At 39.7% G+C, this 112,676-nt stretch carries 96 protein-coding genes, 1 pseudogene and 1 riboswitch; of the genes and pseudogenes, 40 read left to right on the plus strand and 57 right to left on the minus strand.

Features of this window, described 5'->3' with window-relative positions:
• Positions 1 to 126: 126 nt before the first annotated feature.
• From EGN73_RS20900 to EGN73_RS20985, 18 genes are all read right to left on the minus strand, one after another.
• A complete protein-coding gene (locus EGN73_RS20900; protein ID WP_219293953.1) occupies positions 127 to 2,424 on the minus strand; it encodes an ABC transporter permease in 2,298 nt (765 codons plus the stop codon).
• A gap of 301 nt (positions 2,425 to 2,725) precedes the next feature.
• Positions 2,726 to 3,052, minus strand: a complete 327-nt coding sequence (locus EGN73_RS20905) for a hypothetical protein (RefSeq protein WP_219293955.1) — start codon at positions 3,050 to 3,052, stop codon at positions 2,726 to 2,728.
• 137 nt (positions 3,053 to 3,189) lie between these two features.
• The gene (locus tag EGN73_RS20910; RefSeq protein WP_219293957.1) at positions 3,190 to 3,816 is read right to left on the minus strand and encodes a hypothetical protein; all 627 of its coding nucleotides are present in this window, start codon (positions 3,814 to 3,816) and stop codon (positions 3,190 to 3,192) included.
• A gap of 4 nt (positions 3,817 to 3,820) precedes the next feature.
• On the minus strand, positions 3,821 to 4,324 hold the full coding sequence (locus tag EGN73_RS20915) for an RNA polymerase sigma factor (RefSeq protein WP_246611692.1): 504 nt from the start codon (positions 4,322 to 4,324) through the stop codon (positions 3,821 to 3,823).
• Positions 4,325 to 4,542: 218 nt separating this feature from the next.
• Complete coding sequence (locus EGN73_RS20920) at positions 4,543 to 4,995, minus strand: DUF1569 domain-containing protein (RefSeq protein WP_219293960.1); 453 nt, start codon at positions 4,993 to 4,995, stop codon at positions 4,543 to 4,545.
• Positions 4,996 to 5,184: 189 nt separating this feature from the next.
• Positions 5,185 to 5,763, minus strand: a complete 579-nt coding sequence (locus tag EGN73_RS20925; RefSeq protein WP_219293962.1) for a dihydrofolate reductase family protein — start codon at positions 5,761 to 5,763, stop codon at positions 5,185 to 5,187.
• Positions 5,764 to 5,766: 3 nt separating this feature from the next.
• On the minus strand, positions 5,767 to 6,333 hold the full coding sequence (locus tag EGN73_RS20930) for a dihydrofolate reductase family protein (protein ID WP_219293964.1): 567 nt from the start codon (positions 6,331 to 6,333) through the stop codon (positions 5,767 to 5,769).
• Between the two features lie 99 nt (positions 6,334 to 6,432).
• Positions 6,433 to 6,846, minus strand: a complete 414-nt coding sequence (locus EGN73_RS20935; RefSeq protein ID WP_009036204.1) for a VOC family protein — start codon at positions 6,844 to 6,846, stop codon at positions 6,433 to 6,435.
• 156 nt (positions 6,847 to 7,002) lie between these two features.
• On the minus strand, positions 7,003 to 7,383 hold the full coding sequence (locus EGN73_RS20940; RefSeq protein ID WP_219293965.1) for a VOC family protein: 381 nt from the start codon (positions 7,381 to 7,383) through the stop codon (positions 7,003 to 7,005).
• A gap of 4 nt (positions 7,384 to 7,387) precedes the next feature.
• Complete coding sequence (locus EGN73_RS20945; protein WP_219293967.1) at positions 7,388 to 7,789, minus strand: VOC family protein; 402 nt, start codon at positions 7,787 to 7,789, stop codon at positions 7,388 to 7,390.
• A gap of 112 nt (positions 7,790 to 7,901) precedes the next feature.
• Positions 7,902 to 8,210, minus strand: coding sequence for an RNA polymerase alpha subunit C-terminal domain-containing protein (locus EGN73_RS20950; RefSeq protein ID WP_219293969.1), 309 nt, complete (start codon positions 8,208 to 8,210; stop codon positions 7,902 to 7,904).
• Positions 8,211 to 8,221: 11 nt separating this feature from the next.
• Entirely contained in the window at positions 8,222 to 8,638 is a 417-nt protein-coding gene (locus EGN73_RS20955; RefSeq protein WP_219293971.1) for an SRPBCC domain-containing protein, read from the minus strand.
• A 1-nt stretch (position 8,639) separates the two neighbouring features.
• Positions 8,640 to 9,044 (minus strand): VOC family protein, encoded by a 405-nt coding sequence (locus tag EGN73_RS20960; protein WP_219293973.1) that lies wholly within the window; start codon positions 9,042 to 9,044, stop codon positions 8,640 to 8,642.
• Positions 9,041 to 9,424, minus strand: coding sequence for an iron chaperone (locus EGN73_RS20965; RefSeq protein WP_246611693.1), 384 nt, complete (start codon positions 9,422 to 9,424; stop codon positions 9,041 to 9,043). Before EGN73_RS20965 ends, EGN73_RS20960 begins: the two co-directional genes overlap by 4 nt.
• Before the next feature lie 61 nt (positions 9,425 to 9,485).
• Entirely contained in the window at positions 9,486 to 9,842 is a 357-nt protein-coding gene (locus tag EGN73_RS20970) for a four helix bundle protein (RefSeq protein ID WP_219293975.1), read from the minus strand.
• 121 nt (positions 9,843 to 9,963) lie between these two features.
• Positions 9,964 to 10,377: a DUF1801 domain-containing protein gene (locus tag EGN73_RS20975; protein WP_246611694.1), complete on the minus strand. Its 414-nt coding sequence runs from the start codon at positions 10,375 to 10,377 to the stop codon at positions 9,964 to 9,966.
• A 21-nt stretch (positions 10,378 to 10,398) separates the two neighbouring features.
• Complete coding sequence (locus EGN73_RS20980) at positions 10,399 to 10,893, minus strand: DinB family protein (protein ID WP_219293977.1); 495 nt, start codon at positions 10,891 to 10,893, stop codon at positions 10,399 to 10,401.
• Between the two features lie 25 nt (positions 10,894 to 10,918).
• Positions 10,919 to 11,380 carry an SRPBCC family protein gene (locus EGN73_RS20985; protein ID WP_219293979.1) on the minus strand — a complete coding sequence of 154 codons (462 nt, stop codon included), beginning with the start codon at positions 11,378 to 11,380 and terminating at the stop codon, positions 10,919 to 10,921.
• A gap of 261 nt (positions 11,381 to 11,641) precedes the next feature.
• On the opposite strand from EGN73_RS20985, the gene EGN73_RS20990 reads away from it, so the two are divergent.
• Positions 11,642 to 12,619: a GlxA family transcriptional regulator gene (locus EGN73_RS20990; protein WP_219293981.1), complete on the plus strand. Its 978-nt coding sequence runs from the start codon at positions 11,642 to 11,644 to the stop codon at positions 12,617 to 12,619.
• 105 nt (positions 12,620 to 12,724) lie between these two features.
• Here the strand turns inward: EGN73_RS20990 and EGN73_RS20995 are convergent, their stop codons facing one another.
• The 3 genes from EGN73_RS20995 to metE form a co-directional block, all read right to left on the minus strand.
• Positions 12,725 to 13,111, minus strand: coding sequence for an acyl-CoA thioesterase (locus EGN73_RS20995; protein ID WP_219293983.1), 387 nt, complete (start codon positions 13,109 to 13,111; stop codon positions 12,725 to 12,727).
• Positions 13,108 to 13,677 (minus strand): PAS domain-containing protein, encoded by a 570-nt coding sequence (locus tag EGN73_RS21000; RefSeq protein ID WP_219293985.1) that lies wholly within the window; start codon positions 13,675 to 13,677, stop codon positions 13,108 to 13,110. The genes EGN73_RS20995 and EGN73_RS21000 overlap by 4 nt, the downstream gene beginning before the upstream one ends.
• Positions 13,678 to 13,743: 66 nt before the next feature.
• A complete protein-coding gene (gene metE, locus EGN73_RS21005) occupies positions 13,744 to 16,050 on the minus strand; it encodes a 5-methyltetrahydropteroyltriglutamate--homocysteine S-methyltransferase (RefSeq protein WP_219293986.1) in 2,307 nt (768 codons plus the stop codon).
• A gap of 168 nt (positions 16,051 to 16,218) precedes the next feature.
• A riboswitch (cobalamin riboswitch) is annotated at positions 16,219 to 16,422 on the minus strand.
• A gap of 432 nt (positions 16,423 to 16,854) precedes the next feature.
• Here metE and EGN73_RS21010 point away from each other — a divergent pair.
• Together EGN73_RS21010 and mog are read left to right on the plus strand one after the other, a co-directional pair.
• Entirely contained in the window at positions 16,855 to 17,184 is a 330-nt protein-coding gene (locus EGN73_RS21010; RefSeq protein WP_219293988.1) for a DUF6686 family protein, read from the plus strand.
• 449 nt (positions 17,185 to 17,633) lie between these two features.
• Positions 17,634 to 18,161, plus strand: a complete 528-nt coding sequence (gene mog, locus EGN73_RS21015) for a molybdopterin adenylyltransferase (protein WP_219293990.1) — start codon at positions 17,634 to 17,636, stop codon at positions 18,159 to 18,161.
• Positions 18,162 to 18,402: 241 nt separating this feature from the next.
• Here the strand turns inward: mog and EGN73_RS21020 are convergent, their stop codons facing one another.
• Both EGN73_RS21020 and EGN73_RS21025 read right to left on the minus strand, forming a co-directional pair.
• The gene (locus tag EGN73_RS21020; protein WP_219293992.1) at positions 18,403 to 20,595 is read right to left on the minus strand and encodes a carbohydrate binding family 9 domain-containing protein; all 2,193 of its coding nucleotides are present in this window, start codon (positions 20,593 to 20,595) and stop codon (positions 18,403 to 18,405) included.
• Positions 20,596 to 20,751: 156 nt separating this feature from the next.
• Positions 20,752 to 21,180, minus strand: a complete 429-nt coding sequence (locus tag EGN73_RS21025) for a hypothetical protein (protein WP_219293994.1) — start codon at positions 21,178 to 21,180, stop codon at positions 20,752 to 20,754.
• An 82-nt stretch (positions 21,181 to 21,262) separates the two neighbouring features.
• Between EGN73_RS21025 and EGN73_RS21030 the strand changes: the two genes are divergently transcribed.
• The 3 genes from EGN73_RS21030 (at position 21,263) to EGN73_RS21035 (ending at position 22,666) form a co-directional block, all read left to right on the plus strand.
• Positions 21,263 to 21,658, plus strand: a complete 396-nt coding sequence (locus tag EGN73_RS21030; RefSeq protein WP_219293996.1) for a phosphoribosyl-AMP cyclohydrolase — start codon at positions 21,263 to 21,265, stop codon at positions 21,656 to 21,658.
• A 180-nt stretch (positions 21,659 to 21,838) separates the two neighbouring features.
• Positions 21,839 to 21,964 (plus strand): hypothetical protein, encoded by a 126-nt coding sequence (locus EGN73_RS22720; RefSeq protein ID WP_281422319.1) that lies wholly within the window; start codon positions 21,839 to 21,841, stop codon positions 21,962 to 21,964.
• A gap of 537 nt (positions 21,965 to 22,501) precedes the next feature.
• On the plus strand, positions 22,502 to 22,666 hold the full coding sequence (locus tag EGN73_RS21035; RefSeq protein WP_246611695.1) for a JAB domain-containing protein: 165 nt from the start codon (positions 22,502 to 22,504) through the stop codon (positions 22,664 to 22,666).
• 177 nt (positions 22,667 to 22,843) lie between these two features.
• Here the strand turns inward: EGN73_RS21035 and EGN73_RS21040 are convergent, their stop codons facing one another.
• On the minus strand, positions 22,844 to 23,335 hold the full coding sequence (locus EGN73_RS21040; protein WP_219293998.1) for a DinB family protein: 492 nt from the start codon (positions 23,333 to 23,335) through the stop codon (positions 22,844 to 22,846).
• An 88-nt stretch (positions 23,336 to 23,423) separates the two neighbouring features.
• On the opposite strand from EGN73_RS21040, the gene EGN73_RS21045 reads away from it, so the two are divergent.
• On the plus strand, positions 23,424 to 24,374 hold the full coding sequence (locus EGN73_RS21045) for a helix-turn-helix transcriptional regulator (RefSeq protein WP_219294000.1): 951 nt from the start codon (positions 23,424 to 23,426) through the stop codon (positions 24,372 to 24,374).
• A 92-nt stretch (positions 24,375 to 24,466) separates the two neighbouring features.
• Here EGN73_RS21045 and EGN73_RS21050 read toward each other — a convergent pair whose 3' ends face one another.
• A complete protein-coding gene (locus EGN73_RS21050; protein ID WP_219294002.1) occupies positions 24,467 to 24,862 on the minus strand; it encodes an SRPBCC family protein in 396 nt (131 codons plus the stop codon).
• A gap of 2 nt (positions 24,863 to 24,864) precedes the next feature.
• Positions 24,865 to 25,161, minus strand: a complete 297-nt coding sequence (locus tag EGN73_RS21055; RefSeq protein WP_219294004.1) for a VOC family protein — start codon at positions 25,159 to 25,161, stop codon at positions 24,865 to 24,867.
• A 417-nt stretch (positions 25,162 to 25,578) separates the two neighbouring features.
• On the opposite strand from EGN73_RS21055, the gene EGN73_RS21060 reads away from it, so the two are divergent.
• On the plus strand, positions 25,579 to 25,773 hold the full coding sequence (locus tag EGN73_RS21060) for a JAB domain-containing protein (RefSeq protein ID WP_246611696.1): 195 nt from the start codon (positions 25,579 to 25,581) through the stop codon (positions 25,771 to 25,773).
• On the opposite strand, the gene EGN73_RS21065 is transcribed toward EGN73_RS21060, so the two are convergent.
• The 3 genes from EGN73_RS21065 to EGN73_RS21075 all read right to left on the minus strand — a co-directional run bounded on the left by EGN73_RS21065 (position 25,767) and on the right by EGN73_RS21075 (position 27,382).
• Positions 25,767 to 26,066, minus strand: a complete 300-nt coding sequence (locus EGN73_RS21065; protein ID WP_219294006.1) for a hypothetical protein — start codon at positions 26,064 to 26,066, stop codon at positions 25,767 to 25,769. The genes EGN73_RS21060 and EGN73_RS21065 overlap by 7 nt on opposite strands.
• A gap of 242 nt (positions 26,067 to 26,308) precedes the next feature.
• Positions 26,309 to 26,866: an ABC transporter permease gene (locus EGN73_RS21070; protein ID WP_219294008.1), complete on the minus strand. Its 558-nt coding sequence runs from the start codon at positions 26,864 to 26,866 to the stop codon at positions 26,309 to 26,311.
• A gap of 162 nt (positions 26,867 to 27,028) precedes the next feature.
• Positions 27,029 to 27,382, minus strand: a complete 354-nt coding sequence (locus tag EGN73_RS21075; protein WP_219294010.1) for an SH3 domain-containing protein — start codon at positions 27,380 to 27,382, stop codon at positions 27,029 to 27,031.
• A 392-nt stretch (positions 27,383 to 27,774) separates the two neighbouring features.
• Here EGN73_RS21075 and EGN73_RS22775 point away from each other — a divergent pair, with 392 nt between their 5' ends.
• Entirely contained in the window at positions 27,775 to 30,954 is a 3,180-nt protein-coding gene (locus tag EGN73_RS22775) for a sensor histidine kinase (protein ID WP_219294012.1), read from the plus strand.
• 8 nt (positions 30,955 to 30,962) lie between these two features.
• On the opposite strand, the gene EGN73_RS21085 is transcribed toward EGN73_RS22775, so the two are convergent.
• The 4 genes from EGN73_RS21085 to EGN73_RS21100 all read right to left on the minus strand — a co-directional run bounded on the left by EGN73_RS21085 (position 30,963) and on the right by EGN73_RS21100 (position 37,372).
• On the minus strand, positions 30,963 to 31,592 hold the full coding sequence (locus EGN73_RS21085) for a response regulator transcription factor (protein WP_219294014.1): 630 nt from the start codon (positions 31,590 to 31,592) through the stop codon (positions 30,963 to 30,965).
• Between the two features lie 139 nt (positions 31,593 to 31,731).
• Positions 31,732 to 33,183 carry a RagB/SusD family nutrient uptake outer membrane protein gene (locus EGN73_RS21090; RefSeq protein WP_219294016.1) on the minus strand — a complete coding sequence of 484 codons (1,452 nt, stop codon included), beginning with the start codon at positions 33,181 to 33,183 and terminating at the stop codon, positions 31,732 to 31,734.
• Between the two features lie 11 nt (positions 33,184 to 33,194).
• Positions 33,195 to 36,365, minus strand: a complete 3,171-nt coding sequence (locus tag EGN73_RS21095; protein ID WP_219294018.1) for a SusC/RagA family TonB-linked outer membrane protein — start codon at positions 36,363 to 36,365, stop codon at positions 33,195 to 33,197.
• 512 nt (positions 36,366 to 36,877) lie between these two features.
• Complete coding sequence (locus tag EGN73_RS21100; protein WP_219294020.1) at positions 36,878 to 37,372, minus strand: hypothetical protein; 495 nt, start codon at positions 37,370 to 37,372, stop codon at positions 36,878 to 36,880.
• Between the two features lie 196 nt (positions 37,373 to 37,568).
• Here EGN73_RS21100 and EGN73_RS21105 point away from each other — a divergent pair, with 196 nt between their 5' ends.
• The 4 genes from EGN73_RS21105 to EGN73_RS21120 all read left to right on the plus strand — a co-directional run bounded on the left by EGN73_RS21105 (position 37,569) and on the right by EGN73_RS21120 (position 43,938).
• A complete protein-coding gene (locus EGN73_RS21105; RefSeq protein WP_219294022.1) occupies positions 37,569 to 38,072 on the plus strand; it encodes a PEGA domain-containing protein in 504 nt (167 codons plus the stop codon).
• Positions 38,073 to 39,162: 1,090 nt separating this feature from the next.
• Entirely contained in the window at positions 39,163 to 41,430 is a 2,268-nt protein-coding gene (locus EGN73_RS21110) for an outer membrane protein assembly factor BamB family protein (RefSeq protein ID WP_219294024.1), read from the plus strand.
• A 76-nt stretch (positions 41,431 to 41,506) separates the two neighbouring features.
• Positions 41,507 to 42,721 carry a cupin domain-containing protein gene (locus EGN73_RS21115; protein WP_219294026.1) on the plus strand — a complete coding sequence of 405 codons (1,215 nt, stop codon included), beginning with the start codon at positions 41,507 to 41,509 and terminating at the stop codon, positions 42,719 to 42,721.
• A 44-nt stretch (positions 42,722 to 42,765) separates the two neighbouring features.
• Positions 42,766 to 43,938, plus strand: a complete 1,173-nt coding sequence (locus EGN73_RS21120; protein WP_219294028.1) for an alpha/beta hydrolase-fold protein — start codon at positions 42,766 to 42,768, stop codon at positions 43,936 to 43,938.
• A gap of 110 nt (positions 43,939 to 44,048) precedes the next feature.
• Here the strand turns inward: EGN73_RS21120 and EGN73_RS21125 are convergent, their stop codons facing one another.
• The 5 genes from EGN73_RS21125 to EGN73_RS21145 all read right to left on the minus strand — a co-directional run bounded on the left by EGN73_RS21125 (position 44,049) and on the right by EGN73_RS21145 (position 50,158).
• Positions 44,049 to 44,942, minus strand: coding sequence for a ThuA domain-containing protein (locus tag EGN73_RS21125; protein ID WP_219294030.1), 894 nt, complete (start codon positions 44,940 to 44,942; stop codon positions 44,049 to 44,051).
• 109 nt (positions 44,943 to 45,051) lie between these two features.
• On the minus strand, positions 45,052 to 46,983 hold the full coding sequence (locus tag EGN73_RS21130; RefSeq protein WP_219294032.1) for an SMP-30/gluconolactonase/LRE family protein: 1,932 nt from the start codon (positions 46,981 to 46,983) through the stop codon (positions 45,052 to 45,054).
• A 108-nt stretch (positions 46,984 to 47,091) separates the two neighbouring features.
• On the minus strand, positions 47,092 to 48,201 hold the full coding sequence (locus EGN73_RS21135; protein WP_219294034.1) for an alpha/beta hydrolase-fold protein: 1,110 nt from the start codon (positions 48,199 to 48,201) through the stop codon (positions 47,092 to 47,094).
• Between the two features lie 37 nt (positions 48,202 to 48,238).
• Entirely contained in the window at positions 48,239 to 49,252 is a 1,014-nt protein-coding gene (locus EGN73_RS21140) for an aldehyde dehydrogenase family protein (RefSeq protein ID WP_425515049.1), read from the minus strand.
• Between the two features lie 72 nt (positions 49,253 to 49,324).
• On the minus strand, positions 49,325 to 50,158 hold the full coding sequence (locus EGN73_RS21145) for a fumarylacetoacetate hydrolase family protein (RefSeq protein ID WP_219294044.1): 834 nt from the start codon (positions 50,156 to 50,158) through the stop codon (positions 49,325 to 49,327).
• Positions 50,159 to 50,400: 242 nt separating this feature from the next.
• Here EGN73_RS21145 and EGN73_RS21150 point away from each other — a divergent pair, with 242 nt between their 5' ends.
• On the plus strand, positions 50,401 to 50,922 hold the full coding sequence (locus EGN73_RS21150; protein ID WP_219294046.1) for an RNA polymerase sigma factor: 522 nt from the start codon (positions 50,401 to 50,403) through the stop codon (positions 50,920 to 50,922).
• 838 nt (positions 50,923 to 51,760) lie between these two features.
• Here EGN73_RS21150 and EGN73_RS21155 read toward each other — a convergent pair.
• Complete coding sequence (locus EGN73_RS21155) at positions 51,761 to 52,057, minus strand: avidin-fold protein (protein WP_219294048.1); 297 nt, start codon at positions 52,055 to 52,057, stop codon at positions 51,761 to 51,763.
• A 215-nt stretch (positions 52,058 to 52,272) separates the two neighbouring features.
• Between EGN73_RS21155 and EGN73_RS21160 the strand changes: the two genes are divergently transcribed.
• From EGN73_RS21160 to EGN73_RS21200, 9 genes are all read left to right on the plus strand, one after another.
• Positions 52,273 to 52,647, plus strand: a complete 375-nt coding sequence (locus EGN73_RS21160) for a hypothetical protein (RefSeq protein WP_219294050.1) — start codon at positions 52,273 to 52,275, stop codon at positions 52,645 to 52,647.
• A gap of 208 nt (positions 52,648 to 52,855) precedes the next feature.
• Entirely contained in the window at positions 52,856 to 53,242 is a 387-nt protein-coding gene (locus tag EGN73_RS21165) for a hypothetical protein (RefSeq protein ID WP_219294052.1), read from the plus strand.
• 89 nt (positions 53,243 to 53,331) lie between these two features.
• Positions 53,332 to 54,174: an MbnP family protein gene (locus tag EGN73_RS21170; protein ID WP_246611697.1), complete on the plus strand. Its 843-nt coding sequence runs from the start codon at positions 53,332 to 53,334 to the stop codon at positions 54,172 to 54,174.
• A 60-nt stretch (positions 54,175 to 54,234) separates the two neighbouring features.
• On the plus strand, positions 54,235 to 55,242 hold the full coding sequence (locus EGN73_RS21175) for a cytochrome-c peroxidase (protein ID WP_246611698.1): 1,008 nt from the start codon (positions 54,235 to 54,237) through the stop codon (positions 55,240 to 55,242).
• The gene (locus EGN73_RS21180; RefSeq protein ID WP_219294056.1) at positions 55,235 to 56,200 is read left to right on the plus strand and encodes a hypothetical protein; all 966 of its coding nucleotides are present in this window, start codon (positions 55,235 to 55,237) and stop codon (positions 56,198 to 56,200) included. Before EGN73_RS21175 ends, EGN73_RS21180 begins: the two co-directional genes overlap by 8 nt.
• A gap of 91 nt (positions 56,201 to 56,291) precedes the next feature.
• A complete protein-coding gene (locus EGN73_RS21185) occupies positions 56,292 to 57,137 on the plus strand; it encodes an MbnP family protein (RefSeq protein WP_219287046.1) in 846 nt (281 codons plus the stop codon).
• Between the two features lie 14 nt (positions 57,138 to 57,151).
• Positions 57,152 to 58,246 (plus strand): cytochrome-c peroxidase, encoded by a 1,095-nt coding sequence (locus tag EGN73_RS21190; RefSeq protein WP_219287045.1) that lies wholly within the window; start codon positions 57,152 to 57,154, stop codon positions 58,244 to 58,246.
• A gap of 113 nt (positions 58,247 to 58,359) precedes the next feature.
• Positions 58,360 to 58,899: a DinB family protein gene (locus EGN73_RS21195; protein ID WP_219287044.1), complete on the plus strand. Its 540-nt coding sequence runs from the start codon at positions 58,360 to 58,362 to the stop codon at positions 58,897 to 58,899.
• Positions 58,900 to 59,063: 164 nt separating this feature from the next.
• A complete protein-coding gene (locus tag EGN73_RS21200; protein ID WP_219287043.1) occupies positions 59,064 to 61,271 on the plus strand; it encodes a TonB-dependent receptor family protein in 2,208 nt (735 codons plus the stop codon).
• 681 nt (positions 61,272 to 61,952) lie between these two features.
• Here EGN73_RS21200 and EGN73_RS22725 read toward each other — a convergent pair.
• The 4 genes from EGN73_RS22725 to EGN73_RS22870 form a co-directional block, all read right to left on the minus strand.
• Entirely contained in the window at positions 61,953 to 62,078 is a 126-nt protein-coding gene (locus tag EGN73_RS22725) for a hypothetical protein (protein ID WP_281422222.1), read from the minus strand.
• Between the two features lie 25 nt (positions 62,079 to 62,103).
• Positions 62,104 to 64,563, minus strand: coding sequence for an ABC transporter permease (locus EGN73_RS21205; RefSeq protein WP_219287042.1), 2,460 nt, complete (start codon positions 64,561 to 64,563; stop codon positions 62,104 to 62,106).
• A 217-nt stretch (positions 64,564 to 64,780) separates the two neighbouring features.
• Positions 64,781 to 64,981, minus strand: a complete 201-nt coding sequence (locus EGN73_RS21210; protein WP_343207085.1) for a methylated-DNA--[protein]-cysteine S-methyltransferase — start codon at positions 64,979 to 64,981, stop codon at positions 64,781 to 64,783.
• Positions 64,906 to 65,148: an Ada metal-binding domain-containing protein gene (locus EGN73_RS22870; protein WP_219287611.1), complete on the minus strand. Its 243-nt coding sequence runs from the start codon at positions 65,146 to 65,148 to the stop codon at positions 64,906 to 64,908. The genes EGN73_RS21210 and EGN73_RS22870 overlap by 76 nt, the downstream gene beginning before the upstream one ends.
• Positions 65,149 to 65,471: 323 nt before the next feature.
• Between EGN73_RS22870 and EGN73_RS21220 the strand changes: the two genes are divergently transcribed.
• From EGN73_RS21220 to EGN73_RS21235, 4 genes are read left to right on the plus strand one after another with little or no spacing between them, the layout of a single operon-like run.
• A complete protein-coding gene (locus EGN73_RS21220; protein WP_219287040.1) occupies positions 65,472 to 68,168 on the plus strand; it encodes a TonB-dependent receptor in 2,697 nt (898 codons plus the stop codon).
• Positions 68,169 to 68,224: 56 nt separating this feature from the next.
• Positions 68,225 to 69,430, plus strand: a complete 1,206-nt coding sequence (locus EGN73_RS21225; protein ID WP_219287039.1) for a DUF4876 domain-containing protein — start codon at positions 68,225 to 68,227, stop codon at positions 69,428 to 69,430.
• Positions 69,431 to 69,441: 11 nt separating this feature from the next.
• Complete coding sequence (locus EGN73_RS21230; RefSeq protein WP_219287038.1) at positions 69,442 to 70,935, plus strand: DUF6850 family outer membrane beta-barrel protein; 1,494 nt, start codon at positions 69,442 to 69,444, stop codon at positions 70,933 to 70,935.
• A gap of 10 nt (positions 70,936 to 70,945) precedes the next feature.
• Positions 70,946 to 71,812, plus strand: coding sequence for a hypothetical protein (locus EGN73_RS21235; RefSeq protein WP_219287037.1), 867 nt, complete (start codon positions 70,946 to 70,948; stop codon positions 71,810 to 71,812).
• A gap of 165 nt (positions 71,813 to 71,977) precedes the next feature.
• On the opposite strand, the gene EGN73_RS21240 is transcribed toward EGN73_RS21235, so the two are convergent.
• The 9 genes from EGN73_RS21240 to EGN73_RS21280 all read right to left on the minus strand — a co-directional run bounded on the left by EGN73_RS21240 (position 71,978) and on the right by EGN73_RS21280 (position 86,743).
• Positions 71,978 to 72,883: a hypothetical protein gene (locus EGN73_RS21240; RefSeq protein WP_219287036.1), complete on the minus strand. Its 906-nt coding sequence runs from the start codon at positions 72,881 to 72,883 to the stop codon at positions 71,978 to 71,980.
• Between the two features lie 27 nt (positions 72,884 to 72,910).
• Positions 72,911 to 74,506, minus strand: coding sequence for a RagB/SusD family nutrient uptake outer membrane protein (locus EGN73_RS21245; protein ID WP_219287035.1), 1,596 nt, complete (start codon positions 74,504 to 74,506; stop codon positions 72,911 to 72,913).
• A gap of 10 nt (positions 74,507 to 74,516) precedes the next feature.
• Entirely contained in the window at positions 74,517 to 77,594 is a 3,078-nt protein-coding gene (locus EGN73_RS21250) for a SusC/RagA family TonB-linked outer membrane protein (RefSeq protein ID WP_219287034.1), read from the minus strand.
• Positions 77,595 to 77,699: 105 nt separating this feature from the next.
• Entirely contained in the window at positions 77,700 to 80,549 is a 2,850-nt protein-coding gene (locus EGN73_RS21255) for a glycoside hydrolase family 31 protein (protein ID WP_219287033.1), read from the minus strand.
• Positions 80,550 to 80,683: 134 nt separating this feature from the next.
• Positions 80,684 to 84,724 carry a two-component regulator propeller domain-containing protein gene (locus EGN73_RS21260; protein ID WP_219287032.1) on the minus strand — a complete coding sequence of 1,347 codons (4,041 nt, stop codon included), beginning with the start codon at positions 84,722 to 84,724 and terminating at the stop codon, positions 80,684 to 80,686.
• 350 nt (positions 84,725 to 85,074) lie between these two features.
• A complete protein-coding gene (locus EGN73_RS22895; protein ID WP_219287031.1) occupies positions 85,075 to 85,251 on the minus strand; it encodes an MGMT family protein in 177 nt (58 codons plus the stop codon).
• Positions 85,200 to 85,574: an Ada metal-binding domain-containing protein gene (locus EGN73_RS21270; RefSeq protein WP_219287030.1), complete on the minus strand. Its 375-nt coding sequence runs from the start codon at positions 85,572 to 85,574 to the stop codon at positions 85,200 to 85,202. The genes EGN73_RS22895 and EGN73_RS21270 overlap by 52 nt, the downstream gene beginning before the upstream one ends.
• Before the next feature lie 235 nt (positions 85,575 to 85,809).
• A complete protein-coding gene (locus EGN73_RS21275; RefSeq protein WP_219287029.1) occupies positions 85,810 to 86,412 on the minus strand; it encodes a DUF6624 domain-containing protein in 603 nt (200 codons plus the stop codon).
• Positions 86,413 to 86,503: 91 nt separating this feature from the next.
• Positions 86,504 to 86,743: a hypothetical protein gene (locus EGN73_RS21280; protein WP_219287028.1), complete on the minus strand. Its 240-nt coding sequence runs from the start codon at positions 86,741 to 86,743 to the stop codon at positions 86,504 to 86,506.
• Between the two features lie 307 nt (positions 86,744 to 87,050).
• On the opposite strand from EGN73_RS21280, the gene EGN73_RS21285 reads away from it, so the two are divergent.
• Complete coding sequence (locus tag EGN73_RS21285; RefSeq protein WP_219287027.1) at positions 87,051 to 87,707, plus strand: JAB domain-containing protein; 657 nt, start codon at positions 87,051 to 87,053, stop codon at positions 87,705 to 87,707.
• Positions 87,708 to 87,800: 93 nt separating this feature from the next.
• Here the strand turns inward: EGN73_RS21285 and EGN73_RS21290 are convergent, their stop codons facing one another.
• Both EGN73_RS21290 and EGN73_RS21295 read right to left on the minus strand, forming a co-directional pair.
• Positions 87,801 to 88,202 carry a response regulator gene (locus EGN73_RS21290; protein WP_219287026.1) on the minus strand — a complete coding sequence of 134 codons (402 nt, stop codon included), beginning with the start codon at positions 88,200 to 88,202 and terminating at the stop codon, positions 87,801 to 87,803.
• On the minus strand, positions 88,189 to 90,864 hold the full coding sequence (locus EGN73_RS21295) for a two-component regulator propeller domain-containing protein (RefSeq protein WP_219287025.1): 2,676 nt from the start codon (positions 90,862 to 90,864) through the stop codon (positions 88,189 to 88,191). Before EGN73_RS21295 ends, EGN73_RS21290 begins: the two co-directional genes overlap by 14 nt.
• 371 nt (positions 90,865 to 91,235) lie before the next feature.
• On the opposite strand from EGN73_RS21295, the gene EGN73_RS21300 reads away from it, so the two are divergent.
• Positions 91,236 to 92,210 (plus strand): Kelch repeat-containing protein, encoded by a 975-nt coding sequence (locus EGN73_RS21300; protein ID WP_219287024.1) that lies wholly within the window; start codon positions 91,236 to 91,238, stop codon positions 92,208 to 92,210.
• Between the two features lie 746 nt (positions 92,211 to 92,956).
• Entirely contained in the window at positions 92,957 to 93,541 is a 585-nt protein-coding gene (locus EGN73_RS21305; RefSeq protein WP_219287023.1) for a GrpB family protein, read from the plus strand.
• A gap of 282 nt (positions 93,542 to 93,823) precedes the next feature.
• On the opposite strand, the gene EGN73_RS21310 is transcribed toward EGN73_RS21305, so the two are convergent.
• Complete coding sequence (locus tag EGN73_RS21310) at positions 93,824 to 95,962, minus strand: alpha-amylase family protein (protein ID WP_219287022.1); 2,139 nt, start codon at positions 95,960 to 95,962, stop codon at positions 93,824 to 93,826.
• 487 nt (positions 95,963 to 96,449) lie between these two features.
• Between EGN73_RS21310 and EGN73_RS21315 the strand changes: the two genes are divergently transcribed.
• The 9 genes from EGN73_RS21315 (at position 96,450) to EGN73_RS21355 (ending at position 111,480) form a co-directional block, all read left to right on the plus strand.
• Positions 96,450 to 97,049: an RNA polymerase sigma factor gene (locus tag EGN73_RS21315; protein ID WP_009036194.1), complete on the plus strand. Its 600-nt coding sequence runs from the start codon at positions 96,450 to 96,452 to the stop codon at positions 97,047 to 97,049.
• A 43-nt stretch (positions 97,050 to 97,092) separates the two neighbouring features.
• Positions 97,093 to 98,013 carry a FecR family protein gene (locus EGN73_RS21320; protein ID WP_219287021.1) on the plus strand — a complete coding sequence of 307 codons (921 nt, stop codon included), beginning with the start codon at positions 97,093 to 97,095 and terminating at the stop codon, positions 98,011 to 98,013.
• Positions 98,014 to 98,106: 93 nt separating this feature from the next.
• Positions 98,107 to 101,418: a SusC/RagA family TonB-linked outer membrane protein gene (locus EGN73_RS21325; protein ID WP_219287020.1), complete on the plus strand. Its 3,312-nt coding sequence runs from the start codon at positions 98,107 to 98,109 to the stop codon at positions 101,416 to 101,418.
• Between the two features lie 96 nt (positions 101,419 to 101,514).
• A complete protein-coding gene (locus EGN73_RS21330) occupies positions 101,515 to 103,080 on the plus strand; it encodes a RagB/SusD family nutrient uptake outer membrane protein (RefSeq protein ID WP_219287019.1) in 1,566 nt (521 codons plus the stop codon).
• 4 nt (positions 103,081 to 103,084) lie between these two features.
• On the plus strand, positions 103,085 to 104,020 hold the full coding sequence (locus EGN73_RS21335) for a purple acid phosphatase family protein (protein WP_219287018.1): 936 nt from the start codon (positions 103,085 to 103,087) through the stop codon (positions 104,018 to 104,020).
• A gap of 808 nt (positions 104,021 to 104,828) precedes the next feature.
• The gene (locus tag EGN73_RS21340; RefSeq protein ID WP_219287017.1) at positions 104,829 to 108,005 is read left to right on the plus strand and encodes a SusC/RagA family TonB-linked outer membrane protein; all 3,177 of its coding nucleotides are present in this window, start codon (positions 104,829 to 104,831) and stop codon (positions 108,003 to 108,005) included.
• Positions 108,006 to 108,015: 10 nt separating this feature from the next.
• Positions 108,016 to 109,674, plus strand: coding sequence for a RagB/SusD family nutrient uptake outer membrane protein (locus tag EGN73_RS21345; protein WP_219287016.1), 1,659 nt, complete (start codon positions 108,016 to 108,018; stop codon positions 109,672 to 109,674).
• Positions 109,675 to 110,009: 335 nt separating this feature from the next.
• The gene (locus EGN73_RS21350) at positions 110,010 to 110,585 is read left to right on the plus strand and encodes a Crp/Fnr family transcriptional regulator (RefSeq protein WP_219287015.1); all 576 of its coding nucleotides are present in this window, start codon (positions 110,010 to 110,012) and stop codon (positions 110,583 to 110,585) included.
• A 55-nt stretch (positions 110,586 to 110,640) separates the two neighbouring features.
• Positions 110,641 to 111,480 carry a DUF2306 domain-containing protein gene (locus EGN73_RS21355; protein ID WP_219287014.1) on the plus strand — a complete coding sequence of 280 codons (840 nt, stop codon included), beginning with the start codon at positions 110,641 to 110,643 and terminating at the stop codon, positions 111,478 to 111,480.
• Positions 111,481 to 111,573: 93 nt separating this feature from the next.
• On the opposite strand, the gene EGN73_RS21360 is transcribed toward EGN73_RS21355, so the two are convergent.
• Positions 111,574 to 111,786: a hypothetical protein gene (locus EGN73_RS21360; RefSeq protein ID WP_219287013.1), complete on the minus strand. Its 213-nt coding sequence runs from the start codon at positions 111,784 to 111,786 to the stop codon at positions 111,574 to 111,576.
• 96 nt (positions 111,787 to 111,882) lie between these two features.
• Between EGN73_RS21360 and EGN73_RS21365 the strand changes: the two are divergent.
• Positions 111,883 to 112,054: pseudogene (locus EGN73_RS21365) on the plus strand (JAB domain-containing protein); the annotation flags it as partial.
• A gap of 132 nt (positions 112,055 to 112,186) precedes the next feature.
• Here the strand turns inward: EGN73_RS21365 and EGN73_RS21370 are convergent.
• Positions 112,187 to 112,390: a hypothetical protein gene (locus tag EGN73_RS21370; RefSeq protein ID WP_219287012.1), complete on the minus strand. Its 204-nt coding sequence runs from the start codon at positions 112,388 to 112,390 to the stop codon at positions 112,187 to 112,189.
• Positions 112,391 to 112,676: the final 286 nt, after the last annotated feature.

Here is a 112,676-nt window from a genome sequence, read left to right on the forward strand (position 1 = left end):
ATATCTTCAGATGTATTTTATTCTGCAACCTTAAAATACAAAAAAGAAAACCCCGAAAAAAGCTTAAAACAGCCGATTTCGGGGTTTTTGTGTTATGTTTTTGTTAATTATTTAATTGAATATCAGTCAGTTAAGAATTGAGCAAGAAGCCCTAATTTCTACATGATAAGCGAAATTCTGTAACCATTTATTTGCGACAAACCAAATTAAAGGTGTAGCTAACACAAATGAAACCAGAATCAATATGAAATACTGTTTGGTAAGTTTTAGAAGGATAGAACCTGTGTCTGCCCCAAATATTTTTCTAATGGATATTTCTTTAGCCCTTTGATGTACGTGATATTCTACCAATCCAAATAATCCCATACATGCTACCAGAATTGTTAAGCCAGCAAACAAGCCCAATAATTTGGAGAGTTTCTGCTCAGACATATACATTTTCTCAAAATTTTGGTCAATAAAGCTGTAGGAAAACAACATATTGGGAACTTGCTCTCTGAAGATGCTTTCGATTGAACTGATTTGGTTTTCACTTTTTTCCGGATCTAGTTTTATTGTAAGGGTATAGAAGACATTTGGTTCAATCTGCATGACCAAAGGAGTAATCTTTTCCTTTAAACTTCCCGTGTGGAAATCCCTTACAACTCCAACAATTTCCCCGTGTTTAGTGGAATCACCGTTCCAGCGATCCCAACTTAATCTTCGGCCTAAAGCCTCTTCTGGACTCCCTAGTCCAAAATTGATAACTGCCGTCTCGTTTACAATAAAAGCTTTGGCAGGGTCGGTACCAAAATCTCTTGAAAAATCTCTACCAGCAACAATTTCCATTCCCATTGTCTTGATATAGTCATGGTCCACCATAAACAGTTTGGTACTTAGTTGTTCTCCGGTTTCAGCGTCAACCACCCTGTCTGTTGCAAAAATATCCCCGGGCAAACCGTAACCCCATGTTGCATTTTTCGCTTCGGTTTTATTGAGCACCTCATTTTTGATAGGCTCTAATTGGTTGGATTGAACTCCTCTTCCATACACTACCATTAGAGTTTCTTTGTTAAAACCTAAATGTTTATTGCTCAATAGGTTATTTTGATCAATTACAACCCAAGCACCGATAATCAAGATGAATGATAGAACAAGTTGAAAAACAACAAGAGATTGCCGGAAAAATGAATGTCCACCTTTGGCCTGGGTTGCACCCGAAATAACGGATACTGGCTTAAATGAAGAGAGCATGAATGCGGGGTAACTTCCTGAAATGATCCCCAGAAACATTCCAAAGCCAATAAACAAAAACATGGATTTAATATTAACAGGCAGTGACAAATTCTTGTCTGTAAGATCTGAAAGGAAAGGAAGTGATAAATATGATAATCCTAGTGCAAATACAAAACCTATAAATACGAAGAGGCAAGACTCTAAAAGAAACTGGGTTTTAAGCTGTGAGGTCTGTGCACCTATCACTTTTCTGACACCTACTTCTTGCATTCTTTTGACAGCTCTTGCAGTAGAAAGGTTAACAAAATTGAAACTGGAAATTAACAAGATCATTATTGCAGCTCCAATAAGAATATAAATAGTGTCCTTATTTCCTAATTTGGCATGGTCATATTCAAAATGGGATGATCCAAGATAAATATCATTTAGACTCTGGAAAAATGGCTTGGAGTTGAAAGGTTCCTGGAATTTATCTGTTTCCTGTTTAATATATTCCTGGAACTTGGATTCAATTTGTTGTACTACAGTTCCTTGAGATACTTTAACATAGGTGTACATCTGATGCCAGGTCCATGAATCAATCCTTTCTTCCATCCAAGGCAAACTGCTGAATGAAATTAAAAAATCAAATTGGGCATGAGAATGATCAGGAAAATCATAGAAAACATGGGTTACTTCGCAGTCAGCATTTTCAATTTTTATTGTCTGACCAATGGCATTTAATTTCCCGAAATATTTGTAAGCAAGACTCTGGGATATGGCGACGGTGTTCGCTTTTTTAAGAATGTCATTGGGATTACCTTCCAGAAGAGAAATTGCTAAAATATCAAACAGCTCGCCCTCACCATAGGCACCACGGGTTTCATTGAACAATTTGTCATCTACCTGGACCTGCTTTTCTGTTATGGTACCCATCACTCTGGCTGTTTTCTCAACCTCAGGAAACTCTTCATTGAGTTTTGTAGCAAGAATCGGCTGAACCATAGTGGTATACCTATCAGCTGATCCGGGAGAAGACATCTGCGCATACAACCTGAAAACCTGATCGCCATCAGGATGATATCGGTCATATTTCAATTCATCCATGACAAAAATCGATATCAGAATAAAAGTAGCCAAACTGATACCCATACCTATAATGTTGATAGACGAAAATGACTTGTATTTTATCAGATTTCTGAAGGCAATAAGCAGATAGTTCTTAATCATGGGCTAAGCAGATTTGATCAGGATAGAGGCATTGCCAAATCATATACCAATTAAATCATGCTGTTTATCGGCTTTAAATGCATTTGTTCATAGAATTTAAGTTTCTTAGCGGACGAAATTGTGCGTATTCGGGCAGAAGGAAAGTAAATAATGAATGTTGGATCGGTACCTCAAACTCAATTTGAACAATTGGAGAATCGAGGGAAAGCTATTCTTTAGAATGAAACTTATAAATTCTTAAAGCAGTAAAACTCAAAGTGCATCGGGAATTATTCAATCAATACGATGTAAATTTAGCCCTCTATTTAGATTCATTGATGATGATCAAAGAAATTACAGGTAAAGACGTTTTGCCCATCAGGCAAAAAGCCATGTGGCCGGATAAGCCTTTGTAAAGGTTGAGTGCTTCCAAGGCAGATTGGTTGATGGCAAAATCTTCCGACAATGGCACATAAACCTCTTTTTCCACAATGACCCGCTCCACCTTGGGCTTGGTCAGCTGTTTGGCCAACCAAATCCCCAGAACCGTAAAAAAGACCGCAATCACGCCCACATAAATATCTATGGCATTGTCCACGATGAGGTATTTCCATTGCAACCATTTCAGGACAAAAACCAGTACTGACATAATTAGAGCATAGCGGATAATATGGGTGAAGCGGGTCGTGATAAGACTAGAGTTTGCAGGCTATCCTGAATCCTAAAATAAAAAAAACAGCTGAATTCCAAGAATTTATTTTGAACAAGTTAAATTCAATCCTATCCTTATTTTTTATCAAAATCGCCCAATATGCCTTTTAATTCTTCCAAAGGGAGTTTGAAATAGGTCCTGTTTTCTGAACGTATCGCGTACCAACAAGAAGCCAATGAAATGACAAATACACTGATGATAGGAAAGGAAACATAGGAAAAACTTCCTGGGACAAAGATGTGAAAGGAAAGTACTGCCCCAATTGCACAATGAATTGGGATCAAAAAGTAGTCATATAGTTTTTTGAACCGAAAGTACCTGCTCAAAATCCCATACCTGATTTCCACTTGGCTTTTGATGGTACTTACACCTATACTACCCCTTTGGACTTGGGCCAACTTCTTGAATTCAATCATTAATTTTGCTGTAAACGGGAAAGTGAGTGCGATGCCAAATAAACTTAAGGTCAATACTAACTGATCTGAGGATACGATGCCATATTTGATAAGTACATGCCCCATTAAGGCATAAATCAGGATGTGGAACAAGAAAGTCCCCCAGAAGTACCTTCCTATAATGTGGTTTTGCTTTTTCATTTGTTTTTTGATTAATGTGGAAAATTCATTTTCCTGGAAAGGCGTGAATTCAGCATGTTTTCCTGAACCTTGCCATTGATTTCTCATAATTTCCAAATGGTCCATAATTTCACCGGTTTAATTTTTGTTTTATTTTTAGCTCCAGCTCTCTCCTGATCCTTACCAACCTTACACTGACATTAGACTTGGAAAGTCCAGTAACCTCACTGATCTCACTGTATTCAAAGCCGTCCAGATAAAGCAAAACAATTGCTTTGTTGAGGGAAGATAATTGACCAATCGCTAGTTCAAGCAGCCTTAATTCTTCCTCTTTATTGTTTTCAGGTTCTGAAGGGAGGTGGTAGTGGTTTTCCTGAAGGGGCTCATTCTTATTCCTTTTGTTGGATTTCAGATAGGTGAGTGCTGTGTTGAGACATACTTTGTACATCCAGGTGGAGAACTTTGATCTTCCGTCAAAGGAGGGGTATGACTTCCATAGTTGATACATCATCTCTTGAATGGCATCTTGTCTGTTTTCAGCATCATCAAAATAAAACTGGCTTACCTTATAGGCAATTCCCAGATTTTGGTTGATCAAATTGATAAATGCTTTGTCAGTAGATGGCTCCATCATGCATAGTTGAGTATTGATTTCTACCTATTAGTAGATGCTGGAAGTAAAAAACTACATAATATCTTGGGTTATTTTACACATACAGTCCAAATTCCAGAAATACAACCTGTTGAAGACTGGTATATTGTCAAAAATCAGGATTTAAAAATGCCTGTTTCTATAAATTTGTTGGCTATTTTTTTGGTAACCCCGGTATTGAAAGCCTATTCTTTGCTGGCTTAACCCCCAAACTGCCTCAGGTGATGGTCTGTATGTTTATAGACCAAAATCCCAATCTGTTCTCGGGTCATTTTCCCAAAAAAATCATGGATAAATGCAGGATTATAAAATTGCTGGTATTCTTCTAACAATGAAACCCACATAGCTTTTTCTGACCTGATGTCGCCTTCATATGTTTTCACCTTGAATTGAGAAGATGTTGGGATGTTTTTGTCCATGGGCTTTTCATCCTTGATCATGCTCCTTAAAGCCATTTTGCCGAATATTTTCCCCAAAAACTCCTGCTTGTAGGTATGCCCATCTTTTCCCAAAATCCATCCATTCCAATAGGTGTTGTGCCTGAGCATTTGATAAAGGTTCATTTTTCCCCATTGGACGGTATTGGTTTCATCCAGTGCCTTTATTCTGGCAATCAATTCCTCTCTATTGTCTCTTTCAAATATGGTTTTCACTGTGGTTAGGTTTCTTATGTACATTCATTTCCATCCATTTTCATGAGCTTCGAAAATGAGATGGTTTATTTCTAGGTAATCTTGATTTCCTGGAAAAAAATATCTATAAATATCTAAATTCCAATAAGTATCGGTTTGGCGAAATATTGAATCCAGGAATTCGATTCTTACATTCATTAAGTCCATCAATCATCTTTCCACCACATAATTCAATTCAGTAACTCCACAGTCAAACTGATGGGTAGACAACTGTTTGAGTTTGATTCTTTCTTTGATATCCTTAAACAATGAAATCCCTTTTCCAAGGACAATGGGATTTACAAACAGCCAAAAGCCATCAATCAGGTTTTGTTCCAAAAGCACGTGGGTTGCCGTTGGGCTACCAAAAAGCAGGATATCATCACTTCCTCCAGTTTGGGATTGTTTGATATCATGTACTTGATCTGAGAGGTTTTCACTGATGATTTTTGTGTTGGGCAGCGACATACCTTTCATGGTTTTTGAAAGGACAATTTTTCCAGCTTTCGCATACCACTTGGAATGGTCGATGTCATGTTGAGTGGCATTGGGTTTTGCCCCAGCAGTTGGCCAATAGCTCTCCATTAATTCATAAGTCACCCTTCCATACATGGCAGTATCGGTTTGGCTTATCCGCTTTCCTACAAAATCAAAAATCTCCCCATCAACCTTTGCCCAGTTGAGTTCTCCCTTGGGTCCAGCTACAAATCCATCAAGGGATATGTGCATAAATGAAATGATTTTCTTCATGGATCAATTGTCTACATTGTTATCCTTCACGTTTTGATAATAGAGTACCACAGCCCCAAAACCCAACATCTCGGTCTTTTCAAGTTTTAGATTAATCTTCTGGCTGATGTTTTTGAACAATGGCAATCCGTTTCCCACAATTACCGGGTGAACACAAAGTTGGTATTCATCTATCAATTGCAGATTGGTCAATTCCACTATCAAACTTGGGCTGCATACATAAATGTCTTTTCCGGTGTTTTGCTTTAGATCCAATACTTCTTCTTTTAGACTTTTGACCGCTAGTTTTGCAGAATCCCACCCCAATTCTTTCAAGGTGGTTGAAAAGACGATTTTAGGAGCTTTGTCTATTGCTGCAGCAAATGCATCAGTGGCCTTGTCCCCTGTGGGTTGCTTGGCAATGGGGATCCAATATTCCATCAGCTGGTAGGTGATCCTACCATAGAGGAGTGCCCCTGCTTGGTTTATCAGATCTGCATACAGTTGATGCATTTCCTCATTTCCATCTATGGAAGTATGGTCACAGAATCCATCAAGGGTCATATTGAATGCAGCAATTACTTTGGGCATATTTTGGGGATTTTCATGGTCAAAACCTTCCAGGTTTCAGGCTATTTCGATTTTATTATGCCACTTTGGTAAAAACCTGGAAGGTTTACAGTCACTTCATCAAGCTTGCTCCAAAGAAAGCATCCAACGCACACCGAATTTATCGATGACCATGGCGAACAAGGAACCCCAAAATTGAGGTTCCAGCTTTTGGACCACATTGCCTCCTTCTGAAAGTTTTTGGTAGAGGTGGTTTATTTCATCTTCTGTATCACAGGAAAGACTGAGCTGTACCGAATTGCCCTGCTTCAGATCTCCTTGGCCGCACATATCAGAGGCCATGAATTTAAAATCACCATTGCTTAGTGTGGAATGCAGGATTTGGTCATAGAGATCTTCCGGAAAATGCTCCTTGGCGGGAGATTCACCGATTGGCATGATTTCAAGGTTACCGCCAAATAATTTATGGTAAAACTGCATGGCTTCCTTGCAGTTGTCCTGGAAGTGTAGGTAGGGTTGTACTGGGTTTTTCATGGTATAATAATGATATTAATTGAAATTAGATATTCATGGATATTGTAAGGAAACTAATTCTGTTTCAAAACTTCAAAGTCAATTGGGAAGCGTTGTAAAAACTCTGGGAATGAACCTAATTGACCCACCAATTAATTCTGTATTGGTCTTTTCGAATTAAGAAGTTTCTTCATTTGATGTCAAAAGGAAAATATTTCCGGCAGGATCGGTGATCCAGTGCATGTTTTCCGGGATTTGCTCCAATTCATCACAGGTTCTTATTCCTTTTCTTTGGAGGTATGCCGCGGCTTTGGGGACATCCCCAACATTTAATTCCAGCCAGGTTTCAGGCCGGGAATAATTATCCACACAATCCAGCCATAGGACCTTGCTGCCGAATTTTACCTTGTGTGTCCTTGAAACGGTAAGGTGCGAAATAGCCTTTTCCTCCACTTCCATACACAAAACATCACGGTAAAAAGCCACAGTAGCCTCATACTTTGCTTTAGGGATCTTGATGGCAATGTTGGGGCCTCCCGAAAACCTGATATTTTCCATGTTGCTAGTTACTGGTTTCCACTTGCGTTCCAATGGACCACATATTTCCTCCATAATCCTTAAAGGTGGCCCGCCTGTCCGGATCGTCTTCCCTTTCTTTGGGCGGTTCTACTGATTCGCAACCTGCTGCTAAAGCCTTTTCCCATGTTTGATCCACATCAGGCACATAGACATGCATCACAATAGGCACTGCAGGAAATCTTTCAGAAGCATTGCCAAGCATAATGACTGAGTCATCAATCTGCAGCTCGGCGTGCATGATACTGCCATCCGGATTTTGGTATTCACGAAGTGCTTTGGCATCGAAAACCTTTTTCATCAATGCCACAAATCTGTCAGCGTCCTCTATGATAAAATAGGGGGAGACAGAATTATAACCAGTCGGTTTGTAGGTTGAAACATCCATTTTATTGATTTTTAGATTAGGGATATTAATGGTTACTGATGGACATTTATAGATACTATTCTTAATCAAATGTTTAAATCATTTTTATACCCAAACAGTATTTACATGGTGATTATTTTTTTGTGCTTCCTTCCTTAAAACTTAACCCTTTTTCCGCAAGGGCTTTCCTCAATATTGGCATACTTGCTTTACCCATGCCGTGAAGCTTCAGGATTTCCTTTTCGGAATACTTAGCTAATTTTTCCAATGTATCAATCCCCAGATACTCTATCAGCGCACTTCTTGCCGGGGATGAAAGCAAAGAAAGGAATCCATCTTTAGGTTTATTTTCCTTTTCACATCTGGGACAGGTAGGACAATCAGTACTCTTGTAGTATCTGTGGCCTTTTTCACAGGTCCGAAGTGTCTTTTGTCTTTCCATCAAAACCGGTGTCAATGTGTTTCCACGTATTTTTTGAAATTGTTCAAAATAGCCTGCCAGCCTTCCTGCTGCATTTCCTTAGAATGGCTTTGGTCTGGATCAAAACTGATTTTCACTAAAGTAAATTCTCCTTCTGGCTTGAATTTGATTTCCGCTCTGCGACCATCACCCATGGTATAAGCTACCCGTTCCGGTTCCCTGATTTCATCAAAAACCGCTTCAAAATCAAACCCAAAACTTCCGTCTTTGGCTTCCATCCGGGCCACATACTTTCCTCCTTCAATAAAGTCGCTTTCTACCTTAGGGCAGCACCAGTCATCACTGGCAAAGTTCCAGTTGACTATATGATTTGCCTGGTTATAATACTGCCAAACTTTTTCGGTTTTAGCATTTACATATGATGAAATGATTATTTTTTCAGCTTTCATATCAGGAAGGAATTTGATTAGGATCACTGTACATGATTTCCCATTGGTGACCATCTGGGTCAGCAATGCAATCGTAATACATCCAGCCATGGTCTTCGGCATCCCTATAGCGGGTGGCACCGTTTTCCAATGCTATTTTTACTATTTCATCGACCTTTTGCCGACTTTCTACCTCTATGGCTAGCAATACCTGGGTGGTGTTTTGGTCAGCGATTGGTCTATTGGTGAAGGTGGAGAAAAACTCTCTCTTGAGCAACATGGCGCAAATACTTCCTTCATTTAGCATCAGGCATAGTGCTTTGTCATCAGAAAAACTTTCGTTAAATGAAAATCCGAGTTGGGTCCAAAAGTTTCTGGACCTGTCCAGATCTTCCACGGGAAGGTTTACATAAATCGATTGTATCATGGTGCTTTGGGTTTTGTTGATTGCTTATTTACTTCTACTCTAAATCTGACCATGTTGGTGATCAGACCATAGGGAATTTCCTGGTCAAGGGGAAATTGTACGGATCCTTTACCCCGTTTATAAATAGAAAGGGCTTCTTTAAAGGATTTATGGCCAGTCGGTGTGGCATAAAAACCTATATGATGCTTGTAACCCGCAAAATATACCAAGGGCTTCCCATGGGTTTTATAGGCCGGCATACCATAAGCTATGGATTCAATGGCATCAGGTGCTTGCTGCAAAATGATTCCCCTGATCTCTTTCATGATGGATTGGACCTTCTCAAGAAAGTTTTCAATATAGGCATCCACTTCGTTCATAATTAATAAGGAATAAGTCATTAGTTGTAAGGGGTAAGTCAAAATTGGCTTTTAGAAGTTATTAAAACCGCTTTCTTGATCATCAACTTTTTAGGTTAAGGGATTTAATCAGCCCTCTTAGTATTTTTGCTACCTCTTCCGATTTTTTTACCAAATTATGGGTTTGGTCATCCGTGGTGTATCCTAACCTTTGGGCAAGATAAACCATGGACTTCACCTCGCTACACGAAGCAATGGCTATGTACAAGAATCGGCAAAAATCCGAATCTGAACTTCGATCAAAACCTTCCGCAATGTTATTGGATACAGAAACTGCTGCACGGCAAATCTGATCCCGAAACCCAAAATCCTTCGAATGCTGGAAAATTCTATAAATGTCCACAGCCAAATCTTGCGCCTTCTGCCAACCAATTATGTCCTCAAATCTTTGAATTCCCATACTGCTCAACTTTTATTTACACCTCATTACACAATCTCCCCCTTGAAAATAGCATCATTTATTACCTCACCTCTTCACTTCCTCCTTATCACTTTTTACTTAAACCTAATCCCTTTCCCCTTCACCTCAACCTCACTAACTCCCCCTTCCTTTTGACAATATTCTTGTAATCCCATTGGATGGCTTTGGACTTTTCCAGCCATCGAGTCAAATCCTCTTGGTCGATTTCAGATACATGTTGGTAGAAGATAGAAGCATCCTTGAATTTCTTCCCCAAGACTTTCAGCCCCTTCTCTCCAAAATCTGCCCCACTCCAAAACATCAGCCGGACGCCTGGTTTTTGGATGCTGAAACCCACGGTAGGGTTTCCTTCCAGAAACCAAACCGGGTGCCGGTGCCAGATTTTGCTTTCTGCTTCAGGCAGGTTTTCATCAATGATTTGGGCTAGTCTAAGCAAGATTTCTTTGAAATCAATTGTTTGGGATTTGATATATTCTCGGATTTCTTGGTTCATTTCTTGAAATATGTTATTCAATACCGTTAATTTGACCCTTTATCAATTGTAACTTAATGGTTGCTTACCTAGTGCCTTTCTCAATATCCCGATCTGTCCTATATGATAAGCCTGATGATGGCTGATAAATGTCCAGAACTGGCCAACAGAATCAGAGACAGTATCAAATGGCTCCGGTGGTTTACTGTTTATCTGCTCCATGGTGAGTTTCTCCAGTCCTTCCCGTATAGGCTTATAAAGTCCGTTCCATTCTGCTATTATTTCATCGATATTGGGATAAGGAAAATTGTCCTTTGCTGCTGAATTTCCCATTACAGCAAAAAGTTCATTCCATTTGAATTCAGGTTTTAATCCGGCAATTTTTGCCAAGCCATATTGGGCATTGAGAAGGTGGCCTGCCAAGTATTTGACGTGATTGGCCTGAGGAAAGCCCTTCAGCCGAAGGTTGGTTTCCTCATCCGAAAGGCCATACAGAACATTGTTAAAGAGTCTTTGGTGGAGGTCAAATTGGATCAAAAGCGGGTTGAATGTTTCCATGCAATGGGGACAGTTTTAATTTGGTTTATGAAGGTGTTTTATCCTCAGTAATGCTTTTGAGTATGTTAAGCGCATCATTCCAGGTGCTGTCAAACATCTCTTTGCGTTCTTCGTCAGTATCCAATTCTACCAGTACTTTTGTGGAACCATCTTTCTCTAACAAGGTGTAATTTTCAAGATTTCCGGCCCATGATTGGACGGCCTCACTGGTAGTATCTTCTTTGCCGTTTTCTACAAAACCCAAGTGCTCAATGGAAATGAATTCATGCAATCTGTTTTCCTTGATCCTACTGACCATTCCGGATTTATTCCCTTTTCCATCAGGTGCTAAAAACAGGATTTTACTTCCTTGACTCCAATCCCCTTCAAAATATGATCCTGGCATAAAAACAGCTGTCCATTTTTTATAAGTATCAGCTCCAAGCATAGTATCCCAAACTTTTTCTTTTGGGGCATTTATGACGATTGAAAATGTTAACTTTTCCATAGATTGATGAATTGATTTGGCCAAGTAAATCCTTGGATCTTTTTTAATATGAGTTTATAATAACACAAATTTACTGAAGAATAAAAAAGTTAGATATTGCAAAAACGACAATATAAAGGGTTGATTACGACAAATTAACTGCTTAATATTGGTATGAATAATCTGGCATGTTGCCAGCGACCCGCAATGGGATAACTATCAATCATGCGAACTCTCTGCTGACAGTCAAGCATCTTATCTCTTTAAAATAATTATATACACATGAAACATGTATCCATTTTACTCTTAGAACAGGTCAACCTGGCCGGCCTTGACAATGCGAGGCAGGGATTACTTGAGGCAAATCAATTCCTTATACAGAAGGGGAAAACTCCGATGTTTGATGTTCAAGTGGTAGGAGTTCAAAAGAAAGTCATGATCAACAAAGGCCTATTTGCCATCAATGCCCATAAACAGATCTCTGAAGTACCCAAAACCGACCTTATTATTATACCACCTGTGCAAGCACCTTTGGAAGATGCCATCTTTAAAAACTCGGGTTTTATTCCCTGGATATGCGCCCAGCGTCAGAATGGTGCCGAAATCGTAAGTTTATGTATGGGAGCATTTATCCTGGCCAGAACAGGATTATTAGATGACAAGGATTGTGTGACCCACTGGAAAGCCGGAGATACTTTTAAATCCTTATTCCCAAAAGTCAACCTGGTTTCCGAAAAAATTCTGACTGATCATGATGGATTATATACAGGTGGTGGGGCTTTTTCTTCAGTTAACCTGATTTTGTACCTTATAGAAAAATTGATAAGCCGGGAGTGTACGGTATATTGTTCCAAGATTTTTCAGGTGGATCTTGGGCGGCAAAGCCAATCTCCCTTTACCATTTTCAAGGGACAGCGGAGCCATGCCGATGAATTGGTGGTTCAGGCACAACAATATATAGAATCCAACTACTCAGAAAAGTTTTCGATAGAAGAAATCTGTGACATTTTCAGTGTTAATAGACGAACATTTGAAAGGAGGTTTAAAAAGGCCACCGCTAACAGTCCCATTGAATACATCCAAAGGGTCAGGGTAGAGGCAGCAAAAAAGCTATTGGAAGAAGGCTTTAAAACAGTCAGTGAAATTGTTTTTGATGTAGGGTATACCGATATGAAAGCATTCAGGGATGTGTTTAAAAAAGTGACCGGAACTACACCCAATGAATATAAATCAAAGTTCTGCATACCTATGAGTGCCTGAGGTGAAATGGTTAAGGAAAATATTTTTGTAGCATTTTAATAGACCCTAGAATGTACGATAATGGTGAAGGTGTTACATGCATAAAACCGTGTTTTTCAGTGTAGTTCAAATTACCGGAATGGGTTGCTTTTGTTCATCAATTGCCACAAGCGTAAACCCACCTTTGATTGCTGATCTTCGAACCTCCGAATACATTTCCTCTACAAATATTTCAACCTCTACTTCAAGGCTGGTCCTACCTACCTTGACCACTTTTCCTACCAATTCGATGATGGTGTCTGCCGGGATAGGCTGGTTGAAATCTATCTTCTTGGAGCTTACCGTTACCATCTTCTTTCTGCTAAAGCGCGTGGCAGTCATAAAGGCCACTTCGTCCATCAGATACATGGCCATGCCGCCGAATAAGGTGTCATAGTGATTGGTGGTATTGGGAAATACCACTTTGAAAAGACGTGTTTCTGATTCTTGTATTTTTTGTTCTAATATTTTCATACTTCTCTTTCTAATGCCAGAAAATGGGTTAATTCCTGGACTTGGTTGAAGATGGGATGGATTTGGACCAAGCATTCATAAGCTTGGCCTGATTTGCGGTAATTGGTGAGTTGGATTTCGAATGTTTCACTGCTTTTTAAATTTAATTTCAATTGGTCAATCTTTTTTGGATCAGTCCCTGCCCCTTGGAGAAGAGATGGCTTCCTGCCCAACAATTCATTGGACGTATAGCCGGTCATAGACTCAAAACCGTGACTGGTCCACAATATCCTTCGGTCAAGACCGGTGAGAACAAGTGCTTCAAAAGGAAAGCCCCTTAACACTTCATCAAGGTCAATTTGCCAATTGTACTGATCCCCGATTTTTTTCAAATAACTGACATCCAATTGCCTTAACCTTGTTCCTGCAAGATCCATTGCAATCACATCCATACTATGGAGGACATATGGGGCAGCTTGAAAGTTTTTAATTTCGATAAACTTCTTTATTGCGGCCAGGGAAGGGTTCTTGATTCCAACTACATCCAAACAATGAATATCATGTAGCTTTTTGTTTTTTGGTTCCATAAAGATTCTTTATTAAAATAAGGGTAAGCACCACCTGAATCTGAGATTCAAGTGGTGCTGATTAGTTTATGCAGGATCCAAGACCTTCGAACGAAGTACTTTGGCCGCTTCTACCATATTGATCAAAGCGGCCTTGGTTTCTTCCCATTGCCTGGTTTTCAATCCGCAATCAGGATTGATCCAGATGTTGTCCTCAGGAAGATAGGTCATCGCCTTTTGGATCAGTTCTATGATTTCTTCTTTCTTCGGTACCCTTGGAGAGTGGATGTCATATACCCCTGGTCCGATCTCGTTGGGATACCTGAAATCCTTGAATGCCCCAAGTAATTCCATCTCTGACCGGGAAGTCTCTATCGTGATGACATCTGCATCCATATCGGCAATGTGGGAAATGATGTCATTGAACTCAGAATAGCACATGTGGGTATGAACCTGGGTATGGTCTTCCACCCCACTTGAAGAAAGCCTAAATGCCTCAATGGCCCAGGTCAGGTAATTGTCCCAGTCTTTCCTCCGTAGCGGAAGACCTTCTCTAATGGCCGGTTCATCAATCTGAATGATCTGAATGCCTGCTTTTTCCAAAGCCAATACTTCCTCACGTATGGCCAGGGCAATCTGAAATGCTGTCGTCGATTTCGGCTGATCATCTCTGACAAAAGACCATTGTAAGATCGTGACAGGTCCTGTCAACATCCCTTTCACCTGACGCTTGGCAATTTTTTGGGCAAAGACAGACCATTTGACAGTCATGTCGACCGGTCGGCTTACATCTCCAAAAATGATCGGAGGCTTGACACAGCGGCTACCATAAGACTGCACCCATCCGTGTTGGGTAAATGCAAAACCATCCAGGAGTTCTCCGAAGTACTCTACCATGTCGTTGCGCTCAAACTCCCCATGAACCAGTACATCCAATCCGATTTCCTCCTGCCAATGGATCACTTCTGTGGTGGCTTTTTCGATTTCCTGATCATATTGCTCTTGACTTAGCTCTCCCTTTTTCAATTTGGAGCGTAGTAAGCGAACTTCTTTGGTCTGGGGAAAGGAACCAATAGTAGTGGTTGGGAACAGGGGCAACTGTAGCTTTTCTTTTTGGATTTTTTGTCTGCTGTTGAATTCAGCCTTTCTTTTGAAATCCGATGCTTTCAAATTGTCCAGGGCATTTTTCACCTCTTTGTTATGCACCTTTTTCGATAAGGTCCTCTTGGCAATAGACTGCTTATTCTGTTTCAGATACTCCAAGGAATGCTCCGAATCCGGAAGCATGGCAATTTCTTTGAGACCCTTCAGTTCATTCAGTTTTTGCTTTCCGAATGAAAGCCAGTCCTTGAGCTCAGGATCAAGCTGAATTTCCAGATCAAGATCATACGGTGAATGTAGAAGAGAACAGGAGGGAGCCAGCCAGACTTTTTCCTCGCCAAGCTTCTCCATAGCTTTTCTGATGTATGTCAGTGAATTTTGATAGTTGTTTTTCCAGATATTTCTGCCATCTACCAGGCCCAATGAAAGGGCCTGATGGGCCAAAGCAGGATGCGCCAATATATCATCCAATTGGGAGGGACACCTCACAAGATCCAAATGAAGTGCTTCTACAGGTAGGCTTAGTGCAATGTCAAGGTTATCGCCATAGCAGTCAAAATAATTGGCCAGAATGATTTTTAGTTCTGGAAATGCTGCACGTAGGTGCTGATACACTTCTTGGTATTTAACTTTGACTTCAGCTGTAAGGTCCAATGCCAGACAAGGTTCATCGATCTGTATCCAAGTAGCGCCAAGATCCTGCAACTTTTTCAGAATTGCAGTATAGGTGGGCAGTAAATTGTCCAATAAGTCGATTCTGGAAAAGCCTTCTTCTTTTTCTTTCCCTAATAAAAGGTAAGAAATAGGACCCAATAGCACAGGTTTGGCTTGTATGCCCAGCTTCTGGGCTTCTTCAAATTCCCTAAATGGCTTGTCTCCTGAAAGTGAAAATGTCTGGCCTTTTGTAAATTCAGGTACCAGGTAATGATAATTGGTGTCAAACCACTTGGTCATTTCCAAAGGCTTAAGATCAAAGCCCTCCTTTTGATAGCCTCTTGCCATGGCAAAATAGAGTTCAGTGGAAGACTTTTGGGCTGCAAGCTTTTTGAATCGCTCAGGGACTGCTCCCACCAGGACAGATAAGTCCAGTACCTGATCGTACAGTGAGAAGTCATTGACAGGAATCCAGTCGATCCCTGCATGCTTCTGCGTTTCCCAATTGGAAATTTTGATTTGCTGTGAAACATCCTCCAAATCCTGTTCGGAGATTTTTCCTGCCCAAAAAAGCTCCTCGGCCTTTTTGAGCTCACGCTGACTACCTATCCTCGGGTAGCCAAGATTGTGTGTTTGCATTACGTAAAAGGTTAAATTTTAAAACATATTGTTTTAAAACTCCGCAATACACCCGTGAAAAAGTCAAATAGGATCAGACAGGACAACATACACTGCTCCCATGAAAGCTTTGGGTCAGCTAATGAAGTAATGCACCAATCCTGACTTGTACCCCAATCCACGAGGGTATTTGTCAATACAAAATAGGCAAGTCTCCTGACTTGTGACATTTTCTGCCGGCCTTCTCATCCTTTTGCGATATTCAGCATCTGGACAATGGCACACTTGGGCAAAAAACTTTTCGGGTCACTTACAGTTGCGGGACAGCTCATGATTTGCACATGATTCCTTATTAATCAGTATCTCTACCGAACCTGCTTTGCGTTGATGAAATTTTAAAAACAAAGAACTACCTGCAAAAGAGTGGAAAAATATATCAAATTCAAATAGTATTGACTAAAACGTTTAGTTAGGCTTTCTTTGAAAGCTTGCCTTGAATTGTTCAATAATAGCATAACTTGGTGAATTTATTTGCCCTGAAATGCTTTTGGCTATTTATTGTTTACCAGTGATTGATGCTTGACCCCTGAATTTTGAGGGTCATTTTCTATATCTCACATAGAGGAAATTCAATAGATTAAATCTATTTAGAATTAGTCTAAATAAATTTGATTTCTTGTTTTTGATCCCCATTTTTGTACCATACATAATGACCTGAACAATTTAAAGATTTCAAGTCCTGGATCCGGAAATATAGGTTTTATGAATAGGGTTTATTTGTAACTGCACCAGATCCGGATTCCAGGCACTAACTTAAACTGAGAGATGGGCGAAAGTTGTACAAGTGTTCTATTGGCAGAAATGCCTGGCAGCAATGTTGTCAAATGTCTTCAATCGGGCATGGTAAGATGGTACTTCAATAATTTGATGGTGACTTTTATGGAAATGGATTTCCATACTTTCAGTAAGTCATTCCAAAACATAAATTTTGATGTCAAAAGCTGGCAGACGGAGGAAGGGAATAGATTTGTGGTAATCAATACCTGCCATCAAAGCATTCAGTTTGTAATCAAAGAATGTGAACACCACCGCCTCTCAGAACTTTTTGAAAGGGCCAGAGCTGAACTGGAAATTCTTCAGATTTTGAACGGTTAATTTTTTAATGGTCTGGGGAGGGTTAATGACATATGGCCCTTCCCTTATTTTTTTAAAAACTTATGGATTTTAGGCTTCAAATATTAGTAGATACAGACTCATTCCTAAACCCATATTGTGAGACTTATGGATGTGTTCCGTTACAGAATAGGATTTATGTTTTTGGTTTTACAATCCCCGCTTTGAACGAATGGGGAAATCGATTTCACAATCTAGATTAAGTCAAGCGCTGTAAATGGGAAGGGTAGTTCAGCTAATTAACCATTTATTCTTTCATCCACCACTATGAATTTTTTTTTCAGGGATCAGTTTGAAAAAGTCCAAAACATAATAGGCCAGACCCTTTTGCTATTGGAAGTAAATAAAATGATGATTATTTAATATATGAAAACACTTTGTTATTTATGCAATAATATTGCAAACAATTTAATTTAGCCATACCTTAGAAAATGGATAAAATTTCTATAGGAATCCTTACTTCTTCGGACAGAGCAGCAAACAAGGTCTATGAAGACGTTTCAGGTAAGGAAATAATAAACTTTCTGAACGAGGTCTTAAACAATTCTTTTGAACCTGTTTACCATGTGGTACCAGATGAAAAGGAAAAAATCGTGGCCACTTTGAAGTCGATGGCAGAACAAAACTGTGGATTGATCGTCACTACCGGAGGAACGGGCCCTGCACCAAGGGATGTTACTCCTGAAGCTACAGCAGAGCTCTGTGAAAAAATGTTGCCCGGATTTGGTGAATTGATGAGGCAGGTGAGCTTGCAATATGTTCCCACAGCTATTTTATCCCGGCAGACAGCAGGGATTTACAAGCAAAGTCTCATTGTCAACTTGCCCGGTAAACCATCCGCTATCCGTCAATGTCTGGAAGCGGTATTTCCAGCAATCCCTTATTGTCTTGATTTGATCGGAGGTCCTTATTTGGAATGCGATGAATCAAAGATCAAGGTTTTTAGGCCGAAAAGTTAGATGCATGTATTTAGCAAGCTTCGATGATGAGAACCAAACCTTAACAGCTTTGCTGTCTTCAAACAGTGCCAATAGGCTGGACATGTCTTACCAATTTGATTTAGGGGGAAGGCTTTTACTATAAGGTTTTCTTAAGCAGGACAGCTTAAATCTGGAATTAGGAAAAATTCCTGTCGATAGTCTTCTATTGGTAAAAAAGAAGTTTCAATGGATAAGCGCTGTTCCGTTTAATAGATGAAATCTAAAACTGTTTTAAAAAGGTAAACTTAGCAATGGATTCCTGCCTGTTAAATCTGGTATCTGTTAATAAATCATCCCGGGTATTGCTGTTAAAAACAAAATAGATGAAGGAAAGGGGACGGTATTCCCATGCAAACCGAACATTCCAAATATTGCTTGCAACATTGTTAAACTGATAATTGGTGATCAATTGAAGCCGGGGATTGGCGGCCAGTCTACTTCCGATTACTAATAATTGGGCATTTAAATCTTTTTGTTCATTTCCAAGGCCTCTGATTTGATTGAAAATATAGGTTGAGTTAAACTCCCAATATGGGAATGGAGAAATGCGTAGATTTAAATTGTAGACATTCAAGGATCCATCAAAATAATCTCCATGTTCAAATCTAAACTGCCCGGATATTTTCCTGCTGATATCAGAATTAAAAGCATATTCAAACCTTGAAAAGGAATAATAACCAGGAGCTATGGCTATGCCCAAAGGAACGAAAGGATCAAAAAGCTCATGAATTTCAGGCTTATATTTGAATTCTACATTCCCACCATTTTCAAATCTCAGGTTTAACGGAGTAAAATTCATCAGTGACTGTAAGAATTGTCGATCAGAAGCTGTCCAATAACCATTGACGCCGGCACTTGGCGCAAAGCTTCGGATAAAATCCGGCAAAAAGGCAGGTCTTAAATCCAGGGAAAATGCAGGGCTGAGTAAAATGTAATTGTCAAGTGCTAAAAACCCTGTTCTTGGATTGTAGTTTTCGGATACATACTGGCCAATGAAACCTATATAGCCCCAGTTTTTTAACTGTGAAAGGTAAGTATGGACGGCTAACCCTTTACCAGTCTCCGAATCCATCGTCGTGCTGGCCATTACCTCAATATTTGTCGTCTGGCTAGGTCTGATAAAAGTATTGAAGGTGGCTGTAGTGTTTCCCCTTCGCTGGTAGGTGACTGTTGCGTTATTCAATGGGTCGTCCTCTCTATGGGAAATCATCAATCCTGCCCTACTTTGATCAGAAAAATTCTGTACATATCTCCCTACAATAAAGTGAGATAAGGGACTGGTGGCCGTAGCCCGCTGCCGCATAGCCAATAGTCCATAAGTCTGTTTCTTAGTCTGAGATGTCAATCTTAGCCCACCATCAAGCGGTATAGGATTCCCATCATCATCCAAACCTATTCTCCTACTAAAAAAGGGCTGGATAAATGAACTGATGCTGGGTTTGAAGATATTTGCATTTTCAAGGAAAAACTGTCTTCTTTCAGGGAATAGTACATTGAAACGTGTTAAGTTTTGCACTTGTTGGTCCACATCAGCTTGGGCAAAGTCCGTGTTAATGGTTCCATCTAAAACCATATTTGGATTTGGGGCCCATTTGAATTCTCCACCTAATTGTAATTGGTAGTCAGAAGACTCTAAATTAGAATCCTTATTTTGTGTGGCTATCCAATAAGGGTTAATCTGAACGTTTGTAGAAGGAGGAGGCAACACAATATCAACCAACTTTGCCGCATAAGCCATTCTAAAATGTGAAAAGGCTCTGGGAACTTTTGGGTAAGTATTGATTTCATTTTTCCTTCTGATGTTCCTTGTAAAGGAAATCAAAAGTTCATCAGTCTCCTTCTTGTACCTAAGCGTCTTCCAGGGAATCGCAATTTCTGCTGTCCATTTATCCTCATGGATTTTCGTTCTGACAAACCATAGCCCATCCCAATCTTGATTGGCTCGCCATTCTTCCCCATCAATTACTTGAAGGTCTCTTTGTGCGCCGTAAGGTGTCACTTCAAATCCATTGGAGTTTTGTCCATCCAAAAAACCATCTATGGCTACACCAAATTTATCATTCTGATAGGGGTCAAAATCCCTTTGCATGTTCAGAACCCTAAGGTTACTTTTATTACTGAGATCATCAAAACATGTCGCTCCAATGTATAAAAATTGATCATCATAAAGGATTTTAACTTCAGTGTCAAAACTTGCCGGTTCGGATTGGTTAGGTTCCCTTTGGGTGAATCCCTTGATAATTGACGCATTAATCCAATCTTCTTCATCCAAATCCCCATCAATTCGAATTGGGTTTGAAGCCTTAATACCTGAAACTGTCATTTTTACTACAGGGGGTGTAAATGTAGCTTGCCCTTGGGCACTTATGACAATTGAGAAGAAATTTATAATAAGAAGTATTCGTTTTGTCATGACGGTTTCTAATTCTAATCATGGATGTTTCCAAAATCGCTATCAATAGAAAGAATTTAATCCATCAAAAAATGATATAGGTATCCATATCATGAATGTCAATTGGACAAATGGTTATGGATTCCCTATGACAAGGAAGAGATATTCATCTCAGTTTTACACTTTTGATAAATCTTTGAAAATATGGAAAAAACTTTCTATTGAATATGTAAGAGAGCTTAATGAAACAATCCCTATCGGAGGACCTCTAAGACTTAAGGGATAACAAAAGCTTTGAATAATAAAATTTTGGTTTTTCTCCCAATTGGTATTTGAAAGAAAATTAGTTTCAGGAAGACTGTAATTGAAGGGTGAATTTTCTAAGAAGCCGGATTCAAATAAAATTTGCAAATAATAAAATTCAGATTCATCATGTTGATGACCATCAGGTTGCTTGTTATCAAAAGGGTGCGCATGAATAATGTGTCTCCCATCCTCAAGGATATGTTGGTGAGTGAATAGGCTTTTATTAACTACTAAGCCGGAAAAAGACCCAATAATAATCCAGATTAAACAGGCTTTTATATGATCAATCTTTTTCCTCACATCTTTTAAGATTAGCATTAATTATGGGATGAATATAACTTGATTTGTTTATAAATGCAACTTTGTTGCAATTATAAACATCATGAAATCACTGTTAGAAGAATCCTGTGTTCTTAAGCTCCAATTCCCAAAAAGAGGTGGACTATTGCCAGTAGCGGTGCAGGAACTTATTACCGGACAGATACTTATGTTGGCTTCAGTAAATCATGAGGCTTTTGAATATACCCTTAGACATAAAATTGCTGTCTTCTATAGTACCTCTAGGGATAAGCTTTGGGTAAAGGGGCAGACATCAGGAAACCAACTGAAAGTAGATAAAATTTTAATTGACTGTGATCAGGATGCTTTGGTGTATCAGGTTACATTGGTTAAAGGTGGAGTTTGCCATACCTTCAACAAGCAAGGAGAGAACCGGAAGGCTTGCTTTCACAGGACTGTCAATATGGAAAACAAGGCCCTGGAATTTTTGCCCCCCTGAATGTCAGGAATGACAGTCTTTGCAATAACCTTCTTAAGCAATAGTTTCAGGATTTATGTTTTTCCAGTTAAAGTATTTAGGTATTCCACGGGTAAATCCTGAAGGGCTTCAATTTTCTGGCAGCATTTACACTTTCTTTTGTGTTTTAGCTTAGTTTGGGTTTTCAAACCAATATTATTTATGCATCAGGAATTATTCGATACTTTGGAGCAAATGATCCCTATGACAGCAAAAGACAAGGATCTTTGCCTTCAGTATTTTAAGCCTTTTACTCATTCCACAGGTATTCTGCTGAAGAACTTCTAAAACTTAATACAGGAATTTGGTTTGTTGCCGCATTTATAGGCCAGTTTATTTTAGCAGCTTATATCATAAAGTTTTATGGAGGTCCTTCATTTTGAGGCTACTTGGAAGCCTGGAATTCCTTTATGCCTCACGGATTTCAAGAAGGCAGATTGTGGAGCAATGCCATCGTTTTCTTGCATATTTTTATGGCAGGGGTCATTACAATCGGAGGGCCTTTGCAGCTCATTCCCGCATTGCGGAAGCATTTTCCAGCCTTTCATAGGATAAATTCAATAAGATATCTAGGTATAGCGCTTCTGACCTGTATCCTCTGAAATTCCAGCTCTTTTATTTTCATTCCTGCAAGAAGCAATTGATCCGCTCAAAGGGAAAGGGATCCGGATTTGATCAAATGATGCTGTCCAGCCCTTTGTTGACCTGTATTTCTTTTTCATCCATAAGGGTAGGTATTTCAAAAATATCTATTGTTAATACTATTGACCTTTTTGTGTTGATATTTTAAACATATTTTTTAATTTGGAAGATCAGAGCTGCTCAATGATCTTAGTCCACAACCATTCCTCAGGAAATATCAGACCCTCAGAGCAGGACAAAAGACTGACCAGGAAACTTTCTGAGGACGGGAAGCACCTGGATATCATGGTGCTGGACCAAATCAATTTTACTGAAGTGCTTACTGCAGCTTTGCTGATGAAGGCATGATGTAAAGCAAAAGGGAGGGGGACCTCCTTTTTTTTTGGACGGATAGCTGGTTTTTAAGAAATGAACTAGTTTCCCACTTAAAATTTATTTCCACTCCCTTGGCCAATTCATTGCTTGTCAAGCAATTTCGGAATGGCTTTTTGATGAATAGGTTTCAAAGATTAGTTGTTATCTGACTCAAAACTGTCTTTCCCAGAAAGCAGGTGGTTCAATGTTCAGTGCCCGCAAATAAACATAACCCTGACCTCTGTGATGGATTTCGTTGTCAATGAAATACAATAATGTACAGAACCCCTTGTCTTTGTACTGACCAAATGCCAGTAATTCTTCCTGAAACCTATTGTCGCTGATCTGTGGCCAATAATGATTGATTTCATCTGTGGATTTGTCCCAGAGTTCCAGTAACCCTTTTTTGCTGTTGCCTGAGCGGTCATTTTCGTCCAATTCTTCCCAAATGTCTGTTGCCAGACCCTTGGTTCCAGGAGCTGCAATGGCCAATAATTCAGATACCATCTGTGCAAAGGTTCTCATGCCTCCAATTGAAAAATCAAAAAGTTCTTTCTCTGGAAACGTTTCAATTACCTTTCTTGTAAGTAAGCGATGACCTTGCCAATGGTTCAAAAATTGATCCTTGGTAATAAGAGTGAGCATTGATTCTTGTGTTTTCATAGTGTTTTTTAATTTGTTTATACAAAAAAACATATGACTTGTGACAACAGTATGTCAGTAGTATTTTTAAACTTTTAAAAATAATATCATGAACAGAGTTGACAGGTTAACCGCTATTCTTACCCAACTTCAATCCAAAAGGGTTGTCAAAGCCAAAGAAATTGCTGAAAGGTTTGATATCAGCCTTAGAACGGTGTACAGGGATATCAGAGCCTTGGAAGAAGGGGGAATACCTGTCATTGGAGAAGCAGGTATGGGGTATTCCTTGGTGGAAGGCTATCGGCTACCGCCTGTGATGTTCACACAGGATGAAGGAATGGCACTGGTATTGGCTGAAAAACTTGTGTCCCAGCTTTCTGACAAGGGGAGTAGCCAACATTTGAATTCAGCAATGATCAAAATTAAGTCGGTATTAAAAAATAATCAGAAAGATGAGCTGGAGAGTCTGGAACACCAAATCGGTGTTCTTTTCCACCATAACCCTCTGGGCAATGATCAAAACAAAGATTACTTGAATCTCCTGCTGCATGCCCTGTCAGATAAATTTATTGTCACTATCATTTATACCACCTTTGAAGAAGAAAGAACTTCTACACGTACTGTAGAACCACTGGGAGTATATTTTTCATATGGACAATGGTACCTGATAGCCTGGTGCAGGTTAAGGAAGGATTATAGGAATTTCCGCCTTGACAGGATCAGCAGCTTACAACTGGGTACTGAGACTTACAGTCAAAAATCGCATCCAAGTTTGGCCGAATACCTCGAAAAAGTAAGAAATACGGAAAATCTTACTGAGTTTAGGATTGCGGTTCCTTTTGAGCAGGAAAAATACCTCAGGGTACAAAAGTACAATATGGGCTTGGTCATGGAAAGTAGGCATAAGGATCATGTTGAGATGAAATTTATGACTTCCTCCAGTGAGGGATTTGTGAGGTGGTTGCTTCAGATGGGTGACTCCGTAAAGCTTCTGGCACCGGAATCGGCCAAAGAAATGATGAGAGAAATTGTAAATGGGATCAGAAGAAAATTAGATTGAAAATTTGGATTTTGACCAAAATCATTCCTGCTGATTCCTGGTCTTTTACAGTAGTGCGAAATACCTCTACTTGTTTTCTTTTTTGAAGCGGTTTAGTTTTCACAGTAATTTTTCAGTCTATATAAAAACATCCCCCAATGATAGTTGCACCAGCGGTAATAATCGGTGACTCCCCTCCAATTACTATGGGTTAGGATAATTTCAGTAAGATTGTTTTTATCTCTGATATCGAAATTGACAACTGTGTTTTGCCATTCAATATCCGAAGCTATACATTGCCAAGTGACTTGCTGGCTTTTCTTAAGTGCTATCACTTTCATTTTGGTTATATATCCCTCATCAAAGTCAAATTCATTGACATGTCCGAGAATGGGCTTTACCTGGAGTTTAGGAGTCCAGATAGCTGAAAGTCCTTCTTTTGTTGTGATTGCCTCAAAAACTTTTTCATTAGAAGCTTTTATTTTAGTGAGATGCTCGATTTGGTACATAATCATGCTGTTTGTTTCCTAAGTGCTTTCTTATCCAAAAAGAGAACCTCCCATTGATGACCATCCAAATCTGCAATGGTATTTTGATCCATCCATCCATGGTCCTGAAGTTTGGAATCTACGGATCCTTCGGCCTCAAGCGCTTTAGCAACCATTTCGTCTAAAGCTTTTTTGCTTTGGGCATCTATGGCGATAGGCATTTCTGAACTTTGGTGTCCATCTCCAATCTTTCGGTCCGTAAGCTGACTGGATTTTTCATCTGTAAGGAGCATCACAAAAATGTTTTCCCGTAAAACCATAAAAGCTGCTGTTTTATCTGTATGTAAACTGAATATTGAACCTTAAACCTAAATGCGAAAAGAATTCCATGGATTTATTAAGGTTTTTCACTGGAAGATTCTGGCAAATTTGCCTGGTCATGTCGACATATAGTTAAATGAAAGTATAAATTCAAACGTGTAACACAAATCTAAGTCGAACTTGAAAGAATTTTACTGTGTAAATCCGACAATGCATGAGGTTGATTCCGACACTTCTAAAAAATAAATTTGCCCTTGACAATCCAGCAGAATGGAATAAGTAAAATATGAGATTCCCAGATTGCCCGGGGAAGTCCATCAATTTAGGCCTTAGCAGACCCAAAAGTGATCTTTAAATATGCTTGAGAAAATCAGAGCTGCGCGAGGATACCGGTCCACAACCATCCCTCAGGAAACTTGAAACCCTCAGAGCAGGACAGAAGACTGACCAAGAAACGCTCTGAGGCCGGGAAGCACTTGGACATCATCGTGCTGGATCATATCATTTTTACAGAAGTGCTTAATGAGCTTTGCAGACGAAGGCAGGATGTAATGGAAAGGGGAGGGAGGCTCTCTTTTTTTGGCCTGAATTATCGAAAATGGAATTACTGAGCTTGGAGTTCTAAAACAAATATTCTACTCACCGGCTTTCCATTGCTTGGGTCATAAGGTTCTTGGATTTCGGTGACTTTTAACTGGGAAGCGTCAAAAATTGCCAACCATTTTTCAAGCGTCCTGAAATACCAAGGATGCCCGTTTTTAAACCTTCCGTTTATTCCTTGCCAAGAATCATCCACCCACTGATTTTTATTAGGTCTATTTAAGTCTAATATTGCCTGAGGATGAAGTGTCTGGATAATAATCCGTCCATCGGGTGCTAGCAGTAGACCTATTGCCCTAAGCAATACTTCAATTCCATCCTTATAAAGCCAAAAACTGTTAAATTTTATCCTATGAAAAGAGTACTTTGAAGGATAAAATTTCAGTCAAAAAAAAAGACAGAGAAAGTCCCTGTCCATTTTTATCAACTAAACTAAATACCTCATATAAGAACTTCTCGGATAAGTGAGGTATGCCTTATCCTGTTACTAAAGTAATGAGACATTGAATTTTTAACTTCACCCCATATAGGGGATTTTTTAAAACCTTAATTAACCAACTTTTTGAAGGTTTTTGGATTAGTAATAACATCATATTTAAACCCATCTGGAGGGGTTCGGAATATCCCTTTGACTACTACAAAGTGCATGTCGCCCAATAAAAGTATTTTGTTATAGGGATCTTCATCACCAAAAAGTTTTTGTGCAAAATCCTTCGATATGAGTATATTAAATTCCTCATCGAAAATTTCCGTATAAAGTCCAGAAACAACTTTTAACCCTGACTTTTTGAACATGTCTTTATCCATGATAACAAGTCTTCCAGTCTTGTTAATAGTATTCATTTTAGACTCTTTTGCAGAAGTAAACTCCAAAATCTCAAAGCTGTAAGTGTCCATACTTTCAGCTTTTGCGGTTGTCGGTTTTTCCGTTAAGGGTTCTTCAGGCTTGTTTTCTTTTTTAAGTATCGCTTTTTTCCTATCTACAAACACCTCATTTTCCGGTTCGCTTAAAAAAAACATCGAGTTTAATTCTACCTGCATAGCCATTGATGCTAGGCTAATAAAAAGAAATGATGTGAAAATTAATACTTTGTAGATTTTCATCGATTTAAACATTCATAGTTGGTGATAATAATTTATCACCAACTATGCCAGTTTTAATATCTCCCATAGAAGACAAATTTGGGTGTTTTCTGAAAATAATTTGTCCGAAAATGTACAATTGAAACCCGATAATGGACATTTAGCCAGTTGTTGTCTTTGAGATTAATCTTGGGTATTAACTTTTTTATGATGTGAAAAGAGATTTTTAGATGTATTAAGCTTTTCTGAAACAGTAGGTAAAATTTCTTTATATAATTCTGATGTTAATACATACCCCGGTTTTTCTCCTATTCTTATGATAGACCAATTTCCACCATTTGCAATAGATTTTCTAAAGTAATCAACCTCCTGATCTTTACTCAAAGTTGTTACTATTTCACTACCTGTACTTGGCTGTTCATATACTTTTACCTGCTCGAACTTAGCTTTGACCACACTGTGCTCTTTTTTTGGCTGAAACATTTGCCCCAAATATGGAGCAACTATCAGTAAGGAAGTAATCAATAATGTTTTCATGACTTGTTTTATTAAGTAATTGGTTTTAGTAATCAGTGTGAAATTATATTTCATTTATACCTTAAACTAACCCCACTTCATGGTAAAGTTTCACCCAATATTTGACCCATTTTAAGGTAGCAGAGTATTAAAAGTGACCCTGGTAAAAGTAAAATCCTTGGGCTTTTAATCTACACATAAATAGCTTAATTTTTTATGGCATAGTCTTTCCAATTGACCGGATTATAATCCCCCCATTTGGGGGAGAAACCTGAAGTTGGTTTTTGCTTAATTTGCCTATGTATTTTCTCGGTCTCAGGATTTTGCTTTTCCTATTGTCCTTTTTTATTCTGTTGATAGTCCCTGTCAACGAAACTTTTGGGCAATTTAATTTGTCCAAACCACTGATACAGGTGGGACAAGACCAGGGATTTTTTGCAAAGTATATAAATCATATATCAGAGGATAAGGATGGGAATATCTTGTTGGGTACTTATGGATCGGATATTTATACTTACAATGGTCTGAATTTTGAAGTTTTTGGTAGTGGTCTGAATGGCCAAAATGCGATTTCCTTTTTAGAACATGACAATAAATATTTTTTGGCATCTGACAAGCAGCTTATAGAAAAGAGAAGTCTTGAAAGTGAAAATATTATTGTTTTTGAAAGTGAAACATATATAAAGCTTCATTCCAACGAATCCGAATATTTTGTGTTTAGCAGTGGGAATAAGCTGTTCTTCTACACTTCTGATAGCTCAATGTTAGTTGGGGAATTCTTTGGTTCAGAAATCACCGAAGTATTATCGCTGGGAACTAAAAGGTTCCTGATCTTGACAGCAGGAGGAGACCTTTTTTATTTTGATGAATTATCCGATAACACAGTTAAAATAAGTCAAAAAGTATATGGAATAATAGCTTCCGAACAAGATGTTTTCGTAATTTTCAACCATTCTGTTTATGAATTTGACCTTCAGGAAATCAACCTTGGAAAAAAAATAAACGATTCCGGATTTTCCAAAGTAACTTCCTGGACGAAAGGGAAACACCAAGCTTGGGTATATGCGGAAAACGCGCTGTTCAAAGTAAATAAAAGTGGAATTGAAAAGATAGATTATTCTCCAAATAACCTTAGTTTGGATATTTCCAGTTTGAAGGAGTCTTGGGATGGGACACTTTGGATAGGAACTTTCGGTCAGGGACTTTTTAAGCTTTATGATAGCCAAATCCAAAAACTTAAATACCATAATAATGAAATTGGTAATATCAATTCATTATTTGTTAATCCAGGTACTGAAGAACTGGTAATCGCCAGTAACCAGGGATTATTTATAAATAAAAAAGGTAACCTTGAAAAACTCTCTTTGCCAAGTGGTGGATATCATTTTGCAGTGACATTTTCTGACAATGAAATTCTTGTTGCAGGGGAAGGTTACCTGCTTTTGGTAAACACAACTTCAAAAAAAAATACAGTCATTCAACATCCTTTATTTTTTGACAATGATATAAACGTTTTGTTAAAAACGGAAAACAAACTTTTTGTAGGTACAAGCCAAGGTTTGTTTGCTTTTGGTATTGACTTGAAATATAAATATGAAGTGTTTTCAGAGGCTGGGAAAAAACTCACCAATATCACCCAATTGGAAATCCTTGAAAATGATGTTTTAGCCGGAATTGATTCAGGACGATTGATCAGAATAGAAGGAAATATGGCCAATGAAGTAGATTTGAACCTTAAAGGGTTTAATGTTATGGTTGTTAAGGCTTTTAGGAAAGATTTGCTTTGGATTGGAGGAAATGAAGGTACAGCATTTTCATTTGATTTAAAAAGCAACGAAATAGTTGAAAAGATTAAATCAGAAAGGGCAAGAAATGTATTCTCCTTAATAGTCTTCAGTAAGGATGATATTATTCTAGGGACTGATAGGGGACTTGAAAGACATTTCCATGGCAAGACCCTTTACTATGATGACCGAATTGGCCATGTGGAATCAAATTTAAACACCCTGGTCAGTATTAAACAAGAACAGTACGTGGCATTTGGTTCAGGTGAAGGACTTTTTTTGATTGACTTGGATTACAAAACGAAATTACGACAGCCTCCAAGAATTAATAAATTAATTCTAAACGGGGAAGAAATTCATGATTTTGAAAATGGAATTAAGCTACCCTACAGGCCGCAGGTATTTTTTTTTCAGGCGGTTCTCAACGACTTTGTAAATGGAAAGGATACAAGAATTGATTATAGGCTAGTTGGTTTTAGTCAGGATTGGATAGGGACAGAAATAATGACCGGGGTACAGTTTTCAAATTTACCCCCTGGAGAATATGGTATAGAACTTAAGGTGTCTCACTTTCAGGGAGATGTTCAGTTTTATAAGTTGCCCCTTAAAATTTTTGTTGAAAAGCCAATTTGGATGGAACTGTGGTTTTTGATATCTGGATATTTACTTTTTTTCTTTTTGGTAGCTTTTGGTTATATGTGGTTTCAGAGGAAAAATATCAGGGAAAATGAAAAATTAAGGAAGCTAGTTTCAAAGAGAACTAAGGAAATACAGAAAATCAATATAGGGCTGGAACTGACTGTGAAATCCAGAACCAAGGAACTGAATTTGAAAAATCAGGCTTTGGAACAATCCATGAAAAGGATGGAAAGGATGCTTGCTTTTGTAAATCAGATTTCTTCCAATTCCAGGGACATTTTTTGTCTGACAGATTCAGAAGGAAAGGTACTTTTGATATCCAAAGGAGTTGAAAAAATCATCGGTCAAAAAGTAAAGAATATTTCAGGACAATCATTCGATTCAATTTTTTGCACAGATATATTTAATAAAAGGAAATCAATTCTTTCAGTTCCTGAATACTTTAAGATTGTTTCAAATAAAGGGGAAGAAATGACATTTGAAGTACTTTTTAAAGAGATTAACAGGAATAAAGAGAATGATGACATAGGATATGTTGTAAACATCAGGGATGTTACTGAAAGAGAGACTTTAAAGGAACAAATACAGAGTATTTATAAAAATATCCACAGAGATTTTCATGATGAAGTTGGAAACAAAATAGCAAGAATAATTGCTTTGGTAAGTGTTCTTAGAATTCAATCCCAATCGATAGAAATTTTGTCTGCCACAATTGATAAAATCGAAGTTTCAGCGAAAAGTCTTTTCAATGATACAAGAGATTTTATCTGGTCCCTTGATAAAAACAATAACAACCTGCAATCACTTGGACTACAGCTCCGGGATTTTGGCGTACAATTGTTTGAAGGATCAAAGTTTGAGTTCCAGTTTCATTCGAACTGTTTGAATGAAATTTTATTGCCCCCTAACATTGTAAGGGATATTATGCTCATTATTAAGGAATTGTTAACCAATGTACTTAAGCACTCTTCCGGAAATAAGTGTGTTTTATTATTCCTTCAGAAAGAGGGGAAAATTATTTTTCTGGTAAAAGATAATGGCTCAGGGATGAAAAGCAATAACAAGGGCAATGGATTGAAAAACTTATTTTTCAGAGCAGAAAGATGTAAGGGGGAATTGATATTCAAAACCAAAAAGGGTACCCTTATTGGTGTGAGAATAACATTGTAAGCCCACCATTAAATATATTTTTTTGACTTCGCAGTCTCTATAGCCTCTGCTTTGGAATTGACTTCTAATTTCGAATAAATATTCTTGATATGGGTTTTGGAAGTTTCCTTTGATATGAATAACTGGTCTGCGATCTGTGTATATGACTTGCCCTCGGCAATAAGCCTCAGTACGTCTTTTTCTCTTTCAGATAAAGGAGAATTAGGATTGCTGTGAAAATTATTGATAACCATTCTGGCAACCTTGGAACTCATCGGTGCTCCTCCTTTTACAAGTTCGTCCAGAGACTGAATAAGTTCAATGTAATTTGAGCTCTTTGTTATGTATCCGGATGCCCCGGCCCTAAGTGCGTCGAAGACCAACTCGGCATCATCGTGAACAGAAATCATGACTACTTCTATATAGGGGTTTTTCGATTTAAGATACTTAACTCCATCAATACCTGACATCCCGCTAAATAAATTGATATCCATCAACACTATGTCAGGTTTGTCCTTGTTCAAAAAGGGGAAAGCCTGTTCACAGTTTTCGTAGGAGTTTACAAAGTGATACCTGTCAACAGATTTGATGATTAGCTTATAGCATTCTCGTAGTTCGTAATCATCTTCAATAATTACAATCCTTTTGTGAAAATTCATAATTTAGAGGGTATAGGATTAAGCTTACTCTTTATACTCCATCAAATTAGTAAAAGTTATCACCCAAAATGGGGGATTTTGGAAAAAAAAAGAGGCCATTAAAAATGACCTCATTTTTGTTTTCATTAAATCAAATATCTTAGTTATTCGGGGTCATCTGACTGTTGGTAAGTAATTCTACTGCAGAAATCGGCCAGATATAGTTGGGAGAAGATGGGGGGACAGGCTGGATATTTTCTTTTCCCGGTATGGTGCTCAATGTTCTTTGCAAATCAAAGTTCCTTAAACCCTCTCCGATAAATTCGAGTCTTCTTTCCAATAAAATAGCTTCTACAAAACTATTTTGAGATGAAAATTGGGTATATGCTCCGCTCGGGTTTGATCTGGTTCTAACTGAATTCAGCAATGACAGGGCTCTGGATTCATCTCCTCCGGATCTTACCAAAGCTTCGGAAAGGTTGAGCAAGACTTCTGCATACCGGATGATGGGTGCATAATCAAGGTGTTGGGGACCTCTTGGGAACTTGTTTAGATAAATAAACCCGTTACTGGTATTTTCAAACATCCATTCTGCCCTAGCATCTTGATTCGGATCAAATACTGATAAAGTGAAAATACCATTGCTCATATTCAAGGAATAATCTCCATTGCCCCTTGGTCCAGGGTTGTAATAACTTCCCAATCCATTTTGAGTTCCCGGAAGCGCCATTTCAGTGAAGGGGGCAGAAAATATATTCTCTGTACTGGTATATGGAGGGGTAAAAACATCTGAAATATTTTCCTGTAACATATGCGGAACTCCATTGCCGGAAGAATAAGGAGCCGATTGGCTAACTATTTTATCGGCTTCTACAATGACATTTTCATATTGTCCCATAGCAAGGTAAACCCTGGTCTTTAAAGCAATTGCAGTATTTTTATGGGCAAGAGTAGTGTTTTTCAATGCAGACCCATTAGTGGTGTTTAAGTTTTGCTCTGCAAAATTCAAATCATTTATAATTTGAGAGTATACTTCTGCGACCGTACTTCTGGCCAAGGAATTGTTAGTATCATCCAGCTCAGGTTGGATTCTTAATGGCAACCCCGGGTGGTTGCCATTATTGTCGGCATATGGACGGGCATAGAGCTGCAGTAGTGAGAAATAGGCCAAACCTCTAAGAAACCTTGCATGGGCCTGGTATTCTTGTACTTTTTCCTGGCCGCCAATTTTATCAGCGTTTTTCTCTACACCATCCATAAAAATGTTAGCCCTATTGATGAGTAAATAAGCTACTGACCATAAGTTCTGAACCTCATTGGTCGTTGATACCAGCGTGTGCTGCCAAGTAGAAAGTCCGGTAACCCCATTGGTGGTTCTATTAATGAAATCTTCCGCCCTTATGTCATTGTATATCATGTACCTACTTCCATAAAACTGTCCTGTTATTAAAGTCGCATAAAGACCGTTTAGCAATTGATCAGCTTTTTCCGGACTGTCAAAAACCACTGCCTCGGAGAAGGTAGTCCTGGGGATTGGATTTAATAGATCATCATTACAAGCTGACACCATAATCAATGCAGCCATCACAATACTTCTAAATATATTTTTCATGTTTAAATGCTTTAGATTCCGATGTTGATACCAAGTGTGAATGTCCTGGCCTGACCAAGTGAGTTCCGATCAACCCCAGCAGCTGTTGGACTGTTGCCATTTGTAGAGATCTCTGGGTCAGATCCTGTATATCCAGTAAATAGGAATGCATTTTGTACCTGCCCGTACAATCTTGCATTGGATATTTTGAGCTTTTGGACAAGATGATTTGGAAGTGAATATCCTAACATTAAATTTCTTACTCGAACAAAATCTCCTTTCTCAACATTTTCAGAAATAGGGAAAGCGCTACCGTTTGAAATATTGTCCGTATAAACTACCCTAGGTATGCTTCCAGAAGTATTGTCCGGAGTCCAACGGTCCAAAACATCCCTGTGATTGTTCCAGAACCTCATATCTCTCAATCCAGCTTTTGTGCCGTTGTATATATAATTTCCGCCAGAAAACTGTACAAATATGCCTAAGTCAAAATTTTTGTACCTGAATGTATTATCAATCCCTCCGAACCAAGTTGGAAGCACAGGTCCCATGATTACTCCGTCTGCATTCTGTGTAGGTTGTGAAGTAGGCTGTCCATCAAGAGTAGTCCATCCTGATCCCAAATGTTCATATTGCACAAGTGTTTCTTCACCCCCAGGACCTCTTTTTACAAAAATCCTTCTTCCGTTTTCAGGATTGACACCCCTTGTTTCTACTACATAAAGACTACCTACAGAATAACCGACTTTTGTAATATTTACTGTCTCTAAAGCAGTAGCAGTCAAAATTTGAGAATCCTCAGACTCCAACGCTGTTACTTCATTCCTTAAGGTTGAAAAATTTAAGTTTATGTCCCATGAAAAGTTTCGGTTTTGAATAGCTTTATACGTCACTGCCATTTCAATTCCTCTATTAAGCATTGACCCTATATTGGTATCGATAGATCCACTGCCTGTCATGTTAGTAGTTGAGCCTGGGACTCCTTTGGAAGGGGCCTGCGGTACTGGAAGAATCAGTCCATCTACTAGATTGTTGTACCATGTAACTTCTCCTTCAATCTTGTTATTCAAGAGGGCGAAATTGACTCCAAGGTCAGTCTTTTTGCTCGTTTCCCAAGTCAAGTTTGGATTGCTTGGCTGGGTGTAAAGTATTGTCGGCTCTGGACCATAAAGACCAGTACCGTAAAGACCCAAAGAAGCAAAATTGTTTACCCCGTTATTTCCAACGAGTCCATGACTTGCTCTTAACCTAAAGTAATTGATGGAAGAGGATAGCTTACTGCTTTTCCAAAATGATTCCTCCGAAAGAATGTATCCACCCGATACTCCCCAAAAGTTCCCAAATTTATTGCCTGCAGCAAAAGCAGAAAATCCATCTCTTCTTGCATTGAAGCTCAGTAGGTATTTGCCGGAAAAGTTAAAATTTGCCCTTGCAAAAAATGAAGTGAGATAGTTTTCTGTCTGCAGATTTCCCAAAGGGATAATGGTAGTGAAGTTTCCTTGATAGGAATCAAAGAAATCATCGGCAATAACTGTCCTTCTTGCCCCCCATCTTTCATCCTGGGTGTATTGTTGTTCATTCCCAATCAGAAAATTAGCATCCACCAAGTCACCAAAACCGGCATTGTAAGTCAAAGTATTTTGAAGGTTCCACCTGTTGAGTGTCCTGAACAGGTTGTCTGCCTGCCCTCCATTGCTAAATCCATCTCCATGAAGTTTGGAATAGAAAGTCTGGTCTTCAATACTCAGTCTATCAATTCCATAGGTTGTTCTGTAGTTTAAACCTTCAGCCAATTTGACATCACCATAAATGGATCCCATTAAATGGCTGTTGACTGAAGACATTCTGTTTAAGTCCAGAATTGGAGCAGGGTTGGTGAATCCTGATTGAACAGTATTATTTCCCTGACCAAGCTGGTTGTTAGGACTTATGTTGTAGCTTCCATCATTTAGGAAAACAGGAACATTTGGTGCACTTATTAATGGCAACCTTGCCAAACCAGATGTGTTAAATGCCTGACCGGGCAGAGACCCTGTATTTGGAGCTTGGTTGACTGAGTTAGTATAGTTCATTGTTGCACCTACAGAAAAGCGATCAAAAACTTTGTGATCAATATTTAACCTTCCACTGATCCTTTCAAAATCATTTCTTTTTAAGATTCCCTCTTGTTTGGTATAACCAGTGGAGAAATAATAATTGGTGCGGGCGTTACCACCTGAAATTCCTAAATTATGATTATGAGCAATGCCATTACGCATAACCACATCGTACCAGTTGGTATCTACTGGCCTGTTGTTGTTGTCTAAATATGGAAAAAAGGCTTTTTCCTGACCGGCATTTTCCCTTGCTTCATTTTTTATCAACATATACTCCTCAGCATTCAGGAGATCAAACAACCTGACTGGTTCAGTCCTCCCAACCCAGGAATCAAACGTAACTTTTGATGCACCTTGATCCCCTCTTTTAGTGGTGATTAATATGACTCCATTAGATGCTCTGGACCCATAAATTGCCGCAGCAGCAGCATCTTTAAGTACTTCTACCGAAAGGATATCTGCAGGGTTGATATTACCCAATGGGTTGTTCGCAGCAGAGTTAAAAGATAATCCTGCGCCGGTTCCTACTGCATCGCTATCTGTGTAAGTAGGAACTCCATCAATTACAATCAGAGGATACGAACTTAAACTAAGAGAATTGACACCCCTTACCCGTATGACTGGAGGGTTGTTCAATACACCGTTTGGGGTAAGGATGTTTACTCCTGCTACTCTACCTTGAAGGGCCTGGTCAAAACTCTGTACGGGTGCGTTGATAATTTTTTCTCCCGAGACGGAACTTATAGCCCCGGTTATGGATCTTTTGGATTGAGCTCCGTATCCTACTACCAAAACTTCTCCAAGCGTTTCGGTATCAGGGTCAAGAATTACTTCAAGGAAATCACTTGAGCCCAGCCTTATTGATTTACTGGTGAAACCAATGAAGCTAAAATTCAATTCCGTAACCCCATCAGGAATACTCATGGTGAAATTACCTTCAATATCTGTCACAGTTCCAATCTGTGAACCTCTGACAAATACATTGACACCCGGTAGCCCTTCTCCATCTTCGGAGGAAATTACCCGGCCGTTGACATTTCTGTTTTGTGCATATAATCCAAAATGGACGGTAAATGCTACCAACAACAGCAGTAAAGTTTTCTTCATATTTGAATAGTTTTGTTAAGCCAATGTCCTTCATTGGCAAGGCTAAAAGTATAGCTCACCCTACATCATAAAAACCCCCAATTTGGGTGATAAAACTTAGTGAAAAACAAACCTTTTTTCAGGTATGATCTAAACTCGACTTTAAAGGAATTGGAAATAATGAAGGTGAAAAAAAAGCAATGTAAAAAATGGAACTTAAGCTCATTTCTAGGCTATTCACTGTGGAATTTTGAAATAAATTACAACCTATTTTGACTAAGTGTAGTTTTTTACCTGAAAATCAAGCTAAAATAATAGGTTAAGAACATCATATTCGTGTAATGCCAATTTAAAAGCCTATATGGGAATTTTTCTTTAGCATCTCCCTTGATATTTCATTTCTAAAAATCAATCAAAAGATCAACCTAGGCTAAATGAATGAAATCTGGGATTTTTTATATAACGAGATATCCTAAACAGATGAGTTTTTCCTCAGTCTCTTAAAGCCTTTTTGACCAATCCAACTGAATCTCTTAGAAGTGAGTAATCGGGAATTCATGCTTTTCCCCAAGTAGGTTTTGGGGAGAAATAAAAATTATATCAAAATTTATTTTAAAGCCCAATAAAGGGTTAAGATAAATGTTTCTAACCAATTCAGTCTGGTTGACAAAATGCAGAACCAATCCGACGTTTACCTTTTTGCTATAATTTCTAGAGGTTCTAACCGCATATATTTCCAAATATTTGATGACCATAGATTCAGAAATAAGGATTTTATCCAGACTTCCCAAAACCCCTGCTGCACTTACTTCTACCAATGGAAAAGGGAAAATATCCAGGAAACCATCTTCTGCAAAAAGGAACTCAGAAGTCCTGAATGTTTCAAAATCCCCAAATTCATCTTTTACGCTCAGCAATGCGTTCACTTTAAGTACTCGGCTGACCTGTTCTAGATCTTCGACGGTTTCATTCTTCAGCAAATTACCCAAAGCACCTCCTGTCCAGGAGGCTCTTTCATTTCCGCTCATGGTTTTTATCTATTAGTATCGGATTTATATAGGCCCTTATTTAAATTGGTTAGTGGTATAATTGCGGATATACATATTTTGAAATGTATATAATTAATATATCAAATAAATAGATTTATTATTGAAAAAAATGAATTATAATTATACTAAAATATTATTTTTGTCTTATTGTGTATAATGTTTAAAATTTACTAAAATGAAAAAGCAATCCTTTATCAAGTCTACATCTATTATTTTAGGAGTAACTATCTTTTTTATGAGTTGTAGCAGTACCACTTTAATCCAATCTAATCCAAGTGGTGCAAAAGTTTATCTTAATGGTGAGCCTGTGGGTACGACACCTTATTCCCATTCAGACTCTAAAATTGTAGGCTCAACAACGTCCGTTAAACTTGAAAAGGATGGCTATAATCCCTTGAATACTTCTTTTTCAAGGAATGAAGAGGCGGATGTTGGAGCCATAATTGGAGGTGTATTCTTGTTGTTTCCATTTCTTTGGACGATGAAGTACAAGCCATCCAGAACCTATGAATTGATTCCTCTTACCGGTGCAGATCAAGTTTCTCCAAGTCCTCAACAACCAGTGAAAAATGGCTCAAAAGCAGAACAGCTTAGGGAACTAAAGCAGCTATTTGATGAAGGATTGATAACTGAAGAGGAATACGAAAAGGAAAGGAAAAGAATACTTGAAAGTAACTAAGAACCAATATTTGGAGGTTTGAAGGGGTTTGCTTTAAGCATAGCCTCTTCAATTGCTTTAAATTTTTAGAAAGGCTTTAAAAATAACATTCTTCCCAATTTTAAAGCTACTTACATTTAAACATCTGTGTTTTTTAGGAGAAAAAAGCCGCGATTTATTCAGTGAAATGTGCCTCTACTGGCTTTTTCTGATCTCATTCTATATCTTTTTATATGGCATTTTTTAACAAAACTGCTGTCAGAATTTTCGAATCAGATTCTTGGAACGGTTTTACCCACTTTCTTTCATAAGGGATCTCCTCAGATTTTTTGAACCGTATACAACTTTTTCTCATAGTATGTTTTAGGTATTTTTTTCTTTCTTACTAATGCCTTCCAAGTTATGCCTGCCCCTGCTCATGTTTCTGATGTGATGGTGTGGATTTTTCAAGGGACTTAAACAGGAAGAGTTTTCTGAGCAGGATTAATTCCGTTTCCCCTTGCACTCAGAGCATGGACAAGCAGACAGATGGATCATAATTGGCCATCAAAAGCTCCAGCGCAAGGAGTGGAAAGTCTGCAACATCATTATGATTACTTCAGAAAACCTTGGATTTGTTCTCTGTCAGCTGGATGGGGAACAGATACAACAATGTCATGACTCTGATAGAGAGTATGTCAAGTGCAGCTTTAAATTTACTATTACAGATTAACTTATAGCCACCTCAGGATCTTTTGTAGATAAGAAAATTTCTGAGCTCATTGAAGGTCAATTGTCACTAAACTTCTTCTATTTAAAAACTCCCAAATCCAATCATTTCCGGATTTTGCAAATGTATGTTTGAAGCAATTAATACATGCTTGATTTGCACTGAAAGTACAAGTTTAAATTTTGGAAGATTTTTTAATTAGTGTCAAAAAAACACTAAAAATTTATGAACGGTAGATTCTTCATGTAATTACTTTTGCTAAAAGGCCAGTTAACCATAGATTTATAAAATCAAAAAACTCTTTAGTTTTATCTTCTACAGGATTAAAGACTCAAGTTTTGCAAATGCACCATGCTCATAGGATGATTGTAAATTGGATTTATACTTTAACCATGATTGATAATGAACCCTCAAAAAACCAAAATCAAATTTTTCCCTTTTCTATTTTATTCAATTTGCCTTTCGGTTCTGTTGTCCTGTGAGCAGAGCTCTCAAAAAAGATCTCTGTCAAGTTGGACACATTATGGAGGAAGTCCTGAACAGTCCAAGTATTTTAATGCAGTGCAGATCACTCCGGAAAATGTGAATCAGTTGGAAGTTTCCTGGACCTATCCTACCGAAGATGATATACCTTATTTTTTTAGTCCTATCATAGTAGATACCCTTATGTATGTCATGGGGAAAAATAATTCTTTGATAGCTTTAAATGTGAAAAATGGTCAGGAAGTTTGGATTCACTCCAATCTGATTGGAATAACCAGGCGAGGGATAAATTATTGGGAAAATGAGGATAAGAGCGATAGACGTTTGATTTTCACAATAAACAATACCATCCAGGCAATTGATGCCATGACTGGACAATCCATTAATAGTTTTGGGAATGATGGCTATGTGGACCTTAGGGCCGGCTTGGACAGGCCTCCATCCTCAATTCGGAGGATACAACCCATGATGCCGGGAGTGTTGTATGGTGATTTGATAATAATTGGTTCTGCGACAGGAGAGAATTATTTTTCACCACCTGGACACGTCCGGGCCTATAATGTCATCACCGGTGAAATGGAATGGATTTTTCATACTATTCCTCATCCCGGGGAATTCGGCTATGAAACCTGGCCCAAAGACGCTTATAAATATGTAGGAGGTGTAAATGTCTGGAGCGAAATAACAGTTGATAGTGAAAAGGGAATCGCATTTCTGCCATTGGGATCACCAACCTATGATTATTATGGCGCTGACCGGATCGGAAGTAACCTATTTGGAAACTCACTGGTTGCATTGGATGCCAGGACGGGTAAAAGATTATGGCATTATCAGACAGTTCATCATGACCTTTGGGATTATGATTTATCCCCAGCTCCGCAATTGCTTACATTAAATCGAAATGGGAAAAGGATTGAGGCGGTAGCTATTGCCACAAAACACGGTTTTGTTTTTGTTTTTGACAGGGATACAGGAGAGCCTGTTTTTCCGATTGAAGAGAAGCCATTTCCTCCTAGCGAAATGCCAGGAGAGGAAGCTTGGCCAACCCAGCCTATACCTTCTCTTCCAAAATTTACAAGGAGTGAAGTAAGTCTTGAGACCTTGAATCCATATTTTCCGGATAGCATAAAAGAGGTGTGGAATACACGTTTAAGTGAAGCAAAATCAGGTTTGTACATCCCACCATCTGACAAGTATGAAACTGTCATGATGCCAGGAGCACTCGGGGGCTCAAACTATGGAAATACTGCCGCAGATCCTGAAAAGGGCATCATGTACATTCTGACCCAAGAGCATGCATCCATTTACAAACTGAATAAAGTAGAACCACCCAAACTGGACATGTCAGTTGGGCAAATCAACCGAGTGAAAACACTTTATAAGGCATCCTGCCAAACCTGCCACGGAGCAGAAATGGAAGGAGGTGTTGGACCACCATTACAGAATATTGGTGAACATCTTTTTTATGATGAATTTAGCAATACAGTGCTGAATGGAAAGGGACAAATGCCCGGTTTTGTTCACGTGGATGAGGAAACCTTAAAGGCATTGTACCGATACCTTGGAGGGAACCCCAGAACGTTTAACTTTAGGAGAAATCTTGAGGCTCAGGAAGTAGAGGGGCCTGTTGTAGCTTCTGGTGGGGTGAAAATTTTACCGGATGAAAACCATAGTTTGCCCATGTCGGATTACCCTGAAGATGTAATTCATCCAGATGTCCGGTACTCTACAGATTATGGTCTGGATTGGCCAGGCTTAGCAGCGCCACCCTGGTCATCGATCCTTGCATATGATCTGAACGAGGGTGTCATCAAATGGAGAAGGCCTGTTGGCCAAGACTCCCTATATGCTAAGGGAGACCAAAGTTTGGGTGCTCCAGGGGGAGTATTGAGAAAGGGAATGATTGTGACCTCCACTGGAGTGGTGTTCACCACAGCAAAAGGAGGTAAGCTGTATGCCTTAGATGCAGAAAATGGAGATGTTTTGTGGGAAGAAACGACTAGTCATGAAATAAATGCCCAACCCAGCATGTACACATTGGACGGCAATCAGTATTTGGTGATCAATGCAACCTCTAATTTTACCAAAGACAGTTATAACCATTCTAAGAAGCCAGGTGCTATGCCTAGAGGATATGTAGTTTATTCACTTCCCAAAAAGCAGCCTGCCCCCAATGGATTAAGATAAATGGTCTGATTATGTTCTATTGACAAATTAATAATGATAACCATTACACCTTGTTAAACCTAAAACAACCTACCCTATGAAAAATGCAATTTATCTCATTTTACTATTAATTTCTACGCATCTATCAGCTCAATCTCTGAAAGACAGAATTATCTCAAACGAATCGACAACTTATAGAGACCTTTCAGCAGTTCATGAAGGAGCCGGCACAATGGGTTTTACCCAGTTGATAGGAAGGGACGATTTGTTTTCAAACTTCCTCTATTTGCATGCAGGAAATATTCATCCCAAATCAGGAATAGGACATCACTTTCATCATTCTATTGAAGAAATGTTTGTCATTTTAGACGGCGAAGCTGAGTTTACAGTAAATGGGAGAACCAGTACGATTAAAGCACCCGCAATAGTGCCATGTAAAATGGGGGATTCTCATGCTATCTACAATGCGACAGATAAAAACCTTACCTGGCTGAATTTTGCAGTAAGCAGAGAAAAGGGTAAAACTGATGCATTTGATTTAGGTGATACACGTGTAGGAGTCGCTCAGGATGAGGTGCCTACCTTTGTAAATGGCAGATTGGAAAAGGAAAAGCTCAAAGGGAGTCCTTCTACCTTCAATGGAGAAGGAGTCCTGTACCGCAGGATTTTTGGTCCTCAAATATTTGCTACTGACTGGAATCATGTAGACCATGTTGTCATTCAGCCCGGTAAAAAATCAATTAGTAGAAAATTGGACGGTATTGAGGAAGTCTATTATGTCACCAAAGGAAGTGGAAGTGTACAAATAGGAAATGATTCAGGAGAATTTAAAACGCACGATGCTTTTCAAGGGGGAATTGGTGAGACACTGTTGTTTTCAAATGAAGGAAATGAAGATTTAGAGTTGTTGGTCATCGGTATCAATCCCTCTAAAAACAAACCTTCAGCCCTGGGTAAAAACTCAAATTCACCTGCTGCCATGGCACTGCAAATGGAATTTGAAGTGGAAAACCAACATGCAGAGGCTTTTGAGGATATGTATCATTCCATCTATGTGCCTGCAATGACGGTCCAGGAAGGGTATCTTAGCTCAAAATTGTTAAAAATATATCCTGAGCAAACATCTAAGGAGATTGAAGCAGAGCAGACTTCTTACAATTATCAGATAATGATCGTTTTTGATACGGAAGCCAACCGAAGAAAATGGGTTGCCAGTAAGCAACATGATATTGCATGGCCAGCAGCTACTGCTCTTTCCAAAGGGTATAAATGGAAAGGATATGATGTGGTGGGAAATGATAACAGGCATTAAAGACCTCGAAAAAATTCTTTAACATAAAACCCAAACTTTCTGACATGCGCTTAACAAAACTTAGCTTTATATATGTGGTTTTCACATTGGCTTCATTCCAATGGGTCCAAGATTCGGTTGCCCAGGTTGCTGAAGGATCAATTCCGGCTCCAAGCAATATCAATCCCAATGATTGCCCCTGTATTTTTGAAGATTTGACCGTTTTGTTTAAGGTCAATGCACCCAATGCCGGTAAAATGCAAATAGATATCGCCGGAAAAATGTATGACATGCATAAAAATCAACAGGGCATTTGGGAAGTCAGAACAGATCCATTGGATCCGGGATTCCATTATTATTCATTGGTCATTCAAGGATTAAAGGTTGCTGACCCTGCGAGTGAAACTTTCTATGGTATGGGAAGGATGGCAAGTGCAATAGAAATTCATGAAGCAGGTATTGACTTTTATGAACTGAAGGATATTCCGCATGGAGAGCTCAGATCGGTGAATTATTTCTCGAAAACCACAGGTTCCTGGAGGAAAATCAACATCTATACACCTCCAGGATATGATCAGGATCAAAGTGTCCACTATCCGGTATTGTATATCCAACATGGGGGAGGAGAAGATGAAAGGGGGTGGGCGGAACAGGGAAAAACCAACATTATCCTTGACAACCTGATTGCAGAAGGAAAAGCAAAGCCGATGATAGTTGCTATTCCTAATGGCAATGTCACCAAACCGGGAATGAATGCCAGAGGATATACAGATGAAGCCATGGATGCATTCAAAGAAGAACTTTTTGAAAACATCATCCCGTTTGTGGAACGCAATTACAGGGCAAAACCAAATCAGGAAAACAGGGCTTTGGCAGGATTGTCAATGGGTGGGGGACAAGCTTTCTACACCGGTCTTCGAAATAGGGACCAATTCGACTATATTGGAATATTCAGTACAGGATTGTTTGGGGGGATAAGGGAAGCGGAGCCTGATTTTGATCCTGAAACTATCATTCCGGGAATTCTTTCAGAATCACAGACTTTCAATGCTGGCCTAAAGGTCTTTTACATTTCAGTTGGAGAGCAGGATATGAGAATTGCAGCCACAAAAAAACTGATCGACACCTTTCAAACCAAAGGGGTGAAGGTGGAATTTGCTTCTTTTCCCGGTGATCATGAATGGCAGGTCTGGAGGAAATCCCTGCATGATTTTGCCCAGAAGATTTTTAAGGATTGATATTGGATTTTTGATTGGGTCATCTTCAATTTATCAAGTGTTCTTCCCTAAAGAACCCATCCATAAATTTGAATTTTAAAGCCCTCTGTGGACAAATGTCATTTCATTGATTATTGAAAAGGAATGTTATTTTCTTGATTCAGAAACGCACGCTCATTTCTAAGACTTACATTATCCTTAGTGGGAAAATTTCCAGGTAGTGGGTAGGTGGTTTCTCCCGTTGCCAGCCATTCCGTAACCCGGATGATGGTAGTCTGAAAGCCAATACACCGGAATGCCGGAGGATAGATCTCATCTTTCCAAAGATGGCCCATACTAGAGTTGTACACCCTGCCCTTTCCATAATTGACTACCCATTCAATGGGCCATTTCCTTTGGGTTCCGGTACTGTCATAGGCATAGGACAATACAGTAAGGTTTTCTGCCGGTCCCCGTGGAAAATAATAGACTTCTGTGTTGGCAGTCTTCCATTGATCGGGATAATCCCTGTTGATCGGATGACGGTTAATGATCTGGATCAGCGCGTCAAACCTGTCACCGTGCCCTGTGTCTTCACCCTCTCCGGGGGCATGACGGATGATTTTGCCATCTTTGCTTATTTCCAAAGAGTAGCCATAGGATTTGTTTCTCCAGCCCATTCCGATCATTTGGTTGTAAGCAGGCCAATGGGAAAATGCATTGTTGGCAGAGTGGAGAATAAACAATCCACCTCCATTTTCAACGTAGTCTTCCAGGTCCTTTTCCGCTTCCGGAGACCATTTGAGTTTAGGATCCCAGATATTGTTGCTGCTCTGGATAACAACTGCATATTTATCAAAATCAGCACGCCAGGCCAATCTTTGTACACTGTCTATTGGGATCGTTGACACATCTACCAGGAACATTCCAGTCTCTTCCAAAATCCATTTGGTGACTTTAGTTGTCTGTTTCCAATCGTGATTGCTGAAGCCATCTACGATGAGGACGGGAATTTTATTTGTGTCCTGGACAACTAGGTTCCCCATGTAAGACCCAATTAAGATTCCAGTAATCAACAAGAGCTTTTTCATAGGGGGTGTAAAGTGAAAGTATCAGAATTAGAAAATCTCATTGGGTTTTAAGATATTTTCATGTTTATTCGGCGTAGTTGATGTATCCGCTCTTGTTTGTCTTGATTTTATAAACATTGCTGAAGCTGACTATATAAAGTGTCTGCATGTCCTCACCACCAAAGCTTAAGCTGATCGGAAATGTGGGCAGATTGACCATACCTATATATTGCCCAGCTGAATTGAATATTTGTACTCCGTAATAAGTGGCTACGTATAGGTTACCTTCTGTATCTATGGCCATCCCATCTGCTCCTGAAGACCTGCCTTTTCTTTCCAAAACATCTCCTACCAATAAAACTTTTGCAAATTGGCGGCCATTTTGAATGGAACCGTCCTCGTTGACATCATAAGCCCAGATGTAATTGTCTTTTTCACTCTGAACAGGATACCAGGATTCTTTGTCGTAGGTATTATTGATATAAAGGGTTTTTCCATCAACAGAGAGCAATATGCCGTTGGGCATGGCAAATTCATTGGGTTCGGTAACACGGGAAATATCTCCCACAGGGCTCACGTAATATACAGCTCGGCCAGGTTGGAATTTCTCTTCCTCCATAGTGAATTGGGGGTCGGTAAAATAAAAGCCTCCCTTACTGTCAGTGACAATGTCATTTGGTCCATCAATAGGCTTTCCATCATAGGAATCTGCCAAGACCTTGACCACCTGACCGGAAGTTGTCATTTCCACCACACGATGTCCCATCATATCACAAACAATCAGATTGCCGTTTTTATAGGGGTAAAGTCCATTTGCTTGCATTTTCCCCTCTGTAATATTTCTGTAGTTACCATCTTTATCCATTTCTACGATAGAACTTTTTTCTGGGTCAGCATTGAAATCCTCATCAAAAAACATGTTTGAAAAGTAAAGTTTACCATTCATCCATTTTGGCCCTTCCGTGAAAAACAATTCCGGCTGGGTGGATTTACCGTCAATAACCAAAGTTGGTTCTGACCCTTCCGGAATAATAGATTCAAACAATTCTTTTTGTTCCTTTGCCCTTGCCAGGTAATCCGCCCTTGACGGCCAAAAAATATCCAAACCATCAAAACCCTTTTCTCCAACTGAAACTCCGTGAACAAAATTGCCGGGAATCCGGACAAGATCGTTTTCCTCCATGAAGTGCTCTTCGTCCAAAAGCAATTCATTAGCTGAACCGCGCAGGGTAATTTGAATTTGCTCTTCGGGATGAATATGGTTTTCAAATGATGAATCCGGATCAAGGTAGAAAAAGCTTAACAGGATATTTTTTCCTGAAATCAATCTGGAAAATGCTCCAGAAGCCAGCTTGGTCAATTGGATGGAATAAATATCGTAAACTTTGTTTGATTCTATATTCGGTAAAGCTCGGGAAGTTAAAGTGTTGCTGAAATCGACATTGGTATCCATTCCGGCCTTTTCAAGATAGTCTAGCCTATGAGGGCTGTAAACTTCCATTAATTTTGCACCTTTGTTTCCTGCCTGAACTGCCTGTTTACTGTCTTTCTCAAGGTAAATAAAGTCAAGCTTAGGCGTGCCTCCATGAATACCTGTAGGGGCCTCCCTGTCCAATGCCTCCATGGATAGGGTATTCCCATCAGCAGTAAAATCCACACCTCCTTCGAGAACAAAAACAAACTTGTCTGATAAAACAGCTTCTCCGGGAATTTCAGCCTGTGGCGCCAGGTTTAAGATAGCGACCATTGCACCAGTGCCCCAAAAGAACTTGGCCTGAACTCCAGGGTATAATTCGTGATTTTCAAAACTGTTTAGATTAACAACTTGTCCGGCATCAAGGCTGGCATAAATGTCGGTATTCAGGTCCTGATCAAGAATTCTTTTTTCCAGTCCATATTTCTCAATCAGGGTTTCATTTTTTTTTACCCAATTTTCCGAAGGGGGATTGCATTGGCAAAAACAAAAAAATGTACCGGCAATGAAAGTTAAATAGACTGACTTTAGGGATGGCTTCATAATCATGAGGTTAGTATTATACTTTAAGTTAATTGACAGGGAAATTGCCTGATTTAAATTAAACCCTGCAACTTTGACTCCCTTGAATTTGCTCGGTTTTTTCAGTTATTATTGGAACAGTAAAGGAGCAAGCTGATACAAACTTCTTCTCCAGGTAAGAAATTCATGCGCTGTATTTTCCGAGATATATGAAACTGCATTGAAGTTAGCTTCCTGTAGTTTTTTTACGGATTCTTTAACTCTATCCGGACTCTCAGAACTTCCACAGCTTATAAAGACCAATTTTAGGTTATCATGATCTTTCAGCTCCTCAGGTTCATAAATTCCTCCGCTAAATAGCGCATAGTGTGAAAAGACTTCAGGTTTATTCAGGGTGATCAATTTTGTTTCAAAACCACCCATGGACAAACCTGCCATTGCCCTGGATTCTCGGTTGGCTTTGGTTCTGAAATTTGAATCTATATAAGGAATTAGCTCATCCACTAAAACAGTTTGGAAAGGAGTGATGTCAAAATCCCTCAAGCCACCGAATTTTGTTTCATTGGTCATTCCATATGTCATCACAATGATGAAGGGATTGATTTTACCCTCTGCGATTAAATTGTCCATGATGAGATTTGCATGACCCTGATTAGTCCAGGCCGTTTCATCTTCCCCCCAACCATGTTGCAGGTAAAGCACAGGGTAAGATTTGTCCAACTCATTATGGTACCCTGGAGGGGTATAGACGAAGGCCCTTCTGGAAGTATCCGTAGATTTGGAAGGAAACAGGATCTGGTGGACATGGCCATGGGGCACATCTTTCAGGGCATAAAATTCTTTGTCATGTGCTGGAATTTCAATACCACTTTCCCATCGGATGGAGCCAAAGAAATTCAATGCTCCCGGGTCATTAAACTTTCCTCCATCCACAGTGATATTATAATAATGAAATCCTTCATCCAAAGGGCCCTCTGTTGTCCCCTCCCAAAACCCATCTTCAGTTTTGGAAAGGGTAGTGCCTCCTCTTCCGCCCAATCCCAGGCTTACTTTGACACTTTGGGCTTCAGGAGCTTCTATGCGAAATCTGGCATATCCCTGTGAATTGACTTTAGGATACTCTTTGCCAGGCTGATTGAGACTTGAAGGTTTAAAGTCCTCAATAACTTCCCCGGATTGGGCATAAGACAGGTATGCGACCGAGAAAAAAAACAAGGTAAAAACAAGGTGCTTTTTCATGGTTATCTTAGGTATAGGTTTAATGGATAGATTTATTTCATGCTAATTTCAAATGCTCCAAATCTTTTTTCTCTGAGACTTTAATCCAATCTAATTCCTGTCTTTGCTGGAATTGATCCAAAGCAGCATAATAGCTTTTAGCAATTCCTTCATGTAACATTGGGGCTGCAACGACCTCATTCAATTCTGATTGAACGGCTTGGGAAAATTGTTTTGCATAAGTTTTTGGTATAAAAATAAGTCCTGGATTTGTGCAGAACTGACCTGCTCCCAAAGTCAATGAAGCAGCATAGGATCTGGCAAGATTGTCCAATTCTTTTTCAAGCTTATTTTTGAAAGCAAAAACTGGATTGATTGAGCCCATCTCAGCAAATACAGGTATAGGCTCCTCCCTTTGATATGCCAGTTCAAAGAGGGCCATACCTCCGTAGTAAGAACCTGTAAAGGCAACAGCTTTGGCAGTTGGATGCTTGACCAATTTCTGACCTTCCGGTATTCCACCTTCAACATGTGTGAATATGCCCTCAGGCAAACCTGATACAGATAAAGCCTCAAAGATAACCTCTGCTACCAGATTGGATGTTTTGGGATGGGCGGGATGGGCTTTGTAAATTACTGGACATCCAGCTGCCAAGGCTGAAATTGTATCTCCTCCTGCTGTAGAAAATGCTAAGGGAAAATTACTTGCCCCAAATACAACTACAGGACCTAAAGGGGATAGCATCCTTCTAATATCAGGTTTTGGTGCAGGAGTTCTTTTAGGATCACCATGGTCAATGGTGGCTTCCACCCAGCTACCCTCTTCAATAAGTTTCTCGAAAAGCCTGATCTGACCTACAGTACGTCCAAGTTCACCTGTAATTCTTCCTTCAGGAAGGTTTGATTCCGAAGATGCCAATGGGATCAACTTGGTTTTGATTCTTTCCAGACCATTGCCAATCTCATTTAAGAATCCAGCTTTTTTCTTTCCCGAAAGGTATTTATAGCTTAAAAAAGCATCTTGAGCCTGTTCAAAAATAGCGTCAAAAGTATTTTTCATAGTGTATTCAATTTTAAATAAGTAATATGTTTTTTTTCGATCGTATGCTTTTAATAATTTTCAGAATAACAGATCACACCTGATTTAATTGCGCATTATTGCGACGGTATTAATCAACTCTCCGATTTCAGGGATTTTGATTTTAACCTGATCATCAACTTGTAAGCTGAAAGTGTCATCTGGGACCAAACAGGTTCCTGTCATTAAATAAACTCCATTTGGGAAATGCATTTCTCTATACAGAAACTCTATTAATTCAGTATGCTTTCTTTTCATTTGATTGATCGAAATCTGCCCCTGAAAAACTTCTTTACCCTTTCGAATGATCTTCATTGTGATGCTTGTATCAGGGTCAATGGGGGATTTCGGTACATATAGACATGGACCTATTGCAGCGGCTCTTTCATAACACTTTGCCTGTGGGAGATAAAGGGGGTTTTCTCCTTCAATGTCTCTACTGCTCATGTCGTTTCCGATGGTATAACCGACGATTTTACCTGAAGTACTTGCAAAAAGAGTCAGCTCAGGCTCAGGAACGTTCCACTGGGAGTCTTTTCTTATATAAACAGATTCGCTTGGACCGGATGCTCTAAAATAGCTGGATTTAAAAAACAGCTCTGGTCTTTCGGCCTCATAAACATGAGAATAAAAGACTGCCGCTCCACTTTCTTTGGATTCTTCCATCCTTGCTTCCCGGCTTCTCATATATGTAACCCCTGAGGCCCAAATCTCCTGCGTACCAATTGGAGCTAGAATTTCTTCCCCGAATTCAATTTCATTAAGCTGTGGAATTTCTGCTTTAATTTGTTGATAGAGGTTATCCCTGTTGACAAAATTGTCCCAGTTTAGGCTGCTTTTGAAGTAAAACTTCTCGTTGAATTCAATTATTATTCCTTTTGCAGTTTTGTAAAGTTTCATGGATAAATGAACAGGTTAATAGGTTTAGCTTTTGTTTTATTTTGGAAATCAAATCATAAACTTAATTTTTTTCGGGGATAAAATGGGTGTTTTTTTAAAAAAAAGTGTAATATTTACACTTTATGGAATCATTACGGAGTTCTGGTTTTCTTCTGGAGTTGGGTGATGTTCAGTTTCATTGCAAATCGGTAAAATCAATTAAGCGCAAGTGACTTATTTAATAATTTGCTTTCACTAATCTTATGAATACTCTTGACTCCCAAATAATAACCAATCTGGTTTTCCGGACAAAATCCGGAGACCGTAAAGCATTTTCAAATTTATGTGAATTGTTTTCTCCTAAATTGATCCATATAGCAAAGCGAATGTCTGTTTCCCAAGAAGATGCTGAAGGTTTGGTCCAGGAAATTTTTATTTTAATCTGGGAAAAGCGGGAAAACCTCAATCCTGATTTTTCTTTCAATACATACCTGCTTACAATTTTAAAATCCAAACTGTATAAAAAAGTAAAATCAGAAGCTAGAAAGACAGCCAATCAGAAATATGCAATCCAACACCTAGGACAGGAAAGCGGAATCGCTGAAAGTGAGGTGATACATGAAGAATTAAATATGTTATCTTCAAAGGCGACCGAGAATTTCCCCAAACAACAAAAGCAAATTTCCTTATTGAAGGGTTTGGAGAATCTTACAGCGTGTAAAATAGCTTCCAAGTTGGGGCTTTCAAAAGGAACCATGGGAAACCATTTTTACCAGGCCGAATAGAAAATTCAAATGTATCCGCCCGACCAGAAAAGGAGGGCTTTGAGATTTTGAGGATTATAGCTTTAAATGTCTTTATGGTTTGGCGAAATCCATCCTCTGGTAACCGCCTCCCTTTTCAATGAGAAAAAAATGAAAAAAATCGTGTTTATGGGGGTGGGTCAATTTTACTTTTTCCTTCAATTCTGTGATCTAAAATACAGAGGCCTTCAAGGTTGATTGCCTGAAAATTTTAGATGTCAAGGAAAGGAGTAAAGTACTTTTTTGGTTTGCAATGTCTATCCACAGATCTACACATTCCGGGAATGAGTAGAGTAGGAGTGGGGATGTTTCCGCCACGATTCGTTTCTTCGTGAAAAAATCCCCACTCTCTTTGGCACTGACCCAAATATAACTTTGATGAGCATCCGATTAGCTTTCTGTAGGAGGTCCTTGAGTGAATACTTGAAATAGATATAAAATCTTTTCAAATCTACCCAATAGCATTGTGAATTTGAGATTTAATTAACGGATGCTTGGGTTATAGAATTCATTTAATCCCCCTTAAGTACTTTAGCAGGATTCCCATATGCAGCTTTTATAGATTGAAAAATAACAGTTAACATTGTAATTATTCCTATCAGTAATGCTGCTTTGATAAAAAGAAAAGGAGTAATTTCTACATGATAAGCGAAATTCTGTAACCATTTATTTGCGCCAAACCAAATAAAAGGTGTAGCTAACACAAATGAAACCAATAAATCAATACAAAATACTGTTTGGTAAGTTTTAGAAGGATAGAACCCGTGTCAGCCCCAAATATTTTTCTAATAGATATTTCTTACAATCCCTTTGATAGGTTTCAATAGTTCCATTGCCAGACTTCTTTTAAGCAGAGTCTTCCATCCTTTGTAAAGTATGGACTTGACCTGCATTTACCCGTGCGGATTGCCCCATCTAAATTGATATGCTGATAGACCATATCAATATTTCCTGCTTCGTCCACCTTTCCTAAAATATGTCCCTTGACTATTTCCCCTCCTTCATATTCTGTGCTGATCATATTGCCCTCCTGGCGATAATGGAAAATAGTAGAAGCAGATGATTCTCCGTTTTTGCTGTTTTCAACAGCTTTGAATTTTTTGTTGTTGTAGTTCATGGTTTTTTGAAGCCCCTTTTTTGATACCTATATTTTCAGATCTATGAATTAGATTGCTTGATTGATTGGACTTTACAACTGATTGATTTAGAACTCCTCTACTGCTTTGCCCTGATGAAATCATTCAACCAAAGAAGAAGCTGTAAAAGAGGAGCTAAAAAATTCAATTTCAAACCTGTTTGTTTAATATTCTTCTGTGCCCTACATTTGCCTCTATGTTGAAAAGCTTGCTCTATATAGCCATGGCAGCACTTTTGGTATTGAACGGAATGGTGTATTCCCTCATCCAAGGATCCTATGAGCTAAACAAAGCAACGGTTATTGAGAATTTTTGTATCAACAAAGCGCAGCCGGACCTGAAATGTGATGGTAAATGCTACCTTGCCCAACAACTGAAAGCAGAGAAGGAAAAGCAGGAGCAGAATAGTCAGCATTCCTTTTCCCTTGACTTTGGCCAGTTTATAGCTTTCCAAGCTGATTGGGAATTGTCAGGACCTATGGCAGCTTTTGATATTACTTTTTCAGAACAATTTTCTGAACCTGTTTTCAGCAATTTTATAAGTTCAATTGATATTCCTCCACAGATTTGAGCTTGGGTTGTTTGGTCTGATTGACCTTAATTCTAAGTTTCGGTTCTCTGGTTTTTATCCTTTTAAAAATCAGGGAGCTTGTTTGGAATTTAGGTTTCCGCAGCACAACCATTTTTCACCTTCATTTGATCCTGGCGATGCCCCGGGATGTCCCATCATCATAAATTATTTGTAAGCCGCTACTGACTAGTTCAGTTTAGGAAAATCCATGGTACGCAGTCTTTTTGTCATTAGTATGGCTTGGATGATCATACTCAACAGTATGGTCTATTCGGTTATTTGTGTCAATTTTCAGCTGAACCGCTCGTTTATTACGGAGATGTTTTGTGAAAATAAGGACATTCCCATGTCCCAATGTAATGGGCAGTGCTTTCTAAATAAGCAGCTGGACCAAGCAACTCAGGATCAGGAATCCAGCTGGATGGATTTTCGTTCTGATTTTAATTTGTTTACACTTTTTTCCCTAGATCTTGAGCTTCCAAGGCTTTGCCTTGCAGCCGACTTTGATCATGTTGGGTTTTTGAAAAACAGGGCCTATCAAAGCTACCTTAGGGTCCTGGGCAGGCCACCTGCAACAGCAAGCTTTTTATTATAGAGTTCCCGCAAACTGTCATTCCGGACACTTTGTGGAACAGGTATGGCCTGTTCAACCACATTTTCAGAAATTAAAAAATCAAATTCAAAATGAAAGTTTTCAAAAATATCAGTTCAATGCTATTGCTGTTTGTTGTAGTTCTATTCTCATGTCAGGAATCAGAAAACCCGACCATCAATGAAATGGGAGAGATGATTGTCAAATTTGACAATTATGTAGGTAACCAAACCATGATCCTGGATGAATTGGGAAGTACCAATTACCGATATACGACTGCCAAAGGTCAAGAATTCAACATCACAAGATTTGGCTATTACATCAGCCATGTAAAGCTTTCCGGACCAAATGGGGAAGTATTCGTGGATGAGATGAATGCTACAGCAGATGCGAGCCAAATCAAAGGGTACTATCGTGTAGTCCAAGGAGAGCCTGATACTTATAATATCCATTTGAAGGATGTTCCTGCCGGACAGTACAATAAAATCACCTTCACCTTAGGTGTAAGAGAAGACGGAATTCAAGAAGGTGCTGTTGGTGGTATTTTAGATAGAGCAGCTGGTGGATGGTTTTGGAACTGGAATTCCGGATTTATCCACTACCTTTTTGAAGGTCATTCTCCATCATCACCGGTTGTGCAGGGGGATATCACCAACAGAGTTAGGTTGCATATCGGAGGATGGAAAAATATTCCATCTGAAAACGAAGACCCACAAAGGTTCTTCGACAATAATGTGGAGATATCACTGGATTTTGATGCTACAGTCAGGGTAAGTGAAAGCCTACGTCCCTCTCCACACATCCACATGGACCTATTGAAAGTCATTGGCGATGCAGATTTTGAGATGGAAAATAACATCCATTCCCCTGCTGCCGGTAAACCTTTTGCCCAAAGACTTGCAGGGGCATTTATTGTGGATCACACCCATCAGTAATTTATGATTAGCTTTTACAAAACAAGAGTCAGGCTTTTTGGGCCTGTACTCTTGTTAATTATGATAGTGATAAATGGATGTGAACCAGTTGCTGAGCATCCTAAAGTTGACGTGTACAAGTTTGAGAAACCAGCACATTTCCCTGAACCGACTTACACCTTCAGAAATAATCAGGTCAATGAAAAAGGGTTTAAACTTGGAAGAAGGTTGTTTAATGATCCTTCTCTTTCCCGGGATGGTTCCATATCCTGTTCCTCCTGTCATGTTCAGAGCCATGCATTTGCGGATATCATGCTGCATCCATTCAGCTTCGGTGTGGAGGATAGAGAAGGAAAAAGAAATGCACCTCCTTTATTCAATCTGGCATTCCAAAAGGAGTTCTTCTGGGATGGTGGAGTGACCCATCTGGACTTTGCACCCATTTTGGCCTTTGAATCAGAAATCGAAATGGATCTCAGCTTTGAAGAAGTAGTGGCGAGGATTAGCAGAAGTGCGGATTATCCGGCTTTGTTCAAGGATGCCTTTGGCATTGAGGAAGTAACTGGGCCCTATGTGTTGCATGCCCTGAGTCAGTTTATGCTAATGATGCTGTCTGCTGACTCCAAGTATGACAGGTATGTGCAAGGTGATCAGCAGGCCCTTAACTCCTTGGAGTTAAAAGGCCTCGAGCTCTTTCGACAACACTGTGAAAGCTGTCATCAAGAGCCCTTGTTTACAGACCTGAGTTACAGAAACAATGGCGTGCAACGCAATATTACAGATCTGGGAAGGGAAACCGTCACAGAAGTACCACAGGACCGGGCCAAGTTCAAGGTGCCTTCCCTTCGAAACATTGAAGTGACGAGCCCCTATATGCACAATGCAAGGTTTGAGACCCTAAAGCAGGTCTTGGACCATTATACTGAAGGAGTGGCAGAACAGGTCAGTATTGACCCGAAGGTGTTTGCTTCAGGAAAACCTGTCATTTCATTGAATGCTGAGGAAAAGGAACAGATCATCGCTTTTCTGAAAACCTTGACCGATCCCGGATTTCTTACTAACCCTATTTTCTTCAATTCCAATGACTAGATATTTCAAATTAATTGCAATCCTATTCGTCTCAATTTTCCATCTCCCTCAGCAATCCAAAGCCTGTGAAGCTTGTGGCTGTGCTTTGGGAGGATTTAATTTTGGGATCATTCCCCAAAATGAAGCCCACTTTATAGGCGTCAAATACTCCCAAGCGCATTTCTACGCAGAAATGTGGCATGCTGGTCAGCTGGAGTACTCCAACGACCGCTACCAACGATTGGATATCATGGGAAGAGTGGCATTGAAGGAGAGGTTACAGCTCAATGTCGTCCTGCCTTACATGTACAATCAGATGAAAGGAAGTCATGAAAATGAAACCTTGAACGGATTTGGTGATCCGATGATGTTGTTGAATTACAAAGTATTGGATCAAAAGGGAAACCCCATGGAGTCATGGCTGCATAATCTTTGGATCGGTGCTGGCCTCAAAGCACCTCTGGCCGATTTTGAATACTCCAATACCGTTCAGTTGATCAATCCAAATTTTCAGTTGGGAAGTGGGTCTTGGGACTTCATCTCCATGGCAAACTATACCACGATGAAAAACCGCTGGGGTTTCAATGTGGAAGGGGTTTATAAATTCAACACCGCCAATGCCATTGATTACAGGTTTGGCAATCAGTACAATGTACAGGGCAGTATATTTTACAAGCCAAGAGCAGAAAAAGTAATTCCCATTCCTATGCTTGGAATATACCATGAAAAGGCCGGGATGCATACTTTTGAAGGCTTCTATCAAGTCAACAGTGGAGGACATTATACTTTTGGACAAGCCGGAATTCAGCTTCAGTTCAGCAAAATGATGCTCCATGCCAACTACCAACTCCCCATCAGCCAAAGTTTCAATAGTGATGATCATGTACATATTGAATCCAAAGGGAGGTTTTCAGTGACTATGATTGCGTTTATTGGTAAGGTTGATAAGAAAAGTGTATTCAGCTTTTCAAATGAATAAAAAAAATATAAATAAAAAATAAAATGGCAATAAATTTTGCCAAATAAATCAATAGAAAAATAGAAAATTTCAAATTTAATAACAAAAAAATATGAAAACGAATATATTAATTTCAGTCTTAATAATTCTTTTGTTATCTGCATGTGTTGAAACTCAATATGTAGAGATTGAAGGTCCAGCAGCAATTGTAGAAGGGAAAGTCAGCATTACCTTTGATGCACGCTATGGAGATGCCAATTTTGAATTGAACAAACCATTTCCTTATAAACTGAACAATGAATCAGGGGAATTTGATTTGGAATATGAATTTACCAGGTTAAGATATTGGGTAAGTAACGTAAGCTTCATTGATGTATCCGGCGAAGAGCATTTGGTTCCGAATTCTTACTACCTTATTGAGGAAAACAATGCTATACCTGTCCAGGACGGAAGTTTCAACAAAGTATATCCTGCAAACAAAAGAGAGAAAGTTGACATTGCAAATATTCCAGCAGGTGATTATAAAGCCATCAAGTTTCATATTGGTGTTGAACCAAAATACAATGATAACCTGACATTGACAGTAGGAGAATTGAATGCCTTGAATGGAATGGCTGCTGACAACTGGATGTGGTTTACAAGCTATATTTTTACATCGGTTTCAGGAAAGATGACTTGGCTAAAAGATGAACCTGAGTCGAAGAGTTTCTATTGGGAAACAGGATCTAATGATTTTTATGGTGATAAGGTATTCGAATTTGCTGAGCCGATTACTATAAATTCTACTACTTCTTCTGAAGTGATAGTCAATTTGGATGTAAAAGGTGTGGTAGATTTCGAGCTTCCATGGGTTAATACTGTCATCGGAGCCACTAGTCCAGATCTTATGGAGGAGTTGACAAACAATTACTTTAATTCCTTTGAATTGAAATCAGCTACCTCTACTTCGGGTAATTAATGTAAAATGTGAAAATGGTGGAGAAAAGTTTCCCAAAGAGATTTTTTTCATTTGTTTTGATCACAGGAGCTATATTGAGCTCCTGTGATTTTCAAATTGAAGAACCAGAACTACCTCAGCCTGGCCCGACTTTCATCAATATGAAGGTTCCAGAGGGATTCCCTACTCCGGTATTTCAAGAATCCAATCCTTTGACAAAAGAAGGGGTGGAACTGGGTAGAAGATTGTTCTACGACCCCAACATTTCGGCCAATGGAAAGGTATCATGCGCCAGTTGTCATTCACAGCATTTGGCATTCTCTGATGGTGTAGCTTTGGGCAATCACGGAGTCTCAGGTAACACGCTAGAAAGGCACTCACCAACCCTTTTCAATATGGTCTGGATGAACAATGGCTTATTTTGGGATGGAGGTTCAAAAAACCTGGAATCGCAGGCTTTCGGACCATTGACACATGCTGATGAAATGGGAATGTCTTTACAGGGTTTGGATGCTAAAATATCCTCAAACCCAGATTATGTAGAGATCTTTTTCGAAGCCTATGAAGATGGGCCAACAGTTCAAAATGTTGCTAAAGCATTGGCATTGTTTCAGAAAACACTTGTATCTGCGGGCTCCAAGTATGATCGTTATTTCAGACAGGAAGAAAATGTAAGACTGAGCAGCCTAGAATTGAAAGGATTGGAATTAGTCAGGAACAATTGCTCCCCTTGTCACTCTGGGGAACTCTTTACAGATAACCAATTCCACAACAATGGATTGGATGATGATTTTTCAGATTTATCGCATGAAAAAATATTCTTGGGAAGGTATCGAATCACCTTCAGAGATGAAGATATGGGAGCATATAAGACACCCTCTCTTAGAAATGTTGCGATCACTGCTCCCTACATGCACGACGGTCGATTTGGCAATCTGGGGCAAGTGCTCGATCACTACAGCGATGGGATCAAGGATACTCCTTATACAAGCCGGATGCTTTATAGTGAACAACCAAAGCCTGGAATTTCATTGACTTATGATGATAAAATAGCCATCATAGCATTTTTGAAAACACTGACAGATTTGGAATTTATAGAAAATCCAGAGTTTTCAAAACCTTATGAGTAGTTAGTCTTATTTTGTTGAAAAGCTTTGGGCGTATTGCTTGTTAGGTTTGGCTGTGTATATCAAAAATTCATAAAACCTGTCATTTTCTTTTACTCTTTTAAATCAAAATTTGCATGAAAAAATACTTATTGATCCTTTGCCTACTTCATAGCTTATGGAGTTGTTCAACCAAATTGGAAGATGGAAAATCAGCTTCTTTTGACCATGCGTCTGCTATCATGGAATCATTAGAAAAATCCAAAGCTTATACTTATGCTATTTTGGAACAGATGCCAGATAGCCTGTACAGCTATAGACCAACACCGGAATTAATGACATTCTCGGAACACTATGTGCACAACGCCATCTTTACCTGTAATCAATTGGCAAACCGCCTCAATCTGGAAAATCCTTACAAGGATTTCAAAAGGGATCGTGATTTCAATAAGAAAGAGACAATTGCCGAAGTGGATCGCATGTATGCCTTTATGACCCAATCATTGGAATCAATGACTTCCGAAGACTTAGAAAAAGAGATCGAGTTCGGAAAGGAAGCCATTTCTGCCTGGAGACTTTTCAATATTGTCGAAAACCATAACAATCACCACAGAGGATACTCTTTGGTATATCTTCGGATGAATGGGATTGTTCCAAAAGGTTATTTTGGGTGGTAAATGCTTCTATTTAAAAATCCGATGTGATCATTGTTAAGTCAGGATAGCAACAAATTTATCGGTGAATTCAAACTAACACTTTCTACCATAATCATGATAAATCTCAGGATGATTGAATTCCAAAGTTAATTTTAATAATATTGTCATCCTAAAATGAGAATAAAATGGATGTGTTTAGAAGTTCGGAACAAGGGATGAAATGCTTTGCAAGGTTGGTTCTTGTTTATTTGTTTTCCATCAGCAGTGCTCTCGGTCAAGTTGATAGTCTAAAAACAATAGAGTTAAAAGAAATTGGGATTTTTGGATTTAAAGAACTTCCCACAGTTGGAACTCTGTCTGACCGATCTTTTCTCATGCCCATCGGCGGTAGAAAAACAGAGGTGATTTCTATCGTTGATCTTCCTGCCAATATTGCCGAAAAGACCGGAAGACAGATTTTTGCCCAAGTTCCTGGAGCTTTTGTCTATGACATGGATGGGGCAGGCAATCAGGTTAACCTTTCTTTGAGAGGATTGGATGCCCACAGAAGCTGGGAATTCAATGTGCGCCAAAACAACATCATTACCAACACAGATATTTATGGCTATCCTGCTTCCCATTATTCCACCCCAATGGAAGCAGTGGAAAGAGTAGAACTGATCAGAGGGACAGGAGCCTTGCAATATGGACAACAGTTTGGTGGGATGCTCAATTATGTGCTCAAGTCGGCTGATACAACAAAAGTGTTTGGATTTGAAAACATGACCTCTGTCGGTTCTTTTGGTCTTTTTTCTTCTTTCAACTCACTGGGAGGAAAAACCGGGAAGTGGACATATTATGCGTACTACCAAAAAAGGATATCCAGTGGATACAGAGACAATGCCCGATCAGATTCAGATGCCCAGCATTTTTCTTTGGCCTATGCTGCAAATGCTGGTCTGAACATCAAAGCTGAACTTTCCAGAAGCACGTACCTGTATCAGATTCCGGGGCCATTAAATGATCAGATGTTTAAGGAAAACCCGAGGCAGTCCACCCGGTTCCGGAATTTTTACACCCCCGAAATATGGGTGCCTGCTGTGACAGTAGATTGGACAATAAACCCAAATACCCAACTCCAATGGGTAAGTTCCATGATTTTGGGGTCTAGAAGTTCTGTGGAATTTCCCGGTAATGCACTAGCCATTGATGACATCCGTCCCGAAACCAATGAATTTGCTCCAAGAAATGTAGCTATACATTATTACAACAGCAGAACTTCTGAAGTGAGGCTTCTGCACCAATACCAATTGGGGGGATTTAATAATGACCTGAGTGCTTCTATTAGGTATTTCAACAATATCAACGACAGGAACCAAAGGGGGCAGGGAAGTACGAACACACTATTTGATTTATCGGTACAGGGCGATTTCGAAAGGGAACTTTCCCTGCACAGCCAAAGCCTTGCTTTTGCACTGGAAAACCAAATTTACCTAAGAGATAACCTGAGCATTTCTCCTGGATTGAGGTATGAAAAAGGAAGTTCAATCATGACGGGAAGGATTGATTATCTGGAAGGAAGAGATGTTCCGCAGGAAATTCCCTACAATTTTCTGACTTTTGGGATACATGGACAATGGTTTAAGGAAAATGGTCTCCGGGTTTTTGGAGGAGTCTCACAAGCCAATAGGCCAATACTTTTTCAGGATTTGGTTCCCGGTGATCCATTTGCCCGTATTGCAGAAAACTTGGAGCATTCTTTTGGCTACAATGCAGAAATAGGGATTGAAAATAGAAAGCATCCTCTGCTCCAATACAACCTGACATTTTTCAGAACATTCGTAGGCAATCGCGTTGGGAACCTAATTGATGTTGTGGATGGTCAGACTTTTGTCACCAAAAGTAACATTGGAGATAGTAGGACAAATGGGATAGAATTGTGGCTCAACAGTGTTTTATACAACAGCCATAAGTCAAAGTTTTCCATTTTCAATGCTTCTTCTTTGATGGATGGGCAGTACGTTGCAGGAAGCATAAGAAGTGGAACAGAAAACATCTCTATTGTAGGGAACAGCATAGAATCAGTACCTGCATGGATAGTCCGTAGCGGACTGAGCCTGGAAATCGGTAAATTCAAATCGCTTTTTCAGCACCAATTTGTGAGTGAGTCCTTTGCAGATCCTTTGAATACCCTTATTCCTTCTCCCGACGGAGCTTTGGGTTTGGTACCGGAATATCATGTTTTTGATTGGAACAGTAGCTTTACCTTATCAGAGCGGTATGTGTTTAGATTAGGGATTAACAATTTATTGAACAGACAATACTTCACCAAACGACCAACCATGTATCCTGGAGCGGGTGTTTGGCCTTCGGATGGAAGAGGACTGGTGGTTTCCGTCAATTTTAAAATCTAAGCTGATTTTTGTTTGAAACACATTGTACCTTCAAATAAAATAGATTAAGTAGGGCTTGCTGAAAAAGTCTCAGGTATGCCAGATTCAAAGCGGGCGAATGAAGATGTATGCTTATACTTCGAGTGAGCCCAATGAAGAAGATGGTATGCCTGAGACTAGCCTTAAAATTTCGAATTTTGAAATTTTAAGGAGCACGGAAATCATTTATATCATTGAATAAGCGTGCACCTGCTTAAAAAGAAAATACTTGACAAACGGGGTATTCATCAAAATTTAAAGCATTTATTCTCCTGTTGGCGTTTTTCAGCACGCCCTAAGTAGGATAGATCTTTATATATCCAGCTCTCTTTTGGCATCACCGATGGTATCCTCATGGACGCATACACACCTCTTCATGGGGTATGGAATGGTCTCCCTTTCAGGCTACTCATTGATTCGGGTAGCTATAGAAATTACTGAAGCTATGCTAAAAGACTGTTTGTAGAAAAAAATATTTATGAGAATAATCCTTGGAGTTTATTTGGGTACCACTGGAAAGGTCTCAATGTTTCATTGGCAGAGATCTTTTAAGTGAAGTGTTCCATCTTTGATAAGGTATGAACTAAATCAACATTTACCCGTGCGGATTGCCCCATCAACATTGATATGCTGATAGACCATATCAATATTCCCTGCTTCACCTTACTTTCCTGAAATTTGTCCTTTGACTTTTTCCCCTCCTTCATATTCTTCACTGATCATATCGCCAATCCTGGCGATAATAAAAAGTGGTTGAAGCGGACGATTCTCCGTTTTTGCTGTTTTCAACAGCTTTGAATCTAGTAAGTCTTAACTATTCATACTTTAATAATTTTACCGGATTGACCAGGGATGCTTTGAGGATATTACCACCGATGGTTAGTGCCGAAACCAATACGATCAATCCAATAGGAAGTAAGTAAATCCACCAGGAAATTGCCGCTTTGTAAGGGTAATTTTCGAGCCATATCTCCAATACTGTTTTGATGATAGGTACAGAGATCAAGCCTGCAATTAAAATCAAAAGCAGAAAATTCTTTGAGAGTAAAACCAACAACTGAGAGGTAGACGCTCCCATGACTTTCCTTAAGCCAACTTCTTTGGTTCTCTGCTCCACTGTTAAAGTAGCAATGGCGAACAGACCTGAACAAGCAACCAGTATGGCCAGTCCGGTGAACAGGGCAAGTACAAGACCGAAGTCATGATCCGATTTGTAGTGATTTTCAAACAATTCGTCCAAGAAGAAATAATCAAAAGGGATATCGGGGAAGTTGGACATCCAGGCATTTTTTGCCATTTGGATCATCTGATTTTCTGTAAAATTGTTGGACTCTGCAAATTTAATGGTGGCATATCTAAATGGGAAAAAGGTGGGCGTGTAGGCTATCGGGTAATTCTCTTTTTTGTAGGCAGTGGCCCTTAAATCTACCACACCGATGATCTTTGCTTTGTTCTGAGCCTGGTTCCCCCAGATTACTTCCTGGCCCAATGCTTCGTCCGGACTTTCATAGCCCAGGGTTTTTATGGCCTCCATATTCAAAATCAGGGTAGATTGATTGTCTTTGCCTTCTATAAAGTTTCTTCCTGCCAGGAGATTTACAGATAGGGCAGGAATGAAGTCGAAGTCTACCCTGGTAAGGTATAGTGCGGCCAATTCTTCCTTGTTTTTCGAATGCCTGAAATGAGGAATTATGGATTGGTGTTCCTTCCCAGGGATTTCAAAAGAAGCAGTAACTGCTGCTATGCTTTCATAATTTCTTAATGAATTCCTAAAGGTATTCAGATTGTCCAAAAATACAGAATCCGATCCTGGAGGTCCAAAAGTAGCTTTTGTATTGATGACCAAAGTATTTTCAATATTCAGCCCCAGACTTTTATCTTTCATGAAACTCAGTTGCTTGTAGGCCATGGAAGAGGCTCCGATCAATGATATCGATATGACGAACTGAAAGACGACCAAACCATACCTGATTATTGAGGAAGTGTTACCGGGTACCCTGGACTGATTGCCTTTAAGTATGATTGCGGGCCTGAAGGAAGACATTATACGTGCCGGATAAATGCTGGCGGCAACACCTCCCAACATGATCATAAACAAAAGGATGGTCCAAAATCCGGCCTTGTTGAGAAATGAATTTACCAGATCAATGCCTAAAAGAGGGCTAATTATTGGATTGAAAAGGGATATCAGTAAGAATGCTGTAAGGACAGAAATAAAGTTCAATAGACAGGACTCTAGAAGAAATTGAAAGAAAATTTCTTTTTTCCCTGAACCTATAACTTTTCTGATACCTATTTCTTTGAATCTCTCGAAAGACCTTGAAGTAGATAGATTTATGAAGTTTATCCATGCAATCAACAAGACGAAAATAGCTAAAGCCAATAGTGTGAAGACAATTTTTTGATCACCGTTTGGTTTTAACTCAGCTAAAAGATTGGATTTTAAATGTATGTCAGGTAAAGGCTGAAGGGAAAGTACCGAACTGACTTGCTCATTTAACTGGCCAGATTTATATTTTTCTACCAATCCCGGAAATTTATTTTCCAATGTCCCGGGATCGGATCCCGGATGCAGCAGTAAGTAGGTGTAAAATCCATCCCAGCGCCAATTGTTTTCATCCCCACCATTGGCCTCATCGGTTACTTTCTGCCAGGCAAAAATGAAATCCATACTTACATGTGAGTTGGAGGGAAAGTCTTCAAAAACTCCGATTATTTCATGGTCCTCAACATAATTATGGCTAATGAATTTCCCTACAGCTGATTCTTCTCCAAAATACCTGCTGGCAACAGATTTGGAAATCAACACTGATTTTTCAGGTATGCTTTTGATTTCTTTTTGTCCTTCTATTATAGGTAAGGTAAATATTTTAAAAAAATCACCTTTTGCATGGTAAACTTCCTCTTCTGAAAAGCTGACTAATTCCCCCTTTTCTGTTTTGTGCCTCATGGTAATATCCGATTCGGCGCTGATTCGGAATAAGGTGGTGTAGGCTTCCACCTCAACAAATTCATTCATCATTGCTTCTCCTGTAGGAATAAAAGTCTGGGCTTTTTGATATTGTAGCTCTCCATCAAAGTACCTGTCATGCTGAACCCGGTAGATACGATCTGCATTTTCATGAAACCTGTCATAACTCAACTCATAATTGACATACTGAAAAATTATCAAGAATGAAGTCACACCGACAGTTAGGCCTAAAAAATTTATAGCACTGAAGATCTTGTGTTTTAGAAGGTTTCTACAGGCAATTTTAAAGTAACTTTTCAACATAGGACTGCGGACTAGGGTTAGGACTTTCGAAAATAATTAAACCTAAATGCATGCCAAATCTAAAGACACTCTTATGCCCTTAAACCTATTTTTTTCATAGATGTCTCATGATCTCCCGAACAAATTTGTCCGCAACCGAACATTGATGGGTTATGATGTTGCTTGTTTTAGTATATAGATTTGAATGGATTTTAAATTTTTGTAAAATAAAGTCCGTTCATTTATCCATGCCGGCCTCCAAATCCAAAAGGTATTTTTTTCGCCAGATCCCTCCTCCATAGCCTGTTAGCCTGCCATCACTCCCGATGACCCGATGACATGGAATAATTATGGATATTCTGTTCATCCCATTGGCACTGGCCACTGCACGGACAGCCATTGGGTCTCCCAACATTTCAGCCTGCTTTTTATAGGTAATCCCCTATCATTTATTTTAAGGTCAGGATTGCTTTCCATCTCCTTTAAAAGTTTTCGTATTTCCAAAGGCATAGACTTTACCGGTTCCAAGGGTTTACAGACTTTGCAGGGGCAGTATCCCTTCAGCAAACAGTCCTTACTTGAAAAAAGAAATTCTACATTTTCAATCTTTGGGTATCCACCGAAAAATTGATAAGCATTTTTTTAAAGATACCTGGATTCATCAATTTTTTGTCGGGAGCCTAAAAAATGTGGCCAAGCTAAAAGATATATTCTTGATAAAAATGCAAAAAAGTCTTCCGTAACTGGGAAAAAGATGGTTTATTTGCAACAATGTTGCATTTATAGAATTCGGTTTGATCCCTTTTCAGATACCTGGAAAATAAATTGAATTCTGGAAATATGAAAGCAACAATTATTAATGGATTCGCCTATCCTTTATGGTTACCTGTCAGCTTTACTGAAAAATACATTTTGTTATCGATTATCTCATGCTTTTATTCATCCTTGGTTTGGTTCACTGCATTAATTTACAGAACTCTTCTTCAGACCTTAAGCTATCTATTTTTGATAGCAATAATGAGCCAATAACCGGTGCTTTAATACAGATTGAGCCGGATGGGGTATTTCAGATTAGCAATATTGAAGGACAGGCAACCTTTTCCCTGCTCTCCCATGGTCAGAAAAAAATAATCATATCAATGATGGGATATGAGCGTCTCGTTACCACATTGAATGTATTTGAACCTGACATTGATCATTCATTAGTTCTTAAAGAAAGAAGCTTGGAACTCAATGAAGTTACTGTTATATCCAAGGAAAATGTTCATGGGTTGGCAACGGCATCAGTGATAGTGAGGGATGCTATAGCACATGTTCAACCCAATAGTTTAAGAGATGTACTTCAGTTGATTCCCGGTCAGTTAGCAATTAATCCAAATGTCAATACGCCACAACAGATTCTTTTACGGCAGGTTTCGACCAATGGAGCAGGTAATGCTGTTGCACAAATGGGTACTGCCATAGTGATGGACGGCAGCCCGCTGTCAAATGATGCCAATCTTCAAAACAATGTAAATATTCTCAATAGTAGTCCCAACACCGCTCCTCCATTTCAATCAGTTGCCAACCAAGGTTTTGATTTAAGACAGATCCCTGCTGATCAGATAGAATCAGTGGAAGTTTTGAGAGGGGTAGGCTCTGCAAGGCATGGAAACTTCACAGCAGGAGCAGTGATCGTGCAGACCCGAATTGGTGCTTTCAGACCAAGCCTTAACCTGAGGGCAAATCCCAATGCCCTTCAGGTATCCGGTGGTGCAGGCTTTGAATGGAGTAAATCCCATGCTTTCAGTATTGATTTGGATGCTATGGATTCCAGACCCGACCCAAGGGATGTCTTCAACAGGTTTGTTCGCCGTCAGGGAACTCTGGGACATCAATGGACAGGACTTAATGGTGATCTGATCATTAGAAACAGGGCTACTTTTGGCATCAATACTGCATCCAGGGCCATGCAGGCAGATAGGGATCCCTCTCAACGCAGTTGGGAATCTTCCGATTATATGCTTCGGTGGAACAGCCATTTTATTTTACAAAACCAAAGCTGGTTCGATAGACTGGAAGGGACAATTTCTTTGACCCAAAACCGGCAAAGGTCTTTTTTTACAGAATTTATAACTACCAGTGTCGGCCCTAGGCCCACTTTGATGGTAGACTCTACTGCTGTGGTCCCCTTCGGCCCTGCCCGTTATTTTAATATGACCACGGTGGAAGGAAACCCCTTTAACTACTATCACAGGCTGGAGCTTTTTAAAAGTGTCAAGTCTGGGGACATTTCGCATAAGTTGGTGATGGGTACAGAGTACCGATATGATGTAAATTCGGGCTTAGGCAGGCAGTTTGACCTGCAAACACCTCCAAGACAAAACTATAATGCCGGTGATAGGCCCAGAACCTTTGATGAAATTCCGGGATTGAATCAATTTTCCGCTTATGTTGAGGATCGCTTTTATTTGCGTCTTGGCCAGAATATCTGGTCCTGGCAGCTTGGCCTAAGGACTGACCATTACTTTCTTTCCGGCCCTGAACAAAGAGTCATCGGAACAGATTGGCAGCCCAGGATCCAAACCTCCTTTTCTCTTAGCCAAAACCACCGAATCCGCTTGGCCTATGGTATTCACTCCAAAATCCCAGGGCTGAACTTCTTATCCCCAGGCCCCAGATTTATTGACATGATCAACTTCAACTACTTTGCTCCCAATCCCGAAGAACGGTTGTTGGTCGTAACCACTAGAAAAATAACACCCGAAACCGAAAGGTTAACAAGTTTTAGGTCTGATAAATTTGAAGTGAGTTTGGACGGTGAACTGGGAGCCGTCAGGTATACCGTCAATGGGTTTATTGAAAATACCAAGGGTGGCCCCAGCTTTGTTCGCCAACCTTTTATTGCGCACCGGGGAGTGTTTGGTATTGTAGAAACCAGAAATGGACTGCCTCCTATAATCACTGATCAGCCAGTCCGGTATGACACTTTATTCCTGGCATACGATGCCCCTTTCAACAATAGAGGCCTGGAAAATAAGGGAATTGAGTTTGCATTGGATTTCCCCGAAATTCAATCCCTGAACACTTCCCTATCGTTCAACGGGGCTTTGATACAGACAAGAAGTTTTGTTGAAGGGAAAGAAGTCAATCCCAATTTTATTTTTCGACAGGTTAACTCACCTTTTGTCCCGTTCTTTCAGGCAGGGCAGGGCAACTCCGGTACGCAACTTAATACCTCTTTGAGATTGATCCATCACATTCCAAAAGCAGGTATAGTCATTTCTACTCTTTCACAGGTAATATGGCAGCAGAGCGACCAGCTCACAGGTTTCGATCCATTTCCTACGGCTTTGCTAAATCGAAGGGGAGAAATTTTGAGACTTTCCGAGGAAGAATCCAGACAGGAAGCGCTTATGGAATATAGAAACTTGCTGTCGGATGAACAATTGAAAACGGTCAACAGACCTCCCTTACTGTTGATTAATTTCAGAATGAACAAAGAGTTTAACCAAGGAAGGGGCTTTGCATTTTTTGTCAACAACCTGTTCAACCATAGACCATTATTTCAAGACCCAAGGACAGAAGCATTTGTACAACGGAACCTAAGCCTATTCTTTGGGGCAGAGGTTTTCTATAGACTTTAGTTTGAATTACCCAAGCGTAAATAATTAAATAATTCTAAAACAAATTAATCGATTAAATGAAAACATCAACCAGATTACTCCCACTGCTCGCCTTGTTAATCATAATGGCCTGTAATAATGAAGACGAACCAAGGCTTCAGCGCTTTGATGCTTCCTTTCAGATTTTGTTTCCTGAAGACTTCCTGGAAGAGAATGCTTCTGAAGTTGCTTTCTCACTGACCAACCTTTCTTCCGGACAGGTAATTGAGGAAACATCAGGAGCAAACGGTGAAGTGAACATCGAAAATATAGTTCCGGGGCTTTATAGGCTACAGGCTACCCGGGTCCTGAGTGAAGAAGAGGCTGCTGTCATTGTCGGTTCCCCTATAAATATAAACCTGAACTATGTAGACAATAATTTATTGCTCAATCCAACCATAGCGGCATCACCTGTACAGATCCGTTTGGAGGGATCTATTGCCGGTAATCTGGTGATCAGTCAGGTTTATTATGCAGGTTCAGCGACACCTGAAGGCTCCAATTATTTCTTTGACCAGTTCTTTGAAATCTACAACAACACCAGTGAGCCTATCATTCTGGATGGTTTGATTTTGTCCAATGTGCATGGCCCATCCGGTCAAATCAACCCAAATACCATTCCTACGCCTTTCGCTGAAGATCAATCTAATGTGTATGTCACCACGGCATGGAGAATTCCCGGAAATGGCAATACGAATGTTTTGGCACCATTTTCTGCCATCACCATAGCACAACAAGGAATCAATCACCGTGCCTCAGAGGCAAATCCAAACAGTCCCGTAGACCTTAGCCAAGCAGATTTTGAGCTATTTGTGGTAGGATCTGAACGGGATGTGGATGCACCCAATGTCACGAATATGGAAATGCTGTACCATCCTTTTAACAGTACCTTCTCTTTGGTTCCTGTATTTGGACCTGGTACAATCATTTGGAGAACTGAGGATTTTGATGCTTTAGAGCAGGTTCCCGTGCCAGGAGCAAACCCCGATTCCCCTCCCGTGGTAAAAGTTCCAAATAATTTGGTCATAGACGCGGTAGAGGCTTTAAGAAGCGAATCTGACGGAAGCTTTAAAAGGATTCCTGTGAGTTTGGATGCAGGATTTTCTTTTGTCAATGATATTTATTCTGCGGAGTCCATCATAAGAAAAACCAGAACTGTAGATGGTAACATGATCTATGAGGACACGAATAACAGTACAAACGATTTTGTGATTAATCCTGATCCATCTCCTGCTGACCGTTAAGATATGATGGTATGAAAATGATAAGCAGCATCCATGTGTTTGTAGTATTTGGAATGTGTTTTTTGCCTGGTTCATTGATGGCTAAGGGGGCAGATAGCCTGTTGCGGCAAGATGAACAAGCTAAGAAATTCCATCCTGTACAGTATTTCCTGCGTCAGGATATATTCTGGCATGCTGCTTATCCTTTTTTAATGGATCAAGAGAAGGCTGAATTTTACAGAGCTTCTCTGAATTATTCCAGTGGTGAAGGAAACCTGGTGGCTTCCTTGATGCCGGAATCTTTTAGAAACATTCACTTTTATTCCCAATCCGGAAAGCAGCTGGGAAATTGGTCTTTTCAGGGAGATTTTCAATATACAAGAGAATTAGAGCAAGTAAGGCCTTTTCTGATGCAGAGTATGGAAACTTCCCTACATCCTTATCTTTTGGCACAAGAGCAGACTTCCCCCTGGTCCGGAGATAAAGTAAGGATCAGCCTTTCCGGAAATTCCGCCCGTTACCTGCAAGAAAAACTGGGCAATTTCTTCCGTGTCAATTATCAGGTGGAAACTTTTGCAATGGATGCAGAACCAAGACCATTGTATAACAAAAACCGCTATGAAGTTCAGGTTGGGCAAAGTATTCGACCTCACCGAAGTACAGAGCTTGGAGCTGCCGCTACATTTTCAAGGAGCAATGAGGAAAATCAGATAGGGGCATTTGCTGTGCAGGAGTTTTCCCTCATTTTTATGAGAGGCTTAAACACTTTTTCCAGAAATGCATTCCAGAGTTTTACAAGAAACCAATTTATTGAAGAGTCGGCTTTTCAACTGTACGGCAGACATACTTTTGCCAACAAGACCTCGGTATTCCTTCAGTTTTCCAATGGGATACTCAGTGCAAATTTGAGGGATGGAATAGCTTTTCCTGTGGATGCCGGAAGTTCAAGGGCCGGTAAATTCTCCATGGAATCGGGTTTGTTTATTCCACTTGAACAAGGGGATTATCAACAGCATTTCTCCTGGGAAATTTTGAACGGAACAAGCATGGATCCTGTATTTGAGGCTGTCAATTTCTTGTACCGTACCCAAAGAATTGAAGGAGTCCATACTTTTAATGTTTACCGATCCAATAGCATATGGGAATTGCGCTGGGCATCTATTAAGCAGCGCGATGAGGATTTTGCAGCTGAAAGCCTCAGGAGTTTTTCGAGTTTGTATCTGCTTGCTTCTAATTCCTTTGCCCTCATTGATAGAAAGCATTTCAGTATTTTCCTAAGGCCGGGCTTGGGAGTATTTATGCCTCAACCCGGCATATTTCCGGAACTATCAGATGGCATCAGCCAAATGATGCACGGTCCGGACCGCCAATTTTACCAAAGTAATCATTTGGAGGCAAAGTTGTCCTCCTGGTTTTTACTGCGCTCACCAAAGGAGTCTGTCAAATTGGGTTTTGATTACACGCTGAAATCTCAAAATATTCAGCAATTCTCAATATTTCAACTTAATCTTTCTTTGATAATATAGCCTGTTCACTATGAAAATTATACTTAAAACCTTAAGAAGGTCATCCTTTTTACTATCGGTCTTTCTTTTCTCCTTTGGGCAGGTCCTGGCTCAGGCAGACCATGGAATGCTTCAGCTAGCTGACTCCATAGCCAAGGAAACACTTGAAAAGGAAGGGCTTTTCACAGTTTTTGGAGGACTCAAGCCCATTAGTACGGTTGAACATTTTAAATTTCCCATTGATACAGTTACCAAAGTCCTTTTAGAAGTAGATGTGGCCGCAACTCAGATCCAGCTGCTTCAAGAAAGCCTGGAGGAATTATCAAATGAAAATATAGGCTTTGCAATCATACCTTTTAAGGCAATATCGGGTGAGGAAAGAATATTTCAGTTGCTCGTATATAATAAGGCCAGCTTACAAAATACGATTGAAAAATACGCTGACTTTTTCCTGAAAAGAGGTATTGTGGCAGCCAGTGATCCCCAGGCTATATTGGTGATGTATGAGTTTGAGGAAATAATGGACCGATTCCGTGCATATGGATATTTGTTTGGTTATCCTCAGCATGCTGTTGATTTTTTTGTTGAAGCCGCTATTCATAAAGAAAATACAGGAGAATTTGTCAAGAGAAGCTTTTTTCAGATTCCTGTTGCCAGTTCAGAAACAGGGAGATTTGTTTATGCATTACCGGAAAACCAGGAACCTTTGACAAGTGATATGGAATTGAAGCAAAAAGCCGGGGAAGTTCTTGAAACCTATAAACGTATCCGGGATGAATTTTTGAAAGACAATAAGGGTTATTCTTTCCTGGAATTGTTTCAGTTTATCCGGGATAATTTCGCAGAGTGTAGGTGTATAGAAGAAAAGTCTTTAAAATTCAGTAAATATATTGACTAGGTTATGATTTTTAACGATAGAGGCTTCTGTGTACTTTCCTGCTAAGTTCTTTCCGGCTACAACAAAATGAGGCCGATTTTAGCAAAATCGGCCTCTATTGCTGCAAGAAACTATTCCTTATGGTTTTTTTAATTCCATTTTCAGGTTATTGCTTTTGGCTATCCATCATTCTTCTTCCAGGCTATCCAAATAATCCTGTGAAACAAAGTTATATACCAACATAGCGGCACCGTCACAATCGTCTCTTCTCAAAACACCCAGTTGCATGGCGTTTTCGGTAAGGGAGAAGATTCTCGTATTTCCCCAATTGTTGACACAGTCAGCATTGCCTGAATTATGCAAAATGGCCGCATCTGTGAGTGTTAAAGTTTTGTCTTCTACATTCAAAAAATAGGTACCTTCTTCTAGACCTCTGTTGGGCAGCATGTTATGGTTGACCTGTACATAGGGTCCACCATCCAGACTGAATGTCATGGTACCATAATCACCATAGTCCATCAACCAGGTATTTTCAGCATAATCAGGCTCCCATGCCCAACAATCCTCTCCATAGCATCCCGTATCTCCGCCATCCCAGGAATCTCCTTCAAGCAAATAGCCATTGTCCGCTCCGTAAAAAAACAAAGGTCCATCAAAAAAATTGGCGTCTATATCGAGTATCCATGTTTTTTCCTCTCCAACTCCACCGGAAAGTGCAGTCCAAAGCGGATCATCCACATAATTCAGGTTATCTTCAGAGACATTTACCATAACCGGATCCAGTTCTACGATACCGCCCCCAGTGACAAATGACAACTTAATTTCATAATCTCCGGCGAATGCAAAACGGACAGTATCTTGCTGTCTGGTAGATCTGCCAATCCCATAATCCCAGATAGGAACCGTCTCTGGTGTATCATTGATTAAGATCACTGTGTTTCCTCCCGGATCCGAAGTCAGATCCTGCTCAACCCTGAAGCTTATCTGATCAGCTGTGAGCAGGCTCCCTAACTCATAGTTGTCGTCCACTACACAAGCCATAGGCAACAGAAGAATTGCTGCCAGGAATATTTTTTTTATCCTTAGTTTCATAATTAGTCTACTTAATTGTTAACAAACTTACCAACCGGGGTTTTGAACAAGAACATTATCAGAAAGAATAATCTGATTGTTAGGAATTTGTTGAAGCCCTTCTGTAGTAATGATATTGGATGGGTTGATGACTTTTGATACAGGTGATCCAGCATTCAACACTGTGCTTGACTCTCCGATCACATTGGCTGCAAAGTCCACTCCTTGACGCAATAGATCCCAATAGCGGATACCCTCCAGCGCAAATTCAAGCCTACGTTCTTCCAATAGCCTGTTTGGAGTAATTGCAAGTGAACTGAAATTCTCACCGTATGCTCTCCTTCTTACATCATCAAAATAGGTTTGTGCATTAGGGCTTCCCAACTCAGCAGCCATCAGCAACACATCTGCATACCGGATGACGAAATAATCCTGAAACTGACCAATCATATGATTCGGTGCGCCCAGATCAACCGGCAATTCAACGCCATCTTCATTAATCATCGGGGAATATTTTTTTGTATAATATCCCGTATATTCCCTCTGTCTGCTAAAGTTTGTAAAGGGAAGACCTTCTTCTTCAATGGCAATAATAGAGGCTTCTCTACGCGCATCATTTTCATTGAAGGCATTGTACAGTCTCGGGTTAACAGTGGCTCCGCCCCAACCCCGACCATAAGGGAAAAATGACTGTTCTCTGATCCCAAGCATTACCATCCAATGATTTCCATCTGTATTGCCATCATAGTCACTGGTATAGGTGTATCTGATAGAAAATATTACCTCCTCATTAAGTTCTCCGGCATAATCTTCCAAAGAGGCTGCAGGCCAAAGTTGACTAAACTCCTCCACCAGTCCATAACCACCGGATTGAATCACATCTTCCATATAGGCCAGAGCTTGTTGACCGGTAATGACTCCGGCAAGGTCAGGCTGTTGGTAGTAACCTGTATAATACAAATAAACCCTTCCGATCAAAGCATTTGCCGCCCATTTGGTGACCCTTCCAAACTCACTGCTTGGCTGGGACGTGCCCGGTATGGCTTCTAGATTTTCTGCGGCAAACTGTAAGTCTTCGGCAATAACCCTATATACCTCTTCCGGTTCGGCCTGTGGTATATTTTCAGGAGATGGTTCGGTCAATAAGGGGATATTTCCCCAAAGCCTTACCATATCAAAATAGAGGAAGGCCCTCAAAAACCGGATTTCAGATTCGTACCGCAACCTTAGAGCATCATCATCTTCCCAATCAATCTGATCCATTCTTTGTAAGAATGAATTGATCCGGAATATAGCACTGTAATATGCGGACCAGTTATCCTGAAATAGGTTTTGATCTGCGGTAGACCTGTTACGGTCAAACTCATCTAGCATCTGATAGCCAAAGCCATCTGCAGATCCCGTCCCACCAAAGGCATTGTCCGATAGTACTTCTGAAGCTACAGGGAAACTTACCCCACCAGCCCAAATTTGGTGAAGGCCTTCATAGCAACCAACCAATGCCCTGTAAGCATCATTGGTAGTCCTGTAAAAGTTTTCGTCTGTCAATTCTGTAATGGGCTCGGTATCAAGAAAATCTCCTGTACAGGAAGCTGCTGTACAACCGATCCCCAAAGCAAGTATATATGTTTTGATATTTTTCATGTCCTTTTATTTAGAATCTAATATTTGCCCCCAGCATCATAGTCCGTGGTCGAGGATAAAATCCTAAATCCACTCCCGAAGAAAAACTGCTTCCATACCCGATTTCAGGATCCATTCCTTCATATTTGGTAAAGGTGTAGAGGTTGAGCACAGAGGCATATATTCTGACTTGCCCCAGTTTTTCATTGTTGAGGATCCTGTTGAGGTCGTAACCTAAAGTGATGTTGCTGATTCTTAAAAAATCCCCATCATGTATATACAGATCTGAGAAGTTTGTCCAGTTTCTGGCATCCTCGGTTACTCTTGGCATCGTATGGGAAGAGCCCGGTCCATGCCATCTGTCCAATATGGCAGTCGTATAGTTGGCGTATGGATTGGCATGGTTACGGTAAGTCTGAACAATCTGATTGCCGGCTACCCCGTTTGCCAAAAAGTTGAAATCAAACCCCTTATAATCCGCAGAGAAGGTAAGGCCAAAGGTATACGCAGGATTTGGATCACCTAACATGACACGGTCCGAGTCATCAATAACTCCATCGCCATTGACATCTACATAACGGACATCACCTGGTTCGGCATTTGGCTGTATGATGGTCTCTCCTGATCTGTGATCCCTTACCTCTTGCTCTGACTGGAAGATACCATCCGTCTGTAATCCCCAGAAGTAACCGATAGGGAACCCATTCTGTGCACGATAAAAAGGCATCGAATTGTCAAATAACTGATTTGCCTGGCCATGGATGATACCGTCTCTTGTTGGGATATTTCCTACCCGGTTTCTGTTATAGGCTCCATTTACACCAATGCTATAATTTAATTGACCTGCCCGGTTATTATAGGATAAGGCCAACTCAACACCGGTATTTTGAACATCCCCACCATTGATAAATGGAGGTGCTGCACCAGCAGTGGATAGGATAGGGGCTTCTATCAGCCAATCCCTTGTGATTTTGTTGTACCAATCAAAATTCACTGTCAACCTGCCCTGCCATAGCTGTGCGTCTATACCGATGTTTGCCTGTTCGGAGGTTTCCCACAGCAAATCTGTATTCCCTAACCTGCTGGGATAAGCTCCCGGTACCAAACCCTCTGTTCCTTCACCAGGTCCGAAAAAATAGTTTGTATTGGAAATAGATACCGGAGCCATGAATTGAAAAAATCCAATATTCATATTACCTACCTGACCCCAACTTGCACGGAGTTTCAGGAATTCCAAGGTGTTTTCCAATGGAGCCATAAAGGGTTCGTTACTGATCACCCAACCCGCTGAAATGGAAGGGAAAAAACCAAACCGGTTACCTCTTGCAAATCGGGACGCACCATCAGCACGGTAAGTCAGATTCAGTAGATATGTTTCATTGTAATTGTAATTGATTCTTCCAAAATAAGACATCCTGTTATCTGGGTCAGCCGGTCCTCCTCCTAAATTGATGTTGGCCCCATCCACATTGGTAGTATTGGATAACCAGGCATATTTTAGGTCTTCAATGATTACATCACGGTTACTTGCAAACATGTATGAACCTTGAAACTGAAACATAGAACTTCCTACCATGGTCTCAAAGTTGTGCTTGTCATTCAGGGAGAAATTGTAGGTCAACAGGTTGTCAAACAGAACAGTTCTACCTTTTCCCATATTTTGGTGAGCACTCGAAAACAATGAAAATGCAAAGGAAGAAAGTTGATAGGTAGGGGTAAAAGATCTTCCTTCATTTGAATAATAATCCAAACCTACGCTTGTTCGGAACCGGAGATTTTTTATCGGCTCCAAAACCATGTATACATCCCCAAGAATACGCTGGTTATTGTTAAGGTTTTGGTTCTGATAATACATCAAAGCATAAGGATTGGCTTCGTTTGGATTCCAATCTGAGTTGCTGTTGTCATAAAAATTCATGTTTTCATCAAACATCGGTACTAGGGGAGAGGTATTAAAGGCACCCCTCAGGGCATTGTTATACTGATCGCCAACCCCGACACCTGAAGACTGTCTGTTCGAGATGGTAAGATTTTGTCCGATGGTCAGCACATCATTGTATAAATGATGCTCTGAATTTACGCGGATATTGTACCGCTCAAAATTTGAAAGGTCACTCCCCCCCACAATACCTTCTTGCCCGGTATATGCCAGAGAAACCGAATAGATGGAATTTTCACTTCCACCCTGCAAACCCAATACATGGTTTTGGTTTACCGCATTGTTGGCAAACATTTCGTCCAACCACATGGTACCCTGTCCAAATTCATTTAATTGATCCTGCGAAAAGTATGGACGCCCTCCTGAGTTGATGGCCGCCTCATTCATGATGGTGCCATATTCATAGGCATTGAGCATTTTCGTAGTTCTAGGTGTGTTTTGAACTCCGTAAAACATATCATATGTTACGGTAGCTCTTTCTCCTCTCCGGCCTCTGCGGGTAGTCACCAACACCACACCATTGGCAGCCTGGGAACCGTATATGGCAGCTGAGGCTGCATCCTTTAGGACATCAATCGATTCTATATCAGCTGGGTTGAGATATGAAATGTCATTGGTCAAAACCCCATCCACTACATACAGTGGTGAGGCATCTCCTATAGTGCCCAATCCTCTGATAACCACACGCATACTTTCTCCCGGCTGCCCTGAAGTGGCAGATATCTGAACTCCCGGTGCCAGACCTTGTAGGGCTTCCAGTGGTTGGGTAGTGCTCAGGCTTTTAAGTTTATCCCCATCCACCTGTACTGTTGCACCGGTGACGACTTTCTTTTTCTGTACACCGTAACCAACTACTATCACCTCTTCCAGATCACTAAGATCAGGCTCCAAGGTTACATTGATTTCACTCCTGTTGCCAACAGCTACTTCTTGCTTGATATATCCTAAAAAGGAGTAAACCAATACGGCATTTTCCTGATCTACACTTAAGTTGTAAGTACCATCAATGTCAGTTATTGTACCCTGTCCGGTTCCCCGGACGAGGATGCTCACACCGGGAATAGGCTCTCCCGTGTCACCGTCGGTGACTTGGCCTATTACATTTTGTTGAGCCATTGCTGCCGGCAGCAGCAATAGCCAAGCTAAAATACTGGCTAAAGTCTTTTTCATAGGTTCGTGTTGTGAATTTTTGGTTTATTGCTTATCATTTTGCTTTCTTTCCGCAAAATCCTGCGTTGAATTGGTCTGTTATTTTTCATGGGTTATTTGGTTTATTTAATTGTTTAGTTTAATCGAAAGTGCTTCTCCGGTATAGCTGAAACTGAAGTCAGGGATTTGGTCAAAATCCAGTGGCTTGGGTTTGTCCCGGTCTATGACTATTACTTTGAAATCAATTTTGTCCACTCTGTTTTGATGTTTTTTGCCAACCCTTTCATTTATTTTCAGCGTTTTATCCTGCTCACTGTAAGAAATAAGTATTTTATCAAACTGGCCATTTTCATAGGCATAGTCAGTATGTCCGTCGTCATACAGGCAGAATTCCCCATCATTACCCGCATAAACAAAGAGGAGAATTTCATCTTGCATGCGCTCAGCGGTGTGGAAAATTTCGGATCCAAATGGGATGATTGCACCCGCTTTTATAAAGAGAGGCATGCGCTCATAAGGGGCCTCTGCTGTAATTGTCTGCTCACCTTCTAAAAATTTTCCTGAGTACATGTCGTACCAACCGGCATGTTTTGGAAGATATACGGCTTTGGTATTTGCCTGATAGACAGTCACTGGAGTCACCATAATTGATGGTCCAAACATGTATTGGTTACCGATATCACGGACCTTCGGGTCTTTAAAATCCATTACCAAGGGACGCATGATCGTATTGTCTTCATGATAAACAGCCCCTGTTATGCTATAGATATATGGCATCAAACGATATCTCAGCTTGTTGTAATAAAGCATGGACTGATAAGCAGGGTGTTCTTCCGGGGCAATATTGTAGATTTCACGATGTGGATATTGTCCATGAGCCCTAAACAGGGGGGTAAATGCTCCAAATTGAGTCCAGCGTGTATTCAGTTCCCTCCATTCATCCAATGCGTCCCCTTCAGGATGTGGTCTATCATACTTATCTTCCACAAAAAAACCTCCTATATCCGTTGTCCAATAAGGGAGACCTGATAGAGAAAAGTTTAACCCTCCTGCAATTTGTCTTTCCATTTCATCAAAACGGCTGGCTATATCGCCACTCCAGGTTGCAGCGCTATAGCGTTGAATGCCTGCAAATGCCGATCTCGTCAGGATAAATACACGTTGGTCAGGTGCTGCTTTTCTTTGCCCTTCGTAGATGCCTTTGGCATTGACCAGGGAATAGGCATTGAAAAATGCCGTGGAAGACCCCAGGGCAGTTGGGTCCATCAATGTTTTTCTCTGACTTATAGAAGCATTGGAGTGGATATCAGGCTCAGTTGCATCCAGCCACCAGGCATCAATTCCTATGCTGAACAGCCGCTTGTTCAACTGGTCCCAAAACATGGACCTTGCGGCTGGATTAAAGGCATCATAAAATGTGGAAACATAACCTTCTCCTATCCAGTCTTTCTGCTGATTTACAATGTTTTGCCGGTAAAGCATGCCCTTTTCATCCATTACCCGATTGTTGTCAATTCCTTCATAGAATTTTGGCCAAACACTGATCATTATCCTGGCATTCAGGTCATGTACTTCCTTGATCATTGCCTCTGGATCCGGAAACCGATCCTTGTCAAATTCGTGACTTCCCCATGCATCTTCTTCCCAGTAGGACCAATCCTGTACTATATTGTCGAGCGGGATTTGTTTTTCCCGGAAATTTCTGACTGTTTCCAACAACTCTTCCTGGGTCTTATAGCGCTCCCTGCTTTGCCAAAATCCCATCACCCATTTAGGCATAATCTTGGCCTTGCCAGTAAGTGTTCTATAGCCTGAAATAACATCATCCATCTCCTCACCATAAATGAAGTAATAGTCCAGGTATTCACCTGCTTCAGAAGCAAATCCAAATAAATCCTCTTCCTTGCCTTCCAAAGGTTTTAAATAGCTGAGGTCTAGAAATGATTGATCAGACTCAGGTATCCATTCTATTTTTACTGCAGTGGCAGTACTGGATAAATCATAATCAAATTCCTCAAAACCCGGATTCCAGCTTTCTCTCCAGGTATCCATCAAGACTTGGTTATTCATGGTGATTTTGATGTAGCCGGAGTAGATGAGCTTAAAAGTATGGATCCCTACATGCTCAGGAGTGATATAGCCTGTCCAGGTCACAGCACCACGGTGCTGGTCAAATTCCGGCAGGTTTTTCAATGAAGGTAGGTCTGTATAGGCAATTGTGCTTTCAAGTCTTTCTAATCCTTTTGTAGGATTGCTGCGATCGGAAGCATAAATGGCTTTGAGGCCCTTAGCATCATCCTCCAGTCCCGGTTGTAGGGTTAATTTGGAAATAGGTTCCGGAATCCGTGTGTCCCCAAATTTGGTGATTGAATTATTGTCCCAAAGCAAACCGTATTGGTTGGTGGAAATCATAAAAGGTACTACAGCCACACCATTGTATTGGGTGAGATCAACATGTCTGTCCCGATAATTGAACAGTCCGGCCTGATGTTGGCCTAAACCATATATTCCCTCTGCTTCATTTTTTTGAAAATGCTGAGAGAAGCTAGAGTAGCTGTTTTCTTCAGTTGATGCAGAATCAAAGCGCCGGCCTCCTCCGGTTTTTTCCTTAAGGATGATTTTTCCCGAAGGATCTTTGAAAAGTATCTCGGCAGTTTTCAAATTGACATGGGCAGTGACTTTATCAGTCCACATGCGTAAGGTGTCAGCATCTATTTCATGCTGCCAGTTTGCCTCATAAGACAAATCCTCTTTGACCATTAAACTATTGGTCTCTTTAAATTCAGACTTCGAAGTAGCCGAAACACGGAAGATTTCTGAAGTGACAGCTTCCAGACGGAGAACTTTGGTGCCGTCTGGGGCAGCTTCAAAACGTATGACAAGACCCTTATCTGTCACCGTAATATGATCATTGGCCAGAACAAGGTTGGATGTGAATATCACCAATCCAGATAGCAGGAAGTAAAAAAGCTTCATAAGAAATTTTGGGTTATTGATAATGTTAATTATTGTCCCAAAACTGGAAAAAATGTGATAGATGAAGGGTTCTAAATGTTAAGAATAGGGGGTTCTGAGGTTAAAAAGGTAAAAATTTGTTAAAAAAATACAATTTAATCTGTGTTTGGGGAGTTTTTGAAATTCGCAAGTTGGCTGGATAAAAAATCACTTGGGGTATAACCATAAGTTGACTTAAAAGACTTACTGTAAACTTTTGGGCTGTTAAAACCTACTGCATATGCAATTTCCGCGATAGACAGTTTACTTTTTTCCAAATATTGAATACTTCTTTTAAGTCTCATGTCCCGGATAAATTCCTGTGGCGTCATGCCTGTCAATGCAGTGAGTTTATTGTACAGATGTACTCTGCTCATGGCCATATTGTCACTCAATTGCTTTACGTTGAACTCAGGGTTTTCAAGAAATTTCTCTACTATTTCAGTTACTTTATAGACAAATTTTTGATCCTCAGAATCTATAATGATATCCTTCGCGCTGACTTTGACTTTTTTTGCCAGCGTATTTTTCAGATTTTGTTGTTCCTGAATAAGGTTTTTTATTCGTGAGTTTAATACCTGATAATTGAAGGGCTTTGTGATATAATCATTGGCACCTATATCCATACTCTGAAGCCTTCTCTCATTGTCTGTAAAGGCAGTCAACAGGATAAAAGGTATGTGCGAGGTTCGTGGATCATTTTTTACCTTTCTACAAAAGGAAATACCATTTACCTCAGGCATCATCAAATCACTTAATATCAGATCAGGGGAAAAAGCAAGCGTTTTTTTCCAGCCTTCTTTACCGTTACTTGCCTCTATTACCTGAAAATCTTCCTGAAGGTATTCAATCAAAAATGCCCTAAAATCAGGATTGTCTTCAGCCACCAGGATTTTCACTTTGTTTTCACCCAAGGTGCTGGACAGAGCAATGGGTTCTTCCGCCGGTACTGGTGTGACAACAGCATTCAATGGAAGGGAAACGTAAAAAGTCGTGCCTACACCCACCTTACTTTCAAAATGGATAGAACCGCCATGAAGATCTACATATTCTTTTGTTATCGCAAGACCAATACCACTTCCCCTCGTGTTGGTCAGGTGTTTGTGGGATTCGACCTGATAAAACCTTTCGAAAAGCCGGGCTTGGTCGTGTGCCGGAATACCCACTCCACTATCTGCTACGCATAATGTCAATATTGATCTTCCATCTATATTCTCAGAGATTTTTGTTTTTACAGAGACTGTACCTGAATCTGCAGTAAATTTAAAAGAATTGGAAAGTAGATTGAAAATGATTTTTTCCAGCTTATCCATATCAAAAGAAGTGTAATAGGACAGAGGCGTCAATTGATATTCAAATTTGATACCCTGTCTTTCAGAAATTCCATAAAAGGAATTCATCAAATCCTTGATAAAAGCCATTAAATCACCTTCCAGCAAGTTGAGGCCTTCTTCTTCCTGTTCCAATTTCTTAAAATCAAGTATTTGATCAGTAAGTTTTAGAATGCGGTTGGCATTTTTGTATATCAATTGATATTGTTTCTTATTGGGGCTTTCTTTTTCAGAACTTAGCAGTTTCTCAATAGGGGCCAGGATAAGCGATATGGGAGTACGGAATTCATGACTAAGATTGGTGAGAAATCTGATTTTTAGCTTGTCCAGTTCATGAAGTTGTTGTGCTTCCCGTCGTTCTTGTTCGATTTGAAACTTTGCATTGGCACGGCTCAAAATCAATCTCCTTGAAAAATACAAAACACCCAACAACATAACAGCATACATGAAATAAGCCCAACCAGTCTGGTAAAAAGGTGGCAGGATCTGTATGGCCAAAGTTGCACTCGTCTCCTTGAATTGACCAGATGGATTTGCAGCACTTATTTCAAGTAGGTATTTCCCCGGGTTGAGGTTTGTGTAGACGGCTCTTCGGTTTTTGTTGTCGCTTTCTTGCCAGCTATTCTCAAAGCCTTTTAACCTGTACCGGTATTTTGAATTGGAGTTTTTAAGAAAATCCAAACTGGTAAATCCAACAGAAAAACTGTTTTCACCGGGTTTAAGGACTATTTTATCGATATAATTGATGTCTTGGCCCAGCAATGTTCTCCCATTGACTGTTTCCCCTATTCTCAGTTTATTATTGAACAATTCAAAATCGGAAAACACCACTTTGGGTTGGGAAAGAGCATCTTCAAATTGACCGGGATCCACTATATAGATCCCATGGGTGCCTCCAAAGACCAATTCCCCTTTGCTGGATACCGCGGCGGCATTTTCATTAAATCCAGTGTATAAAAGTCCTTGATCGGCATTGAAAGCCTGGATGGTGATTTTGCTTTCTGTCATCAAATTCCGAACCACGCTCAATCCATGTGGTGTGCTCAACCAAAGTTCATTTTGATGATACAAAAGTGAAAGTACATTGGAATGGGGAAGTCCGTCTGCTACACTGAAATTGGAAATGTTTTTGTTTTCTGAAATAAAAGTAAGGCCGCCCCGGCTACCTACACACATAATGCCTGAAGGACCTGATTTGATATCCATGATAAAATCATGAGCTAACCCATCGGCCTCGCTGAGGTGTTCAACCTGTCCCGATTCAGGATAAATGATATCTATCCCGGCAGTCCCACCGATCCATATTCTCCCATTATCATCCTCTTCAATGGCAGATATATATGTATTGTTGTTCAATTCATGCCCGTCCTTTAATTCCAGACTTGAAAAAGTCATTGTCTCCGGATCAAATAAGAATATACCTTCGGTTAGTGTCCCTAGCCATATTCTTCCCTTAGAATCCTCAAAGAGTTCCCAGATACTCATGTCCGGAAGGTTCACAGTCTCCTGGTCATAAACCGTAAGTTTTCCTTTTTCCAGTTTAATCAAACCACCAAGATAAGTGCCCGCCCAAAGCCTTTGTTTGCTGTCATAAAGGAGAGAAACGATGATATCACTTTGCATTTCCGGGAAATTAGAACTGTCGAATAACTGGATGGAATCGGAGTTTGTATCAAAATAGAGTATTCCTTTTCCATTGGTCCCGGCAAACCAGTTCCCCTTGTGATCTTCTGAAAATGAGTTGATATCATTAAAAGGGAGTTTGTAATTGCCCCTTTCCTGATCGCTAAGATGATAAAAGCGAAGGGATTTTTCATGAAAGAAGCTCACTGCATTTTTATACGTTCCTACCCAGACAAAGTCATCCCTATCTTTATAAATAGTATAGATACTGTTACCTGAGAGTCCTGTTTGACTATTGGCTGTCAGGTAAGCTATTTCATCTTGGCCTTCAGTGATGATATTAATTCCTCCATGATCCGTACCTACCCAGATTTCGCCTTTTTTGATTTCTTCAACTGATCTTACAAGGTTGCTGCTTAAGGTGTACCCTGGGGTTTCTGTTGTGAAATGTTGCCATTCCTTGTCTTGGTAGCAATACAAACCTGAGTTTTCTTCTGGGAGATAAATCCAAACCCGCCCACTTGAATCTATTTTTAATTGATATGCCTTGTCCCCATCCGTTTGCTGGTATAAAGTACTGTCGATTTCGGTAATTTCCTGAAGATGAAGGTTGTAAGTTAAGAGTACTCCATCACTTTTTATGGCCCAAAGTTCATGGCCATAAGTTCCCATATCACTTAACTTATAGGAAGTAAATGAAGGGATTGTTTCAGCTTTTTGTTTTATCGCATTCCATCTTGCCAAGCCATGATCAGTCAAAAACCAGGTATTATCAAGGTTTTTAATGCTATGTACCTGCTGGCCTTCGAGTCCCCATCTCCTTGAATATTTTGAATAATCTCTTGAAAAAGTCTGAGTAGTCGGGTCATAAAAATTTATTCCCAGTTCAGTTTTGACACACAACCTTCCCAATGGATCAGTGAAAAGTTCAAGAATCATATTATTATCCAGGGTAGTGGAATCATTTGATTTGTGTTCGAAAACCTTGACTGTGTGTCCATCATATCTATTGAGTCCTGCGGCTGTCCCTATCCACATGTATCCTGTTGTGTCCTTCAAAAAGGTGTTCACCTGCATATGCGAAACCCCATCTTTAATCCCCAGGGAAGAAAATCTAATTTGGTCAGTTTGTCCAATTGACCACACTGACTTACACAGTAAAAATGACCCTACTGCTAATAAAGCAATTAAATATTTGCGCATTGTTAACTCCTGCTAATCTTTTAATACACCAACGACTGGATTAGCCCATCTTGTTGTAAAGATACAAAACATCTTAACCACAAATAAATTAGTGGATTGGGTTCTGGTTCTGAAGCCTGGATCTTTGTCCCTATATGACTGTATTGGAGATCACCTCTCTAGGGAATACAATGTTGTGTTTCTTTGAATTAAACACTTATTTGATTTACAGGAGCACGCAAATCAAGCTGGATCATTGAATAAGCTTGCACCTGCTTAAAAAGAAAATACTTGTTAAATTGGAATTCATCATAATGCAAAGAATTTATTCTCCAGATGGCGTTTTTCAGCACGCCCTAAATAAAGTCTGTTCATTTATGAATGCCGGCCTCCAAATCCAAAAGGTATTTTTTTCGCCAGATCCCTCCTCCATAGCCTGTTAGCCTGCCATCACGCCCGATGACCCGATGACATGGAATAATTATGGAAATTCTGTTCATCCCATTGGCACTGGCCACTGCACGGACAGCCATTGGGTCTCCCAACATTTCAGCCTGCTTTTTATAGGTAATCCCCTATCATTTATTTTAAGGTCAGGATTGCTTACCATCTCCTTTAAAAGTTTTCGTATTTCCAATGGCATAGACTTTACCGGTTCCAAGGGTTTACAGACTTTGCAGGGGCGGTATCCCTTCAGCAAACAGTCCTTACTTGAAAAAAGAAATTCTACATTTTCAATCTTTGGTTTTCTGGCAGGACAACTGGGCTTGCAAAAAATCCCAATAGTCTTGACAGCGGTGAAAAATAAACCTTCAAAGGAAGTATCCTTCTCCAAAATTGCCTGGTACATTTCAGCTTTGCTCAGTTCCATCAGTTGAAAATAAAAGATAAATTCCCTGTTTCTATTACTTGGATCAGCTGTTTCTTCAATTTAGATTGCATAAAAGCATAAAAAAATATCAGTACTGATTCTTTTAGTTTGTTCATGTTTTTTATTCCAAAAGTATAGAAGGAAGCTTTGGCTATCCACCGAAAAATTGACAAGCATTTTTTTTAAGATACCTGGATTCATATGCAACACATTAGCTTTGCATCTTCAGTTTTATTTAATCTATTATCCAACCTACAGTTTTCTTCCAGGATTCAATTTCCTTTTTTCTTAATTCAAAATCTGAAGGAGGTATCTGGTTTTCATTTTTTACCTGATCTCGCATGAGATCGGTCTGTTCTTCCAAGGAATTAAAGCCAATGGATTTTCTTCTTTTATTTACTCTTTCCAGGCCGTCATGGGGGGATGGACCTAATAGTCCTTTTTCATCCCAATCGAACTGTGTTCCGTATAGTTGTGGTTTTCCTTCAAACACAGCTATCCTGTCCATAAGATAGGCTATTTGTCTTCGCTCCTCCAAAGTTTGCTTCACCTGTTTGCCCATTAAGGCCATACATTTTCTCATAAACTCCGGTTTACTGATAGCATGTTGGATAATTAACCAGGCCGCTTCATTGGCTTCCTTCCCAACTTTTTCCATGCTGGGAAATCCAATGGATTCAATAATTTCATTTAATTGATCTGCATTTTTTATATGCAGGGCTTCCATTTCTTTGTTGTAAGCCTTGTGGAGCTGTTTGCTTTGAATAAGCCTGTTCCTCAATGCCATATCAGCATTTTTCAGTGCAATTATTTTTTCAGCGGCAGATCTAATATCCATGTTGGAGTATTGATGGGTGTTGATTTTATCTTAACTCAAGAATCTGGTCGATTCTAGGTGAAATTTATCAAATTCTTACAGGTTTTTGAGCTCATTTTTTCACAATCTTTATCCCCAGGTATTCCAGCTCTTTTAATTTCATTCCCGCAAGAAGCAATTGATCCGTCTCTATGTACTTCCTGATTTCTTCCATAAGCTTTAAGAGTGCCTTTCCTTTATTGATCCGCTCAAAGGGAAAGGGATCCAGATTGGATGAAATGATGCTGTCCAGCCTTTTGTTGACCTGTATTTCTTTTTCATCCATAAGTGTAAGTATTTCGAAAATATCCATTGTTAATATTATTGACTTTTTTATGTTGATATTTTAAATATTATTTTTTGTTCGGGAAAGTAGTAGAGCAGAGTTTTTTAAAATTTCAATTTTTTACTTCCGACCTTTTGAAAGCCAAATATAGGAGCCCTGAAACCACACATGGCTGATGGGTTTTCTGAAGGGATCAAGGTTTTACGGCATAAACAGGAAGTGTTTTCTGAGGAGGATTTATTCCGTTCCACCTTGCATTCAGTGGTTTGCAGACTCCTGGGGAGGGGCTAAACAAAAGCTCCAGCGCAAGGAGTGAAAAGTCTGCAATAAGATCATGGCTACTTCCAGAAACATCCTCAGAGAAGAAACTGAAATCCTTTACACTAAAGGAAGATCAGCCCTTTCCGATTACCACCTGATTGCTGCAATAGCTGGGATTACCTCAGAACAGGCAAGAGCAATACTGACAGCTGAAAACTACAGTCTGGCAGCTTTGGCCAAATACTCCCTACATGACTGGATGAAGGTAGGAGGTATTGGTGAAGCCAAAGCAACGGCATTGGTACTGGCTTTTGAAATGGGAAGGAGAAGAATTAGGGAGCCCGAACAAAAGAAGATAAAGATATGCTGCTCCTCGGATATCTATCAGATCATGAAAGCAGACCTCTTGGATGAACTGGTGGAACACTTCTATATCATCCTCCTTAACAGAATCAATCAGGTCATAAGAAAAGTAAAGATCAGCACAGGTGGAACATGCGGCACCATCGCAGACCCCAAAGTGATCTTTAAACATGCTTTGGAAAACCAGAGCTGCTCGATGATCCTGGTCCACAACCATCCCTCAGGAAACTTGAAACCATCAGAGCAGGACAAAAGACTGACCCAGAAACTCTCTGAGGCAGAGAAGCACCTGGACATTATCGTGCTGGACCATATCATCTTTACAGATCATGCTTACTTCAGCTTTGCAGACGAAGGAATGATGTAATGGAAGTGGTGGAGTGCCTCTTTTTTATTGATCTGTACTTTTAATTCAGGGTTGTTTTGTAAACGTAAGTTATTTGGACTTTACTTGTCCACTTTACAATAAGGACTGTTTGATCAAATGACACGTTTCCAGATCAATGGGTTTTTCAAGATACATTTTCACAGTAGGATAATTTTGGCTTTTCAGCCGATCTGCTTTTTGAATGGAGGAAGTAACCATGATAACATTGACCTGATCGGTAATATTCAGTTCATTCAGCTTTTCAAGCAGTTCCCATCCAGTCATTTCCGGCATATTGATATCGAGTAAAACCAAGACACGCTTACTGATTTGAACAGCCTCTTTAATAAATTCCAGACCTTCTAAAGGTTTCCTGAAAGAGTATACTTGGTCTGAAAGATTGCTTTCTTCGACCATCAATTCATGCAGAAATAATATACCGGATTCATCATCAATTATGATGACAGGGATGTTGGAACCGTTATTCTGCTTCATGCTCCTCGAGTTTTAAATTCAATTTCCGAAGAATTTGATCAAGTTCTTTAGAGCTTGTTTCAATTTCATTTAAAATTTCGGCTTTGGTTTTTTCTATATGTTTAAACTTTTCATAATTCTTGAGTACTTCAACCATCCCAAGGATTTTAGAAAGAGGTCCCCTGAATTGGTGGGACTGGGTCCAGGCAACCTCTTCCAATAGTCTGTTGTGTTTTTCCAAATGGGCCATCGCCTTTATTAAAGTTTCATTTTTGGCATGGAGGTCATTTGTCTGTAATTTGATTTTTTGCTGAAGTTCTTCCTTCATTCGCTTATTTATGATCAGCGTCCTAACCCCAAACCCCATTATGAAAACGAATAGTATGACCAAAATTTTAAACCAAATGGTTTGATAGTAATAAGCCTCTATGGTAAAACTTAATGAAGTGGTTTCAGAAAATACCCCGAATTGTTCGGCTTTGACCTGAAACTCATATTTCCCTGGGTTCAATCCGGTGAAATATGCTCTTGTTCTGTTTTCGTTGTCTATCCACTGGGGACCCAGTTCTTTGATTCTATATGTATATCGGATCGATTTAGGTTTGTCGAATTCAATATTTCCGTAGCTGATATTGAAAAAATTGACTCCCGCAGGCACATGTATATCCTCACTAAGATGCAACTCTTGATTCTCAAAATTCAAAGATTCCAGATACGGTGGGGTAAGAGAACGCTGTTCTTTGATTTTTTTTGGGTTTATGATGACTGCACCTTCCATACTAGGAAAGACAATTAATCCGCTTGAAAGCTTCCATCCGGCTGGATGAAATCCTCCATTGAATTCATTATTCATCAGACCGTCTGATTTATCAAAGAGCCTAAACGCAATCCGGTGATTTTCATCCTTCGATTTCTTCAGCTCCATAAGTTGTTTTATAGAAGTACTCTGAACCCCGTGGTTTCCACTCATCCAGACCAATCCATCATCATCAGGAATCATTTTGAAAATCCCGTCAAACTGAAATCCGTTTTTCTTTCCGAAAATATGCATCTGGCCATTTGAAAATGAAATCAGACCATCAGGTGTGCTGATCCATAAGTCTCCTTCAGGATCTTCTAAAATTCCGGTAACCATCTGAGAGGGTGCTAGGTCATATACAGGGAAATGTATGACTTCTTCTTTTTTATTGATTGAAAAAAAACCATTTCCAAATGTGCCAAACCAAAGTAGCCCATTGGAATCTTCCATGCCAAAAATGATTTTAGCATTCAGCAGCTCTTTATTTAATTGTACTGTCTTTAAGCTCCCATCGAGAGCAAGTTTTGAAAGAGTACCATTGATGCTGCCTATCCATATATTGTTTTTTGAATCTTTAAGAAGGGAATAAATAACTCCTTCCTCAAGGTCAGGCTTGTCCAAAAAGCCCTTTTCAATTTTCAGTGTGTTTAAATTGATTTTATTCAATCCCTTACCTGTGCCTATAAAAATCTCATTATCTCTTTGGGCAAGGCTCAAAACCAGGTCATGGCTTAGCCCCTCTTTGGTAGTAAAGTGCTGAACTCCAGTAGAAGTTATTCTGTTGAGCCCACCTCCAGGAGTCCCCAACCAAAGTCCTTTTTTACTATCTTCCATTGTTGCCAGAATAATGGGATGGCTTAACCCTGAATTTTCACCTAAGATTTCAAAAGTTGATAAACTGAATCTGGAAATTCCAATTCCCAATCCACTGGTCCATATGGCCCCTTCATCGTCTTCAAAGATATCCCAGACTTCATTTAAATTTTTGCTGAGATCAGGATGCCTAATGATTTCCTTTCCTTTTATTTTAAAAATTCCCTGAGAGGAAGTTCCAACCCAAATGCTTCTGTCAACAGTAGAATACTCCAGTGCACTGATTTCTTCCAGATCTCCTTCAGCAGGTAATTCCAATTTTGTCAAAGACCCTTTTTTTAGAAGATAAAGACCATGTAACCGTGTTCCAATGTAAACCTCACGATCAGGTGTTATCAGGATAGCCTTCACATCCTTTCCTGATAGCAATTCATATTCATGGAATTTTCCTGTCTTTTTATCAAATGAAAAAAAACCATTTATCCCTCCAAGCAATAAGTGGTCACCAAAATCTTCCAGCTCCCTGATATAACCTGTTTTTAAGGTGTCAGGACGATACACTTGCTTGAACTCATTTTCATGAAACAAAAAGAGCGTTCCGTTCTGCGTTCCTAAATAAACTTCCCCTGAAAATGTCTCCGCAATAGAAGTAAACCTTACGGGACCTAGTTCCCTTGGGCTGTTAAAGACTTCAAGTTTATTGAATGAGGCATGTACAAGAGCATTTGAATTTGCAGCATAAACACCTCCGGACTGAGAAGCAGTCAGGTCATTGAAGGTAGGAGTTTGGATGTCTGGATTATTGGTATGGTTGAAGTTTTTAAATGACCTTCCGTCAAACCGAACAAGCCCTTCTTCTGTAGCCATCCACACAAAACCTTTTTGGTCCTGTACAGTTCTGAAAACAGTGTTGACAGGAAGTTCATTGGAATTGTTCCAGTCAGCTCTTACAAAAACAGTTTCTTTCTCAACAATATTCCATTGTTGAGAAAAAGAAGGCGGGACAGAAATTAGTAAAAGGGTACAATAAACGAATAAAATCCTTTGGAGCAAGGATGCTTTGTCCATCATTTTCAAACCTTCGATTAGTGGGTGATTTAATCAAATGTAGATTATTTGTTTCTGTATTAAAAGAATTTTTTAGGGATTAATTATAGGTGTTTTTTCATAAAGTGTAATTTGAATTTTACATAGTAAATCATGTTTTACAGATATTATTTTTTTTAGCCCGGTCAGATTAAGTGGATGTGAAGTTTTTTTTTGTCGTTTTCTGAAAACACAGAACTATACTTTTGAAATACATTGATCTGAAATAAATAATATGATAAACCTTTCAAAAGCCAACTTACTTGACTGCAGGAAAATCAAGTTTGAAGATTGAAATTGAAACTCTGGTTTAAAAAATGTAAATTTCCTGTTCATTCCAGCAAACCGACAAACCTATGAAACCTTTTCTTTTGACCATTCTTATTCTTGTATCATCCGTAGCTTCAGCACAATCCGTTGGGGCTAACTGGAAAAGACTTCAGGCAGCCAACCAAGCTGTGCCAAGACATGAAAACTCCCTTGTGGAGTGTAATGGGAAATTCTACGCACTGGGTGGAAGAGGAGAAAGGCCTGTGGAAGCTTTTGACCCTGAGACAAATGAATGGACTATACTTGCAGATAGCCCAATGGAATTTCATCATTTTCAGGCTATCGCTTTCGAAAATGAGATATACGTTTTAGGTGCCTTTACAGGTCCTTATCCACATGAAACCCCAATCCCGGAATTTTTGATTTTTAACCCCCAAGACAATAGCTGGAGAAAGGGACCCGAAATCCCTGAAAGCAGACGTCGGGGATCTGCCGGGGTATTTACACGTGGAGATAAAATTTACATGGTCTGTGGCATCATTGATGGCCACTGGAATGGATTTGTTCCCTGGTTTGATGAATATGATACCAAAACAGGTGAGTGGAAAGTATTGCCCGATGCTCCCCGGCCAAGGGATCATTTTTCAGCCTCATTGGTTGGGGATAGGGCCTACATTGCCGGAGGTAGAACTTCTCATGCTGAAATAGGAAAAGTATTGGAGTTGACCATTCCGGAAGTGGATTATTTTGATTTTAAAACCAATAGCTGGTCAACAGTAAGTGCAGACCTGCCAACACCAAGGGGAGGGACTTCAAGTATCGGAAATGAGCCCTATCTTCTGGTGATGAATGGTGAAAGTATTCAACAAGTTCAGGGACATTCTGAAGTTGAGGTTCTGGATACCAGAGATGAGACCTGGACCAGGTTGCCTGATCTCAACCAAGGTAGACATGGGACAGGAGTGGTATATTGGAAAGGAAAAGTCTTTGTAGCTGCAGGAAGTGCCAACCGTGGAGGTGGACCGGAGTTGAATGACATAGAATGTCTGGAGTGGAAATAAAATCGAGACGGGCCGTCTTATCAGATTAAAACCCACAGATAGGAAATAACTACTTCACTTATTTAGGGCGTGCTGAAAAACGCCAACTGAAGAATAAATGCTTTAAATTTTGATGAATACCCCGTTTGTCAGGTATTTTCTTTTTAAGCAGGTGCACGCTTATTCAATGTTATAGTTTGATTTCCGTGCTCCTTAAAATTTTAAAATTCGAAATTTTAAGGCTAGCCTCAGGCATACCATCTTCTTCATTGGGCTCACTCGAAGTATAAGCATACATCTTCATTCGCCCGCTTTGAATCTGGCATACCTGAGACTTTTTCAGCAAGCCCTATTTAAGGTGAAGTAATTTTTGATTTTGACCTTTAGCCAAGATGATCTGAGTGAACTTGTTGAAGAGTTGGATGAAATGACTTTCATCAGCTTAACTCATACACCTATGTTTTTTAAATTCTGCTCTGAACCAGGAAATCTGTACTATTCCATATTGTGAGTTTTATAAATGCCCGGCCAGGTAATTTACATGGTTAACTTTTACTTGGGTTGGAATTCTACTATTGGTCAATTCATCAGAAAGCCCGTTCAGAACATTGTTGTAAATTGCACACCTTTACCAAGCAATAAATAATATGGGTTAAAAACTGCTATCATCTGACCGGTAAGTTATTTAAAAAGTAGATCCATTAAAGTTTTTGAGGCTTTTTGCTGAAAATCATTAAATAAGCGCTATCCCGAACGAAAAAATTAGCATGAAAATCATTATTGAAGATTACAATCCAAAATGGGTTGGATTATTCCTAACCGAGAAACAAAAATTGAAGGATCTTCTGGAGCAGTTTTCTCCTGCAATAGAACATATTGGGAGTACCAGTGTGGCGGGATTAATGGCAAAACCGATAATTGATATTATGGTAGGGCTTAACCAGGAAGAGCAATTGGATCAGGTGATCGGTCCAATGACCGGTAATGGCTATACCTATTTCAAAATATATGAAGCCATTTTGCCTGAAAGACGCCTTTTTGGAAAATTGAAACCTTTGGTACCTATTGAAGTCCCTGAAGTAATCGGTCTAAATGAGGAATATATTGCAGGCAAAGAGTTCTTTTCTTTAACTCATATCCATGTATTGGTAAAAGACAGTCCTGAATGGATAAGGCATCTTGCATTCAGAGATTTTCTAAGGGCACATCCAAAAAAAAGAAATGAATACCAAACTTTAAAGATTGAATTGGCCAAACAAGAGTTTCAGCACCACTTTGAATATAATGCAGGTAAAAATGATTTTATAAAAGCTACTGAAAAATTGGCCTTGGAATGGTATCAGGAAGCTTAAGGGAAATTTGGGACAGATCATAATTTTCAGAATTCAATTACCTTTCTTCAAACAACTTGACTATTGGCTTTTCGAGCTCATATTGCCACAATCTGTATCCCATGATATTCCAGCTCTTTTAATTTCATCCCCGCGAGCAGCAATTGATCCGTTTCTATGCACTTCCTGATTTCCTTCACAAGAATGAAGTGGGATATTTTTTATTGTTATGGTTAGAGTTAGCGATCTTGGATTTTTAGATGCAGGTGAATTTTCTTCATTCTAAATTTTATGGGCTAAACTTCACCTTTCCATCACTAGTCCTTCAAACTCTTGGACTTTATCTATTTTTAAAGTGACTCTGCCATTTTGAAATGTAAAAGGAATTTCTTTTTCACTAACCATGCTCCAAATGCGTTGAGGCTTAAATTCAGTGCGAATTTCAAATTCTGTATCAAAGACCGGTAAAGGGTCAAAATAAGTATTTCCACTAAATCCTGTCAGATTGACTAAATGTAGGATCATACCGTCTTTTGCCTCATTGCCATAATTCTCAGGGGTGTTCAAGGCATAGTTTTGTAAAATCACCTCAATTCTCGGATGGGCATTGGTCCTGATGAGTTGGTCCACTTCCGGAAAAATATAGTCTAACAAATCCAAGAGTAGATTTTTATGCTGCTCGTAGCCATGTAGAAAATAAAGCCTTCCCAAATTAATGGGCATCAAAACCGCTTTTCCGCTATTGTGATTTTTAATGCCAACAGCATGGAATCCAGTAGGTTCATGACCGCCAATGATTTCAGGAGGTCCGGGGATACCCGGTGTTAAAATAGGTAGTTGCGTTTCTGTTGCCCCATCAAAATCATAAAGCCCTAGGTTGAATTTCCAGAACAAGAGAGATTGTTTGTCAAATCGAGTGAAGAGGTTTTTATTATCAGGTTGAAGGTAAAACCCGGCTCCATCATGGTTCAGTTCCTTTATTTTGGCACCAAATAAGTCATCTAATATTTTAGGATGGTCTGAAAGAGAGCGATTGGTAGCAATGATATGGACTCCGTCATTGACCAATCTTTTCAAAGTAGCCAATGCATTTTGATCTACAGAAGATATTTCAGGCAAAATCACCACCTTGTATTTGCTAAGGGCCTTTTCCTGTTGAGCGATTTGGCTCTTCTCTATGATATCAAATTGGATATGTGATTCTAACAACATGAGCTGGATTCCTCTGTATTCCTGGGCGGCTTCGCCCGAAGGCCAAGAGCCAGGTGCTATGACAGCGACTTTTGCAGGTGATTTGTAGTGGCCAAAATAAGGCTCATATTTTTTGTGGTGGGCGTACACTTTTCTGAAAACTTCAAAATTACGCTCGTCCTCATAGTCTCTGAAATCTCCCATGAGGCTCAGATCAAGCCCTGAACCATGAGCAATATTTTCATATAACCTGATGGCCACTTCTTCCGGTTCTATGGCATTGTACCTTGACTGGAAAGAAATCTGCTGAATACTGGCATTGCTGACAATATGGTCAGGAAAGGAATGTCTGGTATTGTTAACATTGTCCGATGCGTTGTATGGCCAATAGGGTAAGGAATTGGTCTGGGATTCATGGCGGATGATGTCAACATGATCTTCTGAATAGGTACATATGGCGATATTTTTGTTTTTGGACTTTACCAAAAGGTTTAATCTTTTGATGATGTCGTCAGCAGTGAATTTTTTGAATTCTTCATACTTTCTGAAAACAGGGTCATTGCGGTCTTCTACCTTGGGCAATTCCATTCCACCACTGTATTCCTTAAAGCGCTTTTGATCATAGGGATTTTGATCTATGCCGTAATATTTACCTATGTAAGGGTTGCTTGTCTGATAACCGGGCATATTGATGAAAATACCATCTATGGGGTAAAGGTCAATCACTTCCTCTACAATGTTGAAGATTTGTTCCTGTTCGTAGGGAGCATTGATTGAAACCGTATAGAGGTCCTCATTGGTGATATGTTCGCCATCCGGGGAGATGTAAAACCAGTCTGGGTGTTTCTCGAAAATACTTTTGTGGGCACGGCTGAAATCAAATCGGACGATTACACGGATACTGTTTTCATGGCATTTTTTGATCACCTCTCCCAACATGTTTTCCTGCATAAAAGGATTGGTATAGTGATATTCCAGTTTGGTCGGATAAAAAGCCATGATACCACCTGCATTTATAATCAAGGTGTTGGCGGAAAAATGAATCAAATCTGTAACCAATGAATCCGGATCCAAGGTAGCAGCTTCATAAGCAGGAAGATTGGTCTGTATAACCCTTAGGTTATTTGCTTTCCACCACTCCAGGGAATCAGGCCAACTGACCTGTGCATTTGCTTTCAATGGGAAAACAATTAGCAGAAGTATGATTGATAGAAGCAATGGGCATGCAATTGGTTTTTTTGATAGGTTCATTGTAGGTCGGTTTTGAGAGGAAACTTAAAATTGCCTTGTAAATAGCAATGGATCAAATTAATAGAAAAATGTTGTTAACCTTCTAAAATTTGGATAAGGGGATATTTTATTGGGACAAAGTGATGGGGTTTGGTAATAACTGTATGCTTTTTAGCAGTTCAGTGCGTGGAAAGGAGGGTTTCACAATCATGCTTAAGTTTCAATTTCCATTTCAAAGGTTAAGCCTTTGCTCTGTTGGAAATTTTTCATTTTCAAAATGTTGGCTTAGGCGTAGAGCAGATTGGTTCTAAGGATATTTGTATGGACTTATATGATCGAAGAGCTAAAGCCATTTCGGTTTTGTCGGATATTTAATAAATATAAAAGCTACAATTTTCAAGAGATGTTAATATACTATTAATCCAGAATGAACTTTCTGTGACATTCTCATAAGTATCAATTCCCGGTTCTAAAATTTGGTAACTTTGGATTTGAAAGAATTTTAGAAATGTATAAGTCAGAGGGGAATTTATGGGAAGACCTGCGTTCCGGGAATGAAAAGGCTTTTGAGTATTTGTTCGATCAGTACTGGAGCTCCTTATTTCGATATGCCTTTTCTATTTTAGAGGATGAAAATGAAGCTGAAGATTTGGTTCAGGAGCTTTTTCTGGATATCTGGGAAAAAAGAGAAGTGCAACTTCCGATAAGGACTGAATGGAAAGTTTTCCTTTTCTCCTGTCTAAAAAAGAAAATCCTTAAAACCTTCAGAAGTCAGGGAATACGTAAAAAACATCTGGAACAGCTTGTTCATCAGATTGAAAAATCTGACCTGCCATTAAAAGATCTTCTGCATAAGGAATTGCTTGAACTGATTCATGCCCAGACATTGGTACTGCCGGAAAAAGAAAGGCAGGTCTTTTTATTACATGAACTGGAAGGCTATACTGCCAAAGAGATTTCCTTACTTAACAAAGTTTCTGAACAGACTGTACGCAATCAGATCGCATCAGCAAGACACAAAATCCTTCCTCAGATTACCAAAGTATTAACTACTTGTTACTATTCTACTCCAATTGCTAAGTTTCTGTTAATTCGATTTTTTGAATAGTTGAAATGGATTCCTCGGGGTACTTCTACCAAACGACGTACTCTTGGAAAATCACAAAATATCCCGCTTACTGGATAAATACCTCAATGGGACTGCCAACGAATCAGAAAAACAATTACTGGAAAATTGGTTGGATGGCATTGCAGCTTCAGGTTCCGAAAAGCCTGATGTTAATTTAGAAAAAGTGTCCAGGGCAAAGAAAAATGCCATGGCCGCAATCAGACCTCCACGAAAAGTTTTTCAGTCCATTGTATTGAAAGTCGCTGCTATATTGTTGCCATTTTTGATTTTGACAATATTGCTTTGGAAAACTGTTGGCAGCTCATATCAGGAAGTAGTAGAAAGTACTCAGATAGGGGAGTTCAAAGAGTTTTTGTTGCCCGATAGCAGCTTTGTACTTCTAAAACCAAACTCTAGCCTGAGCTATCAAAAGGGTTTTGAAAAGGAGAGAAAAGTAACCTTGTCGGGCAGTGCCTTTTTTGATGTAAAAAGAAATCCGGATAAAGTTTTCAGTGTCACAGCAGATGATTCAAAAATAGAAGTACTTGGCACATCCTTCGAAGTACAGACTTATAGCCAGTTTCCCGAGCAGCGCATTACGGTAGCAAGTGGCAAAGTAACCGTCGCCTACAAAGGGAAATCTGTAGCCACACTTGAGCAATCAGAACAGCTAAAAATCAATAGACAAAACGGGACTGTGGTCCAAAGCAAAACGGAGTACTATCAGGACCTGAAACTTAAAAGGCTTGTTTTTGACAATGCAGACCTTAAAGAAGTCGCCCATCTTCTTACAAGCTATTATGATGTACAGATCAGTTACCCGGATGGTACGGGGCTGGGATTAAGTGCCAATTTGGAAGCAGGCTTAGACCTGGAAGTCATAATTGATGTGTTGAGTAGTATACTCTCCAAATATGACTTGAAAATCAAAAAAACAGGATCGAAAAACTACGAAATTCAATAACCCGACACCTGTTGGAGCAGGTGTCGGGACAGGCTAATTGAATGAAATGGTTTCCATCAATAACCTTTTATTAACTAATCAATCGCTAAAGTAATGAAAAAAAACAAATTGGAGAAAGTACAAATTCATCGTGTCTTTCTCAGCATCTGTGGGAGTTTTGCGCTCTTACTTTTGACCAATTATGCCATTGCCCAGGGATCAGGGACATTGGGATATGCAAAAGCTGAAGAAATCCACTTGTCAGAAGCGCTGGGTATGCTTCAGAAAAATTTCAATCTGAATATAATTTATGATGCCAAAGAGCTAGATGGATTAAAAGTCAGCAGTAAATCAATCCTAGCAAATGATGCGGAAACGTTTTTTTCCGAACTCACCAAATCCAAAGACATCCTTGTGGAAAAAAGAGGAGGGGTGTATTTTATACAGTCTGCATCAAAAAACGCCACTTCAAATACATCAAAGCCAAAAAAAGTTTCAATTGAAGTGAAAGGAAAAGTGATTGATGAGGAGACCTCCGAAGCACTTTTTGGGGTCACCATTCAGGTAAAAGGTAAAAGCAGTGGTCAGGTGACGGATTTTGATGGCAACTTTAGATTTGAAGGCCTTGAAGAAAATGATGTACTGATATTTTCAATGCTTGGTTATGAACCTCTGGAGGTCCCGGTGGGCAACCGCAGTGACTGGACCATCAGAATGAGAAATAAGGAAAATCTTTTGGATGAAGCTGTAGTAATTGGCTACGGTGAAGTCAGCAGGGAAAAATTAACAAGCTCTATAACCAGTGTTGCTCCCAAAGAATTTAATAGGGGAGTCATTGCAAACCCCGAACAGTTGCTGCAGGGTAAAGTGGCAGGATTGGTGATCAGCAGAGACGGAAACCCCAATGGAGGTTCGAGTATTGTATTGCGCGGAGCTTCCACACTTAGAGAAGGAGCCGCACAGCAGCCTTTTTATGTCATAGATGGAGTTCCGGGTGCTTCTATCAACTTGGTATCTCCTGACAACATAGTATCCATAGAAGTTTTGAAGGATGCATCTGCCACTGCAATATATGGAAGTAGGGCTGCCAACGGTGTAATTCTTGTCACTACAAGAAAAGCACAACCTACATACGGCTTTAGTTACCATGCCTATACAGGTGTAGAACAAGCCTCCAATTCACTTCGGATGATGACAGGAGACGAACTGAGGTCTTATCTTGCCAAAAACGGCCAAAGCCTTTTTCCAAATGACAACGACTATTCAATAAATCAAGGGGATACTGCTTTTGTAAATACGGACTGGCAGGATATCGTTACAAGGACGGCCATCAGTCAAAACCACACCCTTAGCTATGGAGGAGGGACAGATAGAGCTACTTTCAATGCCAGCCTCAATTATTTTAACCAGGAAGGAATTATCCGGGAATCCGGAAGAGAAAGGATAATAGCCCAGTTTTCATTAAACCAAAAGGGATTCAATGATCGTTTGAATTTGAATTTTCAGTTGACCAATTCACTTGATCGGCAGAAGCTGGTGAGAGGAGAGGTTTACAGGCAAATGGTCTCCTATCTTCCTACGGTCAATGTAAGAAATGAAGATGGAAGTTTTAAAGAAAATACCATCGACCATACTTCCAATTACTTCAACCCTTTGGGTATTCTTGAACTGAATCAGGATAGCAGGGAAAACAATACAATCCTGGGATTTATATCAGCAAAGTTTGATGTGACTAAGCAGTTAAATATCAATGTACTGGGTTCGTATCAGTTGGAAAAATTCGAGGGAAAACAATACCAGAACAGCGAATCCATATTACCGATTGGCTATGAAGGAACTTCCTATTCTGGCCAGCAGGTAGGTGGCATAGCCAAAAGGTTCAGTGTTCAGAACAATAGAAAGGTTTTTGAATCATTCTTTGAATATACTCCCCTGAACACGATGAACCAGGAACTGAAAATTTTGGGTGGATATTCCTGGCAGGACGACGTCAATAATGATGGCTTTCAGGCCACTAATACAGGCTTTGTTTCCGATGTGACAGGAGCTGAGAATTTGGCTTTGGGTTCCAATACATTGAGGGTGGATTATGGCAATTTTCTACAGGTACCATTGAGGATAATTTCATTCTACTCCAGGGTAAACTATTCTCTTTATGACAAGTATCTCTTACAGGTTTCCCTTAGAAGGGATGGATCCTCTGCATTCAGCCGGGACAACAGGTGGGGCAACTTCCCATCAGCATCTGTGGGCTGGTTGATCCATGAGGAAAACTTCCTTTCCGGTCAGTCATTGCTACAGCAGCTAAAGCTCAGAGCCGGATATGGTGTTACCGGTAACTCTCTTGGGTTTGATCCCCTTTTGACAGTCTTTAGGTTTGGTAGCTCAGGAACCTACTACAATAACGGGGTCTATGAACAGGCATTAGGTTCTGTAGCCAATGTAAATGACGACCTTAGATGGGAAAGAACTTCTATGTTCAATCTGGGCATTGACTTTTCACTTTTCAGCAGTCGTGTAAATGGTAGCCTTGAAGTTTACAATAAGTATACTTCAGACCTTATTTTCAATTATCCGGTTTCTACCACATTATTTGTACATCCCACGATGACTGCAAATGTGGGAGAAATTTCTAATAAGGGCGTAGAGCTTACTTTGCAAGCCAGCCTAATGCAAAAAGGAAAGTTTGCATGGGAGGTTTCAGGAAATATATCGAACAACAGAAACAGGGTAGAAAAGCTTTCAAACTTTGAGTACCAGCTGGATTCAATTCCTACAGCAGGTGGTTCTGGAGCAGGAGTGAGCGGAGTATCCACCCAATTGATCAAAGAAGGCTATCCTATAGGTCTATTCAACCTTTTCCAATGGACCGGAAGAAATGAAAATGGCATTTCAACTTTCCGCACCGCGGATGGTGGGGAAACCTCAGCACCCAGATTTCCTGCTGATGCCATTCTTATGGGACATGCACAACCCAAATTCACCTATGGTATAGGAAATAACTTCTTTTACGGAAACTGGTCTTTGAATGTGTTCATACGAGGTGTTTATGGAAATCAAGTCCTGAATTCTACCAGAGCTGTGCTCTCCAGTATCAGTCAGGCTTATTTAAGAAATATTCCTCTTTCAGCCCAGGATGAGCCCATGACAGATGTAAATAACAATTTTTACTCTGACCGCTATTTGGAGCCGGGATCATTTCTTCGGATAGACAATGCTACACTCGCCTATAATTTTCCCATGGTAAACAGCAAAAATTTCAAAAACCTGAATGTCTACGTCACAGGCAACAACCTGTTTGTCTTTACCAAATATTCAGGAATCGATCCAGAGGTAAACCTTGGAGGGTTGACTCCGGGATTTGACAATAATAACTTTTACCCTATGACCAGAGGGTTCCTGCTGGGATTGACCCTGGATTTCTAAAAACCTTAAAAAGTGCTTCCATTCAAAGGGAAAGCCCAGAAATATCGATGGAAGCTGAACCATTTCAGAATTCTTTGAATAAAAATTAACATGAAAATGAAAAATATACTAAGTGCTTTATTATTACTGGGACTACTGGCCTGCACGGACCTTGATGTGCCTATAGAGTCCAGCTATACTTCAGATGTGTTTCCAAGATCAGACGCAGAGTTTGCCTCCGTAACCGGGCCTGTATATGTACAGCTGAGAAACAATATAGCCCTTGACTATTATTACCTGCAGGAACTGACAACAGATGAAGCAGTCCTTACTGCCAGAGGAGCAGATTATTATGATGGGGGAAGGTACATACAGCTAAATCTACACACTTGGGATGAAACACACCCCCATATCAATTCCACTTGGACTTGGGCGTATAGAGGTATCAGCCTTTGTGGTGAAATACTGGCCGCCCTGGAAAATGCCAGTGAGGGTGAAATAAAGGACGGGACCGTAGCAGAAATCAGGACAATGCGCGCACTCTATTATTTCTTTGTGATGGACCTGTTTGGAAATGTTCCTATCAGCCCTGAATATGGGGAGCTTACACTACCTGGAAATTCAGACCGAAGTGCAGTTTTTGCATACCTGGAAAATGAAGTTTCAGAAGCTTTGCCTTTCCTGTCCAAAGAAATAGGTACAGCTACATACGGGAAACCAACTTATTGGATGGCCCATGCTCTTCTTGCAAAAATGTATATCAATGCTGAAGTATATACAGGAACAGCTAAGTATCAAGAAGCAGTAAACTCCATTAACATCATAATGAGTGCCAGTGAAAACGGGGCTAACCAGCCCTTTGATCTTGAGGAGAATTACATGGAAATGTTTGGCTTTAACAACGGACCACATATTAAAGAGACCATATTCGCAATCCCATTTGATCAAAATTTTGGTGCCAATGGGATGAGGTTAGGGAGATTTCCTTTGCACCCGCTTTCCAGAGTGAATTTTGGATTGCCGACTACAATTAGCGTTGGTAATTGTCAACATACCTGGGCAGATTTTTACTATTTATTCGAAAAGGATCCAGAGGACATCAGAAATGGGATTTGGTTGGTCGGACACCAATATTATAATGATGGTAGCCCCATGATGGATGGGGATTACCATGTGTTTTTGGACCCTGAGATTGCATTTGTGAATGTGGAAACCTTCGATAGAGGGCGATCTCCACAACAGATTGCCCAAGGAGCCCGAAATGTAAAATACACGCCAGACCCAACATGGACTTCCAGCAGAGATTCCAGAAATGATTTCCTACTGTTCAGGTATGCCGACTTTGTCCTGCTAAAAGCAGAGGCTTTGCTAAGGGGAGCAAATGACCCTATGGGCCAAAACCCTTTGGAGCTAGTCAATCAGGTCAGGTCAATCCGGAATGCCAGCACCTTGGCTGCCATTGATCTGGATATTCTCTTAGAAGAAAGAGGTAGGGAAATGGCTGGCGAAACCTGGAGAAGAAATGACCTGATCAGGTTTGGGAAATTTGAAAGTGAATGGGGCAGAGATGCTGAAACCAATTTACCGGTGAAAACCAACAATGAAACATACAGAAGGGTTTTTCCCATTCCTCAAGGTGAACTGGCAACCAACCCTAAATTGATTCAAAACCCCGGATATTAAAGTTATGCTGAAAAGGTTATTAATATTCTGTTTGATATTTTCAGGCTTGGTATTAAGGGTTGAATCACAGACAATTGACCCAACTGTTAGATCCAATAAATTCATAGTTATTGGTGACTGGGGGAGAAATGGAGATGATCAGCAGCTGGAAGTTGCTGATCAACTTCTCCATCAGGTGAAAAAATATAAACCCGATTTTATCATTTCATCAGGTGATAATTTCTACCCTAATGGTGTCAGAAGTATCCTTGACCCCTTGTGGAAATATTCATTTGAAGATATTTATAAAAGCTATCATCTTCAGATAGATTGGTACGCTATTTTAGGAAATCATGATTACCTCGGTGACCCGGATGCCCAGGTGGAATACTCCCGCATTTCCAGAAGATGGAACATGCCTGATAGGTATTACTCCAAAACTATTCCTATAAAAGGAAGTAGAAAAAAGGCTTTGTTCATTTATATAGATACCAATAGCCTCATCCCAGAATTTTATGCCAATTCTATCTACGGTCCCAATGTTGCCAAGTCCGACTCCTTAGCCCAAAAAAAGTGGATGAAGAAACTCATTGAAGAAGAAGATGACGAAATTGCCTGGAAAATCGTAGTAGGTCATCACCCTGTATATACAGGTGGAAGGACCAATGGTTATGACACCAGGTCCATTAGAAAATCATTGGAAAATTTGTTAAGGCATTCAGAAGTAGATCTTTACATCAGCGGCCATGACCACAGCCTTCAATACCTTGAGCATAACGGAATCAAACAGGTGATTTCTGGGTCGGCATCAGAAGTTACCCAAAGTGATACGCTGCCATATACAAAGTTCACCGCATCAGAGCCAGGCTTTATCCTATTTTCCTTGACTGAAGAGAAAATTGAGTTTGATGTCATCAATAAGAGTGGAGTAACACTCTACCATAGCAAAATTGAAAAGTAGTCTTAAATGTATTTATCGATAAAGAGTTTTTCTCTATAATCTGAAATTCCGGATGATTAAACGTTTTCATCCGGAATTTCTTTTAATCGAAAACCAAAAGTTTGGATAGAATGACTGATTAAAATTATTCAAAATCCATCTGCGAATTTCAAAACTTTTTTGACCCTACCTCATTCTTGGAAAGCAATTATATCTATTCAATAGATTTGACTTGTTCATCCTGTTTATTAAAATTTTCTTGATTTTTACTGATGTATAAGTATCCAGACTTAACTTAAAGTTCTACTCCGATTCATAATAGAACCTTTTGCAAAAATCAATTATTGTTCCCGATACAGGCCTATCTTTTTTATGAACTGAACTCATGGAGAATTGACCTTCCAAATAAAAACAATGTCATTTATTTAAAAAAAAAGTTTATTTAAATTAACTTAATTGAAAATTTTTAATATTACCAATTATTTACAATTAAATATTAGTTAAGTTTTTTTCTGATTTCTTGAAATAACCTGCACATAAAATAAAATAAGCATAACCTGAACTGGTATAAACGAAATGTTTATTAAAAATAGATTTGCAGAATGATATCTGATGAGTTCACTATGTCCGGTTAAAGCCAAATTATAAAGAATTTTTTCAGTCCAAAGTTTTGGAGCTGTGGCCATCAATATCATTGCTTGAAAGAATATCTGAAAAACCTAATCCTATGTAAGCCTATGAAACAAACAAAATGAGAAAACCGGGCTGCGCCAACAACCCGGTTAAGAATTAAGCTATAAAACGACTTATAACATTAACATTTAAATTTATGAATTTTATTTTACTTAAAAGCAGGTATACTGCAATCAGTAGCTTGCGGATAGTGCTATTTTTGGTACTTATCTGTCATTCATCTTTCGCCGGGAATCTAAGCCCGACATTGAAAGGTTCTCCGGATACCTATAACCTCTTGTATCAAAAGGAACTCAGGGGAAAAGTCCTCGATGCAAAAAGGAATGAACCCGTAGTAGGTGCTTCTGTATTCGTTCCCGAAACAAATATTGGTACTATTACTGACCTTGAAGGGGAGTTTTTGATCATGGTCCCTGATGAGACCAAGGAACTGATCATCTCATATATAGGCTTCAGAAGTCAGCATGTTGCGATAAGCAATGAAACTTCAATCCTTGTATATCTAGAAGAAGAAGGAGACCTTCTGGAAGAATTTGTTGTAATGGGCTATGATGTCCAACGAAAAAAGGACCTGACAGGTGCTGTTGCAGTGGTTAACATGGATGAAATTAAGAATATTCCGGTGGCCAATGTCGAAAACATGCTTGCGGGCAGGGCTCCAGGAGTTCAAGTGCTCTCTGATAATGGTCCAGGTGGTAATGTTTCAATCAGGATCAGGGGTTTTGGAACCGTCAACAACAATGATCCGCTCTATGTGGTGGACGGTACACCAATCTCAGGTGGGCTCAATTCAATCAACCCCCAGGATATTGAGTCCCTGCAAGTACTCAAAGATGCTTCTGCCGCTTCCATATATGGCTCAAGGGCTGCAAACGGGGTGGTTATTATCACAACAAAAAAAGGTAGGAGCGAAGAAACTTCAGTTAGCCTGGATGCGTATTCCGGGATTCAACAGGCCTTCAATTTGCCAAGAATGCTTTCCGCCCAACAATATGGAGACATGCTTTGGCAGGCATCTTTAAACGATGGAAGAAATCCAACTTCGGATATTTATGGAAATAACCCTCAAAGGGCACAGATTCCCATTTTCCTGAACCAGGCTGAAACAATTCCTTCCGGAGATACCGACTGGGTCAGAGAGATTTTTCAAAATGCCAAAGTGAACTCTTATAATTTGAATGTGTCCAAAGGGGATGAAAATTCCAGACAACTGCTCGGCCTTGGATACTTTAATCAGGAGGGAATTATAAGACATACCGGCTTTGACCGGTTTTCAATAAGATACAATTCAGAATACAGAATAAAGAACCGCATTACCATAGGTCAGAATTTTACCACATCTCTGACTAGAACCAATGATGTTGGAATCAATAGCTCACTTGGAAGTATAGTATATGATGCGTTTCAGTTTCCCTCAATCGTGCCAGTAAGGGATACTGAAGGAAATTTTGCAGGTAACCCTCTTAATGATATTGCCAATCCTCTGGGCTCATTGACCAGACAAAAGGACAATACCAGAAACAGGATAAAGGTTCTGGGCAATATTTATGGAGAAGCCGAAATCCTTAAAAACCTCTCTTTCCGAACAAACCTGGGTCTGGATTATGAAAACTATAACAGAAGGGCATTCGCCCCTTTGTATGATGAAATTTTATCATTAAGAGTAGTAAACAGCCTATCAGATAACAGCTCATTTTATTATCAGCTGGCATGGACCAATACCCTGAATTATAGTATAGAATCAGGAAAAAACAGACTGGATTTCCTTCTGGGACAGGAAGCCATTGAACAATACGCTGAATCAAAATCTGCATACAGGGAAGGGTTTCTCTATGAAGACCCAAATTTCAGGTACCTGAGTTATGGTACAGATAACCAACAGAATACAGGGGTTGCCGACCAATGGAATTTACTTTCATATTTCGGGAAAGTGAACTATTCCTTCGCCGATAAATATTTGCTTTCTGCAACAGTAAGATATGACGGTACCTCAAGACTTTCCAATAACAAATGGGATATTTTCCCCGCGTTTTCAGCTGGATGGAGAGTAAGTGAAGAAAATTTCATTGACCTGGGAAGAAGTGTCAATGAGCTGAAAGTCAGGGTTAACTGGGGGATGACAGGGAATCAGCAACTTCCTGCCTACTCAAGCCTTGCAAGCTTTCAGAACAATATCCATCATTCCAACTATGCCATAGATGGTGCACAGGAAAGTGTTGCGATAGGCCTCGTGGAAACAAGAGTAGCTAATGCCAACCTGACCTGGGAAACGACCACACAGTCCGGAATTGGTGTGGATGTTGAACTGTTTGAAAACAGGTTGTCTGTTTCTATGGATTATTTCAATAAAATTACTGACAATCTTTTAGTATATGCTCCAATACCACCGACATATGGGGGGACAAATGACGGCGTTTGGACAAATGGCGGAAAAATGAGAAATACAGGGCTGGAGATCGGTGCCAAATATTCCGGAAATGCAGGGGCTTTGTATTACAATCTGGGTCTGAACTATTCCTTCTACAGAAATGAACTCATGGAGCTCAGTGATGGAGTAAGTTATCTTGGAATTCCAGGCTCTTCCCTTCATTCAGTTAATTTTGGTCAGGAGGTGTCCCGAACTTTGCCCGGACAGGCCATTGGCTCCTTCTTTGGCCATGATGCCATAGGTATTTTTCAATCAGTGGAAGAGGTTGAGTCTTATGGTCTACAACCGAATGCCCAACCCGGCGATCTTATTTTTAGAGACGTAAATGGAGATGGGGTAATTGATGCCAATGACAGGACTGTAATAGGTTCTCCCCATCCCAAAGCAATTATAGGATTTAATGCCAATTTCAATTACAAGAATTTTGACCTTAACCTCTTCTTCAACGGATCTTTTGGTCAGGATATCTATAACCTTACCAAATACAAAACCCACTTCTTTAACCAGTCTGCTTACAACAAATCTGCAGATCTATTGGGAGCATGGACCCCCGAAAATCCGGGAGCTACAATCCCAAGACTTAGCCTTGATGATCAAAATGAAAATATCAGGCCCTCTTCATTTTTTGTGGAACAAGCATCATTTATCAAGCTGAACAACCTGCAAATTGGGTACAACATTCCTCCTCATAAACTGGGAGGACTTGAACTTAGGGTTTATGGACAGACAAACAACCTCTTTACCCTGACCAATTACAGCGGTATGACCCCTGAAATCGGCCTTCAAAATTACTCCAGCTCCAATAGAAACCTGGACATTGGAGTGGATAGAGGTGTATACCCTCCCTCCAGAACAATAATTCTTGGCCTCAACATCAAACTTTAAATCAAGAGAAATGAAATCTTACAGAATAATATTCTTATGCATTTTGGGAGCAATGCTTACGTTGGCATGTTCCCAGGAGTTTTTGGAAGAAGTACCGTTTGGAGAAGTTTCTCCCGCTGAAATGACCAGGCCTGAAAATGTGGAAAGAGCCATAATTGCTGCTTACAGCGTATTGAACGGTCAGTTTGACAATGCCACAAGTGGTTTTAATTCTCCCGCTTCCAACTGGAGCTTCGGGGATGCCGTTTCCGATGACTGCTACAAAGGAGGGGGAGGTACAGGCGATCAAAACCAGATCCACCAAATGGAAATCTTCAATACAACGCCTGTTATTGCCGATGTCCAAAGAAAATGGCTGGCATTGTATGAAGGAATAAAAAGGACAAACTATGCATTGTACCTTCTGGGAAATTCGGAAGGTTTTAATGCCCAGTTGAAAGATGTAAGGACAGGAGAACTGCTGTTTCTTAGAGGCCATTATTATTTTGAATTGAAAAAAATCTATAAAAATGTTCCGTTTCTTGATGAAGGGGATATCGAAATAGACTCATTCTACAAAGGCAATAAAGATCTTACAGATACGGAGCTTTGGTCAAAAATTGAAACAGATTTTAGAAATGCCAAAAACCTTCTTCCGGATAGCCAACAAGACATAGGTAGACCAAATCGCTACACTGCCTCAGCCTACCTTGCTAAAACATACGTTTTTCAGAAAAAATGGAATGAAACCATTCAGGAAGCAGATGAAGTAATCAATTCGGGAAAGTATAGACTGCTGGATGACTTTCGAGATGTATTTCTTCCGGAAAACGATAACAGTGAGGAAATAATTTTTGCAGTCCAGTTTTCCGTAAATGATGGAGAACCAAGACATTTTAACGGTGCTATTGGGGATAGACTTTCAGCTCCGGGAGGCCCACACTACCCGCAATATGGCTTTCACAGGCCAAGCCAAAACCTTATAAATGCCTATAAAGTTGATCAATCAGGTATTCCTGTTGCCGGAAATAACCTTTCTGAACTGGATTATGTGGACCCAAGATTGGACCATACTGTGGGAAGACCAGGTATTCCTTACCTAGATCTGGGGATCAATTATGAAGCGTCCTGGGCAAGAGACCTGAGTACTTATGGTCCATATGGTCCCAAAAAAAGGATCGTATCGGCTTTGTCCAGTCTTCAGGTAAAGGTATGGCCGTACATAAGCTCGCTTAACTATTATGTGATACGATATCCGGACCTTCTGCTTTGGAAAGCAGAAGCTCTGGTAGAAACTGGCAATTTGGAAGGAGCCAGAGAATTGGTGAACCAAGTCAGGATCAGGGCCAAAAATACTAAGCCTGTTTTGGCTCTTAACAGCCAAATGCCTGCAGCCAAGTATGCCATAGACAGCTACCAAACCCCATGGAACAACCCGGATGTAGCCAGGAATGCAGTAAGGTTGGAAAGAAGGCTTGAACTTGCCATGGAAGGACATAGGTTCTTCGATCTTGTCAGATGGGAGATAGCTGACGAAGTAATGAACACTTACTTTGATTCAGAGAAAAATCTACGCTCTCATCTTACTAATGGAAGGTTTGTCAAAGGAAAACATGAGTACTTTCCTATCCCACAGCTATACATTGATATTGTTGGGAATGAAAACGTTACCCAGAACAACGGGTATTAGGTTTTTAAATTCCCAAGCAAAGTGTCAATGGAATTTGTAAAGCACCTTTCTTTTAGAGAGGTGCTTTTTTTGTGTTTATATTTAAAAATTAATTGTACTAAAAAGTTATATGAACCTTTATTCAAGAAGGCTTAATTTGCAACAAAGCCTTTTTATAGGAATGAATTTACAATTCATATAATGCAAACTTGAGGAGATAGAAAATAGTGAAAATCTAGGGAGTTTTTTTCAATGGATTTTAGATTAAAATTAGAACCAATAAACAACCACGTTTTTTTTTGTGTATTCTGATTTTGTGCTTTAGCTTAGTTTGGATTTTCAAACCAATTTTATTTATGCATCAGGCATTATTCGATACTGTAGAGCAAATGATCCCTATGACAGCAAAAGACAAGGAGCTTTGCCTTCAGTATTTTAGGCCTTTTACTTATTCCAAAGGGGAATTGATAGAAAAAGCGGGTACAGTCCATGACTATCAGAATTTTATAGTGTCCGGCCACATGAGGAATTTTCATGTAAATGAAAAAGGTCTCGAAGTCACCGTTGATATCAATGAAGGCCCCAGATTTTTTAGCAGCTATTTGGCAATGATGGAAAGAAGACCTTCTGATGAAAACCTTCAGTGCATTACAGCCTGTGACATTTTAAGGGTCAAAAGGGATGATATAAATATCATGCTAAAAGAAAGCACAATACTAAAGGATTACACCATTTTGATCCTTCAACATTTTCTTGAAGAAGACAAAAAGAGGTTGACAGAAATGGGCAACCTTACCGCTGAAGAGCGATATAGAGCTTTTGTCCAAAAAAATCCCATGATAAACCGAAACGTCCCCCTCGTCTATATAGCCTCATTCTTAGGTATCCGGCCCGAAAGCCTGAGCCGCATCAGGAGGCAATTGATTTCTTAACATTTGTCAAGTGTAAGCTATAATCATTTTGTCAAATTGGTGAAAATTCAAAAATATGGGTTCACCGATACAGATAAAGAAGCATGGCATTTCAACACTTTTCAATAGGTATTCTGCTGAAGGACTTCTAAAACTTAATACAGAAATTTGGTTTGTTACAGCATTCATAGGCCAGGTTATCTTTGCAGCTTATATCATAAAGCTTTATGGAGGTGCTTCATTTAGGGGAGACTGGGAAGCCTGGAATTCCTTCATGCCACACGGATATCAAGAAGGTAGATTGTGGAGCAATGCCATAGTTTTCTTGCATATTTTTATGGCAGGGGTCATTACTATAGGAGGGCCTTTGCAGCTCATTCCCGCATTACGGAAGCATTTTCCAGCCTTTCATAGGATAAATGGAAGAATATATCTAGGAGTAGCGCTTCTGACCAGTATCACTGGGATATTGATAAACCTACTCAACAAACCCTTGGGGTCTCAGTTAAATGCCAATCTTACAGCATTCAATGGTGTTCTGATCATTGTTTTCTCCTACTTTGTTTACAGCCGGGCCAAAAGCAGCATGGTCTCTTCCCATAGAAGATGGGGGCTCAGGCTTTTTATGGCTGCCAGTGGTGTCTGGTTTTTCAGAATAGGTCTTATGTTCTGGCTATTGGTCAATTCAGGACCTGTAGGATTTGATCCCGAAACATTTGAAGGGCCAGCTTTGACCATATTAAATGCAGCACAGTTTATTCTTCCGTTAGCCTTTTTGGAAATGTATTTCCGGGTGGAAAAAAGTGGTAGGGACCTACCAAAAGTCTTTTATTCCATGCTCTTGATCTTGCTTACCCTTGTAACGGCAACTGGGATATTCGGTGCATCAATGATGCTTTGGTTTCCATATTTTTAATAGTTTAAGTTTATCTAGTCTAGCAAGGAAGAGCATGTTCTAATAGGGTTGCTTTATCAGTCTTCAAATAGTTGGATTGCTGAGTGTTTGTGCTCATTTTTTCATGATCTGTATCTCATGGTTTTCCAGCTCTTTTAATATCATACCCAAATGGAGCCATTGATCCGTCTCTATGTACTTCCTGATTTCTTCCATTAGCTTTAAGAGTGCCTTTCCTTTATTGATCCGCTCAAAGGGAAAGGGATCCGGATTTGATGAAATGATGCTGTCCAGCCTTTTATTGACCTGTATTTCTTTTTCATCCATAAGGGTAAGAATTTCGAAAATATCTATTGTTAATACTATTGACCTTTTTGTGTTGATATTTTAAACATATTTTTTAATTTGGAAAACCAGAGCTGCTCGATGATCCTGGTCCACAACCATCCCTCAGGAAACTTGAAACCATCAGAGCAAGACAGAAGACTGACCAGGAAACTCTCTGAGGCCGGGAAACACCTGGACATCATTGTGCTGGACCATATCATCTTTACTGAAGTGCTTAATCAGCTTTGCAGACAAAGGCATGATGTAGAAGGAAGGGGAGGGAGGGGTGCCTCCTTTTTTGCCTGAATCTTCTAAAAGTGATTTGTTGAGCTTTGCGGTCCTAAAACAAATATCAAACTCTTCGTACCTTCCAATCCAAAGACTTTTATTCCTATTTCGTTTAATTCCCTACACAGTCACTCTTCTCCGCAACCAATATCCAAAACCGATTGGGTGTTTTATTTTTAATCGCTTCAAGAATGGCAGGATTACTCATTTCCTTTGAAGGAATAACCTTATTGTCAATAATTTCAATCCATTGGGATCCATTTTCAAGCCAAGTGCTTAAAATCAGTTTTTTAAATCTTACTCTGGTAAGGCTCATTACAATGATCCAAGTTTTGTTTTCCTTCCAAAAAAACATTCTATACATCATGTAGTAAGATTGAATATATTTTTCAGATCACTTATTATTGACCTATTTAATTGCTTATAAACTTGGAGAAAAACGTTAATAATTTTCTCATAAATAGAAATCAAGATTCATAATAATTGTAATATTTCCTCATACAATTCCTTGAGCATCTTTTCCTGGCTTACCAGTTCCATCAACAAAAACTTAAGCGACATTAGGTTTATGCCAATTTTCTATATTTTGCGGAACTCAGAGC

It is taken from the genome of Arthrospiribacter ruber (assembly GCF_019343195.1).
Taxonomy (GTDB): Bacteria; Bacteroidota; Bacteroidia; order Cytophagales; family Cyclobacteriaceae; genus Arthrospiribacter; species Arthrospiribacter ruber.

What these genes read in the sequence shown, in the direction of transcription:
- EGN73_RS20900 (WP_219293953.1), bottom strand. Translation starts at nt 2,424, where the DNA reads ATGATTAAGAACTATCTGCTTATTGCCTTCAGAAATCTGATAAAATAC.
- EGN73_RS20905 (WP_219293955.1), bottom strand. Translation starts at nt 3,052, where the DNA reads ATGTCAGTACTGGTTTTTGTCCTGAAATGGTTGCAATGGAAATACCTC.
- EGN73_RS20910 (WP_219293957.1), bottom strand. Translation starts at nt 3,816, where the DNA reads ATGGACCATTTGGAAATTATGAGAAATCAATGGCAAGGTTCAGGAAAA.
- EGN73_RS20915 (WP_246611692.1), bottom strand. Translation starts at nt 4,324, where the DNA reads ATGATGGAGCCATCTACTGACAAAGCATTTATCAATTTGATCAACCAA.
- EGN73_RS20925 (WP_219293962.1), bottom strand. Translation starts at nt 5,763, where the DNA reads ATGAAGAAAATCATTTCATTTATGCACATATCCCTTGATGGATTTGTA.
- EGN73_RS20930 (WP_219293964.1), bottom strand. Translation starts at nt 6,333, where the DNA reads ATGCCCAAAGTAATTGCTGCATTCAATATGACCCTTGATGGATTCTGT.
- EGN73_RS20935 (WP_009036204.1), bottom strand. Translation starts at nt 6,846, where the DNA reads ATGAAAAACCCAGTACAACCCTACCTACACTTCCAGGACAACTGCAAG.
- EGN73_RS20940 (WP_219293965.1), bottom strand. Translation starts at nt 7,383, where the DNA reads ATGGAAAATATCAGGTTTTCGGGAGGCCCCAACATTGCCATCAAGATC.
- EGN73_RS20945 (WP_219293967.1), bottom strand. Translation starts at nt 7,789, where the DNA reads ATGGATGTTTCAACCTACAAACCGACTGGTTATAATTCTGTCTCCCCC.
- EGN73_RS20950 (WP_219293969.1), bottom strand. Translation starts at nt 8,210, where the DNA reads ATGGAAAGACAAAAGACACTTCGGACCTGTGAAAAAGGCCACAGATAC.
- EGN73_RS20955 (WP_219293971.1), bottom strand. Translation starts at nt 8,638, where the DNA reads ATGAAAGCTGAAAAAATAATCATTTCATCATATGTAAATGCTAAAACC.
- EGN73_RS20960 (WP_219293973.1), bottom strand. Translation starts at nt 9,044, where the DNA reads ATGATACAATCGATTTATGTAAACCTTCCCGTGGAAGATCTGGACAGG.
- EGN73_RS20965 (WP_246611693.1), bottom strand. Translation starts at nt 9,424, where the DNA reads ATGACTTATTCCTTATTAATTATGAACGAAGTGGATGCCTATATTGAA.
- EGN73_RS20970 (WP_219293975.1), bottom strand. Translation starts at nt 9,842, where the DNA reads ATGGGAATTCAAAGATTTGAGGACATAATTGGTTGGCAGAAGGCGCAA.
- EGN73_RS20980 (WP_219293977.1), bottom strand. Translation starts at nt 10,893, where the DNA reads ATGGAAACATTCAACCCGCTTTTGATCCAATTTGACCTCCACCAAAGA.
- EGN73_RS20985 (WP_219293979.1), bottom strand. Translation starts at nt 11,380, where the DNA reads ATGGAAAAGTTAACATTTTCAATCGTCATAAATGCCCCAAAAGAAAAA.
- EGN73_RS20990 (WP_219293981.1), top strand. Translation starts at nt 11,642, where the DNA reads ATGAAACATGTATCCATTTTACTCTTAGAACAGGTCAACCTGGCCGGC.
- EGN73_RS20995 (WP_219293983.1), bottom strand. Translation starts at nt 13,111, where the DNA reads ATGAAAATATTAGAACAAAAAATACAAGAATCAGAAACACGTCTTTTC.
- EGN73_RS21000 (WP_219293985.1), bottom strand. Translation starts at nt 13,677, where the DNA reads ATGGAACCAAAAAACAAAAAGCTACATGATATTCATTGTTTGGATGTA.
- metE (WP_219293986.1), bottom strand. Translation starts at nt 16,050, where the DNA reads ATGCAAACACACAATCTTGGCTACCCGAGGATAGGTAGTCAGCGTGAG.
- EGN73_RS21010 (WP_219293988.1), top strand. Translation starts at nt 16,855, where the DNA reads ATGGGCGAAAGTTGTACAAGTGTTCTATTGGCAGAAATGCCTGGCAGC.
- mog (WP_219293990.1), top strand. Translation starts at nt 17,634, where the DNA reads ATGGATAAAATTTCTATAGGAATCCTTACTTCTTCGGACAGAGCAGCA.
- EGN73_RS21020 (WP_219293992.1), bottom strand. Translation starts at nt 20,595, where the DNA reads ATGACAAAACGAATACTTCTTATTATAAATTTCTTCTCAATTGTCATA.
- EGN73_RS21030 (WP_219293996.1), top strand. Translation starts at nt 21,263, where the DNA reads ATGAAATCACTGTTAGAAGAATCCTGTGTTCTTAAGCTCCAATTCCCA.
- EGN73_RS22720 (WP_281422319.1), top strand. Translation starts at nt 21,839, where the DNA reads ATGCATCAGGAATTATTCGATACTTTGGAGCAAATGATCCCTATGACA.
- EGN73_RS21035 (WP_246611695.1), top strand. Translation starts at nt 22,502, where the DNA reads ATGATCTTAGTCCACAACCATTCCTCAGGAAATATCAGACCCTCAGAG.
- EGN73_RS21040 (WP_219293998.1), bottom strand. Translation starts at nt 23,335, where the DNA reads ATGAAAACACAAGAATCAATGCTCACTCTTATTACCAAGGATCAATTT.
- EGN73_RS21045 (WP_219294000.1), top strand. Translation starts at nt 23,424, where the DNA reads ATGAACAGAGTTGACAGGTTAACCGCTATTCTTACCCAACTTCAATCC.
- EGN73_RS21050 (WP_219294002.1), bottom strand. Translation starts at nt 24,862, where the DNA reads ATGTACCAAATCGAGCATCTCACTAAAATAAAAGCTTCTAATGAAAAA.
- EGN73_RS21055 (WP_219294004.1), bottom strand. Translation starts at nt 25,161, where the DNA reads ATGGTTTTACGGGAAAACATTTTTGTGATGCTCCTTACAGATGAAAAA.
- EGN73_RS21070 (WP_219294008.1), bottom strand. Translation starts at nt 26,866, where the DNA reads ATGAAAATCTACAAAGTATTAATTTTCACATCATTTCTTTTTATTAGC.
- EGN73_RS21075 (WP_219294010.1), bottom strand. Translation starts at nt 27,382, where the DNA reads ATGAAAACATTATTGATTACTTCCTTACTGATAGTTGCTCCATATTTG.
- EGN73_RS21085 (WP_219294014.1), bottom strand. Translation starts at nt 31,592, where the DNA reads ATGAATTTTCACAAAAGGATTGTAATTATTGAAGATGATTACGAACTA.
- EGN73_RS21090 (WP_219294016.1), bottom strand. Translation starts at nt 33,183, where the DNA reads ATGAAAAATATATTTAGAAGTATTGTGATGGCTGCATTGATTATGGTG.
- EGN73_RS21095 (WP_219294018.1), bottom strand. Translation starts at nt 36,365, where the DNA reads ATGAAGAAAACTTTACTGCTGTTGTTGGTAGCATTTACCGTCCATTTT.
- EGN73_RS21100 (WP_219294020.1), bottom strand. Translation starts at nt 37,372, where the DNA reads ATGAGCGGAAATGAAAGAGCCTCCTGGACAGGAGGTGCTTTGGGTAAT.
- EGN73_RS21105 (WP_219294022.1), top strand. Translation starts at nt 37,569, where the DNA reads ATGAAAAAGCAATCCTTTATCAAGTCTACATCTATTATTTTAGGAGTA.
- EGN73_RS21110 (WP_219294024.1), top strand. Translation starts at nt 39,163, where the DNA reads ATGAACCCTCAAAAAACCAAAATCAAATTTTTCCCTTTTCTATTTTAT.
- EGN73_RS21115 (WP_219294026.1), top strand. Translation starts at nt 41,507, where the DNA reads ATGAAAAATGCAATTTATCTCATTTTACTATTAATTTCTACGCATCTA.
- EGN73_RS21120 (WP_219294028.1), top strand. Translation starts at nt 42,766, where the DNA reads ATGCGCTTAACAAAACTTAGCTTTATATATGTGGTTTTCACATTGGCT.
- EGN73_RS21125 (WP_219294030.1), bottom strand. Translation starts at nt 44,942, where the DNA reads ATGGGGAACCTAGTTGTCCAGGACACAAATAAAATTCCCGTCCTCATC.
- EGN73_RS21130 (WP_219294032.1), bottom strand. Translation starts at nt 46,983, where the DNA reads ATGAAGCCATCCCTAAAGTCAGTCTATTTAACTTTCATTGCCGGTACA.
- EGN73_RS21135 (WP_219294034.1), bottom strand. Translation starts at nt 48,201, where the DNA reads ATGAAAAAGCACCTTGTTTTTACCTTGTTTTTTTTCTCGGTCGCATAC.
- EGN73_RS21145 (WP_219294044.1), bottom strand. Translation starts at nt 50,158, where the DNA reads ATGAAACTTTACAAAACTGCAAAAGGAATAATAATTGAATTCAACGAG.
- EGN73_RS21150 (WP_219294046.1), top strand. Translation starts at nt 50,401, where the DNA reads ATGAATACTCTTGACTCCCAAATAATAACCAATCTGGTTTTCCGGACA.
- EGN73_RS21155 (WP_219294048.1), bottom strand. Translation starts at nt 52,057, where the DNA reads ATGAACTACAACAACAAAAAATTCAAAGCTGTTGAAAACAGCAAAAAC.
- EGN73_RS21160 (WP_219294050.1), top strand. Translation starts at nt 52,273, where the DNA reads ATGTTGAAAAGCTTGCTCTATATAGCCATGGCAGCACTTTTGGTATTG.
- EGN73_RS21165 (WP_219294052.1), top strand. Translation starts at nt 52,856, where the DNA reads ATGGTACGCAGTCTTTTTGTCATTAGTATGGCTTGGATGATCATACTC.
- EGN73_RS21170 (WP_246611697.1), top strand. Translation starts at nt 53,332, where the DNA reads ATGAAAGTTTTCAAAAATATCAGTTCAATGCTATTGCTGTTTGTTGTA.
- EGN73_RS21175 (WP_246611698.1), top strand. Translation starts at nt 54,235, where the DNA reads ATGATAGTGATAAATGGATGTGAACCAGTTGCTGAGCATCCTAAAGTT.
- EGN73_RS21180 (WP_219294056.1), top strand. Translation starts at nt 55,235, where the DNA reads ATGACTAGATATTTCAAATTAATTGCAATCCTATTCGTCTCAATTTTC.
- EGN73_RS21185 (WP_219287046.1), top strand. Translation starts at nt 56,292, where the DNA reads ATGAAAACGAATATATTAATTTCAGTCTTAATAATTCTTTTGTTATCT.
- EGN73_RS21190 (WP_219287045.1), top strand. Translation starts at nt 57,152, where the DNA reads ATGGTGGAGAAAAGTTTCCCAAAGAGATTTTTTTCATTTGTTTTGATC.
- EGN73_RS21195 (WP_219287044.1), top strand. Translation starts at nt 58,360, where the DNA reads ATGAAAAAATACTTATTGATCCTTTGCCTACTTCATAGCTTATGGAGT.
- EGN73_RS21200 (WP_219287043.1), top strand. Translation starts at nt 59,064, where the DNA reads ATGGATGTGTTTAGAAGTTCGGAACAAGGGATGAAATGCTTTGCAAGG.
- EGN73_RS21205 (WP_219287042.1), bottom strand. Translation starts at nt 64,563, where the DNA reads ATGTTGAAAAGTTACTTTAAAATTGCCTGTAGAAACCTTCTAAAACAC.
- EGN73_RS21220 (WP_219287040.1), top strand. Translation starts at nt 65,472, where the DNA reads ATGCTTTTATTCATCCTTGGTTTGGTTCACTGCATTAATTTACAGAAC.
- EGN73_RS21225 (WP_219287039.1), top strand. Translation starts at nt 68,225, where the DNA reads ATGAAAACATCAACCAGATTACTCCCACTGCTCGCCTTGTTAATCATA.
- EGN73_RS21230 (WP_219287038.1), top strand. Translation starts at nt 69,442, where the DNA reads ATGAAAATGATAAGCAGCATCCATGTGTTTGTAGTATTTGGAATGTGT.
- EGN73_RS21235 (WP_219287037.1), top strand. Translation starts at nt 70,946, where the DNA reads ATGAAAATTATACTTAAAACCTTAAGAAGGTCATCCTTTTTACTATCG.
- EGN73_RS21240 (WP_219287036.1), bottom strand. Translation starts at nt 72,883, where the DNA reads ATGAAACTAAGGATAAAAAAAATATTCCTGGCAGCAATTCTTCTGTTG.
- EGN73_RS21245 (WP_219287035.1), bottom strand. Translation starts at nt 74,506, where the DNA reads ATGAAAAATATCAAAACATATATACTTGCTTTGGGGATCGGTTGTACA.
- EGN73_RS21250 (WP_219287034.1), bottom strand. Translation starts at nt 77,594, where the DNA reads ATGAAAAAGACTTTAGCCAGTATTTTAGCTTGGCTATTGCTGCTGCCG.
- EGN73_RS21255 (WP_219287033.1), bottom strand. Translation starts at nt 80,549, where the DNA reads ATGAAGCTTTTTTACTTCCTGCTATCTGGATTGGTGATATTCACATCC.
- EGN73_RS21260 (WP_219287032.1), bottom strand. Translation starts at nt 84,724, where the DNA reads ATGCGCAAATATTTAATTGCTTTATTAGCAGTAGGGTCATTTTTACTG.
- EGN73_RS22895 (WP_219287031.1), bottom strand. Translation starts at nt 85,251, where the DNA reads ATGTTGGGAGACCCAATGGCTGTCCGTGCAGTGGCCAGTGCCAATGGG.
- EGN73_RS21270 (WP_219287030.1), bottom strand. Translation starts at nt 85,574, where the DNA reads ATGGAACTGAGCAAAGCTGAAATGTACCAGGCAATTTTGGAGAAGGAT.
- EGN73_RS21275 (WP_219287029.1), bottom strand. Translation starts at nt 86,412, where the DNA reads ATGGATATTAGATCTGCCGCTGAAAAAATAATTGCACTGAAAAATGCT.
- EGN73_RS21280 (WP_219287028.1), bottom strand. Translation starts at nt 86,743, where the DNA reads ATGGATATTTTCGAAATACTTACACTTATGGATGAAAAAGAAATACAG.
- EGN73_RS21285 (WP_219287027.1), top strand. Translation starts at nt 87,051, where the DNA reads ATGGCTACTTCCAGAAACATCCTCAGAGAAGAAACTGAAATCCTTTAC.
- EGN73_RS21290 (WP_219287026.1), bottom strand. Translation starts at nt 88,202, where the DNA reads ATGAAGCAGAATAACGGTTCCAACATCCCTGTCATCATAATTGATGAT.
- EGN73_RS21295 (WP_219287025.1), bottom strand. Translation starts at nt 90,864, where the DNA reads ATGATGGACAAAGCATCCTTGCTCCAAAGGATTTTATTCGTTTATTGT.
- EGN73_RS21300 (WP_219287024.1), top strand. Translation starts at nt 91,236, where the DNA reads ATGAAACCTTTTCTTTTGACCATTCTTATTCTTGTATCATCCGTAGCT.
- EGN73_RS21305 (WP_219287023.1), top strand. Translation starts at nt 92,957, where the DNA reads ATGAAAATCATTATTGAAGATTACAATCCAAAATGGGTTGGATTATTC.
- EGN73_RS21310 (WP_219287022.1), bottom strand. Translation starts at nt 95,962, where the DNA reads ATGAACCTATCAAAAAAACCAATTGCATGCCCATTGCTTCTATCAATC.
- EGN73_RS21315 (WP_009036194.1), top strand. Translation starts at nt 96,450, where the DNA reads ATGTATAAGTCAGAGGGGAATTTATGGGAAGACCTGCGTTCCGGGAAT.
- EGN73_RS21325 (WP_219287020.1), top strand. Translation starts at nt 98,107, where the DNA reads ATGAAAAAAAACAAATTGGAGAAAGTACAAATTCATCGTGTCTTTCTC.
- EGN73_RS21330 (WP_219287019.1), top strand. Translation starts at nt 101,515, where the DNA reads ATGAAAAATATACTAAGTGCTTTATTATTACTGGGACTACTGGCCTGC.
- EGN73_RS21335 (WP_219287018.1), top strand. Translation starts at nt 103,085, where the DNA reads ATGCTGAAAAGGTTATTAATATTCTGTTTGATATTTTCAGGCTTGGTA.
- EGN73_RS21340 (WP_219287017.1), top strand. Translation starts at nt 104,829, where the DNA reads ATGAATTTTATTTTACTTAAAAGCAGGTATACTGCAATCAGTAGCTTG.
- EGN73_RS21345 (WP_219287016.1), top strand. Translation starts at nt 108,016, where the DNA reads ATGAAATCTTACAGAATAATATTCTTATGCATTTTGGGAGCAATGCTT.
- EGN73_RS21350 (WP_219287015.1), top strand. Translation starts at nt 110,010, where the DNA reads ATGCATCAGGCATTATTCGATACTGTAGAGCAAATGATCCCTATGACA.
- EGN73_RS21355 (WP_219287014.1), top strand. Translation starts at nt 110,641, where the DNA reads ATGGGTTCACCGATACAGATAAAGAAGCATGGCATTTCAACACTTTTC.
- EGN73_RS21360 (WP_219287013.1), bottom strand. Translation starts at nt 111,786, where the DNA reads ATGGATGAAAAAGAAATACAGGTCAATAAAAGGCTGGACAGCATCATT.
- EGN73_RS21370 (WP_219287012.1), bottom strand. Translation starts at nt 112,390, where the DNA reads ATGAGCCTTACCAGAGTAAGATTTAAAAAACTGATTTTAAGCACTTGG.